The organism is Paenibacillus sp. FSL P4-0113, assembly GCF_038009305.1.
Taxonomy (GTDB): domain Bacteria; phylum Bacillota; class Bacilli; order Paenibacillales; family Paenibacillaceae; genus Paenibacillus; species Paenibacillus polymyxa_D.
In genome coordinates this window covers 4255313-4370655 of record NZ_JBBPAZ010000001.1, presented here as the reverse complement: position 1 = coordinate 4370655, position 115343 = coordinate 4255313, and the positions used below count along the sequence as shown (strand labels likewise).

Here is a 115343-nt window from a genome sequence, read left to right as displayed (position 1 = left end):
CTCCGAACTTGATCTGATCTTGCATATTCAGTGTACTATAGCTAACAAGAGAATTAAAAAGTGGATGAGCGTCAGCGATTTTTCCTGTGAACAAAAGGGCAATAAAAAAATGCCTGCGGTTTCGCAGGCATTTGTGATATATCAATAGTCACTATACTAGGGCGGAATCTGTATTGCTGAATCAAGTATCCTTCTCTTGCTTGCGTTTTATCCCAATCAGATCAAGGAAGAAAACAAACAACGGAATACCTACAATCAAGCCCCAAATTCCAATCAGATGCTCAGAGAAAATAAGTACGACAAAGGTAAAGAAAATCGGTAAATTCGTTTTGGATGACATCAGCTTCGGATTTAAGAAATAGGCCTCAATCGCATGAATCACCACGATCAATATAACCAGATAAATTACATATTGAATGCCACCGACACTGAAAGCGATCAGGCCGAGCGGTGCCAGTGAGATAAACACACCTGCCACCGGAACCAATCCCAGTACGAAAATGATGAGCGCAAGACCGAGCAGATTAGGGAAGCCCATAATCCAGAGCGCAATCGTGGTCAATATACAGTTAATAAGTGAAATCAGCAGTTGAGCCTCCAATACCTTCCCGAACGTACCCAGAAACATACGGCCAAAATGACCCACTTCCTTGAAAAACCAGCCCAGCTTGCTATCTACAAACGTAGCTGTAAAGCGTGTAATATAGGATTTTTCCATCAGGAAGAACAAGCTCAAAATAATTGACACCAGAAGCTGTGTTCCCAATTGACTGACCTTCATTACTGCACTCAGGCCAGGCTCAAATAGCCGCTGAACATTCAGTGTGTCCATAAATTCGATAATCGTTTCGTTCCATTGATTACGATCAGGATACATATACGCTTGCTGAATCATGAGATACACCTGCTTGACCTGTACAATGATTAGCGGCACCATTCGGTAAACGCCCCACACCATAATCAGGATCAGCAGACCATACACCAGTAGCAGTACGACCATTGACGGTACATTGACAAACCGCTTGACCAGCTTATTCACTCCGTTATATATACTGCCAATCAAGATCGTAAGCAGCAGTGTTAACAACATAATATTCATCATGCTTCTTAACATAAACAACAGCAAAACGATTATCGCAAGGACGGCTATCCGCCTGACGCCCGCATGATTCATCCAGTTTCTTACCATTCGTCTTTATTCCCTCTCTCCCACTTGACTGTCACCCTTTGCAATCTTTCCCGGCATTAACTTTCTCTTTTTAACAATTTACTGTTAGCGATCAATAGAGAACCTACCATGACTAGAATAGCAATGGACCACCAGAATGTATTTTTAGCATCATCATGGTCCACAATAATGAGCCTGATGACGGCCGTAATCCCAATATAGATGAAATAACGTAATGGAAAATGAAAATTGGTTTTAAAGTACTTAACTATTAATGCTATGAATTCAAAATACAAGAAAAATACAAGCAGCTCTTCCGTGAATTCATAGTAATTTTTGTCGGCCTCTGTGTACAAAAAAACATAAGAAAAAATGGACCATGTTTCTTTTAGAAGTAAGAAGCTTAAAATCAGCCCGACCAGAAATAGCGAGATATTTAAGATCATTTGCAGAAAACCAGGTAACTTCTCAATATACTTCATTAATGCATTCAATACAGATCCCCTCACTGGTTGTACAATATCATCTTTATTTATATTATCGGTGGTATACGTGAAAAATGCTACATTACTTTTGGGGTCACCTTAATGAAAGTTTATATTCGCCCCTGCAATATAACCAATGGAGATAAAAATAAGCGTCCATATCAGAGAACCTGCGCTTGCCACCAGCATATATTTTCGGACAGGCATCGCACTAAGCCCTGACAAATAGCTTGTTGCATGTCTGACTCCTGGGATAAAATAACCAAACAAAATGGTCCACAACCCAAAGCGCGCAAACCACCCCTTAACTCTTGCAAATCGCTTCGGTGTCAATCCAACCCACTTGCCGTGCTTATCCACCAAGGGCTGGCCCAGCTTTTTGCCTAGCGTGTAGCTGATCATCATCCCTGTCATTGCACCGATGAAGCTGACTAAGATAGACACCGAATAATTCAGTACCATAATAGAAGATAAATAGCCGACAAACACCATAATAATTTCATCTGGAACCGGTAGGCCAATAATCCCAAGAGCAAGAAGAGCAAAAATAGCGATATATCCGTATTGTGTAATCATGCTGATGGCCCATTCCATAGGAGCGCCACCTCCTGACCGATTATTTTTTGAAGGACGGGAAGGGAATACGGCTAACCATCAGGAACGACAGCACTACCATTAACGCAAGCAACAACCCCGGCTTCAAATGCTCACTCCATAAAAACATAAAGGACAAAATCACTCCCGCCGCCGTAATCGGCATACCCACAAAGCCTTTACTAAAAGCCATTAGGTTGAATCTTGCCAATCTTACCGCACCACATATGACAAACAAAACAGCCACAAGTGGTCCTACCCAATGGGTATCTCCCAGCTTGTATAACAAGATCAAGAAAGCAGGGGCAACCCCAAATGAGACCACATCCGCCAGCGAATCGAGCTGTTTGCCAAAATCACTGGAACAATGCAGCAGCCTTGCCAGTAAACCGTCTAATACATCCCATAAAGCAGCCACCACCACGAGAATAAAGGCGGTCATGTATTGCTCATGAATCGTGAAATACAGGGATAAGACCCCTGCCCCCAGGTTTGCAATCGTGCATAGTGAGGGCAACCAATTCCATTTCATACTCTTAACTCCTTTGCCATAGCTTAGCCTCCGAATATAACAACAAAACGGACGCCGTCCTTGGTATTCTCCACCTTAAAGTGGAATTCGTGCAAATCCAAAATTCGTTTGACGATCGACAGCCCGAGCCCTGTCCCACCTGTCTGGCGGCTTCGGGACAGCTCAGCCCGGTAAAAGCGATCCCATATCTGCTCCAGTTGATCATCAGGAATGGTCTCACCTTTATTTTCAATGGAAAAGGAACTGATTTCCCCATCACCTTCGATACGAATCGTGATTGAGCTTCCTTCCTCAGCATGTCGTATGGCATTGACAACAAAGTTGATAATCACCTGTTCCATCCATCCTACATCGGCATGGATCGGCATCTCATTGGCGGGGATAATGACTACTTCCAGCTTTTTCTCCTTCAACAAATGGAATAGCTTGTCCACGACCTCCTCCACCAGCTCACTCAAGATAAAGGTCATCTTGCGAAGCTTGAGAGTACCCGATTCCAATTTGGCGAGGTCCAGCATATCTTTGACCAATCGCTCCATTTTGTCCGCTTCCTCTACAATGACTTTCATATAATGATCCTGCTTCCCGGCGCTAACCCCATCTTGTAATCCTTCTGCGAAGCCTTTAATGATACTCAGCGGAGTTTTCAGTTCATGAGAAGCGTTGGCAAAAAAGTCTTGTTGCACAGCCTCCATCCTCTGCTTCTGTTCCATATCCTCCACTAATTGCTGATTGGCCTCCTGAAGCTCGCGCAAAGCGGTGTCCAGGTTCTGGGACAGGGTATACATGCTGTAGGACAAGCTGCCCAGTTCATCATTCTGCCGGATTGGTGTATGGGCTGTAAAATCGAGCTTAGCCATCCGCTTGGCGGTATTATTCAAAGCAATGAGCGGGCGGGTCACCATCCGAGAATAGAACAGAGACAAAATTAGAATGAGTGCAAATCCTCCGATCCCTAAGTACAGATAAAACCAGCGCAAAGCCTCATTCGTCTCACTGATTTCCTGCAACGATGTCACAGTGAACAGGAGGTCGATCTCGCCTGTGCTCTGACGAACAGGATGGACTATAACTGCATTGCGTACCCCTGTCCAAGGTTCCGTCCAATCTTCCTCCAACACTTCGAAATTCTTAAGCTTCTCCAGATGCGACTGTGATAAAGGGAACCATTCCTCCAGCGCACTAAACAGTAAACCTTGTCGCTGACTCCATGTTTTCAGATCCGGCAGTACAATCTCTGTCACCGTACCGGAAAACCTTACACTGCCACCTGTGCTTGCCTCTTCCAAAGTTGATCCTATACTTTTGAAGCCAAGCTTCTGTATGCCGGTTGGATAAATTAAATTGGCGGAGGATATGCCTTCCGTTCCCAATCCCTCACCTTCAACCGTTACCGTATCGCCAGGCTGAAGCCGGGCAGCTCTCAGCTCATCTCCATACTCACTCATAAACAGAGACAGCGATATTTTAACGATTTTACCATCTGCTTTTCTTACATTGATATGAAACGCATCATCCAGCTTTACTTTGCCGTCCAGCGTTACAATCGCCAACTGGTTTTTATTCTGAAGCATAAAACGAGCTGCCTCACGCGAAACCCTGCCCGATCCCCAAGCCTCCTGGACATAACTTTGACCGAAGCTATGCAAACGACTTTCCACACGCCCAATCTTCTGTTTCTGATAAAAATTTTCAAAAAACAACAATTGACTTAAAATCACCATACCGTAAAAACACAGGAAAAACACAACCGTCATAATGAACAACTTAAAGGTAACTCCCCGTTTGTTCATTCTTCCTCCTCAAACCTGTAGCCAGTACCAAAAATAGTGCGGATATGGCGTGATTCACGTCCCAGCTTACTTCTCAGCTTTTTGATATGCGTATCGACAACTCGTGTATCTCCTTCAAAGTCGATGCCCCACACTCGGTTCAGTATCGCATCCCGTGAAATAACGATGCCTTTATTATGTATAAGCAGCCGCAGCAGCTCATACTCCTTGGGCGTCAGCTCGACTTCTGCCTGATCCACCTCAAGCCGATGAGCCATCGTGTTGAGAATGGCACTACCGAACCGCAAGATATGCGACTCTGGCTGCACATGTCCTTCCACCCGTTTCATCAGCGCGTTGGCGCGGGCGATCAGCACCTTGGGGCTGAAAGGTTTGGTCACGTAATCATCGGCTCCCAGTTCAAAGCCTAATATTTTATCATCATCACCGGATTTGGCTGTCAACAAAATGATCGGCACACCTGAACGGCTGCGCACCTGGCGGCACACCTCCCAACCATCCAGTTCCGGCATCATAATATCGAGTATAATCAGGTCAGGCTGCACCGAATCAAACCAGATAAGTGCATCTTTTCCATTGCCTGCTTCATAGACTTCCCAATTATTTTGTTTAAAATAATCCGCAATCACTTCACGAATACGTATTTCATCCTCGACAAGAAGAACTCTTTTCTTCAATCGACTTCCCTCTTTCGGTCATTCTAGGACACCAGTATATCAAAGACATGTGTTCTTTATGTGTTCTTGACACTTCTTATCAGCAAAAGTTCTCATCCGCAAATTTCACCTTGGATTAGGGCAAATTTGTCATCGCTCAGACCATCTCTTCCTCTAAGATCCTACCCTATAATAAGTTGAGATACAAAAAGCCTGACAGGAGGGTAACACATGAGCAATCAAACCATTCAGTGGTTTTCCACTTCCAAAGCTAAAGCTTGGCAATCCCAAGCTCACCATTTGACCGATACCCAAGAGAGTGCCAACCTAATCCTTACAGGAGAAACATATCAGCTTGTAGAAGGCTTTGGTGGCTGTTTTAATGAATTAGGTTATGTGGCCCTGAATCATTTGAAAAAGGACGACCGAGATCGGGTGCTTCATTCTCTCTTTCACCCAGAGGGCGAGCACAAATTCACGATATGCCGACTTCCTATTGGAGCGAGTGACTACGCGCTGGAATGGTATAGCCACAATGAAACAGACGGCGACGTGGAGATGAAGCATTTTTCCATCGAGCGCGATCAGCAGTATCTCATTCCTTTTATTCGAGAAGCGTTACAACTCAATCCGGACTTAAAGTTGTTCGCTTCACCCTGGAGTCCGCCGACATGGATGAAATCACCGAAAGCCTACAATTACGGCACGCTGCGCTGGGAAAAGGATATTTTGAAAGCGTATGCATTGTACTTTGTCAAATTTGTTCAGGCTTACCGGGAGGCAGGGATTACGATCCATCAGATTCATGTTCAAAATGAAGTCATTGCCGATCAGAAGTTTCCTTCCTGTGTATGGACCGGAGAGCAACTGCGTGAATTTATTCGCGACTATTTGGGTCCTGCTTTTGAGGAACACGGACTGGATACGGAAATTTGGCTGGGCACCATTAACGCACCCGATCCGTGGGAGGAATTAATGAAAAAGACTTCGACCGGATTCGATGAGTATGCCCATACCGTGTTAAGTGACCCCCAGGCCTACAAATATATTAAAGGTGTAGGCTACCAGTGGGCAGGCAAAAATGCCATTCAGCGCACCGTTGCCAGTTATCCTGAGCTTCGTTACATGCAAACCGAAAATGAATGCGGTAACGGAGAGAACTCATGGGACTACGCCAAATATGTATATAATCTGTACCAGCACTACTTCACCAATGGTGTGAATGCTTATATTTACTGGAATATGGTTTTGGAACCGAAAGGCAAGAGCACATGGGGCTGGGAGCAAAATTCGATGATTACCGTTGATCCAACGGATCGAAAACCTGTCCTGAATCCAGAGTATTATGTTATGAAGCATTTTTCTCATTTTGTATTACCGGGTGCCCGACGCATCGGACTTCGCGGCTCATGGACTGGAAATGCAGTTGCTTTTCAAAATACAGACGGGCAAAGAGTGCTAGTCATCGCCAATCCGTTCAAGGAATCACGTGTACTGAATCTGTCTCTCGGAAAAACAACACACCGCTTGGAGCTGGAGCCAGAGTCCTTTAATACGATCGTGATTCCTTCTTAACGCCGCAGTTTTCTGGAATTATGCATATATTAGGAATATTACGTTCCTGTTTTCCGGTCCTGCGTAATCATCATGCTTCACTGTCCAGTCGATCTGTATCCATATACGTATGCATAGTTTCCAAAATGGATGTATATCCTTTTGCGTATAGTAACTATAAATAGTATACTTGGAATAACTATGGACAGGAGGTCGATGAATATCACTACTGTAAAAGACCGGATTGATTTGAAGCTGATTAATTGTGATAAGGAATTGACTCTCGCGGTCATCGGTGGAAAATGGAAGCTGATTATTTTGTGGCATCTCGGTATGGAAGGCACCAAGCGGTTTGGTGAATTGAAGAAGCTGATTCCCCATATTACGCAAAAAATGCTGACTAACCAATTGCGCGAGCTGGAAGAAGATAAACTCATTCTACGTAAAGTCTATCCTGTCGTCCCTCCGCATGTGGAATATTCACTGACAGAGCATGGCGAAAGCCTGATTCCGGTACTGAGAGCAATGTACGATTGGGGATCAAACTATCGCGAGAACGTGATTTGGAAAGAAGAAGAAGCGGTTCAAGACGTCACACCCGTGTGACCAGCAAACAAGCATTTTGCGAAATGCTAAACTATATTTCTCGTAGAGGCGACCCTGGGAAGATCTGGGGTTGTTTTTTTGTGATATAAAGACATTCTCCAAGATAATAAAAGATATGGATGCAAGTATCCGTTTCCATTGGCATTAAAGATCGTTTTCCGCTACATATCCTCATTTTACACTTGTATTCGTGATTTACATTACATCCGCTGTGACGTATGATTCTTCCATCCCTATTTACAGTGAACTCGAGAAGGAGGCCATTCTAGCATGAGCATGACGCTTGCCCAGCCCACAACGTCCCAAGCGACCCAATTACGCATTGGTTCCATGGAAATGATTCAATACGATTATCGTCAATTTCCTGACTCGAAACCCTATCAACACCATTGCTGTGGCTTGCTTACTATGTCGTGTAACGGCGCTCAAGGTCTGGCAGAATATGAGTTACCTGAAATTAAAGGCGCCTTTGACCTCGTCCGCTGGGCTTCCGTGTTTACCTCACTCAAGGGTCTGTCCTTAACCGAGGCTGAGCAATATATTCAGCACCACGCTGATCACTGGGGGCCTGATAAAACAGAGCTGGCTCTATCTGCCTTATCCGATCTGACTGCCCATGCGAACCTGCACATTCTCTCCCCATTAGCGACCATCCTCCCCCCTCGGATTAGTCGTTCGTATCTCATCGAGCATGGCCTGGTCTACTATTCATTCTAAATATCGTCCACCACTCCATTAGCAATCTACTTTCCAGTTCATGCAAAAAAGCCTGAGACTGTTTATCACAGGCCAGGCTTTTACACTTTCAGCACAGAGTTGATCACACTTGCAGTTTACCTGCACGAATATCGTCTGTCATTCCTTCATAAGGTGCTTGGGAAATTAATTGTTCGTTGTTCACACCCGCATTTTCGATGAATGTAATATCTGCAAATTCAGGCACCACATACTTTGGATACGTTTCATACTTTTCACGCGATTCTTCCATTAGCGGAATAAAATCGTTTTGGTAGCGCACAGTGATTTCCGGATGCTCATGAACCCATTTAGGGAAGAAAATAATGCCGTGCATACGTTTTTCCTCAGGCATAAAATTCAGAGAAACGTCAGTGCCTGTCGGTTCGGTCCACGATACTTTATACACATTTTCCACCAGTTTCGCCAGATTGACCTTCTGATCACGTACCCAGCGGCCACCTACCATACCACTATGAATGCGATAATCGATCGTATCTTCATTTTTAATATATATTTCGTACTCCCAACCATTCTCATAGGTGTAGATCATGTGGCTGCCGATAAACTTGTCCATCTTGCATCCTTCTTTCCTCAATTATAATTTTTCATGAATTGAATGGGATACCAAAGATAATAAATATTCAATTCAAACATGTAAATATAAACATGTTTTTAACTACATATAAATTGTAGCACTGTGGTATACTAGTGTCAAATACCGTTTTACGAGGAGAGCTACGTTGAAACGCACTTTAAAATATGCCATTTTGGGCCTAGTTCACAAAGAGGAAATGAGCGGCTACGATATTACGAGCCAATTCAAGCAGGAAATCGGACAATTTTGGAGCGCCAAACACAGTCAGATTTATCCCGAGTTAAAAAGGCTGACTGAAGAGGGACTCATTGAATATCGCACCTCCATTACAGGAGCCAAGCTGGAAAAAAAATTGTACTGCATTACCCCCAAAGGAACCCAAGAGCTGACGGAATGGCTGCTAAGCCCCAAGGAGTTACCGGAAACGGAAAAAGATGAGTTTATGCTTATGCTGTATTTCTCAGCGGCCATCCCCAAGGAAGAGAACAAGCGATTGTTCGAGGACCAGATTGCCAAACGTAAAGAAAAACTGGAGTATCTGTACGAAAGTAAAAAATCCCTCCAACAGCTGGACGAGAATCTTCAATCCCCCGGCTCTAACCAATTCGGGCATTATCTGGTGCTGAGCCGTGCCATTAATCGGGAAGAAAGCTATATTACGTGGCTGGAAGAAACACTGTCCCTGTTTGAATAGCCTAAAAAACCTTCAACGTCACGTAGATTCGTGGTATTGAAGGTTTTTCTAAAATAAGTACGTGCAAACTAGTCTGCCGTCGTAATCGAAGAGCCGTAATCTTCAATATGGATATCTGTGCTAAACCGTACAGGAATGGTACTAAAAGTGGTATCCCAATCCTCTTTGACCTTACGCCAAACTTTAGGATGCTGAATCCTCAAGGCCTCTCCGAAACCTCCGACGTCAACCTTCAGCTTTTGCATTTTAGCTAACGTTTGTTCAGCTAATGAATTCACTTTCTCCTGAAAGAGACTCTCTTCTTGTCCAAGCACATTGTTGCTACGCAAATTTTCATTCTTTATATGCACCTCCGAAATGCGTCCCTCTGAGGTCATTTTTACCTGAAAGGAAATGTCATCCCCCTGAACGATGGCCTTGGTCTTGCTTTTCACCGCTTTGATCTCATATGCTATATTTTTACCGGTTTTCGGATCGCTGCTTTTCAGCACGCCTCCATCCAATTGGCCTTTGATCCACATAAGACCCTCGACCTCCGACTCATTCAGATAACCACCGTAGGTTTGTGTCTTTCCCTTGATGATTCCCGCACCTGCGAGCTTGATTTCATTCTCCGCCGTAATGACATTAGGTAATATAAAGCTTCTTTCACCCTTCATGGGTCCGATCACTTTAGCCAAAGCCATGGGCTTTATCAACCGCGCGTTCCGTTTACGGTTTTGGAATATATCCTTTAATATATAAGCAGGAATCTGACCAGGAATTTTCTCCTGAAGCGCATTCCCCGCCTTGTCTGTACTAATCAGTAGCTGTACGCTGGGCCGAATGTCATTATCCCCCAAGAAAAAGTCCAGCAGCTCATACAACGGAATCTTGCGAAGCAGACTGGAGCTGATAATAATCGTTTTCAAATGTTGCCCGATGGGAGGTCGATTGGTCCGCAATGAAATTTCTCTGAGCATTTCAAAAACGGAATCCCCCGTTTCCGTAATATTAAAAAATTTTTTAGCTTGCGGGGAGGAGCTATTGGAGCCTCCGCTTTCCTCTGGGATGACAAATTGGAAGGTTCCAGTGATTAACTCTTTTTTTGGATAATCTCCTCCTTTTCGATTAATTTGCTCTTCTTGCGAAGATTCTGCCTCTACATCCATAGCAATACCTGTCATCAGATTTAGATCCTCCACCGGCGAGCTGCTCCAACAACCTGAAAGTGTACAACATACTAGGAGTGCGGTCATTCCGAGTAATCCCGACCGTGCCCTCATCATGACCGCACCTTCCTCCAGCGAGAAATAAGCAGAAGTGGCAGTGGAAGCAGAGCGAATAAAACAAAAGCTCCATTCCCCAGGATCGTTCCAAAAGAAAATAACTCATTCAGATTTTTGGGAATTTGGGATAGGAAGTAGATGATCGGAAGCAAAATGAACAGCGTCTTGGAATAAGAGCTATTCAAAATTTGAGAAACTCCGAGCGAAGCGCAATAAAAAGCAATACTAAAAGTGGAAAAAATTTGCATGATCCAAATGGTCAACAATAAGGATTCGAACCGTTCCAATAACAGGTACTCCACTTCAAAACTGCGAGCCAAATCTAAAAATGGCCAGGTTCTGCTCAAGACTCCTTCGAACGAAAAAGCGCCAATGCATAGGATCAGCGTTGCTGTATAAAAAGCGACCGCGATCCCGATCGCCAGTCCGATTGCCTTGGTTGCTTTCTCGGGTTTTTCCATCCGACAAAAAATAATCAGCAAGGACTCTGTCCCCGTTAATGTCAGGATTGTAGTCTTGAGCGTTCTAACCACTGGCATCACCCCCTCCGACAAGACAGGACGCAAATTATTCAATTCGAAAATATTTAAACTCAGCAAGCATATCAACAAAAAGATAGCCGTCGTAATCGGGAATATCAATTGGCATATTTTCCCTAATGAGCTTACTCCTCCCATGCATAGGTACAGAGAGAGCCACATAAAAGGTGCTGAAATTGCCCACGCCGGAGTGCCTTCAAGCAGAAAGAACGACGTTACTTCCTCCACAGATCGGATTTCAAATGCGGCTATACAAACAAAATAAATAACAATCAGCATACCAATCCCTTTGCCAATGACTTTGCCTGTTATCCGCTGAACATACTGGTAAAAGGTACTTTCTGGAAACCTTGAACTTAGTTTGATCATAATCCATCCGAGCAGGAAAGTGCCCCCCCCTGCTAAAATGACAGATATCCACGCATCCGGTGTTTTTGCAACTTCAGTTGCTACTCTGGGAAGGGTAAGCAACCCGGCAGCCAGCATAAAGGAAACCACAATTGCCGTTGTCTGCAACGTTGTAATTTTATCCGCTTTTTTCCCACGGGCCATCTTGCTCCCTCCTGTGTTGAGCTCATCCTTGTCGCTTAGGGTCTTTATGCTTCAAAAGAATGGGTCTATTTTTCATAAATTGCAGCGGTGCTCGTATGAAGTAATCTTTCCAGTCCTTCAACGAACGGGGGACCGTTAGACTCAGGAACGGCACACCGAAGCTGTGTAATTTAACCATATGAATACTCAGCATTAGGAAAAACATGATTACGCCATACAACCCGAAGGTGGCCGCCGTAAACATGGCTCCAAAGCGCATGACACGCATGGAAATCCCAGCGCTGTATACAGGGGCTGAAAAGGAAGAAATCGCTGTAACGGCCACCACAATTACGAGAATCGGGCTTACAATCCCGGCGTTAACAGCGGCCTGTCCAATAATCAAACCGCCGACGATGCCCATCGCTGGACCGATGGGTTTGGGGAGCCGAAGTCCCGCCTCACGTAAAATTTCGATAGAAATCTCCATAATCAGGGCCTCAACCAGCGTCGAAAACGGAACCCCTTGTCTCGCACTGATAATGGAAATGACCAGCTTGGTTGGAATCAATCCGGGATGAAACGAGATAAAGGAGATATAGAGCGCCGGGGCGAACAACGATATGAAAGTTGCCATAAAACGAAGGAATCGTATAAGCGAACCCGGTATCCATCGTTCATAATAATCTTCGGGGGACTGGAGCATCATCCCATACGTTACAGGCATAAGAAGCGCAAAAGGTGTACCGTCCAGCAGAATCGCCACACGTCCCTCCAGCAATGCAGCCATGACCCGATCCGGTCTCTCCGTATTTTGAATTTGCAGAAAGGGGCTAAGAAAATTATCCTCAATAAGCTGCTCCACATAGCCCGACTCCAATACCTCATCCATATCAATGGTTTTGACCCGCCGCTTCACCTCATCCACAAGCTCCGGGTCGGCAATGTCTCTGAAATACACCACCATTAGCTGTTTTTCCACTCTTTTTCCAACTTTGAAGGACGACATGGCCAGTTCCGTACTTTCTCCATGTCTGCGCAGCATTGCCGTATTATCGCTGAGGGTCTCGGTAAAACCGACTCGCGGTCCTCGCAGCACCGATTCCGATATCGGGTCCTCCACCCCTCGTGTATTCCCTTTGGGTGTACCCAGCACAAAAGCGCCGGGTATGCCCTGAATTATAAGTATGACAGAACCGAACAGCACCTTTTGCAAGGAGAACTGCACCTCTAACGTATACTCTGTCTCCGATACCAGCATGACCTGACGAATAAACATATCCCGAAGCTCTTTTCCTCTCGGAAGATCCTCCCCGCCTTGTCCTGAACTGCCCCAATCCATCAGTGGCTTTAAAATGTTCTGATCCATGCCAACCTTGTCTGTTAATCCATCCACAAAAAAAAGTGTACCTACAGCGTTCAGTTTTCCCAGGAAAATAGATCGTTCGTTCACATCTGCCATATCCGCGACGGCTTGTCTGACTTTTTCTATATTCGCCTCATAATCTTCGGTAAAGGTTCCCTTTTCCTTCTCTGCCTCACTTACAGACGGGTTGCGATCTGCCTGCTCCGAACGGTCTTCTTCTTCTAGAAGCTTTAATCGTTCCATACGTCTGCTCTCTCGACCATCCATCGCTTTAATTTGTCGTACCGTCAGAAAAATAATCAAAGGTATGATGAACAAAAAGACAGCTTCTATCCATACGTTCCATTTGGGTATATGAGTTCCGATGACCTGCCACACGTTCTTTCCTCCTTTACTTCCATAGGATTTGTATATAGATTTACCTGGATTAGAAAAAAGATGCATGGACGATAGGTGGGATGGAATAAATTTCTTTGCTCACAAAAGGAATAAAAAGGTGAATTTGATAGATGAACTGTAGTGTCAAATGTAGAAATCCATGATAATATCTATTCATTCTATGACTAATGTCACAAATTTGTTGAATTCGTGGTCCATTATTCGAATCTAAAAAGGAGTTGTAGGTATGAAGAATCATTTTTGGAAGAAAACCGCTGTGTTGAGTTTGTTAGCGGTCATTTTGTTAGGTGGAACGGCAATCAGTCCCAAACAGGCACATGCAGGTTATGAGCCTTATATTGGGGAAATTACGGTGTACCCGTACATGTTCGCTCCTAAAGGTTGGCTAAAATGCGAGGGCCAGATCTTGAGCATTGCTCAGAATTCAGCATTATTTAGCCTGCTGGGCACTAATTTTGGCGGCGATGGAATGAGCACATTTGCATTGCCTGACTTGCGCGGAGCTTCCCCGTTGCCAAATGTAAACTACTACATCGCAACCGAAGGGGCATACCCGTCCCGCCCATAAGATGAATACGCTCAATAGTGTGCTATTTAATAAAGAAGAGGTGATAGCGTGCTCGAAGGCAATAACTTCACACGCAACAAATTGAAACCCTATCGGTTGCTGGTTCCATTGCTGCCATTCATCGGCGGTGCGTTCCTGCTCATAGGGACGAATGAGGCACATGCTGCCGGTTGGGAAAATGTAGTGTTGCACAAGCCTGTAAGCTCAAGCGGTTACACGCAACCCTATGATCCCTCCAGAGCGGTAGATGGGTCAATCGAGCCAACAAGCCGCTGGTATCAAGCTAGCAACGGTGAGAAATGGATCCAGGTAGACTTGAGAGATTGGTATATCGTAGATCGATACGTTGTTACAGGTATGGGTGTCCATTATGGATGGAACGATCAACGTGATCCATACAGTTTCCGATTGCAGACAAGCAGCAACGGAATTAATTGGGTGACTGTTGATACCGTACAGAATAATGGAAGCTCTAATGTTGAAAAGAGCATTGCCCCTGTAACTACACGATACTTGCGATTAACTATTGATCAAGGAAATGCAAGAAACAATCAATGGACTTCCATCATGGAATTCGCAGCTTATGGGGAGCAATTGCCTATTCCACAGGCTCCGGGCCATTTTGCAGGAACCAAAAATGGAAATACAGTGGAGTTAAGCTGGGATGCTGTTCCTTATGCAACATCATACAAAGTCATACGAGATAGCGTAACGCTCTATACAGGCAGCTTAACCCAATTCATAGACACTTCAGCCTTGCCGCCAGGTGAAGCAATTTATACGGTTCAGGCTGTGAATGCTAAAGGGGAGAGCACTCCCTCAGAGGTTAAAGTGATTATACTTACCGATGCCGAGAGAGTTGCACAGGCAAAAGCCGCTCTTGCTTTAGGCTTTGCATCTGGAGATACAGCTGATTCGGTATCTCAAAATCTGACACTACCCCTCACTGGATTGAATGATACGACGGTGAGCTGGAGTTCGGATACTCCTGACGTCATTACGAATGAGGGGGCTGTCACACGCCCGCGGTACGATCTGGGTGACCGAAAAGTAAAACTGACAGCTACGATTGCAAAAGGAACCGCCTCGGATACTCAAACTTTCGAAGTTACCGTACCGAAGATAACTGCACATGATACATTGGATCAAGCAGCAGGTGCCCTCTCGCTTGGCGATTTGTCTGCGCTGACAGAAAATATATCTCTCCCATTATCCGGTTATGGTGGTACGCAGATCGAATGGTCCTCGTCCAAACCTCTTGTCATTGCATCAGATGGAACACTCACCAGACCCTCTTATAGTAGTGGAGATACTGACGTTATCCTAACGGCTACCCTGCAACTTGCAGGCTTAACGAAAACAAAGAATTTTACTGCGCATGTATTCCGTCTGCCCATGAGCGATACAGAAGCCGTTGACGCAGCATACAGGGCGCTTGAGTTGCCAATGACTACAGTAACCGGAGACGTATATTTGCCAAAAGACGCATTGAATGGTGTTCAGGTGTCATGGTCATCGACTCAGCCCCAGTTCCTGGATCATACGGGGCATGTAACATTCCCAAGCTATGTGCAAGGCGATCAGACCATCACGCTGGAAGCAGTTGTGTCACGAGGCTGGGTTGAGCTGCGAAAAACATTCAGCCTGCTCGTGCCCGCACTGCCCGTAAGTGCTGATGAAGCCGTAAATTTGGCAGCAAATACACTAAATTTGGATTATCCGCAAGGGATTAAGGATTCCATTGCTCTGCCTCGTACAGGAGCATTTGACACCCAGATTGACTGGTCTTCGGATCAACCGGATATCCTCAGCAATAGTGGTCAGGTGAATCGGCCTAAATATACAGACGGTGATGCGAATGTACAATTAATTGCCATTATTTCTAAAGGTGCAGCTTCTGTACAAAGAACATTCACGATCACAGTGCTGAAGGCATTGCCGAATACACCTTACGTACGATTGAACGGCAGTAATCCAATTGTTCTGGAAACCGGCGACAGCTTCACTGATCCAGGAGCCAGCGTACTGGACAGTGTTTACGGCAATATCCTGCTCCCTGAGCTTTCAGGTAGCGGGAATGTTGATACAAATGTACCTGGTGTATATGTATTGAACTATGCTTATAGCGACAACGGGGGTTGGACGGCAGAGCCTGCAGAACGCCATATAAACGTGCTGCCTCGTGCTGTTACAGCCGCAGCAGGCAATGAGGATATAGCCTCTGTGATCGTTACAGGCGCCTTACCGAACGCACGGCTTGAGCTGTACAATGCTCAGCAGGAGCTTATAGCGGAAGGAATTGCTTCCGGAGAGGGTAGATATACATTTATACCCGTTCCTGAAGGAGCCACCTACTATGTGCTACAGAACGTAAATGGCATGAAGAGCGCTCCGTCAGGGCTAGTGTATCCGCAAGGGTTAACCGCGCAGCGCGTTGCCGATTCCATCACAAGCATAACACCTCCTACAACAAGTGATACATTGCTCAGGTTGCCTGTTGTACCTGATGGTTTCCGTGTGACCATCAGCAGCAGTAGCCAGCCAGACATCGTGCGTACAGACGGAACTATTGTTCAAGCAGGTACTCCTTCCGTTGTAACTATCATGCTGGATGTTATGAGGGTAAGTGATGGTTCTCATGCTTTGACGCAAGCCATAGAAGTCACCGTTCCTGCCAAGGTAATTGCGAATACAGGCAAATCTAACAAAGATAAGACTGAGGATCTATCTACTTTCGTGCCACAGATCGGATTTTCCGAACAAGGGAAAGAGTTCTCCCTCTTTGTTCCTTCGCCGGCATTTCTGGATGAGCAGATACAGCAAGCACTTCGTGAGGGCAAAGCATACGCAGACATTCGTTTGGAGCAGGAAAAACAAATGAGTCGTGTTCTCCTTCCTCATTCTTTACTGAATAAGTGGGATAAGATGGGTGCATCGGTAATATCCCGATATGGAACACTGAGGATATCCAGTGACACCTTAACCAGCATGGCCTCAGGTCAGCAGGACGTTACATTGTCATTCCAGCAGGTAGATGTACAGCGTGCACAGCAGATCCGTGATTGGGCTGAGCAACAATCCAGCCTGACGCTGATGGGTCCGGTTACAGACATCAAAGCCAATATGACAGGGACAGGGACATCGACCATCATTCTACCGCTGGATAACGAATCCTTAGGTGAGTTACACAATGCAGAGCCCCAGTTCTCCATTCTTGTTATTCATGAGAATGGCGAGCGTGAGATTCTAAAAGGTACTGCTGTATTGGATTCAAACGGGATATTGTCGGGTGTGAGTCTGAATACGACCGGGTTAGGTACCTTTGCCATCGCCACAGATGCAAAGCCTCAAACCGATCATACCCGTGTGCAAAATGCCCCAATCAATTCGTCAGATTCGCAAGAGCTAGCTCAAGTATGGCCAGATGTACAAGGCCATTGGGCAGCGAAGTCCTTGCAATCTCTTGCAGACAAAGGCTGGATACAAGGCTATAAAGACGGCAACATACGTCCTGAGCGCGCTGTAAGCCGTGCAGAATTTGTAGCCATACTGACCAGAGCATTGGGAACTGCTGGAGATGAGAGCCCTTCTACCTCATTTACAGATATGAAGGGACACTGGGCTGGATCATCTGTGGATTCTGCTTACCGTCAGGGATGGATTCAAGGGCTAACCGCTCAAACTTTCGGACCTGATGAAAGCCTTACCCGTGAACAGGCGATGGTGATCCTGTCACACGCGATGCAGAATCAGACATCCATTTCCAGCACTACTGCACTGCAATCCTACAAGGATGAGCAGCAGATTTCAGCGTGGGCCTCCGCAGCATTCCAAAATGCAGTATCCTCCGGCTGGATCAGCGGTTATCCAGATGGAACGCTCAAGCCAAAAGCGGCTATCAGCAGAGGTGAGATGGCTGAACTGTTAGTACGTATGCTTAAATAAGAATTTTCAAGTTTCATAGATCAGATGAGTATAGCCAATACAACGCGGCCTCCAAGTTTTTCGGGGGGCCGTATTTTTTATGTGTATTTTATGTACGAGCCTTCAACAATCATTTTTGCTTGGTCATTCACCCTTTTCGCTTCAGAAAATATATTATGAGTATCTGCGAAACGGGGCGATGAACCACCTGTCACCTCTACTGTAGGAAGAACGATCAGGAGGAGATATTTGAGCATGAAACATAAAAAACCGTTCAGGTTCAGTGGTGCATCAAAAAAAGATGAAGACTGTAAACCAACAAGAGTAAATAGAAGTATCGAAGATCTTCTCAGGCTGATTAATGAAATGACCGCGATTATCCCCATCGTGTTCGCAAACCCTTCTGCGGCTAATGTATCTTCCTTGCAACAGGTTTTAAGACGTCTGTTGTCTCTGGCGAAAAGCTTAAGGCTTCGCGGCGGGGCCAAGGCAGACTTACTGGCAGCGCTGGAGCTTGCTATTGTTGCGTTAGAAGCTACACCTTTCTCGCCGATCGGCGTAGGTACTGCACTGCAACAATTACTGGATGCCTTATTATCCATCGTTTTACAAGAATCCCTCGATCCTGCTCTTAAGGACAGCTTAATCAACGCGATCAGAATCGCTGGAACGATGGTTAGCAACGTATTAGGTGAAACATACTTGTCAGGGGAGCCCGGTGCACAAGGACCCTCAGGGCCGCCGGGGCTTCCAGGACCGGTGGGACCCGGCGGTGCGCCTGGACCAGCAGGTGGACCAGGGCCACAAGGACCTCCAGGACCTATCGGAGCGGCCGGACCTGTGGGCCTTGACGGGCCTGCGGGACCTGTTGGAGCGACTGGACCTGTGGGCGCCGCTGGGCCCGCTGGGCCTATCGGGGCCGCTGGACCGGAAGGCCCTGCCGGACCAGTCGGCGCTACGGGTGCTACGGGAGCCGATGGTCTACCGGGCGCGGTTGGCGCTGTCGGACCCGCTGGGGCCACGGGTGTTACGGGCGTTACAGGGATTACCGGAGCCACCGGCTCGGGAGCCATCATCCCGTTTGCTTCCGGAGGGCCTGCTACACTGACAACTGTTCTTGGTGGGCTGGTAGGAACCACAAGTTTGATCGGCTTCGGAAGCTCAGCTACAGGTATTGGCCTCGTAGGCGATACCATTGACCTCACAGGTACGCTTGTAGGACCGCTTATTAACTTTGCTTTTTCCGTACCACGGGATGGCGTAATTACCTCTATTGCTGGTTACTTCAGTACAACAGCTGCTCTGACCCTCTTAGCATCATCCGTTAGCATTACTGCCCAGTTGTTTAGTTCCCCAACACCTAATAATTCCTTCACAGCGATTCCCGGAGCTACCGTTATATTGACTCCCCCACTGACTGACATTGTTGCTTTGGGAACGATCTCTAGTGGTATTACTACCGAATTGGCTATACCCGTAACCGCGCAGACCCGTCTACTTATGGTCTTCTCAGCAACGGCTACAGGAGCCTCCCTCCTCAACACCGTGGTGGGTTATGCGAGTGCAGGCATTACCATTACCTGATCCAAGCCGAAAAGGGCCCAACAGGATTGTCCTGTTGAGCCCTTTTTATTTGTATTCCATCAGATGAACTAAACCGTTTCGAGCGATATTTTTACTTCTTCTCCCTCTTCACAAACAGCGAACGTTTTAACTTGTCCGTGATCAGGCTCTTGAACGATGCCTGTCTGCAGGTCAATTTTCCAGTCATATAAAGGATCATAGATATAATGACCAGATACTATCGCCTCTGTAAGAGGACCTCTTTTGGGATGAGGATTGATATTTTCAACGGCATAAAGCTCATTCTCCGAAGTGCGAAAAACAGCAATTTCGACACCTTTGATGTGGATGGTACGTCCTATTCTGATCGGAAAATCCTTACTGTGACCGACGACAAGCCATTCGGCATTTTTGATCATTTGCTTGATTGCTCCCTTCCTCAGGCATTTTAGATACAATTACACAATAGACGGGGTGACAACCTCGAATAAATTCTTGCGTGAATCCTCATCATTGATGATCTTTTTCCAAGGGTCTTCTACCTGTTGCAGTGCAAATTCGATACGTTCTACTAAAGCTTGGCGATTAGCTGTATCATGAACGACTGCTTTCTGAATCTCTTCCAGACCGATCCGTTCCACCCACTCCGAAGTACGTTCCAGGTATTGCCCTGTTTCCCGGTAGAATTGCATTACGCTGCCTACAATATCAATCAGCTCGGCGTCGGTTTTCACTTTACAGAGTGAATCAGCCAACCGTGCTTTAATACCGCCATTACCACCGATAAAGATCTCCCAGCCTCCATCATTACCTACGATTCCGATATCTTTGGTACATGATTCCGCACAGTTGCGTGGACATCCATTAACCGCTAATTTGAATTTTGCCGGGAAGTCCAGTCGTTCGAATTTCCGTTCCAACACTTCTCCCATTCCCATCGAGTCCTGTGTGCCAAACCGGCAAAATTGCGATCCAACACAGGTTTTAACCGTACGAAGTGACTTCGCGTAGGCATACCCCGACGGCATATCGAGTTCTTCCCATACTTTAGGCAGATCCTCTTTACGGACACCGATCAAATCAAGCCGCTGTCCTCCTGTTACTTTAACGACCTTAACGTTGTATTTAAGAGAAACATCTGCTATCTTCTTCAAATCTTCTGGGGTCGTTACACCGCCGTACATTCTAGGAACAACTGTAAACGTTCCATCCTTTTGAATGTTTGCGTGCAATCGCTCATTTACAAAACGGGAATCTCCCTCATTTTCATAGGTATCCGGGTTAATCATTCCCAGATAGTAATTCAGCGCTGGCCGGCATTTGGAGCAACCTTCATCATTATGCCAACCCAGTACATTCATCACTTCACGCGTAGTTGTCAGCCCTTTGGTTTTGATCGCTTCCACAATCTCGTCCCGGCTCAATGTTGTGCAGCTACATATTCCTTGCTTGGCTGACGTCTTGAAGCTGTCTCCAAGAACATATTGTAGAATCTGCTCCACGACCGGCTTACATCCTCCACAAGAACGAGTTGCTCCGGTACATGCCTTAATTTCATCGACTGTAGTCAATCCATTGTCATTAATTGCATCAACAATGGCCTTTTTAGTTACACCGTTACAGCCACACACAATTTCATCATCGGCCATCGTTTCAGCGGATGATGTTTTCGACCCGTGATTGCTGCATCCAGTACCCATGAGCTGTCCATATATTTCATCTGTCATCAATGTTTGCTGACGTACATATTTTTGCAGGCTAGCAGATTCACTCACATCGCCAAACAGTACAGTTCCAACAATCTTATTTTCACGAAGCAGCACTTTTTTGTAGGTCCGCTTCCACTCATCTTTTGCTACAATCACCGTATGTTCAGGCTGGGTTATGAATTCGCCAGCTGAGAAAACATCCACCCCTGAAATTTTGAGCTTGGTGGAAACCACCGATCCCATATAACCTTCAGTTTCCGCGCCTGCCAAATGTTTGGCAATGACACTTCCCTGCTCAAACAGCGGAGCTACCAGACCATAACAGATTCCGCGGTGTTCAACACATTCCCCTACAGCATATACATCCGGCACAGAGGTTCTCATCAAATCATCGACTACAATACCACGGTTCGTTTCCATACCACTTTGCACAGCTACCTGAATATTAGGCTTGATCCCAACCGCCATAACGACCAAATCCGCTTCCAGCTCGCTTCCGTCAGAAAACCGCAGTCCTTGTACCCGATCTTGACCGTACACCTCCGAAGTTTGCATTTGCATAGCAAACTTGATTCCCTGGCGTTCTAGTTCTGCTTTTAGCATCGCAGAGGCTTCCCGGTCTAGCTGACGTTCCATCAAATCTTCCATTAAATGAACGACCGTAACATCCATCCCCAGATTGACCAGGCCTTTAGCTGCCTCCAGCCCCAACAGACCTCCACCAATGACAGCGGCCTTTTTATAGGTCTTTGCCGCTTCCAGCATTGCCGAGCAATCGGCGATATCTCGGAAACCAATAACTCCCGGTAATTCTTTACCCGGAATAGGCAGAATAAACGATTGTGAACCAGTAGCCACCAAAGCCACATCGTAATCAATTTCCAGTCCGTCTTCGGTGAGAATCTTCTTGTTCTCACCGTCGATACTTTTAACCATTTTTCCTGTATATAAAGTAATCCCTTGATCCGCATACCATTGCAAATCGTTCAGTATGATATCATCTATTGTTTTACTACCTTCCAACACATAAGAGAGCATGATCCTGTTATAGTTCGGATGCGGCTCACTTCCCAGGACTGTAATTTCATATTTATCTGTTAATTTTAAAATTTGTTCGACCGTATTGATACCAGCCATCCCGTTCCCTATAACCACAAGCTTCTTTTTACTGTTTATCATATACCGGTTCCTCCATTCATTCGACGCTACTTCCTATCCGACGACATCTCTACGTTTCTAATGAATATTGTTTATGCTTCTATTTTAATACAGCAGATAGAGCTATATGTGATTATAATCACAATGTGGTTCGCATTAAGAATGTTTAGGGATTTCCCTATTCCGTTTCAAGGGGTTTTGCACCATTCCCTACGCTGACTCTCAGTGCTAGATAGCCCTAAAACAAAAACAGAAGTGTTTGGTGTGAGATCTGCCGTAATGATTAGATTTAAAAATAGTGTAGTTGATGATCATTTGCTCTGGTCATCGAACGAATCTTTCCAGTTCATGTGTAAATACAACCTTTATAAGGAATACTTTAGGGACAACTTGTATCTTAGAATTGAATCGTTTGGAGGTGGTCATCTTGTGGTCTAAAATAATTTCTTATATTCCGAGCTGGAGTATACTCTTTCAAGCAGGCCTCGCGTTGATTATTCCTTTAGGGATTTATTATATAAACACCTCGATTTATTCGTTTGTCGGTAGTAAGGGAGCGAAATCCAAACATTCTTCCGGTCGGCCGCTCTCCGATGAAAATAACGAAGGGCACCTTGATCAACAGAATAAACCAAACTCTAAAATTACAGGGAATTACGATTCCGATTTAAATTCGATCCGAGAGTCTATAGGCGGAAATAGTGATGTGCATTTTCGTGAGTTTATGTTGAAAAAATTTCATGCTCGGTCCGTATTAGTCTTCATAGAAGGCATGCAGGATGAAAAGCTTATGAGCAATCAGGTATTGGAGGTCTTGATGTTTGAGGGCCAGCAGGACCAACAGGAACAGCCGGAAAGTATAAGTAGCTCTTTTATAAAAGATAGCTTGATGCCACTTACGCAAATTAGTGAAGTTACCAGTATGGAGGAACTGCACGAGTTCATCCTTTTAGGTCATACTGCCTTATTAATTGAAGGAATGAAGGAAGCACTACTGGTAGGCTCGCCTAATGGCGCCATTCGCTCCGTCAATGAACCAACCTCTGAAGCACTACTTCGGGGTCCCAGAATCGGTTTTACGGAAGTATTAAGTGAAAATACTTCGATGCTTCGACGCCAGGGCTTAAATAAAAGTCTGGAAATGAAGAAATTTCAAGTGGGAAGCCGAATCAAAAAGGATCTGGTTGTCGCGTACATCAAGGATATTGTGAATCCGGATCTTCTTGAAGAAGTAAACCGCAGAATATCAAAAATAGATATGGATTTTTTGGCTGAATCCGGTTATGTGGAGCAACTCATCGAAGACAATTATTTAAGTCCGTTCCAGCAGGTTCACAACACAGAGCGACCCGACCGTGTCATTAATGCATTACTGGAAGGAAGAATAGCCATTCTTCTGGACGGGACTCCCTTTGCACTTATTGTCCCGGTGACCTTCAGTATGCTGCTTCAATCTCCCGAGGATTATTATGAACGCTGGATTCCAGGTTCACTTTTACGTTTGCTGAGATTTTTTGGAGCTTTCATAGCGCTGATGGGCCCTGCTTTGTATATCTCTTTTATTTCATTTCATCCCGGTTTGATTCCGACCAAGCTGGTCATTAGCATCATTCAGACCCGTCAAGGCGTCCCTTTTCCTTCCGTCATTGAAGTCATGATTCTGGAAATTTCGATCGAAATCCTGCGGGAAGCCGGCATCCGATTGCCCAAACCCATTGGTCCTGCAATGGGCATTGTGGGAGGCTTGGTCATCGGCGACGCTGCTGTAAATGCGGGCATCGTCAGCCCCTTCCTGGTGATTGTGGTTGCGGTAACTGCCATTTCTTCATTTTCGATACCGACATACAGTGCGGGCATTACCTTGCGCCTACTGCGTTTCGTCGGCATGCTCTTTGCAGCAATCCTGGGGATGCTCGGAACCATATTGTTCTTTCTGTTGATTTGTATCCATCTGACGAAATTGAAAAGCTTCGGCGTCCCATATGTGACTCCCTTTTCCCCGATGCGTCTAAGCGACTTGAAAGATATGTACATCCGAGCTCCTATATCTCTAATGAAACGAAGACCTGTTATGATGAAAACGCAGCAAAAAAGGCGTAGACCATGATGCCAAGACGAAGGAGGAGCTACTGTGTTTAGACGCTCTGATGACAAGATCACAACGAAGCAGGCGGCTGTATTCCTGACCAATACCGTATTGGGCGCAGGGATTTTGACACTGCCGAGGGGTGTAACTGAACAAGTACAGACTCCTGATGCATGGCTTTCTGTCCTCATCGGTGGAGGTATTGTCATATTCGTCGTCTGGGTCATGGTGAAATTAAGTCAACAGTTTCCCGGAAACACCATATACCAATACTCCAGAAGAATTGTAGGCACTGTTCCGGGAGGAATCTTAAGCGTGCTATTGATTATATACTTTATAATCATTGCCGGCTTTGAAATACGTGTGTTAGCTGAAGTGACCATGTTTTTTCTACTCGAAGGCACACCCATCTGGGCGATTGTGATTCCATTTATCTGGGTAGGGAGTTATTTAGTTTTTGGAGGCATTAATCCCATCGTGCGACTGTACCAGATTGTACTTCCAATCAGTCTTTTCTTTCTGCTTTTTTGTTTTCTCTTTAGCTTAAGGATTTTTGAAATTGATCATCTTCGTCCCGTATTGAGTGAAGGGGTTTTGCCCGTCATCAAGGGGCTGAAATCAACTATCCTTGTTTTCAGTGGATGTGAAGTCGTCATGACACTGGTCGCTTTTATGCAGCACCCCGAGAAGGCATTTAAGGCCATGGTAGTGGGGATCAGTATCCCTTTAATTTTGTACTTTTTGACCGTAGTTATGGTGATCGGCGGGCTATCGGTAGATTCCACTGTGACAAGTACTTGGCCTACCATTAATTTGATGCGCAGTTTTGAAATCCCTGGATTTCTTTTTGAACGTCTAGAGTTTCCACTGCTAGTGATCTGGATGATGCAAATGTTTTGTAATTCCTGCAGTTTTTTCTTCAATGCATCCTTAGGTGTTTCACAGGTGTTTGGTTTTAAATATCGTTATGCGGTTTTCGGTTTAATCCCGCTAATCTTTATCTCCACAATGACTCCTGTTCGTATGATGGAAGTGTTTAGCCTGGGCGATGCGATCGGATATATGGGAATCCTATTATTTATTTTGATTCCGGTATTTCTCTCCATTGTGTTCATGATCAGGAAGAAGGGAATGAAGCAAAATGTGTAGACGACCTATCCTATCTGTACTGCTTGCCTTTATTCTTCTGGTGACTCAAGTCGGTTGTTGGAGCAGCAAAGAAGTAGAGGAACTTAGCATATATACAGGACTTTCTCTGGATAAGGGGGAGCTCACTCCATTGGAACAGGATCTGGAGAAGAAAGGTAGCCGTTACTTCAAGAAAAATAAAATTACAGCCAGCGTACAAATCGTCCCCAAAAAATCATCTGGAAGCCCAAACCAACAAGGCGGAGGAGGGGGACAAGAGCCAAACTATAACAACATAACTGGCACAGGAGATTCTTTGCTTGAAATCTTCCGGCAGCTCTCTCTCCGTTTGGATCGCCCCGTTATTGGCCACCATCTAAAGGTCATGGTGGTTGCTACCGATTTGGCGAAAGAACAGACGATGCAGCAATTGATGGATTTTGCGCTTCGTGATAATGATATTCGCCCGAGTTGCTTGGTCTTCTTAAGCAAGGGACGAGCAGCTAGTACTTTAGTTACCAAATATAAGGAAGAAGTCCCATCCATTCATATTCTGTATATGCTTCGTAACCATTTCAGAACCAGCAAGGTAATGAGGGGGGTCAATTTGTCTGAATTGGATGGGATGATGCATTCCAAAAAAAGCTATATATTGCAAAACATCACTGAATCCGATGGGGAATTGGAATTTTCAGGTGCTGGTATTATTAAAGGAGATACCGGTCACTGGATAGGCAGTTTGGACCAACAAGACGTGGAGAGTATTGGCTGGATTACAGGTGATGTTAAGGGCGGAGCTGTAAAAACATATGACAAGCGGAATGAAGCTATCACTTACGAAATCAAATCGGTAAAAAGCAAAATAACAACTAAAGTAACCGAAGGCAACGATATCTCGTTTCACGTAAAAATTGAATCCAAAGGACGTTTAATCGAAAACTGGGATGATAAAGCGGACCCGACTGAGACACAAAACATGAAGGAGGCTGAGAAAGAGTTTGAAAAACAAGTGACTCGCAGGATTAAGTCTCTTATGCACAAATTACAGTCAGAATATAAAGTCGATGTTGCCGGTTTTGGTGACCATTTGCATATTGAGAAACCGCAGGTGTGGAAAAAGGTAAAGGATAATTGGGATTACAAATTCAGCAAAACACCCGTAACCTTTGATATAAAATTATCCATTACGGATTTAGGTTCATCTGCTGAATGAAATAGTCGCTCCTGAATTTACAGAAGCGACTACACACTTAATTCAAATTGATTTTAAATACATCCCCTGCATTGCCACCCAAAACGATCAAGCCACCTTTGGGCAGTACAACCGAATTGTTATTGCTAGCAGTTGAAAATTGTACAACTGCTCCGTTTTCATCATAGACAGCGAACCCTCCGCTTGTTGGAAAATCAACGGTCATCGTTTTATTGGCTGAGTTTTTATCTATTTTATACCATGTGGCTTGGCCATTAGATGGTACAGTGTGCACTGATTTTCCTCCCAAGATAGGTTTAGCAGCATCCTCACTGATATAGGATTGTCCATCTATGGTTAAATACTCCGAACCATCCTTGGTATAAAAATTCAGATCAAATGCATCTCTTCCACTCATAACTGGAATCTCAACGGCATTTACTGCTTTATTCTCATTCACAATTTTAGTACCACTTGCGTATCCATCATGATCAACGGATATTTTTTTCGTTATAAATGAGGGGGCCAGATAAAATATGGAAGATATCTTTTCATCCAAAGCATAATAAATTCTCCCGTTTCTGTTTTCCCATGCCTTTTTAACTGTGGGATTTACAGGATTGGCATCTAGCTTTTGATATTCATAAGTCACCATAACCATTTGACCTAATCCCGGAAAGTCTAAATATAGGTTAGCCTTAATATACGTTTTCCCGTTTTTTTGTTTGTCAAAGCTTATGGCTACACTGCCATCACTGCTTTTGAATTGTCCATTGCCTGTATACACATATTTTTGCGCCGGGACGAATCCATCCAAGAAAGCAGGTAAATCAAACTCACCGTTTTTAATCTCTACATTGATGGTTGTACCCACAGAACCGTATAATCCCGAATAAGAAAGTAAATCAGATGGCATTTCCACTTTTACAGGAGGCTCAAATGTTTTCTCAGGTATGATGTCTTTAATGATGCCCTTATCTTTTAAAAGTTCCAATAAAATGTTAGAAGCAAAAATACTATCTAAGATGGAAGACCCTCCAGATGAAAGCACAGCCATAGAAATATGATGCTCTGGTATGGTGATCAAAGTAGAGTGATACAAAACAGTATCCCCACCCTTGGATAACGCAGTTATTCCGTAATCACTAAACGGTGCCAACTGAACCGCATCCCAACCAAGTCCATAATTAAAGCTGTTTGTCTCTTCAGGTACCCATATTCCTTTTCGATATTCATGACTTTGCATGGACTTCGCCGATTGGGCAGATAGAATATCGGGTCTGTTCCCCGTTAACACTTCTGAAAACATAGCCACCTCTTCTGCGGTGGAGTATAAGCCCCCTGTCCCGATGACATTGGCATTTTCAACCGGTAAGGCCCCCTCAATCGCAGGAAAATAAGTTTTGGACAGCTTTTGTCTATCAAATTGATCGAGAGGTGTTTTGGTAGATTTCAAACCCAAAGGGGTACTCATATGCTTTGCCAGGAAATCGGTGTAACTTAGACCGCTCACCCGCTCAACTAATATTTCAAGCAATTGAAATCCATCATTGGTATATACGGAATATTCGCCAGGGTTTGATTTTAAAGTTTCTGATTGCAACCTTAGCAAGAGCTCATTATGATTTTCTGTATCATTGTTATTAAATAACATACTATTTTTATAGTGAGCACCATAAAGACCTGACGAATGATTTAACAGCATACGCGGTGTAATTTGTTTGTATCTTTCATCAGACATTTTAAAGTCCTTAATGTATGTTGTTAATGGCTGATCAATATCTACCTTATGGGCATCCACCAGCATCATCGTTGCAGCAGATACATACATTTTGCTTGTAGAGCCTATACCGAACATCGTATCTTTGGTGATCGGCTCGTTGGTTGCTTTATTCTTTACACCCACGCTATCCGATAATACGATGTTTCCATGATCCATAATGGCATACTGCACACCGCTAACACCGTATTTGGATACCAGCTCCGAGGCCAGACTGCGAGCCTTTTCCTTGATAGGTTCATCAGTGCCTTGAGCAAAAGTATTCGTCATCGGCAGTACAAAAAGCATAGCAGAAACGAACACAGCTATTATTTTCTTCATTCCATATTTCCTCCTCTTATAGCTTCACCAGATTTTATGACTGACCTGATCATACAATGAACGAGGATTCTATATAAAAAAACACCCTTAAACGAAAAAAACAATCCCTAAACAACATGATGTCTAAGGAATGTCCTTATAAAATGGCAATAAAACCATATTATTGAATACTTTATTTCTCGTTTCAATGGTCATATTCCCACCATATTTGTCACATATTCTAGATATATTGGTTAAGCCAATGCCATGAACATCTGGGTTTGATTTTTGACTATGCAAATGAGCCACTTCATTCTCCACATGATTAAGGATGTGAATGAAAAGCGCGGACTCATTGGAATGTATTTTAATAAGAATGTACCTGTCATCAGCAATCTTGACCTTTTTAGATGCTTCTATGGCATTATCCAGCATATTCCCTAGAACTACACATAAATCATAACGTTCAATATTTACTTTCTGTGAATATAAGTTAAGTTGGGTATCTACCTTGATGCCATTGGCTTGTCCAATGTTAAGACTATTCGTGACAAGGGCATCTATAACCAGATTACCGGTATTAACCCTTTGATATGCTCCTTCGATTTTATTTAAGGTAACCTTAATATGTTCACTCGCCTCAGCCAATTCATTTCTCTTGATACATTCTTCAATATACAAAAACTGTTGGTGCGTATCATGAATGATTCTTTTTATATTTTTGAAGCTGTGAACCGTTTTTTCATAATTGGCATCTTGGTAGTCCATCTGATGTTGTAATTGAGCATTTTCATGCATTAATTGAAATTTTTCAATGACATTATCAAAAATATATATGATAAAAACATTTAAGGAAATAAAGCCAATAATAGAACCAAAATAATACATATTCTTTTCACTATAAACAGATAAAACATTGACCTGGTATAAACTTATGATGGGAACGATTAAAAATAAAATATAGTAACGATGCTGCAAAGGGAAGGTTCTTCGTTTGGCAAATAACCGTATAATCTGAATGACAGCAAACATGATAATGCAGCTGAGTAACATAACCTTAGAGAATATCAAGTGATCTTGTTCACTCAAATGGCTAAAGTTGCTAATTTTAACAGAGCCTACAGCATATAAAATATAAAGAGATATAAAATTAACGATGGTTATCAATACAGCATAAAGGATAGAAAAGATGATCTTTGTCTTTATTTCCACTGTATACGATTGCGCTAAACTAAATATGACAAGTAATGCTAAAATCGAAGATATCGTAGGAGCCAAATAAACACTTAAATATAGGGAATCCAGCAACCCAAAAATAATGAAGTACACGAATCTGTTCGGCTTTCGATTGGACTTATCAAAAACCGAGTTAAAGTAAAAATTCACTTGGAAGCACATAACAAGGACAACGCAAAGATTAAGAAGCAGGGAGTTATATTCCATCATATTAATGCATCTTCATGATCATAAATTTGGTATATAGATCTTTAACTTCTTTTATTTTAGAACGCCCAATAGGTAACTTCACATCATTTGACATCAAAACATCACCGCCAGCAAATTTTTTCACATGAATTAAGTTTATAATAATCGAACGATGAATTTGTAGAAAATTATGTTCTTTTAATGCTGAAGCATAGTCCGAAAGAATCCCTTTGCTATCATAGGTTTGAGTAGAGGTTACAAAATGCAGTTTGTTTTTTATGGTTAAGCTTTTGACCACTTCAATACTAATGATATCATCATATTTTAAAAGCACTTCCTCATAAGCTGACTTGATGATAACGAATTTTTTATCGAGAGATTGAAAATATTGACACAGCTTTATCATTTTTTCCTCAAAGATATGGGGAGCAATCGGTTTTATTAAATACTGAAATGTGACTACGTCAAAACTTTCCACCATATATTCAGGGTAGCTCGTTAAAAAAACAATCTGTTCATCCAGGTGATTTAAACTCCTTATTTTTTGGGCGGTTTGGATTCCGTTCATGCCACTCATTTCAACATCCAATATTAAGATATGGAATGGAGACTCATGGTTTTGATAATGAGATACCAGCTGTTCTCCGGAGTCGAATAATTCAACTTTAAATTCTATACTGGTCTTTATCGACAAAGTAATCAGCATATTTTTAACAAGCTCTCTCTGCTTGTGCTCATCATCGCAGATAGCCACTCTATACATAAATAACATACACCTCGTTCCCATTGCATTGATCATGGAATTGTATTCTAAACAGTATATAACCTTTTAATATTCTATAAACAGCTTTTGGATAAAACGCAAATTCAAATCCCTCAAATGCCAGTATACAAGCTGCTCAGCAGTTGCATCCAAGGTAAAAAAGAAACCCTCGTCTTAAAAGACGGGGTTTCTTAACTATATTATTGATCGTTATTTTAAAAAATCTGCTCTCTTGTCTCCACCGTGGGAACGTCTGGCAAAGTCGACAAATTGGAATTTGTCCAGCCGATGCCTTGACTCGGTATACTGGAACAACGTGGTGTCCTCCAGATAAACATAGTTACGTACTACGACCACATGAGTGTAGTTCTGAAGGTCCATCAGCCTATGATCTTCTTCGTCTGCATTTTCTACGGAAACGACTTTTTTTGCATAACTGATTTGAAGATGGAGCTCTCCCTCCAAATATTCGTAGATGGATCCACGACTAATTTCCTCAGTAAGCACAGATACAATGTCTGATCGAAAGTAATCTTTGTCCAATATGACGCATTCACCTTCAATTTCACGTGCACGAACGACTTTCCAGACCAAATATTTGTCTTTGTCAATCTCAAGATGATTGGCTATGTCATCTGGAACTGGAAGTAGTTGATTTTCATGTACAATGGTTCGTGATGTACGCCCAATCCGTTCGGACATTTCCTTAAAACTGACCAGACCTCCTATAGGAAAATCCATCCGTCCCATATCCAGAACAAAAGATCCTTTAGCTTTTATTTTATGGATATACCCATTTTGTGCAAGCAAATGGAGTGCCTTACGTACGGTTTCGCGAGAAGTGTTATACTCCCGGGCCAGTTCATTTTCAGATGGCATTTTCGTACCTGGAGCCAATTCGCCTGTCTGAATCTGTCCCGAATAATCCTGATAAATTTGCAAAAATATATTCTTTGTCAATTTTCATCACCACGTTCATTGTAGCATTCTTTCACTTCCCTGTTCACTATAATAGACTGTGCGAATTGAAACTGAATTAATTCCTATGACCTGATGAAGAATTCAAATGAATTTTCATTAAGGTATACTGCAAATCGTCTGCCTCACCTGGCAGTTCCTCAACCGATTTAATCATACTTTGGCCATCCGGGACAATGACAGGTGTAATGATGGGATATCCAGATTTCTGAATCAGATCACGGTCAAATTCCATCAATAGTTGTCCTTGTTTCACAGTTTGATCTGTCTCCACATGTATGGTGAATCCCTCACCCTTCAGTGACACCGTATTGATCCCCACATGTACCAGAATCTGTACCCCTGTCGGATGCTCCAAAATCAAGGCATGCTTGCTTTTCATCATGATATGAATAACTTTTCCGCTGAAAGGGGCAAGAATCTTGCCATCCTTCGGTTCCACTGCGATACCGTGTCCCATCTGCCGTTCGGCAAAAGCCGGATCAGGAACCTGCTCCAACGGCACAACACGTCCCAGTACCGGAGTCTTTACTTCAAGCACATCCAGTGCAGAATCTTGACGGCCCGAATCTTTCCGTACGGAGTCGTTAGCTGGTGTAGCTGGAGTCTGACGGCGCTTATTTAGCAGTTTTCCATACATAAAGGTTAAAGTGAACGGTACAATCAATACGATCGCCATCCCAATGAAGAATACACCCCAGTTGTTTGGGAAAATAGACAAGAAGCCTGGAATCCCTCCCACACCAATGGAAGAAGCCATCACATGATTTACGGTAAGCAGTATACCTGCGATACCGGAACCGATCATTCCAAATACGAACGGATATTTATATCGGATATTCACCCCGAATATGGCAGGCTCGGTTACACCCAGAAAAGCAGACACAGAAGAGGTAAGAGCCAACCCTTTTCCCTTTTGCTCCTTCAATACTAGCATCATGGCCAATGCTCCGGCCCCCTGAGCGATATTGGACAGCGCCAGCATCGGCCAGAGGAACGTTCCACCCTGCGTACCAATTAATTGCACATCCACCGCCAGGAAAGTATGGTGCATTCCCGTAATCACGAGCAAGGAGTACAAGCCTCCATAGATCAAGCCTCCCACCGCAGGAGCCCAATCGAAAACGTATACAAGACCAGACGTAATAGCATTACCAATCATAAAAGTAACCGGACCGATCACTGTAAAAGCCAGAAATCCCGTTATTAATAATGTAATCGGTGCCACGAGTAACAGCTTAAATGAATCCGCTATCTTTTTATTTAGGAATTTTTCAATTTGTGCAAGTACGTAAGCGGATACTAAAACAGGTAAAACCTGTCCTTGATAACCAATCTTGTTCACTTCCCACCCAAACAAATTCCAAACCGGAACGGTTCCTTTGGTAACGGCATCCGCATAACCGTATGCACTTAATAGATCTGGGTGAACCAGAATCAGACCCAGTACAATCCCGAGTAAAGGACTGCCGCCAAACCGGACAACGGCTGACCATCCAATTAAGGCAGGTAGGAATGTAAAAGCGGTGCTGGCAATGGTGTTAATGATAGCAGCAAAGTCAGTCCATTGAGGATAGACCTGAACCAGAGCCATACCTTCGAAGAAAATCCCCTTGCCTGTCAAAATATTATTTATTCCAAGTAATAAACCTGCAGTCACGATTGCGGGCAAGATGGGGATAAAAATATCTGCCAGCGTCTTGATGGCACGCTGAATTGGATTTTGTTTTTTGCTTGCTGCATTTTTGACATCGTCTTTAGAAGCCCGACTACCTCCTGTAATGGAGATCATTTCGTTATATACCTTATCCACCAGGCCTGGACCAATCACAACCTGATACTGTCCTTGTGAAGAAAATTGGCCTTTGACCAAATCATTTTGTTCAAGTGCTTCTTTATCGACCAGCTTATCATCATAAAGGGCAAATCGCAGACGAGTTACGCAATGCGTAGAGGCCTCTATGTTGTCTTTGCCACCAACGGCTTTTATAATGTCTTCTACCTGTGATCTTTCAATCGCCATTTAGCCCACTCCCTTAACGTTTGCTCTTTTTTAGCAGCAACCCCGGTTATAAAAAATAACGTTCCCGGGTACTACTAGTTATCTCCATACTATTCACTAAGACTACGGACAATCCACATATATGAAGCATATGGGGCCAAAGTGATCTCTTGTTTTAGCTCCGGGACGTGCTGGGTATTACCTATTAAAAGCTCAGCCGCACCCAACGCTTGATTTTTTAATGATGAATAAAATGAATCCGGTATACGGAATTGCGCATCCTGTCCGCTAAAATTAGAGATGACGATCAAAGTCTCCTCTTCATTGCTGCGTTGATAGGCGTAGACCTGAGGATGAGCTTCGTCCAAACGTTGATAACTCCCGTCAGTAAGGACCTGCACCGTCTTACGCAGGTGAATCAGCTGACGGTAATGATTGTAGATCGAGTTCGGGTCCTCTAACTGAGACTGAACGTTGATCTGTGGATATCGTTCATCTACCTTAATCCAAGGCGTGCCTGTAGTGAAGCCCGCATTGCGAGTGTTATCCCACTGCATCGGTGTCCTCGAATTATCACGAGACCGCTCTCGAATGATATTCAATGCTTCTTCTGCACTTTTGCCTTGTTCCTGTAAGATACGATACATATTCAGAGATTCAACATCCCGAAACTCTTCAATATCTGCCCACTGCGGGTTGGCCATCCCAATCTCTTCACCTTGAAATATATAGGGTGTTCCTTGAAGACCATGTAACGTGGTTGCCAGCAGCTTGGCGCTTTCCGCATGGTATTCGCCATCATCCAAAAAGCGAGAGATCGCCCTTGGCTGATCATGATTGTTAAAAAACAATGCACTCCAGCCGCCACCTTGTTGCATGCCCGTTTGCCAATCCGAGAATAGCTTCTTCAACAATTCAAAATCATATGGCATCAATTCCCACTTATGTCCATTTGGATAATCTACCTTCAAATGATGAAAATTAAAGGTCATGGACAATTCTTTTCTTTCTGGATTGGAATAACGGATACAGTGATCCAGTGAGGTGGAGGACATCTCCCCTACAGTGACACTGTTATACGCTGAGAATACTTTCTCATGTAATTCATGAAGGTATTCATGCACACTTGGGCCGTCCGTATAATACTTACGCCCGTCCCCAGGAGCCGTGCTTCCATCGTCGTCCGAGAATTGCTGATCTTTGGAAATCAAATTAATGACATCAAGTCGGAAGCCACTAACTCCCTTCTCTGCCCAAAATTCCAGCACATTAACAACTTCCTGACGAACTTTGGGATTTTCCCAGTTTAAATCCGCCTGCGTCTTATCAAACAGTGTCAAGAAATATTGGTTTGTAGCCTCGTCATACTGCCAAGCTGGTCCACCAAACTTGGAAATCCAGTTGTTCGGAGGTCCTCCATCGGGTGCTGGGTCACGCCAGATATAATAGTCCCTGTACTCACTATCCTTAGAAAGCCGCGCCTGCTGAAACCAGACATGCTCTGTGGAAGAATGGTTAACCACGATGTCGATCATCAAGTGCATCCCACGCGCCCGAATTTCCCGGCTCAATTCTTCAAAATCCTGCATTGTTCCATAGTCAGGATTAATCCGGCAATAATCGGCTACATCATACCCGTTATCACGTTGTGGTGAGACATATACAGGCTGCAACCAGACAATATTGACACCCAGTTTTTGCAAATAATCCAGCTTTTGCGTCAGTCCTCTTATATCACCGGTTCCTTTACCCGTCGTATCGTTAAAACTTTTGGGATAAACCTGATAGACTACTGATTTTCGCCACCAGTCCTTATCTTGAGGAATCAAAGTCCTATTCGTTGCTTCCATTCATGCTCATTCCTTTCTTGCGAAATGAAATAGCGTAAAAAATAATATAACGCTTTCAACAACTTGTATATACAAGATTAAGTCATGTATATACAAGTTGTCAACAGCTTTATTTATTAAGGTAATACCCGTTTTGCAGCTAAATGATCAGGAGACTCATCCATTCTGTCCGATTGTATGTTATAACTCGTAAAATAAGCTCAATTCACACGAAAAAAAAGCTCCTGCCTATAGTCAGGAACCTTTCTTTTCTATGATGGAAACGGTATTCATTTACATCCATATCGATAGTGCACTATAAAGGAGCAATAAGGACATTATGATATTGAAGGAGCGCTCATACTTGTTCAAGAAACGCTGAAACATAGCCCCAAAAATCGCCCAGCACACTACAGCTATAAAACCAATACAGGTCAAAAGTAATGAAATCATAATAAGCTCTATATACGATACATCATAAGGCATAACAAACGTTGAAATGACCGTAATACCATACAAAATGACTTTTAAATTGATAAATTGCAGCAGCAATCCTGATTTGAAGGAATATCCTTCATTGTGATCATTATTTTTAGAAGAAGGTTTGCTCTTCGCTATTTTTATCGCCAGATAAAGCATGTACAGACTACCGAGTACATTCATCCAGATTTTAACCCGTGGCAAAAAATGATACAAAGCAAGATTAAAATAGCAGGCTAACAGCATAATAGCGAAACAGCCCGCTGTTACTCCCAGCAAAAATGGAAATGCTTTTCTCAAACCTAACCGCCTGGCACTGTCTAATGACATAATATTGTTGGGTCCGGGCGTAAAGCTGGTAACAATCACATAAGAAAGAAACGGAATAACCGGCATGCAACAATCAACTCCAGTATGTTATAATTGTATAAAGTGTGCGTTAAAACGCACGTTTGTACTTTATGATTGTACAATACGTTCTTTATAAAGCACAATAGGGGCGAATAATTATGGAGAATATTAATCTGATTTTAAGTAAAAATTTGAAATATCTAAGAAATGAACGAAAATTAAGTTTAGATAAATTAGCCGATCTGACGGGGATCAGTAAAACGATGCTTGGTCAGATTGAGCGGGGAGAATCAAATCCTTCGATTACAACCGTATGGAAAATTGCGAACGGTTTGAAAATCTCTTTCACTGCCCTGATTAATGAACCCCCTGCAGATGCAGTAGTCGTTCCGAAAACCAAGGTGCAAGTGCTTGAAGAAAATAATCACTATCGGTTGTATCCGTTTTTTCCCTATGAAGGAAGTAGAAATTTTGAGGTTTACACCGTAGAGATTGAAGCAGGCGGGGAACTGAGTTCAGCGCCACACCGTGAAGGTACAGAAGAATTTATTACGGTATTTGAGGGTGAAATGGTGATAAAAGTCAGCGAAGAAATGTACACAGTTAAAGCTGGAGATTCAATCCGGTTTAAAGCAGACCGTCCACACATTTACTATAATCTAGGAGAAACACTAGTTCGGATGAATATGATTATTTATTACTCTGTATAGTTCAATCTTGAAGACCATAAGCATACTAGTCTTTAAATTAAATGATCCTATTAAAATAAAGAGCTATTTTAATAGGATCATCGGAACAAATATTAAATGCTTTGCCTGTATGCTGTTTAGGAGATTTCAATCTGCTTAATTATTCGTGCTGGATTTCCAGCTACAACCACATGATCTGGAACATCCTTGGTTACTACTGCTCCTGATGCCACTACGACATTATTACCTATCGTAACACCAGGATTGATCACTGCTCTCCCGCCGATCCATACATTGTTGCCAATCTTAACAGGCTTTCCATACTCTGGGCCAGCGATTCGTTCAAACGGATCTATGGGGTGAGTTGCTGTGTAAATATGAACTCCTGGAGCCAGGAAACAATTATCTCCAATGCGCACTTCGCAAACATCCAAAATGGTACAGTCAAAGTTGGCGTAGAAATTATTTCCAACATGGATGTTGTATCCGTAGTCACAACGTATGTTGGGTTCCATGCCTATATTTTCACCAGTTGATCCGAAAAGCTCCTTAAGTAACTTTTCACGGTACTCACGATCCGTCTCTGTCGTCTGATTAAAGAGACGGACACATCTTCTCGCATACTCTCTTTCACTCGTTAATTGAGGATCAGCAGCTACATACAGTTCTCCATCTATCATCTTTTGTTTTTCCGTTTTCATAGTCATGCGACAATCCCCTTTATTTTTTAATCTGATTTTTTCTTTCACTCCAATGGGTTGGGCTGCACCCGATATCAAACCAGCGACCATAACGCCAACAAGCACTACAATCAAGGCATGCAGAAGTTCCAACATGTTCACCTAAAAACCCTAAGCCTGGGGGATCTATAAGTAGTCCCGCTAAAGAAATGCAGCTAATCCAAAAATAATGATTCCCATTTCGGCAGTCGAGACATGTAAATTACCCCGTATAGTAGGCGTTCGAGATACCCAGGAAGCAAAAGCTACACCCGGTAAAGCGAACAACAAAAACAAGATATTACGAATTACCCGAGGATTCATGGATGATTCTACTGGCATTTACATATCTACTTATCACCACTTTTTATTAATGTTTTAATAAGTTATATCATAATTAGTCATTCTATTCGTATCCAAACTATTTGTCAAAAAGAGAACTATGGCTGCTTCCCCCCGACAGTTAGGTAAACACAAAAAAACGACCATAAGGTCGTTTTTTGCTAGTCTATGCTCTCTTTGAACGCATCCATAACATGATAGGAAGTAACGCCAGCGCCAGAATTCCTCCCGCATAAGAAAGTATGGAATAGCTTGAATTTGCTACGATCATCCCGGACAGTGCTCCTCCCGAAGCTCCTGCCAAAGCAATAAGTACGTCCACCGATCCCTGTACCTTAGCTTGATTAGATATTGTCGTCGAATCTACAATCAAAGCGGTTCCACTAATCAGTCCAAAATTCCACCCTATCCCTAAAAGAGAAAGCGCCACAATAAGCAAAACCATCGAATCAGTGGGAGCCAACGCAGCTACTACGCCAGCGAGAAGTAGCGTTACAGCTGAAGCCATCGCCATCGCTATACGACCAATCTTATCGACAAGAATACCCGTAACTAGAGACGGAAGATACATAGCACCAATATGAAAACCGATGACTAATCCTACTTCGCCGAGTCCATGTCCATGGTGCTTCATATGTACGGGAGTCATCGTCATAATCGCAACCATGACAATTTGAGTTATTATCATGATTAAAGCGCCAAGAATAATTCCTTTTCTACCATCACGAGTAGCCTCAAGATCAGAAGACGACTGGCTTCCTTGTGCCGCCTGATTCGCAACTGCTTTGGCCACCAATAAAGGGTCAGGATGAAGAAGTAGCAATAATATTATGCCTGCTAATGTATAGGCTACCGCCGCTAAAAGAAAAGGTCCCGCTAAACTGGGAACTCCAATGGATAACGCAAACTCTCCGGTAACGTTAACTAAGTTGGGACCGGCTACCGCTCCGATCGTTGTAAAGACCATAGCCATACTCGCAGCTGTTGCCCTCTGCTTTGAACTTGCGAGATCTGTACCGGCATAACGAGCCTGCAGATTTGTAGCCGTTCCCGATCCATAAACAAGAAGGGAGACTAGAAGCAGGGTAATACTATTCATAAGGGCTGCAACAACGACACCGATCGCCCCAACTCCCCCTGCAATAAAACCGAGTCCCAGCCCCATTCGTCGGCCGAATCTTTGGGAAAACCGACCAACGAGGAGCGCTGCAGCCGCTGAACCAAGTGTAAATAGTGCCGCAGGAATCCCCGTAAATTTATCCGTACCCAGCATATCTTGCGCCAACAACGCACCAACGGTTACTCCGGCAGCAAGTCCGGCGCCTCCAAAAATTTGAGAGAAAATAACGGTGATAAGCGTACGACGATACAGTTTTCTTTGCTTATCTGAAGATTCCGCATAGGAATTGATAAGCGCTTGCCTCTTCTGCGAAGCATTCGTCAAATTCATTAAGGCTAACTTCCTCCCCTGATAAAGTCGTTCCAATCATGAACACTCTTATCCAAGTGTCTAGCTTCGAAACCACGAGCCTGCAACAATGCAATAGCTCTAACCGCCATTAAGCAATACGGGCCTCTGCAATAAGCCACAATCTTCGAGTCGGCTGGCAACAAAGATAACTGCTCCGCTAATTCTTCAATTGGAACGGAAACAGCCCCCGGTATATGAGCAGTTTCATATTCATCTCGCGGCCGTACATCAAGAAGTGTGACCTCTCCTTTTTCCATCCGCATTGCCAATTCTTCCATTGTGACTCCTTCAACATCCGAGAATTGACCCAAAAATTGCTCCTTAATGTGCTGAACTTCAATTAACTGCTTTTCAGACAGGTCATACAGTGAATTTAAAAAGTGCAAAACAGATGAATCAGAAAGTTCATAATACACAAAGTTTCCCTGCTTTTTGGATTGAACCAACTTAGCTTGATATAGAGTTTGTAGATGCTGAGAAACATTGGCAACGGACATCGAAGTCATTTTAGATAGAACTTCAACTGATTTGGGTCCTTGTATGAGAATATCAAGAATTTCCAACCTTTTCGGGCTGGACAAGCATTTTCCGATCCGTGCGTATTCGGTGAAAAGCCCATCTTTGAAATCTCGTTCGTTCACTATTAAACACCCCATCCATTAAACTATTCAATTAATTTCTTTAATACCGAAATTATAAAACTTTCTTATTTTTATGTCAATTCTGAAACCTACCTATATATAAAAATAAAAAAGACCAGCCCAGAAGCTGGTCAAGAGTAACAATAATACGTAAGCTAAAATACAATGTCTTTACTGAATCAACCTTGAATTGTCATTTATATTCTTGTTCCACTTTCAGCCTGGTTCCTCCCAGTAACCCTCCATCTGCTGATGCTTGAAGCAACAGCTCACCAGCCACATTCCCAGATTGTACAACCACAAGACACCTTCCTCTGTGTGTTCGTCTCTCATTCCCCTTGTAGGGTTCATCACTGGTGAGGTCCCCATTGTCTATTCCAAGGATGCGGCCATCACCATGCAGTTTAAAGGTTAATTCAACATCCTGGTTAGGTACAGTGATCCCGTTTGGGTCTATGACGGTTACTTCCACATGAGATATCTCATGCCCATCAGCAGGTAGAACCGTCCGATCGGCCTCCAACTTTAGAGCATAAGGAGTCCCGGCAGTAGTCAGTTCATGCTCACAAACCTTCTCGTTTCCATTACGACCCACAGCTCGGATTTTGCCCGGTGTATAGGGAAGCTCCCATAGGATTAAATGATTAGGGTAATCCACTAGCTTCCTCTCACCGTATAATTCATCATTCACGATCAATTCCACACTCTCACAATTGGTGAAGGTAACCAACCGTATCAATTTTCCACCGTAGTCAGGAAATGTCCAGTGATCTTCCATGGCCGGAGATTTCCAGTGCATTGTCCATGTCGGATTAAATTCCGATTTCATATGTTCGTTAAATGCGGCTATGTGCACAACAGGCTGATTAGACCATAAGCTTTGTTGGAGATAAGATACTGGTTTGCGGAATCCGCAAGTATCAATCAGGCCCGAAGACCACCCTTTGGAGGGATAGCTCGTTTCTCCCAAATAGTCAATTCCACTCCAAACAAATTGACCGATCACATAATCATGATTAGCGACATCAAACCAGGGATTCATAAGCAAATAACCTTTAACCCGGTTATCCTTGCCCCGATAGTATGGAAACGTCTCGGTTCCAAGGATAAGCATATCCGGCATGGCCGCCCTATAGTGCTCATACCACTGCTCCTGATAGTTTAACCCCAGAACATCCACTCGTTGTGCCAGCTGCTTAGTATGCTCCACTTTGGCCTCAATCGAACCCTCACGCAAGCTGATCGGTGTATTATGCGGCTCAAGCGCATATGTAACCGATCGGGTTGGGTCTTTTTCATGGCAGAAACCCACGAGCTGCTCCAACATTTTTAGCATGGATGGCTGCCCTTGGTTTTCCACTTCATTCCCAACGCTCCACATGAAAACACTGGGATGGTTCCTGTCTCTGAGCAACATTGCCTCCAGATCTTTTTCCCACCACTCATCATATAAATGCTCATAGAAAAGAGATCTCCACTTATCAAAAGCCTCATCAACCACCAAGAACCCCATCTGGTCACATAAATCTAATAATTCGGGCGCCATCGGGTTATGAGCAAAACGGATCGAGTTACAGCCCATTTCCTTCAGCTTTTGCAGCCTTCTTTTCATGGCTGTATCATGGTAAGCAGCCCCCAGACAGCCTAAATCATGGTGAATGCACACTCCCTTTAGCTTTAAGCTGTGCCCATTCAAAAATAAACCTTTTTGTGTATCCAGCTTCACTTCTCTTATGCCAAAAGAGGTACAATAACGATCCACCTCTGTATTGTCGCAATAGATCGTCGTCTGGGCTTCGTAGAGCACTGGGTTGTCCGGTGACCATAGTTCTGGCTCTAAAACTCGCGTTTTTTGCTCTATTTCCCCCGTTTCACAGCTCGAAAGAGTAACTCGGTTTTCCACTTTTCCTTGGATCTGTCCCTGTGGGTCCAGCATTTCAGTCATAATCGTACACTCTACGGCATGCGCGTGTTGATTAGTGACCTGGATTCTGACAGTCACCTTGGCTTCATCTGGCGAAATTTCAGGTGTGGTAATGTAAGTCCCCCATTCGGTTATATGAATATAATCCGTACAAATCAGCCAAACATTACGATAAATACCGGCCCCCGAATACCATCTGTCAGGTGAAAGAATCGTATTGTCCACTTTGACGGCAATCACATTTTCCTCATCCCACCGAATATATGGAGTCAAATCATATTGAAAGCTAACATATCCATAGGGTCGCTTGCCCACAAAATGCCCATTGATCCAAACCTCACTGTTACTGTGAATGCCATCAAATTGTATGTATACGCGCTGTTTTGGAGAGGAGGGCTTCACATTAAAATGCTTTCTGTACCATCCGACAGACCATCTTGGCAAATAAGCCTGATTGCCACCATACAGCATATGTGGATCAAAGGACTTTTCAATGCTCCAATCATGAGGGACATGAAGGAGCCGCCAATGCTCATCGTTGTAGTCCATTTTCTCAGCACCCGCGTAATTTCCTTCTATAAATCTCCAGTCTGTTTTGAACGGCATAATCACTCTGCTTCCCATGATCTCGCCTCCATTTCATAAAGTGGATGAACGGATATAACAGCAGTGCTGGATGACCATCACAAAAAACGTGTTCTCATTACAATATTTGAAACACCGGGTGATCTTCAATAAAGTGTACGGGAAGCATCGGAAATTGGGCGGAAAGCACATCTGCGAGATACTTCATCCCAGGTGCTTCACTTTCAGCATGTCCCAGCATGATAAGTGCTCTACTGTGCCCTTGATAGACAGCATCTTTAACATATTCTGGTGTTTCCCATTCTGGGCCTTCACCGGCGATGACTACATCTACATTTTCATTTAGAAATAATGGAATGGCTAGATCGCCACCTCCCCTGTATCCTACTGAAATTCCCACTCGTTCACATGGCATGGAAACCTCGCCAGCCACCCGTACATAACGAATATGTAGTTTGGCTTTGATATATTCAGCGATCTCCTTAACTTTCATAGCGGGAATAGTCAAAATGGCGGCCGTCGGCTGCTGTTTTACCATGTAGTTGTGCCAGCCAAGCGCCTGAAGAAGCCCAACCATCACTCCATCCGGTTGATAACGATGTATGGTGTCATGAAACCGATAAATGCCTATACCTGCATCGGCAATGAGGCGAGATTTTTGCGAAAAAACCGGATCATGTAGTAGACACTCATGCATCCTCTGATGACTATAAAAAATGCCTTCATGTGTAATGATAAAATTTGCACCTAGAGAAATAGCTTGTTCTATCACGTACTGTGAAGCGGAGAAAGCGGTTACAATTCCTTGCACCTCAGTATCTACAGATCCTGGGTCCAGCAGATCTACGGTGGTGTGGGGTAGGCTTATTCCCTTGGTCAGATGATTCACAATCAGACCCATAGTCATGGTCATACACGTTCCCTCCTCATGGATAATGCATAGCAATTGTACCATTTTATTTCAGCCATAGGCGCTATTCTTTCTAGCAAAACAGCCAGTTCCAGAGGAGCCAGCTGTTTTACGAATAATTCTATTATTTATACAGAACTCCTAAAATGGAGTCGATTCGTTCTTTTGCTCCTTGCCAGGATGTCATGACGGGGAACTCATATTGCTCTCTTGCTCTCAGATTCCATGGATGAGGAATACAAAGCACCTTTTTCCCCTCCTTTAGCGCAGGTACTAAATTATGAGGGCCATCATCAATCAGGAGATCATAGTTAATCAGGTTCTTTCGTTTACATGGGAAAAAGTTCTCGATCGGAATGAATGGCATATGTCTTTGAAGCCAATTCCATTTCTCTACGACGGTCTTGGGCTCTGCCGCTGTCACAATAATGACATCAAAAGCATTGCAAAGCTTCTCCATTTCTTCTACAACATAATCGTCAAACAGTTCAAGTTCCTCAAACAAACCCGGTCGCCCATAAAATACATCATGCGTGCTTTTGGGATGACGTAGATGATCGGTGTTCCAATCTAACATTTCTTCATAACGAAGCGGATGAGTGGGAAATTCACTATTGTTATGGTATATGGCTCGTTTGACGAGATGACAGATGGTATCGTCCATATCGACTGCAATGATTGGTTTTCTCATCAGCTTGCCCCTATTCACTCTGGTAAAATTTTTCACAAGAATATCATACTATAATTTAATATCGCGGTGAAGCTTAGGTATTGCTGTCCGATAGATCTCACCTTTGTTCAAAATAATTAACCAAGAAAAACGTTAGGTCAACCTACACAAATTCGGAATATCACAGAAATATAGTTAGGTTATTTTTATCAATATAAACTAAATTTTAAACAAACATAAACAATAAATACAATGAAACCACAGAAAATAGCACTTAAATAATACATCCATGTGTTTATACTTCAAAAACACAAAAAAATAACCAAAATAACCGATTGAATAACAAAAACACAAATGATAAAATAACAAAAATAACTTTTTTCATATTTGAAAGCGCTTAATTTTGTGTTTAGCTTACTGCTATTTACACACTTACATACCTAACTTCATCTCTGTATAGCAGGAAGTTGAATAATATATTTAGGGAGGAATAAAAATGAAGGTATTGTTAAGAAAATCACTATTGTCTGGAATGATCGGCTTGCTCATCATGATTGGTTTAGGAGGAGTTTTCTCCAAGGTAGAAGCTGCTTCAGGATTTTATGTAAGCGGTACCAAATTGTATGATTCTACAGGCAAGCCATTTGTTATGAGAGGCGTCAATCATGCTCACACATGGTACAAAAACGATCTTTATACAGCGATCCCGGCAATTGCCCAGACAGGTGCTAATACCGTCCGAATTGTCCTTTCTAACGGAAACCAGTACACCAAGGATGATATTAATTCCGTGAAAGATATTATTTCTCTCGTCTCCAACCATAAAATGATTGCTGTGCTTGAAGTTCATGATGCTACAGGCAAAGACGACTACGCGTCTTTGGATGCAGCTGTGAACTACTGGATTAGCATAAAGGATGCTCTGATCGGCAAGGAAGACCGGGTTATCGTAAACATTGCAAACGAATGGTATGGTTCTTGGAATGGAAGTGGTTGGGCTGATGGATACAAGCAAGCGATTCCCAAGCTGAGAAACGCAGGTATCAAAAATACACTCATCGTCGATTGTGCCGGATGGGGACAATATCCTCAATCTATCAATGACTTTGGTAAATCTGTATTCGCAGCTGATTCTTTGAAGAATACGGTATTTTCCATCCATATGTATGAGTTCGCTGGTAAAGATGTTCAAACTGTTCGAACCAATATTGATAACGTTCTGAATCAAGGACTCGCTCTGATTATTGGCGAATTTGGCGGTTACCACCAGGGAGCAGACGTCGACGAGACAGAAATCATGAGATACGGTCAATCCAAAGGAGTAGGCTGGTTAGCCTGGTCCTGGTATGGTAATAGTTCCAATCTTTCCTACCTTGATCTTGTAACAGGACCTAATGGCAATCTGACGGATTGGGGGAAAACTGTAGTTAACGGAAGCAACGGGATCAAAGAAACATCGAAAAAGGCTGGTATCTACTAAACGTACTATCAGAAAGTAAAAAAGGCTCATGGTTGAACGACCATGAGCTTTTACATTTTTATACTTTATACTAAAAGTACCCACTGTGCGTCTCTGAACTTACACTTCCTGGGTTATACGGTGAGTCGAATTTCATACACAGGCACGATGCTGACTGCGCCGATATCTACGATACGTTCCTTTGCCGTCTCTTTCCAGCCAGCCATAGTCGTATTGCTGTTGAGAACCTTACCTTTTCGTATTGGGGAAACATATACGTACAACCCTTGCTCGATGAGCCGATGCTCAAATGCTTTCAAGCCTATTTCCCAGGTCGTATGGTTGCAGAAATTATCGTTGATCAGTTCGCCATCCATAAAAGCATAACCGATATCTCCAGTATAATCGATACGCAGCAGAGCTTCCTTAATTCCGTGAAAGGCATCTATCTCAAAATCAATAGTAAGTTTATCGTCATTTATTTTTTTCAAATTGAAATGAATTTCTCGCTTAGGAGCCTTTAAACGATACGTTTTAAATACATTGTTTTCTGTTATGTCTAGCAGCTCTCCACCAGTAATAGATGTGATCGAGGCGTCGAAATCAGGGAATACACTCAGGGATACCATTTCTTGATCCGTCGATTCCAGCCTTAGATCGCCCTCATATACAAGTACATTGGCATTGGTCAAAATGACTCTGTCCCGGCCTTGCATGTTTACCTTCCAAAATGTAAGACTTTGCTCATCAGTCATCGTGTAGATGGCAACTTTTTTGCCACTTTCAGATACCAGATGGATGAGACTATCGTCCTCTTCAGCAACCTTAATGATCGTGTTCCCATCCAACTGCTCTATCGAGCCTTTGTCGATTGTGGCACTGATGATATCTTTTGACTCAATTTCATATCTTCCCTTCATCCCCTCTGGTACAAAGAAAAAGTAGTATACTTCTCCATCTTCTTCTATCCTTGTTATCAGCTGTACCGTAGCATATTTGAGCTTCATTCCATCTAAATTAAAGTTAAATGGCAATATAGCGAAACTTTCACGTCCTAACATCAGCTCACCTTGACTAGGGATTACAATCGTTTCCTCGGGCAGTTCAATGCTCACATTAAAATCGCACAGGTCGTCATTTTCGACATGGTCTTGGAAATTATTTAGAAACAGATAACCCGATCCAGCACTGGATCGCACTGCATATCGTAACGTATCCACATCATAAGGGTCCATCTGGGACGTATCCCCTGGCAGAATAGTCTTTGTTAGTGAGAATTGCTTTTGGAACGTTGAAAAAAAGTAATGCTGCAGCTTTGTTCTATGGTACGATTCCCTTACTTGACCGAATTCGCCGATCATGGCGTTGAAATCATAGGAGATTTTGGGGGTGGCTAGATCATTGGTGAACGGGTTAACCTTACCCCGAGGATTGGAACCCCCATGATACATGTAATATCCGATCAGATTACAGCCTTCTGCAACCTTCATGACAGTCATTGCTGGAACACTGCGGTAGGGAAATGCGAACCGATATTTATAAAACTGAACCATGCCGCCACCCATTTCACAGCAAGCGTACGGATAGTCTTCAGGTGCGTATTGAGGCTCGAAATTGTAACTCTCTGGAATCTTGTTATTATGCTTGTCGCGGAAAATGTATTCCGGTGTCGCAGGATGCTCGTCCATCCCCTCCAAACGTCCCTCTTCGTAGTAGATCCATGGCCAATAGGCATACCCGCCCCATAACGGCAGCATATCAGGTACAGGAGTTGTTGCTCCTCCCCATCCTGTGCACGTATAGATCGGAGTATCAATCCCCGCTTCCAGAGCTATTTCTTTAAGTTTTAACATATGCGAGTTACCGTCACTTCCACTGTTTAGCCACATATCATTAATTCCTACAGTCAATGCCCACTGGGCAGATGAATGATGATGCTCGTTTTCGATTTGGGTGCCGATAATCGGCCCCCCCTCCTTATATAACAGCCCTTTAACCTGGGTACCGATTTCGTTATACAATCTTCTTGTATAGAACAGATACCCCTCATCATTAGAACGAACCTCAAATGGTCGACCGAATAACCAATCTGGCATACCGCCGTTTCGAATTTCCCCATGATCAAAGGGACCGATCCGAATGATGGAGTATACCTGATGTTTGCCGCACAACTCGATGAAATGACGAAGATTCTTGTTCCCACTCCAATTAAAAACACCTTCAACTTCTTCATGTAGGTTCCAAAAAATATAAGTGGCAATGATGTTTACGCCGCCCATTTTTATTTTAATAATTTCGTCTTCCCAATAGCGTTCATCATAACGGGCATAATGGAATTCACCACAAATACCGAAAAAGGGCTCTCCGTCCTTCTCCATAAAATAGTTGGTGAATCCGATCTCCTCTCCTTTTGGGTTGGTGCCGCCAAGTTTGATATGTCCTTTAACAATATGCTTCTGATCGTCTTTAACCGCAACTCGATAGTTTCTCATGGAGTTCACTCCCCTCACTCGTTAATCTGAATTCAGGATAAATTGGTTCCACTTGCGCTGCCAAGCGATATCATTCCAGAATGGATGATGGGGAGCGCAGTTAGAACAGAGGGTCATTCCCCAGAACCCAAGTGCCATTCCTTTTCGCAACACATATTCAGCGATAAATTTGCCGACTGGGCCTTCTTCAAATTGGGCATGCAGCGGCGTGTAGCCTACATAACCTTCTCCTATGACAATTGGAATGCCGGAATGACGAGTCCATTCATGAATCTCTTCCAATCGGGTGTCGGCCTTCTGCAACATGGCCATTTTATGGTCTCCATACCGATCGTACAAAAATAAATCCCATTGATCGGGATCTACCCAGTCGTGCAAATAAATAAGTCTCATGCCGACTGGATTGCCTTCCATCCGCCAATTCTGCCCCGGAGGCAGGGTCCATTTTGCAAATGGAGGAGCGTCTTCTCTTAATAGGGATTGTACGAATGGATTGGGGAACGGCGCCAACTCATCATAAAGCGCTGCCGCTTCCATAAGCTCATTGAGCACCCCTTTAATATATAGGTGAAAATGGGCCACCTGCATATTGCGCGCGACGTAAGCCTTGGGGTAGGCTTCATTTAACGTATAACTGGCTGTCATCATCATATCAGGATGACATTGGCGAAGATATTCTATCGCTTCTTCTACGTAGGGCTGCATGGCTTCAATAAGCGCCGGTACATTCGTTTCGGCTATGCCTTCAGACGTTCCGACGGCGTTTAACTGCCCAAATTCCACTTCGTTATGCAGCTCTGTATAGATGATCTGACTCCTGTAGCCTTCTGCTGTGACGAAACGGATCAACTGATCCATTGATTTTGCAATGGCCATGAATCTCTCCTTAGGAGGAATTGCAGCTAGTTCATCTCTAAGCTCAGCATGAGCCAGAAAGCTGGGACTCTGCTGATATTCCCAAGAGGATAACATAATGTAACAGTTATGAGCCTTTGCTTGTTTGAACAGTTCGAGCAAATGAGCATGCCCGTCCAGTACTGCGCCTCCACGACAGTTATACCAACGCGTACGCTGGCCTACTTCCCCAAGGTTAGCAAACTCCAAGGGTCCGGGGCGTTTGCCATCCGCTGTAAACAACATGAATGGCATTGCACATATTCGGATCGTATTGTAGCCTCTTTCGACCGCTTCTTTAAAACGGGCTTCCAGATCGCTGTAGGGCTCACCTTCCTGTGTCATGGTATACCAAGAAAAGTCCCACATGGTGATCGTCAATTTGCGCGGTACAGTTCTCATGAGATTACTCAATTGATTTCCCCTCCCAGCTCCAGTCCATATGGTTCAACGCTCCTTGATGGTTAGCTTCTAGCTTAAGCACCGATTCAAAATGCAAGATGGCTTCGTCCTGTCGCCCTAATCCAAGCAAACCAAGTGCTCTCATATAAGTACAATGAACCTGATTACGAATATTCAGGTCATCTTCAAAGATGAGAAAGTCGGGTAACGAGACCGCGAAATAATCCATTTTCACGGGTTCGAATAAGTATCTATCGGCGTAATCAATGAGCTTGTTGAATCGACGATTGCCTTCCTTCGCATAACCAAGTTTCCGCCAGGCCAATCCTTGGTAAAATATCATATCTGGCTGTTGATCGTTATAATACATGGCATTAATGGGTTCCCCCAGTCCTTGAGAGGCCGTGGAAAAGGCCTGTCTTGCCTCATCTGTTAATTTCAATAGCTCATACGCGCAGCCCAAATAATAATAGATATCGTTATCTTGGGAACCCTCTAGCTTACCTTCGCCAAGATTCTCTGGATACACTAAAGCCTCCCGCAGCCCCTTTACAGCCTGTTCAATCCGCCCAGACCTCAGGTCGGACTTGGCAAGCTCTACCTTGGCCAGCCTATACTGTCCCGTTACCTTCCCCTCTCCGCCTTCCCATGGATGAAATATTCTCCCTGTCAGCAAGGACAACGCTATCTTATGCTGCTTCATCGTATTGTGAACGGTTACATATTCTAAAAACAGATCATCGCGAAGCTTTATGATTCCCGGATAACTCTCCATTAGATTCAATCTGTCGTTGGGCTTGATGTTCAGCTTCCTATACAGCTGGTCAAGCTCATAAAGAATACGTGCGTCTGAAGTATTGCACGCAAAGGCCTGCTCTAACGAATGGCGAGCCTTCTCTACTTGGCCTTGTTTGTTAAAATATCCAAGAGCAAGATTACGGTGAACAACGGGGTAAGTATCGTCAATGGAACGAGACATTTCCCAGCTGGAAATAGCATCCTGATGCCGTTTCTTATCATAGAGTAAATTACCTAAGTAATAATGCGCCTTGTCATCCTCCGGTCTTGTTCGAATTGCAAATTGTAACACATCCAACTCAAACAGACGGTTAGGAAAGCAGTAATCGGGTACTGCATCTGCGGCCTGAGCGAGAGCATTGTTCACCTGCTCAGGCTTGCCGATTTTAGCATAGCAGAAGGCCTGAACGTAATACAGCATAGGGTATGTTTTTGCCTGCTCTGGAGCTTCTTCCAGCACACATGCTGCATCCTCATAGAGTCCTGCCGCCGCATAGTCCGATGCTACCGCTATATAGTTGTGCACATCTCCACGCATCCATTTTTCCAGCTCTTCAAAGACCGTTTTAGCATCATCTCGTAACCCGAGAGCCTCTAAAGATAATGCTTGCTCACGGTAAGCTCCAAAATCGGCGATATCGAGCTTCATCGTTTCCTTGGAAAAGGCTATTGCTGCTTCGTTCCTGCCGAGCTTACGAAGAATAGCCGACTTCAGGTTGCGTGCCTTGTAATTGCGAGCATTTCGGATTGTCGAGCGCTCGACGAGTTCCAATGCTTCTTCATAGTTCCCTTGTTCTGTCGCAATCTGTGCCAGTGAGAAATACCCGCTGTCTTGCCATGCCGCACTCCATACTGATTTATAAAATGCAGCGAACGCCTCATCCATCCGCTCTTGGTGTTTTAGCGACAAACCAAGCTGGTAGTAGGCCTCACCATCATAGGGATTAGAGTTACGCCAGGTTATCCGCGAGATGGCTTTACGAAAGCACTCTTCACTTTCTGCATATAACCCTCTGCGAAGAAGCAACGTACCATATGCCATATTTATACGGCTGTCATTCTTATCTCTTTTCAGGCCCTCAAGGTAATACGCCTCAGGCTCAAAGGTAGCATGACGGTATTGCTCCAAGTGTTGTCCTGCTAAATACAATTCTTCGTTCGTTCTTAATTCCTCCGGTTGTGGCAGGGGGTCGGCAGCAGCCGGCATCTGCTCAACTTCCTTTTGCTTAGGCTGGTAGCTAATCAGCTCCCTTCCGGTCGCGTCTTTGACGCTTAAGCATAGATCATAATCCTCATCCTCAGCCAAAATAACTGTCTTCTGTATCAAGGCCTTATTAGGTGTCAGATCTAAGGTTTCTTGGATATAAACTTCCCGCTGGCTGCTTAATTCCACAACAGCCTCGCAAAATGACGAAGTTACATAGACGCCAATCTGTACTGTCCCTTCGCTGCGATTTAATTCCAAACTAACGGCTGCGTCAATTGAAGCGTTTTTGACCATACCAATATGTTTGTAAGGCATAAAATACTGTGAGAACGTCTTTTCTTCATACGGCTGAAGCCAAGTGAAATCTGGTTGATTATCGGTATACACTCCCGTCATCAACTCGATGTAGGGGCCGTCTTCATCTGTTAGATTGCGGTCCCAAGCTTGGCCGAATTCGCCATTTCCCCATGTCCACTGCTTTTTCCCGGGAGAGATGTGATGGTTGGCCACATGCAAAAGCCCAGCTTGTTTCATATGGTCGTAACCACCTATGAAATTGTAATCCGATTTATAGGCCATATATGAAGTGGGAACAGGAATATTTTTGTATCGGGAGATATCTACACCTTCTGAATAATCCATTTTATAATAAGTGCCTGTAGCAATCGGGAAACGGGATACATCTCGCTTTCCATGGTCGAACACGGCTGATACGTCTGGAGGAAAAACAGATTGCGTGTGATCATGTACCGCTACGGCTGGATTGGCCCACCATAGAAATGTTTGAGGCTCGGCAGTTCGGTTGTATAGCTGGGCCCCCACTTTAAGGTATGCTTTATCCGGTTGAAGTGTAAAACCAGCTGTTACTTTCGTGCCGAACATACGATCAATTTCACTCACCCATACCGTTGCGCTTCCGTCGTCATGTTCATCCAACTTGTATTCAACGGGTCCGTAAGTGTTGGGACGGTGATGCTGCGGCCAGTTGAACTCAATCCCTCCAGATATCCACGGCCCCAATAAGCCCACAAGCGCTGGTTTGATGACCCTGTTATAATAAACAAAATCATAACCGTTGGTCTTGTCGACCGCACGATAAATGCGTCCTCCCAGCTCTGGCATGATCTCAATGCGCAAATATTTATTTTCCAGAAAAACCATTTGGTAATTTTCAAGTTTCTTCTCATCCTCAATTTTATCAATGACCGGATGCGGATACACTCGACCGGAACTTCCCTGATAGACACGTTTCTCCAGAAACATTGGATTTTTGTCGGGTTTGCCAATTCCATACGTGGGGATCTGCACGGTTTGCTCCCACACGCGTGCCCTAGCGTCGAAAATGCTCAATTCCATCACTCCCTCATAGTCGCTCTTATATTCAAAGCTTACAAGTAAGCGACATTACAGACAATTGACAATCCACTGTTTATGATGGACTATATACGTATTTCATCATTAGAGCCGCCTAAGGCTAGGAGATGGATAGATTATGAATAAGAAAGCTGATGGATTTGAGGGTGAAAAGTTATATGTCGTTCCACCCTATATGCTGGATAAATTAAATATGAATCCGCTTATAAAAAATCTATATATTACGGATATAGGCTGCTTCAGCCATGCCCGCCATCATTTTCGTGAAAGAATGCACGGATGTGACTCTCATATATTCATCTACTGTACCAGCGGAAAAGGTTGGATACGAACAAAGGATGGCCTAACGATTGACATGACAGAGCGAGGCTTTGCGTACATTCCCAGGGACATGCCGCATGCTTATGGGGCTGACGATAGAGATCCTTGGACAATTTACTGGTTTCATCTTAAAGGGGACCAAATGGATGATTTTATAGCATTGTTTGAGCCTTTTAAAACGTATATTTCGATATCTGCCAGTGATGGAGTCAAACTACTGGAGCTATTTCATCAGTGTTACGACCTTTTATTGAATAAATCATACTCCATTATACATTTAGTTCAAGTATCGCAAACTGTCCGTTATCTGCTGAGTTTTGTTGTATCGGTTGCATTTCGCAAGGAAGACAGTACGTACCAGAGTCATGTGGATAAGGCAACACGCTATATGAGTGAACAATTGGAATCCACCGTTTCGCTTGAGCAGCTTAGTCGGCATGTTCAGGTATCCAAGCAGCATCTGAACCTGATATTCAAGCAATCCACCGGCTACTCTCCTGTCGATTACTATTTAAGAATGAAGATACAGAGGGCCAGTCAGCTTTTGGATTTGACGAATGCCTCTATTAAAGAAGTTAGCATACAACTCGGTTTTAGGGACCCTTACTACTTCTCCAGACTATTCAAAAAAATAATGGGCTGCTCTCCTTTGGAATATCGAAATAATTTGAAGGGTTAATCTATGTTCATCAGGAGCGTTCAAATTTGCTTCTATCGGGCTACCGCAAGGTCACAGATCATTTACGAATCACGGGTGCAAGGTCTATACTTAAGGTTAAAAAAGGAAGTTTTGTATGCTCCTCACGTTGAATCGTAGACTAAATGCAGCTATGCCGCTAATTACACCAATCAGCATTCTAATTGGCGTCCTAATCGGTACGCCGTTGTCAGAATATACCGAACTCTCTCCCTGGCTGTTTGCATTCATGACCTTCGCGGGCAGCATCAGTATGGGGTTTAAGGATTTTGTCCATGTGATCAAGCATCCTGGTCCGCTGATCGCCTGTCTGTTTATTCTTCACCTGGCCATGCCGCTTCTCGCCATGATGCTGGGACATCTGGCCTTCAGTGATGATCCTTACACGATTACTGGACTTATTCTTGGTGCAGCTATCCCTACGGGCATTTCCAGCTTCGTGTGGGTCAACATCTATAAAGGCAATACAGCGCTGACATTGGCGATCATTTTAATTGATACGATTTTGGCCCCATTTGCCGTGCCGGGCATCATGTCCCTACTGATCGGAGCGGATGTGCAGCTCGATACCTGGGCGATGATGCAGAGCCTATTCTGGATGATTGTCGTTCCTTCGCTAATCGGCATGGTGTTGAACGAATGGACCAAAGGGAAGATCAAGCAGGTATGGGGACCACGGCTAGGACCGTTCTCCAAGCTGGCTATGGCTCTTGTCGTCATGATTAACGGATCTGTCATTGCGCCTTATCTGGTCGATTTTAATCTTAAGCTTGTCGGAGTATGCCTATCCATAATCGTCCTTGCCTCCACTGGATATGCGATCGGTTATCTGATATCAGGACTGATGCGGTGGAATAATGCAGACCGTACGGCGCTTGTCTTTAACGGCGGCATGCGCAATATTAGCGCGGGAGCCGTGCTTGCCATCACCTATTTCCCGGCCCCGGTAGCATTGCCCGTTGTACTGGGGATGATTTTCCAACAATCCACAGCATCTCTGGTCGGGTTTCTGCTGAGTCGTCGCGACCGCGGCAACGCCAAGGAAAAGCGCAATACGGCCTCTGTTTCTTAAGCAAAGGGGGTTAGCGGTGGTTCCAGATGATAAAACTCCTCCTTATGAGGAGGAGTTAGTTTCGGAAGGGCGTTTCTATACGTACATGGTTGAAAGTCTAATTTAAATATGCATGCACAATCATGTAAATGGTCACTTTCCACTTCTTAACATTACGATTGATCGTGTAGGGTAATATACTAAGCTCCCGTAAAGAGCCTTTCGTGGCACAACGTTCAAGCCATATATTACCCTAAGGAAACTAAGAACGATATACACAGGTCGCAAAGTCTAAAACAGCTTTTGCGTAAGATTTTGAAATTGTGACTTCACTCCATCTTTCTGAAGTTCTGATTGTAACACCTGATTAAAGGTTTGAAGTGCACGCTGGAATTTATTTTCACCTAATTCCGTAATCCGAGTATACACACCTCGTCGATCATCCTCGCATGTATGTCTTTCTAAAGCCCCGCAGTTTTTGGCTTCCATTCTAACTATGAGTCTCGATGTCGCACTCTGACTTAAACCCACCAATTCTTGAAGTTGCTGCAGTCGTAATTTTTTCTCCTCAGAATTGGATATGAAACCCAAAACATAAAACTCCTTCAAAGATAAATCATAATTTTGTAGTAGGGCTTGTTCTAACTTATCATTTAAAGTGGAATGGATGTGAGACAAAGACAACCATACATCCAAAAGTTCGTTTTCATGTTGCAAGTTAGACCACACCATTCTATATTAAAGTATTTCCAGTAAGTTTATCCTATTGTAACAAGCTTAAATGGAATGGTCAAAACCCATACCCTATTTTGAATATTACAATCCGTCGTCACCGAACCAGCATGCAAATGCAGCATAATGGTTCTCGTTTCAGAGTGGCGATTTTATTGACAGTAGCTATATTCCAATGTACATACATTGCTGCAATTAATCTTAAAAATGTGAGAAAGCGAATATATCAAAAAAAGAACACGTCAATCATGGTGGTATCTAACCATAATCGACCTGTTGAATGTAAAGGAATAGCATTTTCAAGTGAGCGGTAACAACATCATGACGAAATGGAAGAACAACGTAGATCGTAGCAAAAGGAAGTCAGACAACAAATTTTCACATGTAGCCTTTCAAAAAGACGACACTGCATATCCAGTGTCGACTTGTTAGTGTTATTTTTAATTGTTTTTGTTTCGAAGCAACTTAATAAGGTGAACCTTGCAAATAAAACTCTTGGCCTGAACCCTGAAGACTTCTCGAACCAGTCCCTTGGGAATTCCCCCCTTCAGCCACTCTATCAAGATATATATAGATTCCATATCCTTTTACTGTATACATAATATGAACTGCAATCTTTTCATTGAATTATTCGGCTTGCCATATATCTTTCAATTTCCAATATGTCAGCCCATTTACTAGCGCCTCTCCACCCTCTGTTATGATTTCTATGCCTAGCAATTTCTCACTCGGATAGATGCGACTTGTCATCGTAGCTTGCCCTTCATTCGCAAACATTTCAATGGATGAACGATCCAGATATACATGCAATGTCAGCTGTCCCTCAGCATTGAAGGCTGTTTGACGTACTCCATCTGTCTTTTTACCTGATTTAGAACAATTAAGCATTAGTTTCTGCTCCGGAATAGAATATGTGATAACCGTTTCTTCTCGACCTCTTCCACGAAACTTCAAGCCTACCAGGTCTGCACTTGACTTCGTGAGATCGAACACTACCTTAACTTCAAGCAAGTCTTCTTCAACTTCCTTGAAGTAACTTCCAGAAATAGCACCATATTGATACAAAACATGTTTACTTTGGCGAAGTAACTTCATTTCTTCAACTGGAGTCATCAGTACTCTATTATTGTCACCCAACGTAATTAAACGTGGGATCGTCATTGCTCCACACCAGCCGTCTGCTTTCGTCGGCATATCCGATTCCCACATATCCATCCAACCAAGCGCTATGCGGCGACCTTGATCATCTAGAAAAGTTTGAACCGCATAGAAGTCATGACCAGTATCCAACTCGATGAACTCTCCATGCTTATATTCATTACTATCATAATTATATTCGCCAACATAATATCCCGTCTGGAACAAGTTATTGTACTTATCTCCTTGCGCATCAATACCTTGTGGGGAGAACATAAATATATGCTTACCGTTCAGTTCAAAGAAATCAGGGCACTCCCACATGAAGCCCATATTCTTATCTCCCTGCAGAAGCACACCATGATAGGTCCAAGTCCTAAGATCAGGAGATGTATATAGAATAACACGCGGCAGATCTTCTTTCGTGCTGTTACCTAGGATCATGTACCATGTATCCTCATGCTTCCATACCTTCGGATCACGGAAATGCTGTGAGCTATCAGTCGGAGGTTCAGCGATTACGGGATTCTGCCTTAGTTTTGTAAAATGAATGCCATCTGTGCTTACTGCCACATTTTGATTTTGGAAAAAGATATTGTTTGGTTGATCAATATAGTGATGACCAGTATAGATCAATGTCAGTTCGCCGTTATTATCTACTGCGCTTCCTGAGAAGCAACCATCAAGGTCACACGCATCTCCAGGCGCTAATGCAATCGGACAATGCTCCCAATGTACAAGGTCTTTACTCTTCACGTGGCCCCAATGCATTGGGCCCCAGTTCTCATCATAAGGATGATGCTGATAGAAGGCGTGATATTCACCTTTGAATTGAATTAATCCATTTGGGTCGTTAATCCAGTTTGCTGGTGCCATAATATGATAACCTAATCGGTACCGCTTGTTCATTTTCGCTTCTGCCTGTTTCAATGCTTCCTCAGCTTGCTTCGTATTGTTATTATATGTGTTCATCTTTCTTCCTCCTATGCTGTTTCAATATGCTTGTTAGGCTTGGGATCCAGCTTTTTCGGTTCTTTCTTTAAGGTAAAGATTGAGATTGTTGTAAAGACAAATACGAAAACACCCATAATCACGTACGTATTTGCAAAACCTCTAATGTCATAAGACATACCGGCGATTGGCGAGAAGATCGAAGCTCCTACCTGACTCATAAACTGGAATCCCACCAGATACAAGATCGAAGACAGACGCGTATCGAAATTTGCAGCCAAGTACTTAAATACGGAGATCAGCATGATTGGCAGTTCCAATGCGTGAATCAATTTCATAGCTGAGATTCCATAAGGTCCAATAACTAAGCCTGAACCCATGATCCGGAACGCCATCAAGAACCCTGCCAATATTAGACCCTTTTTTGCTCCAATTTTGTTGACAATGAAAGGCGCTAAGAACATCATGCCTGCTTCCAAGAACACTTGTAGGGAATTTAAGTAACCGTAAACTTGATTGCCTAATGCAACCGTTGAGAACGTCGATGAAAAGTAATTCGGGAACTGCTGGTCATACACATTGTAAATACAGGTAACACCAAGAACATATAAAATGAAGAACCACAAATGCTTATTTGCAAACAAATGGCCGATTTGCTTAAAGTTAACGGATTCTGCTCGCTCCATCTCGGAATCTGTCATTTCAACTTTAATTGTCATCATAATGATAAACAGAACGACAGCAGATACTGATGCAATCCAGAAGTTAATGTTAGGGTTGATATTAAAGAGCTGACCAGCGAAAAACGTTGCTGCTGCCCAACCTAGCGAGCCCCACATACGAGATTTTCCGTATTCAAAGTCATATTTTCGGCTGACTTTCTCGACATAAGATTCGATGGCTCCAATCCCTGCCAAAAAAGAAATACCCAAGTATAATCCACCTGCAATGGCACCGAGAAATACATTGTATTGAAGTAACGGCCCATAGATAAAGATATAGAAAGGACCAACAAATAAGAGCAAAGAACTGATTAGAAATAAAATATGCTTCTTTAATCCGATTTTATCAGATATATAGCCATAAAGCGGTTGCATACATAGCGCAAAGATAGCGTTTACAGTAAAGATAACACCTGTTTCAGCACCATTCAGACTGATTTCTTGCCCTAGCCAGATGGAGAACAATGAATAACTTGCTGACCAAGTAAAGAAGAAAAAGAAAAAATAGGCACTTAGTTTCCAGTACATGCTCTTTGACTTTCTCATATCGAACGCTCCTCAAGTTGAACATTTAATGTAAATGAAAGCACTTTCGTATTTACAGATCGATTATATGTCAACCGCTTTCATATGTCAACCGCTTGACATATTTTCGAAAGAAAAAGAGCTCTCCTCTTGATTTCAATTACTCTAATAAGGATAGCTCCACCTTCTATCACAATGCTGAAAACTATGGAAACTGTATTAAGCCGTACTAGCTTCAATCAGTTTCACTGGTAGATAGGTTTCTCGCGGGACATCACTGAATCCACCTTCAATTTCTTTAATAAGTAACTCTATGGAAGATCTGGCAATCTCCTGTATTGGTTGCTGAATTGTCGTTAATTCAGGGAGAAGATTGCGGGTTGTTTCTGTTCCGTCATATCCAATTACGCGAATATCTTCAGGAACACGTTTTCCTCTTCTTCTTGCTTTAGCAATAAAAGACGCAGCCACCAAGTCATTACTCGCAAACAATCCATCTACTTCAGGATGTTCATCGAGCAAGCGTTTAATCGGTTCGTCGTGATTCTGTTGGTGGAAGGGATCATGTACTTCATAGGTAATTGCCTTTCGACCATACTGCTCCATCACATCTTCATATGCTTTTCTTCTTAAGCTTGCTGGTGTTTCCAATTCAACAGGGCCATTTATGTGTAAGATATGCTTGCACCCTTTTTCAATAAGTAGTTCTGACGCCAGTTTTCCACCCATATAATTATCCGATCCTACAACTGGGATTGAATCGGATAGGAAGCGATCGATCGCAATGACGGCAATGTTCTTCTGTTCATAATTTACGATACCCCGATTGTGTGTACCAACGATAATACCGTCAACTTGATTTCGCATAAGCATATCCACATATGATTCCTCTTTATCCAGCTGATTCAAACTGTTACAAAGCAACAGCTTATAGCCTAATGACGCACAAATATTCTCTATATGAAAAGTCAGCTCTCCGAAAAATGGGTTGCTTGTAGTTGGAATGATTAATCCAATCAGATTTGTTCGTTTACTAAATAATGACCGAGCCACATCATTTGGAAAGTAATTTAGCTCTTGCATCGCTTTATGAACTTGATCCTTCGTTTCTTGACTGATATAGCCACGATTATTAAGTACGCGAGAAACCGTAGTCGGTGAAACTCCTGCTAATTGTGCAACATCGTTAAGTTTTGGTTTCATTGATTCTCCCTGCCTTCTCTCCATGCCATATCTCTAATTTTTTTCATTTTAACATGGTTAAATGTTAAAAAACATGCTTGAGCATTCTTATGGATTATTCTTCAGATTTGTCTCCCTCTAAGAATCTCCTTGGCGACAGAAGAACTGGTCAAAGAAGACGCTAAAAAACAAGGATATGATAGCGAATTTGTTGATCATTACATCATAGAAATGAGCAAAAATCCTCCTGAAGAAGCTTACACCGTATTGCCTGCGGCTGTAACCATTTCGTCGAATCGTGCCACTGCTTAATAGGCTCTGTCATAAGATCATTTCAATTTTAATGATAATGGAAAACTAAAGCCTAAGCAGTCTCATTTCCCCAGATGCATGTCAGATGATAATTCAACGATCATTTTCATAATTAATGGAAACTCATTGACTCGAAGTTGTACTACTTCTTCATTGTCAATTGTTAGCGAATAATAATTTTTTAGACTAAACATTAAAGAACTAGACTGAGATAAGTTATAGACTGGCGACGCGTGGCCCGCATGCGCGGCTGCAGTTGCGCTCTCCAGCTCTTCCGGAATGAAGTCCAGCTTTGCGATCGGCGCGCTAGCGACTGCGCCCGTGTAATTAGAAAATATAGTCTTAGACTGGAAAATAAAGTATTAAAGATATAAACTACGAATATGCTTTTTTCTTGAACCCTCTCATATGATGAGAGTAATTCAGTATTCGAGGAGATGATCTTGATGAACAAGAACATAGGGATTAAGGATACTTTGGTAAGGTTCGACGAGATTTCGAAGCATTATGTTCGGGAGCTGGACAAGTATAGTCTGGCGGAACTGTGTCGCAAGCCAAGCGAAAACGAATGGTCGCTTGGGCAAATGTACCTGCATTTGCCCCATTCCACGCTGAACTTGCAGCTCCGTCTTGCGGAGCAGTGCATGGCGCTCGGTGGCGGCAACGAGGAGGGCGACGGGAAGACGGAGGCCGGCCATGCCGTGTTTGAGCAAGGGAGCTTCCCACCGGTTCGCATTCAGGTACCGGCCGACTTGCAATATACGCCCCCACAGCCAGAAAGCAAGGAGCAGCTTGTCGCCAAGCTGGAGGAAGCAAGGCGCCGCATGCATGAGATTGGGGCGTCGCTACAGAACATAGACCCAGAGCGGCTGCAGCGAAAGGCGACTCATCCGGCTGTAGCCTTCGGCGCGTTAAACGCGGTCGAATGGTTCACGATGGTGGAGATGCATTACCGTCATCATCTTCTTCAAAAGGAGCGGCTGGACGCTTTCTTACAAACTGCAGAGTTATTAGGCTAACAGGACACGATAGTTGAATGTTGACCACAACAGCGGCCAGTCTAGGAATTTATTTTCGCGTCCTTATCTGCCGCTGTTGCATTTATCGGATCAGTCTAAAACTTTATTTTCTTCGGACAATAAAGTTGTATACCGAAATCCAACATTTGTAATTTTGATTCTTTTATCAATATATAAAAATATGTACGTTAAAATGGGGTAATACCAGCGAAAATGGTACAAACCGCAATTTGTTTCCTCTAAGCTTTTAGAGGCTGATCGTTTGGACTGCTTACATCAACATAAACACGAACATATTCACTGTTTCTGTTCTGATAAGCCTTTGAACGCTTCAGCACTCTGTAGTAGTCCTCGAAGTGCTCCAAAAACTGATCAATCTCTTCAGGTATTCCTTCAACCCGTATTTTTAGCATCCTCTTTTACAACTCTTCTTTTAGCGATGAGCTTGGAGCATTTTCAACCATTTCGTTTGTGATTCCGTGGATGGCGGTCGCTTCTTCTGGAATGAGGGATACCGGCTTGATTAACGTTTCAAAAAGAGGATTTTCGTCAAGATCAATAATTGCAATCTCTACGATCTCAGAGTCGCCATCTAAACCGGTGGTTTTCACATCTAAAATGATATATTCTGATTTTCTTTGGCTAACTGAACGGTTCGAGCTTTTTGTATTGCTGCTAGTTGTTTCTCTTATTTTCACAAAAAACCAAGCTGACGATTATAAGATGGACTTTTTCTTGTACAAAAAAGAGTCTGCCCTTGGGCAGACCCGATACAAATGAACAGACTCGTGCAAGTTGTGCTCAGTCAGATTGAACCTGCAGGATAGAGGCTGTTTCAATTCGGATTTATTTTGTTAACTTGATAATAATGTGCTTCTACCCAACATCGTCTCTAATTCGAAAACATTTATTCCATCTAATGATCTTTTAATGGAATAACCTAGCTGACATTTTTTAAACACCTCTATTGACACTTAACACTATCATCAATACAACACTTCGTTAAGCCACATTATTACAAATTTATTGATGTAGTTGAGATGGACTCACTTTTTGAATTTGAACAAGTATATCAAACGTTTTACCTAATGATATATCAACAGTTTTTGGTATAGCAGGGCCTTCTTTAGTTATTCCAGCGAAAATTTGATGTTGTTCGTTTAACCAAGTTTTTGTCACTCCGTTCGCCTTACGTAAATCAATAAAAAATTGATCTTTTTTGACCTGTCCAAAAATGTAATTATAACTGTTTGGATCATCTGATTTTAATATTCCATATGGGCCAAATTCACCATCATTATTATAAACATTATATTGTCCTTTATAAACTGATGTTCCAATAGATACATACCGTTTTCCATAATATTCTGCTAAATGCTGCCCAGCTACTTTAGGGTATATAAATGGAATCATATTTGTTTTCGAAACGTGTCCATTATGTCCCCAAACTATGGTTTTCCCTAAATGTTCTTCAGTCCACTTCGCATTTTCATACATTGCAATATCATGTTTCAAATAAAAATCCGATGGTTTATCAGGGGATGTTCCTCCTAACATTGTAGTAAACTGTTCAATAATACGAGCATTTTGTTTTATCCATGCGAACTCTTTGGATTTTCCGTTCAGATAACTTTTATTTTGTTCTAATAAAGCACTGATTTGTTTAGCATCTGAAATATACTTTTCTTTTTCTTCTTTTGTAAGGCCCTCAAAAGTAGTCATATCCTTTGTTACAGGAATGAGACCTTTTATCTTCTCTTCTACTCTAGGCACAAGATCTGAATTGTTTCTTTTTATATATTCTATTATATTATTATAAACATTCTCGTTTACTGATTGAATGTCCATCCCAATGATACGCACTTTAGATTTATGTTCTGGATTAGCATTATATTGTCGAATCCAACTAAGTAGATCTAACATTTCTTTTGTGTTAAATACAGGTGATAGATGTTGGCTTGGGTTTCCCTTACCAGTAAGAACATATCGATCAAGCTCCAGAGCTCTGTCCCATCCCTCTTCTAAAACTAAGTTGATGAATCCCTTTTCAGATACTAAATAATTAACAATGCGTTGTTTCATTGTAAAAACTTCATGAGCCCCATGCGTAGCTTCACCTAAACCTACAATTGAAGCTGAACCTACCATATTCTTAAGTGGTTTTAAATCATTAAAAGATGCAGTTGGATTAGTTGTTTTTAAAGGCTTTGCATGCATTTCTAACCATTCCGTTATTTGATTTGTATTGTAGGGAGCTGTAACAGAAACTCCTGTTTTCGAGTCTGCATAAGTACTTCCTACAAAATTAGTCAGTATTATAGCAAAAACACCAAGTGCAATAATCATTTTCTTTTTCATAATACCCTCCTAAAATACTTACTTGTTAGTTTTTTGACATGCTCTAAGGAGCCCATTTTAAACCATTTTTTTCCTTTTTTCCTACTTGCTAAATTCAGCAAGTAAAATATTTTTAAATGGATCAGGACTATCAGCTTTAAAGCTGTTCAAATTGACGACCAATGTATGCTTGCCTCCAAGTGTGCCACCAGCAAAAGTGGTAAACCCTAGAACTCTACCTTTGTGTCCCCATATCGAGACACCGTTTGGAAGCTTAGTTTCAAAGATCCCAAGACCATATCCGGTTCCTTCTCTATCTGTAGGAACTGTAGTAAGCATTTGTTTTAGTTGCTGTTCCTTCAGTAATTTACCACTGAGTAAGTAAGAGAAGAATTTGTTTAAATCGTCAGCAGTAGAAATCATATCTCCATCCGAGCTACCTGGGTTAATATAAGTAACGTCTTTTAGCTCACTTGCTCCGTCTAGTTGGAAATAGCCACGGGCATGCTTGGTGCCTGGAATCACGCTTGAATTGCCAGGTAGGAATGTATTTGACAAATCAAGCGGTTCAATAATCCGATTTTCAACCTCTTCCGCATAGCTGTTTCCAGTTACTTTTTCAATAAGGATCCCCAGTATTACGTATCCTGTGTTTGAATAAGACCAACCCTTTCCTGGGGCAAAGTCTGGGGGAAGAGAAATCCCCATCTTTACGAATTCTTCAGCCGTATACGATTTTTTTGTATCCGTATAATCAAAGTCTTTTGAATTTACATAGTCAGCGATACCACTTGTATGATTCAATATCTGCCGGATAGTAATTTGGTTACCATCATATCCGTTTCCTTGAATGACACCAGGCAACCATTTTTCAATGGAGTCGTCTAGATTCAAGCGGTTCTCTTCAGATAATTGAAGTAGAACTGTTGCAATGAATGTCTTCGTTACACTACCAATGCGAAAGCGAAAATCTGTTTTCATTGGTTTCTTGGTGCTCAGGTCCGCTAACCCAGCGGCATAACTCCATGTTTTTCCACCCTCGGAAGTTTTAGCAAGTATCCCAGGATATCCAAGTTGCAATGTATCCCGCATTGCCTCTTTGACGGAATTACGTTCACTTTGAGTGCTTGTTTGTAACGGACTAGATACATTTTGAATGGACTCCGCTCTTACAATTGAGGTTGGTGTTGTGTATAACAGAGAACTTCCAGCCATTAAAAGGACTAAACCTGTAGATGCAATTTGACAATGCTTTTTCATAAAGATATTCTTCTCCTCTATTCATATTGTATCGGCAGTTATTTGCTGTTTTAGGGCAAGAGTGGATTTGCAATTATCTTTACTCATTATTATTTTCACAAACGCTATTGTGTCCTAACAAACGGTAAATTCCTTTTTTTCCACATGTATGTTAACCCTAGAAATTACTTATTTTCCTTAAAACACTCTTGTTACTGGATTGTTTTTATAAATAGGTCATACCTGTTTCCCCTTTCACGCCTCTTTATTTTTTATCATACACAATGAAAATCTCTCCTCCTCGTTTATTGTTAATGTGTTAAACTGCCTCTATGATTCTAAGTATTTTTCTGTCACATACGGTAGTGTCAAAATGTCACACTATTAAAAATCCTAATATTATTCGGAGTGAATATCTCAATCCAGATGTCGCTGTCAGTGAAGCTGGTGATTTGGCTGTGTCTTATTCGTATTCCCAGTTGCTCCATAACCTCTCTTACCGGAACTCTTGCCAATCTCAATTCAATCGCTTGCATTTTTCTAGGGGGTAACTCACTCTCGTTGCCAACGTAAAAACACCTCCAAGGTTATCTCCATATCTCTTACGACATGGCTTGATTCTCTTGAAGGTGTTTTGATTTGTCTCACGTTATGGGGTCAGTCCCCTTGATCTACAGTCGAAAAAGGTTCCTTATCTAACTTTACCAATCGATCAAAAACCTTAATTTCAAATCCCGATTCATTTCTCAACACTTCAAACCGGATGTTCTCCTCTACCGCCGGATTGATGGCTGAACCGAAACATTGTTATCTCCTGACTACAATCAATCATTTTAAGCCCATTATCTTCAAACAGGCATTCAGCATATCCTTGTTTTTATAGATTACAACAGTAATCTCCTGTCGTGCTCTCGTTAGCATTTGGTACAAACGCAGCCCCGTTGTTTCTTTGCACTCCACCTAGGCGACATTCTTTAGCTTGGCGTATTGTTGCAGGTGTAAGGCTTTTGCCGATGCCCAACCGCCGATGACAAATTGACATCGGACAATTTGTCCGATATAATCAAAACAAAACGGACAAACTGTCCGAATTTATAATACGAAGGGTGAAACTGGGATGCATATCAAAAAATTGTATTTTTTATCTGTAGGTGAATGTTTCCTAGATCAATCGGCAGTTAATCGAACCCTTGCCCCCGGGAAATTAGTCGGAATGCCTGTGTGGTCTTTTCTATTGGAAACGACCAGCGGGCCGATACTCATCGATACGGGAATGCCCGACGCTTTTATCAACAATCCCGATTACTACAAGGGGACTAGACGTGAAGGGCGCGTCGTCCCCAACATGTCTGACGGCGACTCGATCGTAAATGTGTTAAAGCGTGTCGGTTATCGACCTGACGATATTCAAATGGTCATTAGCTCCCATTTACACTTGGATCATTCTGGGGGAAACGGGCATTTCCGCAATACGCCGATCCTTATTCAAAGGGCAGAGTATGATGCGGCCATAAACAATGAGGATTACTCTCCATTAGAGTGCAGGCTGCCCGATTTACAATATCAAATCATTGAGGGTGACCATGAATTGATTCCGGGGGTTCAAATTTTATTCACTCCGGGTCATTCCCCTGGCCATCAATCAGTCCTTGTCACAACGGAAAAGTCGGGTCCAGTGCTACTGACAATTGATGTTGCTTATACTCGGGAGAACTTCGAGAATAGCGTACCGTTCTTGACATTCGATCAAGAGATGGCTGCCAAATCGATTAGTCGCATGCAGGAGTTAATTCAGGATGTTCGGCCGTCCTATGTTTTCTTGGGACACGATAGAGATCAGGCGCAAAAATGCCGCACCTTTCCTGACTTCCTGTAATGGAGAGACAGGCTATGGATACTCAATCAATGGCTTTATCCGGCAATGAGCGGAAATTAATGGGGACACTTTGCTTGCTCATTATTTTCGGAAACATCAATATAACCATGTTTAATTTGTCTATACCTTCGATTTCCGCTGACTTTGCCCTGACCTCCTCGCAGGTGAGCTGGGTTATGGTCGGTTACAGCATTTTGATGGCTATCGGCGCCGGTACTTACGGCAAGTTAACGGAGTCCTTTTCCTTTCGCCAGCTGTATGTCATTGGTTTAATCCTTTTAGCTTTCGGCTCTATGATCGGCTTTTTTGCAGCTTCATACTTGCAAGTCATCATTGGAAGACTACTGCAGGCAGCAGGGGCCTCATCCATCTCTCCCCTGTCTTATGCGGCAGTAACCCTGTATTTTAAGCCTACAGTCAAGGGACGGGTGCTGGGAACCTTATCCGCCACAATTGCCTTTGCTTCCGGCTTCGGGCCTGTGTTCGGCGGTTTCGTAGAGCAATACTTTGGCTGGCGTGCTTTGTTCATCGTGTCCAGTCTGAGCCTATTTGTTATCCCTTTGATATTCAAGTATGTTCCTGACAAGAAACACGACCGCGGTTCATTCGATTTTCTCGGAGCTGTTTTGTTCTCCGCGGGACTGGCGTTGGTATTGCTAGGGGTTACGAACTATTGGTTTATGCTCATTGCAGGAGCAGCAGTTCTTCTATGGTTCGGTACTCATATTCAGAAAAAAGAACATCCATTTATCGATGCATCTTTCATGAAAAATGCTCCTTACCGACGAATTCTAGGGATTGGATTCCTTACCTTCGTATGCAACACGGGGTTAACCTTTACTCTTCCTGTCATGATGAAGAATTCCTTTCATTTACCAACTAGTAAAATCGGTCTGCTGATGCTTCCCGGTGCCGCCTGTGCAGCCTTGCTCGGATCCCGGATCGGAAGTTGGACAGATCGTTTCGGAAGCTCCCGTGTGCTTGTCATATCGCAAAGTCTCGTCATCAGCGGATTTATACTACTGGGGGTATCCGTACATTTGCCGCCATGGATCGACGCTTTATTGATCATTATCCTTATGATTGGATTCAACGGTGTCCTCACCTCTAGCAGCAATTTAGTTTCGACGACACTCCGTTCGGCTGAGCTGGGTGTGGGGATGGGTATTTTCACACTGGCCTATCTCCTAGGCGGAGCATTCGGCCCTGCGCTGGTCGGCCGACTGATTGATCTAAAGATGCCTTTTTCTGTTGTTTATTTTACCATTTCCCTGTTGGCAATCCTGACATACTTATTCGCAAGAAAAGCAAATCCTAGCGGAAGCTATGGTAATTAGTTTGGTAGACTTACGACATGTCCGAAAGATACGGAGGATGAATAGATGAGTAAATTAAATTTCCAACTGTCCTTTGCTGCTATTCATGAGCTGGCCGAGAGGATCCGTACAAGGAAAATATCCCCGGTAGAGATTACAGAACATGCGCTTCACCGCATCGAACGTTTGAATCCGAAACTGAACGTTTTCGTTACCCAAACGTCCGAACTGGCGATTGAACAAGCGAAGCAATCGGAACGCGATATTATGCATGGTCGGTACAAAGGGCCCCTTCACGGGATTCCCATCGTTCATAAGGATCTATATTACACTAAAGGGATCCGAACAACTGCCGGTTCAAAAATATTGAACAGCTTCGTCCCCGATTACGATTCGACGGTTGCAGCTAAGCTACATGAGGCTGGAACAGTTCTGCTAGGCAAAGTACAGACTCACGAGTTCGCTGCGGGATTGACAACAACTAGCCCACACTTCGGTCCTTGCCTCAATCCGTGGAACACTGAACTTGTAACGGGAGGTTCAAGCGGCGGCTCGGCTTCTGCCTTAGCGGCTGGACTTACTTATCTGGGCACAGGCTCGGATACCGGAGGTTCGATCCGCATACCCGCTGCTTTGTGCGGTGTCGTAGGGATGAAGCCGACGTACGGTCGGGTCAGTCGGTATGGTATCATTCCAATGGCCTGGTCATTGGACCACTCTGGTCCGTTGACCCGCTGTGTCATGGATGCGTCCCTGTGCTTGGATGTGATGTCTGGCTTCGATCCAAAGGATGAATCGACTGTCGATCTGCCTGCGCCAGGTATCAAGATGTATCCGAATGGTCTCAGGGGTGTGCGTATCGGATTGCCGACAAGCTACTATTACGAGGATTTGATGCCAGAAGTGGAAGCTGCGATGAAGGCCGCTATCAATAAATTCCGAGAACTGGGAGCAGAAATCATCGAAGTTAGCCTGCCCCTGATCAAACATGTTAGAAGTGCGACGATGGCCATTATGATGACGGAAATGTACTCGTACCACGAGAAGTGGCTTGAGACAGAATTGGAACAGTATGGACCGGACGTCCGAATGTTTCTTGAAAGCAGTAGAGATATTCCGGCTTCCATTTACCTTCAGTCTCAGCGGGCCCAGCAACTAATTGTCAATGATTTTTTGAATGCATTGTCCGGAATCGACATCTTGTTGACGCCGGCAACACCGATCACTGCGCCGCGTGCAGATGATGAAGCTAGTGTATTCAGATTGAACTCATTTACGGTTCCGACCAATTTGACTGGCTTGCCTAGCTTGAGCATGCCTTGCGGCTTCTCACCTTCCGGTCTGCCGATTAATATGCAATTGATTGGCCGCCCCTTCGAAGAAGCGACAGTACTAGGTATCGGCAATACTTATGAAATGAATACAGACTGGCACAAGAGACATCCGGATTTGTAAGCCTGACTATATTTGATGGAGGGTAATCTATGGATCAAAAGCAACTTAACTCTGAAGTTAGCAGGAGAGCATCAACCGAAACCGGAACAGATACGACGAGCGACAAGAAAAAAGCATACGAGCAGTTTATTCATACGATCGCAAGTTTAAAGGAACTGGACCTATCGGGCATTGAACCGCATTTGCCTCCAATTTACAAAAAGCACTATACCAAGAGATAAAAAAAGCTCATCGGTCACCCAAATGAATGTATTTTTAATTTTTCACGAAATGTATTATAATTATGAAGACGGACAACATGTCCTATACACAAAAAACGGACAAATTGTCCGTTTTTCGTGTTAAATAACAGTTAAATTAATGATGAAGGGAGATGTTTATGGTGAATTCAGAATCGCAATCTGTCTCTCTGAAAATTCCCAGAGAGGAGTTAAACCGAAGACGAATTTTGGCGGCGGCTAGAGAACTTTTCATCAAAAAAGGCGTTGACAATGTCAATATGCATCAGATTGCGAAGACTGCTGGAGTAGGACAAGCAAGCCTATACCGCCGCTACTCGGATAAGGGCGACATATGTCAGGAGATCGCGTATGAAGAATACCAACCTTTGTTTGATGAAGTTCAAGCATTTCTTGATCAATCCCCAGAAACCGCTGCCTTGGACCGGCTTTACCATGTAATCGTAAGATATGTCTCTTTTTTAGAGGCGAAAGTTCCTTGGCTCTGTGAGGTCAGCCGGGCCTCAACCGGGCATCGTCCGTTACAATCTCCGTTATGTCAATGGATGCGCAATATAAGCAGAGATCTGCTAAATGAGGCCGTTGAACAGGGAGACGTATCCGGGGTGGACATTTCATATACTATTGAAGCCCTGCTGGCCGTGCTTCACAATATCGATTACCATCTCCAAGATGAAGGCTTTACAAGCCAACGAGTTCTTGATGGATTACACCGCATATTTATTGAAGGTTTAAGAGCTAATAGACATTAATTGAGGGGCTGGCCACAAAGCCACATAACATGGATGAGGGATAGTCCTGCGTAACTCCTCTTTTTATCTCATAATGGTATATTGAATGTACAAAGAAACCATATCCTTTCAAATGGTCGGGTGGTACCTCCATTTTACCCAGGAACGGTTTCTTATTGTTTTACAATTGGAGAACAGGACGTCCCTAGTCATTTTTATGACTTATGGGACAACCCTTTTTTTCTGCCAATGGCTGCTACGCGAATTGTCCGGATCGGACTTCCATGGCACGCTCTCCTTATTCGGTCTTCTTATCATCAGCAGCGCTCTTTCGACTACTTCCTGTAGGCTTCGTAGCAGCAGGCTTAGTAGCCTGAGAATCCATGGAGAACAAGCAGGTTTTCATCTTATGTATTCTAAAATTGCAGTTGAAGAGATTTGTACAACACTTGGGGATTTTATTAACTCATCTTCCAAACTCCACGTCCAACTTCTCCAATCCATAACCAAACCACCTTTACGAAAAGTATCAATTATGATCGTAATTTGGATTCGATATCGATAATACCATATGTTAACATTTATAGGATATATAGAGTAAATAGAAACACAAAAAACCAATAGAAACAAGGGGCTTTGTTTCTACTGGTTTAAAAATGTCTCAAACATATACCCAAAAATGTCTCGGTTATCAACCAAATCAGTCTCAATTATTACCGTTACTCACTGTGTGGTGTCATAATTAATGAGAATATCCACATTGCTTAAATGCATAAAAATACATCCGCTTGTATACATTATTTTACCATCGAGTAACCCTAAAGATACAAAAAAGGGCACAAAAAATGCCGGTTGGCAACTTTCTTTGTTCAACATATATTTATGAATCTCGGTTAATCCTTCACCGATCGCTACAATATACTTCTCATTTTCTTTTTTATTCTCCGTTTCAAAATGGATATAAAAAACATATGCAGTTCCATCATTAAATACAAAGATGCAGTAGCTGGTAAATCTTCAATTAATTTAATTTTTGAGTCTGTTATGAGGTATACAATATTGTTTGGATCATAGAGGTACCAGTCATCTCTCATCACTTACGATATATCCGTTAACTTTTTTATAGCCAGCAGCCATTTTCTCCTTATAAGCTTCATCACGTAGTCTTTTTATTCTTTCCTGTTTTAATACCTCTCTAGCTGCTAATTTTAGTTTATTGTACCTTCTATTGAGTTTATCTAACTGATAGAATGCAAACACATTGCTAAGCTTAGGCCTTTCATCGAGAAGGGTTAATAACTTAGGAATTGTGACTGAACTGTAAAACTGCCCCAACTCTTTGGATCTAGCTCTTAGTTTTCTTCTGTATTCTGTTCTTTGCGTTCTAAGAGTATCTATCTCTTTCAACAGTTCAACTTCACGTCTAGCCAGATGGTTTCTTTCAGTTTCAACTTTAGTAATATTTCTTTTCAGAGGCTCTCTGAGTTATGCCCGATGATTTCTTTCATCACCAGCAAATTTTGATTTAGATCTGCTGTAAAAGGAACGACTAGTTGAGGTATTTCTTGTTTCATGAAACTTTTTTTGATCAAAGCTGAACCAGTGTAAATTTCTCCCGTTCCCTGTATGCAACCATTGAAATACTCTTGATACTCCAAACGGAAGAGCAAATGGGAAAAAAGTTCCTAACCATATATCCGGTTTAATAAGATAAGTTAGTACCTTTTGCAGAATGATGACGGTCTCACCCTTTCATGAAAATCAAGAAATTCCATATTTGCTAATTTAGCATACCCAGCCCCATTATTTTAATTCAAACGCTTAATTGCCCTTGTCTTAACACGAGACAATATCATTTATCTGTAAAACAAAAAGCCGCCAAATTGGCGACTTCATAACCACTGCAAGTTCTTGTCCCGAACTGAGAACAAGAACTAGGTACCCCCTCGGGAAAAGAATATGATCTTATTGTCAATCATCATATTATTATAGGTAAGATGCAAGGAAAGATTCTTACGCCCTCTTACCACTGTAAAACTATATTATGAAATTCTCCGTGTTAGTCTTTCGATTTCTGCTAACTTCTAAGGATACGAACCCCCGGTACGGTTGTGAGCCGACGGGAGGTTACGTGTCCAGGCATAAGATAATACTTTAATTAGTTTTGGAGACCAGTTTAGATACGGATATAAGCAATCGGGCTGTAACCATTTCGTCGAATCAAGCCGCTGCTTAACGGGTTCTGTTGTAAGAACGTTTCAATTGGAATGATAATCATAACTACTGTCTAAACATTCTCATTTCCCCAAATGCTTACCAGATCATTGATCTGAAGCGACACGACCCTCAGTTCTCCACCAATGGCGTAGAGTTCTAGTCCCTTACTTTCGAAGTCCGGGAAAATCATGTCTGAAATGATTGTTTTTCCATGATTGCCGAAGACTTCGACACTTGACCAATCCAGATAAATGCTCAACTGTATCCTCTCATGCTCTGGCTTCATAGTGGCCTTGTGTATTGCTGTGAAATCTGAATGAAAATCAGTGGCGCTCGACTTCGTCCGATCGACGAACAATTCCTCATTCGAGATATTATATCCGATGATCGTCTCCTGATTGGCGGACTTCCGTACTTTAAACCCGAATTCCATAGCAGTACCGATTTCAAATTCTGCAATAATTTCTGCCTTGGCTGCGGAAATATCAGACAACACGTTCATATCTGGCTTAATCGTCAAGTCTTGTAGAGACAAAATCGGTTTTCTTAGCTGACTTAATTCATTTATGGGTGTTTGGATTAGGCGAAGTCCCTCGGGATAAGTCCTTAGCTGTAGCTCCCGGGGAATTGATGTCTTGCCACGCCATTCCTTTGAAGGAAGCGTGGTAGCATAACGCCAATTATTCATCCAGCCGATCCAAATCTTTCGTCCGTCTTCGTTCGAAATGCCATTCCAGGACACGGCCGCGTAAAAGTCTGATCCATAGTCTACCCATTTGATAGTATCGATGGATTCCAACGCTTCATCTGGCGTGAACGACTTACCGTCAAAGTTGCCTACAAAATACATCATGCCAGAACCGCCTGCCGGTGGTTCCGGATCGTCTGGATTCACACCATTTCTATCCCCGACGCTTAGCATCAGAATCCACTTCGTGGTATTAGGATCCTCATCCACTTGGATTCGAAATATATCAGGACATTCAAATATCCCTCGGTGTATATGTGGAATGTCGGAACCAAATTCGCTTGCAAAAGACCATTCTTTCAGGTTTGGAGATGTGTAAAATTCTACACGGTCCCTTACGGCAAGAACCATGATCCACATTGATGATTCATCATGCCAAATCACCTTCGGATCACGAAAGTCTAGCGTGTCCGTTGGAAATAAAACCGGGTTACCTTCATATTTTGTCCAGGTTCGACCTTTATCCTTGCTGTAAGCAATGCTTTGCACCTGCGGTTTTCCAGGCTGAGCCTTGTTGCCCTCATTTGTATAAATGGCCACCAATCCTGATCCTTCCTCTTTGAAAAATCCGCTGGTATTGTTCTTATCCACCACCGCACTCCCCGAGAAGATCGCTCCGTCCTCCCCAGGTGGAATCGCTGGTGGAAGCTCAGTCCAATGCACTAGATCCTTGCTTACCGCATGCCCCCAATGCATGTTGCCAAAATCAGGCTGCGTATCATGGGGCGTATGCTGGTAGAACAGGTGGTATTCTCCTTCAAAGTAAACCATGCCGTTGGGATCGTTCATCCAATTTTTCTCCGGTGAATAATGAAATTGAGGCCTGTACGTCTCACTATAGTTACTTTTTCTCTTTCTGCCGCTATAGTCGTCCGTTAGGTTTAATTCTTTCATAGTATCCGCTCTCCTCTTGATTGTTGATAAGGTATTTAACATAATAATTTGAGTTGCTCGTTTGCAAATGAATTTGAAATACTACCATTTAAATGTTTCAGCTTTGATCTTTGAGATATCTGTCATAGCCTTTCTGTTTGATTTCCAGCCATTTATCTAGCCCCAGTCTGGACAGCTCGGCTTTATATTCGGCCCATTCTTCTTCCACTTTACCCGTCTTGATCCATTCCGCCCGCTTGCGGTTAACGTAAGCAAACAAATCGGTTTCCAATGTGGAGATCTGCTTCTGATCCTCCAGAGAGAAGAAGACTTTCGGGAAATTATGGTCAGCCTTCATATAAGGAACGAGTCTTTCCTTCATGAGCTTAAGCCGTCCCACTGCATCATCGGGCTTAGTCGTAACCGTTCCGTAATACTCGTCAAGAATTGCTAATGGACCACCGATGTTCGTTTTTTGCCGTAGCTCGACAGGGGCCGTTCCCTTAAGCGGAAGATGCTTCAGCATATGACTCGCTTCATCGTATTCAAAAATGTTCTGCTGAGTTTTGTCGCCGTAGGTACCCCAGTTGTCTTGCACGGACTGGATAGGATCATACAGCTGGTCAATCCATTTTGCCGTAAGCTCGAGATTTTGGTTGTCACTGGTAATCACCATTCTCCCCCGGTCAAAGCCGAGATTGTTCGTGCGGGTCACATTGACTTCACCGCTTGGTCCGGCGAGCGGATTCATCAGTTCATATTTATCGTTGTCTCCTGAAATATTCGCCTTATCCCATTGGAAGTAGAGGCCATATCTTTCACTCTGACCTTTGGCTAGATACGTGTTATAATCCTGCTCGAATGATTCCTCGTCGATCAGGTTCAGTTTATACAGCTCATTAAGATATTTAATCCCCTCTTTGTAACCGTCCTGATCGGCAGTGAAGACCACTTTCCCCTCATTGGTCACTACCGTATGATCGCCGTTGTCCCCAAGACCGAATGATCCGAACAGAAAATTCAGGTCCTCATTGCCGTTATTGAGCATAAAGGACAGCGGGATTTCATCCGCTTGGCCATTTCCGTTAGGGTCGCCATTTTTAAATGCGAGCAGAACTTTTTTTAAATCCTCGGTGGTTTTTGGCATTTTAAGTCCCAGCTTTTTCAGCCACTCCACATTGATCCATGGCATGTCGTTTACAGAATGAATGCTCTCCTTCTCAGAACCCAGTTCTTCAATCCAAGGAAAGGCATAAATGTGCCCGTCCTGTGCGGTTATCATGGATCTGTACTCAGGCGCTTCCTTTAATACCTTCTGCAGATTGGGCATATATTTTTGAATCAAATCCTCTAAAGGGATAATAGTTCCATCCTTTCCGAGGTTCAACAAATCGTAATCGGAATATCCGGCATCCAGTATGGCATCTGGAAGATCTCCACTGGCAACAGCAAGGTTTCTTTTTTCAATGAAGGAATCGGAGGTGAAGTTGGTAAAATCGATATGCACCCCTGTTTTTTCTTCCAGTCTTTTATAAATCAACTTTTCATTTGGATCGGAAGGTGCCAGCGGCGAGCTTTGAGTCATAAAATGCAAAGTAACTTTCTCTTTAAGCGGCAGAGTAACATTTTCCAGCTTGTAATCTTCGGATGCCGCAGAATTATTGCCCGAACCGCCGCATCCGGCAAGCAGTGAAGTAGAAAGTGCCAACACAGACAAGGTTAGTAATGTTTTTTTCATCTCTATTCCCCCGATTTGTTATTTGATCGAACCTACCATGACACCCTTTTCGAAATACTTCTGGAAGAATGGATACATGACAATCAAAGGCAAACTTGATATGACAATGGCAGAGTACTTAATCATTTCAGACAATTTCTTAAGCTCCGCTTGTGCCATCGCATCGGCAATCATGCCGGGCTGAACCTGATTCTGTATCAAAATGGAGCGCAGTACTAGTTGAAGCGGAAACAGCTTCGGATCATCCAGATAAATCATGGCGTCGAAATAAGAATTCCACTGTCCGACAAAAGCGTATAAAGCTAGAACAAAAATAATAGGCTTGGAAAGCGGCAGGACGATTTTAAAGAAAATACTGAGCTCGGAAGCTCCGTCTATACTCGCCGCCTGGAACAGTTCTTTCGGAAGTCCCTGGAAATAAGTCTTTGCCAGAATAATATTGAATACGCTGATCGAGCCGGGCAGAATAATGGCCCAGACCGTATTCAACATGCCTAAATCCTTAATCACCAGATAGGTAGGAATCAGACCGCCACCGAAAAACATCGTTATCAGGAAAAAGATCATAATGGATCGTTTCCCTACCAACTCTTCAACCGCAAGCGGATAAGCCGCGAAGACGGAAAATAATACGGTTGCGAACGCAAAGGCTGCTGAATAAAAAATAGCATTAAAAAAACCGCGGATCATGGCACTGTTGCTTAGGATTTTGGCATATCCCGTGAGTGTCCAGTCTGATGATGTAATGGCAAACCCTTTGGTAATCAGGGTATTTGGAGTTAAAAAGGACGAAAGCACCACATAAACCAGCGGTAACAGAATAGCGAGAACAAACAAACCAAGTAGAATATAATTGATGATGAGCAGAATCCGGTCCTTCCCGGTGTAATGAATATCCATAAATACCTCCTTCTTTAATACAGCCCTTCTCCTTCGTTCAGCTTCTTGACGACGGTATTTACGAAAATCAACAGGAATACATTAATTACGGAATTGAACAACCCGATTGCCGTAGAATAAGCATAATCGCCGGATTGCAACCCCACCTTGTATACGTAAGTCGCGATGATTTCCGAGGTAGGTGTGTTCAGAGCCGTCTGCATTAGGTAAGCCTTTTCATAGCCGATCGACATAATACCTCCTGCAGCGAGAATGAACAGGACGGCCATGACGGGTTTAAGAGCTGGCAGATCAATGTGGAAGATTCTCTTCATCAATGAAGCACCATCAATTGTTGCAGCGTCATGCAACTGCGGGTCCACATTGGCTAAGGTGGCCACATAAATGATAGAGGACCAGCCCGCTGTTTGCCATATACCAGACAAAATATATACCGTTCGGAAATAGGCAGGATCAGTCATAAAAGCAATCGGCTTGCCGGTGAAGGTTGTTACCAAAGCGTTCACTATTCCAGCTGGCGATAGAAAAACAAACAGCATACCGGCAACAACAACAACCGAGATGAAGTTAGGTGCGTATACAATAAGCTGAATATTCTTCTTGAACTTCGCTCCTCTGACCAGATTTAGCATTAAGGCCAGAATGATGGGTACTGGGAAGCCGAGAATAAGACCGTAAGCGCTTAATTTAAGCGTATTCATTAATATGTCATAAAAATTTGGTGATGAAAGAAACCGCTGAAAATGTTCAAATCCAACCCATTCGCTGCCGAGGATGCCTTTTCTTGGGCTGAAATTTTTAAACGCAATGATCGAGCCGTACATGGGAACATACTTGAAAATGACGGTAAGAATTATGGACGGAAGCAGAAACAAATACAATATATAATTTCGAAGCATATAGCTTAACCAATGGTTTCTTTTTTTTGTTTCTGAAGCCTTTAATCCCCTTTTTTGAACGATCAAATTTGCCAATATTTTCCCTCCTACTGTTCACGGCTTGTTATACGACACAAAATATAAGCCATGTTATGTCATCTCTCTGACATAATTAACCAAGATGTTTTTCAAATACTTGCTTGTAATATCCACACCTCCAACAGAACGAGAATTTTACACATTCCCAAAATGAATGGGCTTACAATTTACATTTGAACATATTTTACTCTTACAATTTATCAGATGTACATTTAATTAGTCAATATAATTCGGGTGAAAAATTCATTCAAAAAGCGTATTTCAAGATAATTATAATGTTTTTAGCAAAAATACATCAAAAATACACAATATAAATAAACAAACGTAAACCATTATTGTTCATTTGAATAAATACATTGTTAAAAACATGAAAATACTATATATTTAGAAATATGAAGAATCTTAATTCGGAGAATAAGGTGAACAATATGACGAGAAAGTCAAAGGTTACGATACAAGATATCGCTGATGCCTTGGGAATTTCCAGAAACACTGCATCCAAGGCGCTTAATGGAGTGGAGAGTATTCCCACCGTTACTAGGGACAAGGTGGTCAAAAAAGCAATGGAGCTTAAATACAAACAATTTTCTTATATGGAAACAACTTCTGAAAAACAAGGCAATATCGCACTTTTGACCTGTAATCTTCCTAATAGCTCACACTTTGGATCTTTGTTGATCAGCGGACTGGAGAAGGAAATCAGCAAACAGGGCTATACTTTATCCATTTATTTTGTCCGTGAGAATGATATCAATTCGATGACCCTACCCGGCAATTTTGAACCTTCGAATGTGGCTGGCATTTTCTGCATCGAAATGTTCAGCAAGGAATACAGCAAGCTGATCACAGATCTTTGCATCCCAACCATTTTTATTGATTGCGCTGCGGATATGATGTATCCAGAATTGAAGGCGGATCTGGTATTAATGGAAAATGAACACAGCACATACTGTGTTACCCGGAAATTAATCGATCATGGCTATGAAAGCTTCGGTTTTGTAGGCGATTACAATCACTGCAAAAGCTTCAATGAACGCTGGACCGGATTTAATAGGGCCTTAGCAGAAGCAGGAATCGCCGTAGATCCTGCCCATAGCATTGTAGCGCCTGACCGCAACTTCTTTATAGAGGAGAACTGGATGGAACAGCAGTTGGATGCTCTGAGGGAGTGTCCCTCCGTCTTTATTTGCGCCAATGATTTCATTGCCATCAACGTGATCAAATCTTTAAAAAACAAAGGGATTAAAGTCCCAGAAGATGTTGCTGTCTGCGGGTTCGATGATGCTTCGGAATCCCGGGTTGTCGAGCCTCATCTTACAACCGTGCATATTTACAGTAGTCAGATGGGTATTATTTCAGCCGAAATGTTATTGTCCAGAATCAAAGACAATACCATGCCATACCGAGTGACTCATGTTGCAACGGATATCGTATACCGGGACTCGACCCCTGTTCTAAACTAAATCTACCAAGAGGTGAATCAAAGTGAAAAATGACAGAACGGTTCTTTGTGTGGGCGAGTTGCTCATTGATTTTTTCTGCACGGATATTGATGTTAATCTTGCCAAGGGTCAGCATTTCTCCAAGCAGGCTGGCGGTGCTCCGGCAAATGTAAGCGCAGCCGTAGCCAAACTCGGAGGAAAAGCGTCATTCTTGGGGAAAATCGGTGCTGATCCCTTCGGTATCTACCTGAAGCAAACGCTGGAGGAGCAGCATGTGGATACTTCCATGCTTCTTTTTGATCCGGAAACACCGACTACACTGGCCTTTGTTTCCCTTGCCGCTAACGGCGAACGAGATTTCGTATTCAACCGCGGAGCTGACCGTCAGCTGTCTCTGCAGGACATTGATAGAGAATGGACTCGACAGGCTGCCATTCTGCATTTTGGCTCGGCAACGGCCTTGCTCGCCGATCCTTTCCGGGAAGCGTATTTGTCTTTATTGGACGAAGCGAAAGCCAATGGGCAATTTACCTCCTTTGATCCCAATTACCGGGGGGACCTCTGGAAAGATAGGCTGGAGGAGTTTATAACATTGTCCAGAAGAGGAATACACAATGCGGATTTCGTAAAGGTAAGCGAAGAGGAATTAAATATCATTACGGGGCTGACTGACCGCAATGCTTCATTGGATCTTTTGCATGGGTTGGGAGCCAAAACGGTGGCAGTTACCTTGGGGAAAGAAGGTACTCTCATCTCAAGCGGTACCTCCCGTTCGCTAATCAGCAGTATTACTGTTAAATCGATCGATTCTACCGGTGCCGGTGATGCCTTCGTCGGAGCTATGCTGTATCAAATCAGCCAGCTGAGTCAGCCCAAGGCATTTACCTCCGATTGGGAGCAACAGCAGGAATTTATAACACTTGCCAATCAAGTCGGCGCTATCGTGTGCACTAAAGTTGGAGCGATTGCAGCCTTGCCATCGTTGGAAGAAGTTAAGCATTTCATAGAGCAACAGGGTGAAACAAAAATCGAACTGTAAGAACAGCAAAGGTGTCCCGACGATCCTAGGGTCGCTGGCACCTTTTTAGTTATTCCTTGGAAAGTGAAGTGAGGAAACTAAATCATATCAAGGGAGTTTAATCAAAAGGAAACTACTACTATCCTATGTAGTAGCTCCTTGTATTTAAGACAGACCAAAATATTTTCGATTGCCGATAATATTCCATTTTTATTTGACTCAGATGTTTTCATAAAACATTTTAATTCACATTGCTGTGCTTATTGTAGGTAGTGATTTGAAGCTTTAACAACTGTATTTAGTGTTTCACTTCTTGTACATTGTGGATCAAATAAAACAGGAAATAAATCCTCCATGCCTCTCAGGTGATCTCGATCTAAATACTCTGATCGAATTAGTCCATCTTCGGCAAACACAAAGAAAACCTGGTTGTAGGCGAAATTCCTCTTAAAAATGCTGGTTCCATAAAGGTATCGACGATAATGGGCTTCTTTTTACCCATTTGTTATAACTCTAAAATAATGAACTCAACACTTTCATCAAAGACCGAAGAACCATTGACTCTATCGTTCCCACAACCTAAGAAAAACCACTCCCAATCGATAAAGTGACTTAAAATTGCCGGATGGTCCTGAGGGTTAGCTTTGCCCTGATAATCAAAGGTATGGTCATCAGAAGAATAATACTCCCCACTTGGAGGCTTTCGTCTTAGTCATAGTGCTTTTTACCGCCGTAAGGCCCCCGCCACAAATCCAAGCAAATGTGATTTAGATAAAGCCTTAATACTCGATCTGAAATTTTCAAAGTACATCATTCCCCTGTCTAAAAATTGTTTCTTACAAGGGGAAAAGTCTCATTCTGAAAGCACTACAGTAATTTCTCATCATCCATATTCATTAATAATGCCCCCATCGTTAAGTTATGTTTGGTTTATTCGATTCCGTCCCACATTCCACACAAAGTCTATCCATACCTAAAGCTCTTTTCCCTTGGCTCCTACAAATCCATTTCATTTTATCCTATTCGTTCCCTTGGCCTCGTGGTTTATCATCATTTATTATTCACCATTTCTTTTGATTTTTTATATTCTCGTTGCACATAATAATAAATCCGTCCAAATCGGCATGCCAAATCACCACAAGCAACATCTGGTGCTTGCAGCATGGACATCTCAACGGGTCTTGTTCATATGTCTCTATCACTCAGTCTCTATCACTCGCTGGCGATACGAAAAGCGAAAGAAGCTCGACGCTTTCCTGACCAGCAAGAAATTGATTTTCCTAACCTGACAGAAGTAAGCTGAAGCTGCATGAACACAATAACAAATCCGCCTTTTGCCAAAAGCCCCTCTACGCCAAGCGAAGGGGCTTTTCTACAAGATAGAACTAAAAATCAGAGCTTACTTTCCACCTATTTCGTCGCATTTCATCCGTTGGAGGAGTCTCTAACGTAAGCTTTGAACCATCCTCGGATATGGTCAAAGCCCTATTATGATAAACTGAGATAATGACAACCGAACCATCCCTATTTTTGTGGACAATCCACCGCTGATTATTGTAGCCCAAATAAGAATAGAGCTGAATTTTATTGTGCTCCGCGTCCAGATCCAGCGCCTGTCCGGAGGTCGTTCGGATGGAATAGGAACCTGCATCATCTCCGGTCGGCACAAACACCCATTTTTGATCCGAGGCTTCATTTGCATCCTGTACACTAACTGCTTCGCCATTTGCCAGGCGGGCTGTATATATGGATTTTTGGAATGCTACGTTCACGAGGCTTGATACCCTCAACTTGGCCGGTTTCCCTCCTGTCACATTTACATTCTGATAAGAGACAGAGCCGCCAAAGACATGAAGTCCGAAATGACCTTCGGCAAAGGTCCCATCCTTCAGATCCATTATTTTCAGTCCTCCCATATGTACCACGATATGCGGGCCTTCCGCTTGAATCTTTATTTTATAGGTTTGGCCTCGCTGGATGAAGACCGGGACTTTCGCCAGAACCTGTCGTTCCTCGAATCGTCCATCTATTTTGTAGAACAGGCGAATAGACTTCATGTTAGGATCTAGATTCAGGTAGTAGCCGCTGTGCCCATCCTCGCTTGCACGGAACAGAAGTGAACCAGCCCCGCCGGACGTGCCAAGCTTCAGTTCAGCTTCATAAGTAAAATCCCCAGCCTGCTCCTGGGCCATATAATTCGCGTCGCTTGAGTATCTTCCACGAATTCCATCCTTGCTGAGTACCCATGAAGCCATTGACGGATCTGGGGTCCAGCCGCTGAGACTGGTATGAAACTCGCCGCCAGAGACTTTTACAAGAAGGCTGGCGGATGCCTTTCCATTCGGGGTGGATACAGTAATGACGGACTCGCCCTCTTTTTTGGCCATAAGAGTTGCCTGAGAAGCGCCGGCTCCCTTTATGCCTACCACCTTGGCATTACTGGATTTCCACTCCAGCGGGTGAACACCATTGCCAGGCCCATTCTCCACTGCCGCCCGCAGCGTTTCGCTTTGCCCTATCCCTAGTTCACGGTCACCCGTGTCCATTGCAATCCGTAGTGGCGAATCGTTATCCGAATTCCACACTGATCCAAGCTTGTTTACCGACAGAGAAACAATCTTCACATTGCCACCCTGATTATAGAAGCTCATCTCCCTACTGGCCGGATCAGGAAATATGACCTCGGAGAAAACCACCTTGCCTCCATTAGCGAAGACCTCAACAGAGGATTCATCCACCAAAATCCGCATCTGGATCCGCTTGTTCTCGGCTTTCATCCCCGTTTCATGTCTTGTGGTAAACAGATTGGAGAAATCCGTAGCTCCGGAAGCAGAGCGATCCACGAACAATTTACTTTCGCCTGGCTTATAACCCACCACAGTCTTCTGATTCACACCTTCACGTAGATTAAAACCAAACTCTGTTACGTTACTTCCAGCCGGAATCTCCAGTTCGGCTTCAATCTCATATGCTCCAGAAACAAGTCCCTTCAGCAGGTTTGGAGAAGATGGATTGATCATCTTGTCAGTTACAGAGAACAGCCTGCTGCGCAGATGTTCCATCTCCTTGATCGGACCCTGGGCGAGACGGAGTCCGTCTGGGGTCATGACCAGAGCAACCTCTCTCGGAACAGTCAGTCCCCCCTTCCAGCCCGAAGTCGGAAAAGCGAACGGATAATCCCAGTTGGACATCCACGCCAACATCACTCTGCGCCCATCCGTCATGTCCGAGAAAGACATGGATGCATAATACTCCTTGCCAAAATCCGTTCTCAGCACCTTTCCTGCCGGATTGTCATTTACGAATTTCCCCTCTGCAGTCAGACTTCCCACAAAATATTCAGAATCCGATCCTCCTGTTGCCGAATTCGCCCCTGTACTGATCATGAGAACCCACTTCTTCTCTGACGTTTCCTGCACGACCAGTGGGAACAGGTCAGGGCATTCCCACACACCGCCACGAACATAATCTCCATAACCCCAATTGTCGGTCAACGTCCAGTCCAGCAAATTAGCCGATGTAAAGAACCGGATATGATCACCACCGGACACTACCATGACCCAGCGATTATGCTCGTCATCGCGAATCACCTTAGGGTCGCGGAAATCCCATCCCCCCGGTTCTTCCCCGTTCTTGCCGGGGTTCTCAACCACGATCGGACGATTCTTGGCATAATGCCACGTACGCCCCTGATCCTTGCTGTAAGCAAGGCCAATGCGCTGGTTGCCATTAGGACCATCCGGGTTATAGGAAGTATAATAGGCGATCAGACCTTTGCCGCCCGAATCCGTAAATAAGCCTGAAGTATTCGTTACATCCGCCACAGCAGATCCGGACCAGATATGCCCGTAATCATTCCACGGAAGTGCAATCGGCAGACGTTTCCAGCTCAGCATATCCTTGCTGACGGCATGGGCCCATGTGCCTCCATCCTGATGGAAAAGATGGTATTCACCTTCGAAATAGACCAACCCGTTCGGGTCACTGGCGTACCCACGGATCGGTGTATAATGATACTGGGGACGATAGGTTTCAGTATAATAATTATTAGCTTCCGTGACATAAGTATCCCGAAAGTAAGCGCTTCCTTTTTTCACAACAAGACCGGCGTTTCCTGTTGAATACGAATGATCCGTTACATCGATTGCTGGTGGAGTATAACCGTCCACGAAAACTTGAATCCGGTTACCCATTGCCTTTACTTCCATATAATGCTTCGCCCCCGCTAAGCTCGGATAAGGTCGCTCTGAGCCTGCAATTGCAGTTCCATCCGCTTTCGTCAGCGATACGCGGACCTGCTCTCCTTCCTTCACCAGAGTAGCTTCATATCCACGTGTTCCATCGGTAGAGGACCGGAAAGCTAGAGCGGCAGCAGCATCGGAGCGGAAAACGATTGTTCCTTCATATACAAAGTCAGCAGCTTGCCTGCTATAGATTTGCTGAGCCTTGCTCTGGTTCACAGACGTTCCTTTTTGGCCGCTGAGGTCAGGCTGCCACTGTCCTTTTTTCACAAGTACCAAACCCAGATTCCCTTTCAGATCGCTAACGGTTATGTTTTGGAACAAGGCTGACCCATCCCAGACGTGAAGTCCAAGGCGGCCAGATCGGTATGAACTGTCTTGAACATCAATCACAGGCTTATATTGAGTTCCCCAATATACTTTCAGCGAGGCCCCTTCAGCTTTTACCTTGAGATGATAGATCTCCCCTTTTTTGAGCGAAACCGGATGCTCTTCATTTAATTTACCTGCTCCACTGCCCGCATCTTTTAAACGGATAATACCGGACTGCGGTGCAATTTGAAGCATATACGAATTCAATCCGTCTTCATTGGAACGGAAGAGCAAAGAAGCATCCGCTTGCATATCCTTGATCATAACATCGGCTTCATACAGGAAATCATCTGCTATTGTTTCTGAGATGGCCATCACGTCCTCCTGCGGATCAGATGTCAGCAGGAGCCCTTCTGCGGCATCTCCCCACTTGCCATTTCCTTTTACCTGCCATCCTGTCAAATTTGTATTTAGATTTATAACGTTTTCAAAAATAGAAAGACCCTCCTTTTCCGATTTTCCTGTGTTACCTACCGCCCGTGCAGCCCAGCCGGTATCAGGACTAGCGGCGTAAACTCCAGATGAAGTCATAATAATAGCCATCACCATGAGGATGTGCAGCACAGCTTTGAATTTCTTTTTCATCGATTACCCTCCATTTCTACTCTACGGAATAATCATCTTCTACCAAAAAAGTAGAAGGCGGCCAGTTACAGCACAGTAACTGGCCGGGATAGCATATTAAATTTGTTATAAAATATATAGAGCTTGAACTTGTGATTTCTATTTTAGGATCTGAACGAGACTATTGGGAATGTTCAAACTCCGACTCCCCTCTCTCTTTCCCTTTTTGTTAATTTTCAATAATATCCGAGCCCGGTGGAACACTATACTCATCCTTATGCTCCAAAATGGCACTTAAATTGACATAACCGTTCAGGTTCCGGAGCACAACCTACCGGTTCAGCGGGAAAATCAGCAGCAGCTGCATAACGCCGCCCAAAAAATTTTGTGAGTTGACAAAAGTAAAATGACACGGGTTTATGGACCAGCAATATAGAAGGCTTCCATATCTAATGCGATATGGTTCAACGGCAGCTCGTGGTCCTTTTTCTCATCTGGCTTCAATGGCCTTCAAGGCGTCCCTATGTTAACGAATTCATCTTCAGAATGCCGTCTGGTCAGCATTTGTCCACTCTTCGGATATACAAGTATATGTATAATTTCACCTTCCGAATAAACACTAACACCGCCCCCCCGTACCTACGATATATTACAAGCAGTAGGAATCCTTACGCAGCACCCCATTTAAATCTCGCTATAAACTGCTGCATTGACATCGGTTTCCCAGCCAACGGGAACGGCAAGACCCGCCGCAGAATACTCAGTGTTTGTAATTTTCGACCCCGTCTTAGGAGTTGTGTAGCGAATCTGTAATTTGGCTATCCGGCGGAAAAGCTCAATAAAATCACAGCCGGTTATACAGAGCTCATTTTAGTTTACCTCCATCCTTACCCTCAAAATACTTATACTTGTGCATTTAATTGTTCATCAAGTTTACATTTATAATCAATATTTATAAACATTAATTTATATAACCAAAAGTATAGCGCTTTCAAAAATAAAAAGCAATGAAAATCCCACTCACTCTGTTACTTGTTTAAGTTTATATATTTCCTTGATAGCAAACCCTCACGAGAAGGGGCCTAGCTCTCTTTCTTTTCTTAGAAGAACACCGATTTATCCTAATAGTATAGAATCTTTTTTATCTAACTCTTACTACAAAAAAGGCAAAGAGTAGTGTAGTATAAGAGGGGAATGTTTATTAGCAGTATGCAAGATCAAAGAATTGTTTTCAAGCTAAAAACCACATTCACATTTACATTTGAATAAATTTTTGTTTATCATTTAAGATTTTATGAAGCAGGATAAAAAGGAGCTTATTATGGCTGAGAAAGTAACGGTTCAAGACATCGCGGATGCAATGGGGCTGTCTCGAAATACCATATCCAAAGCCCTCAACAACCATCCGCAAATTCCAGAGGGCACAAAAAAGAGAGTAATCCAAAAAGCAGCGGAGATGAAATACAAAAACTACAGTTTTATGAATGGAGGCAATATTGCTCTTCTTACACGAGGGGACATTAACGCCATCAGCTTCTACTCTGAAACGATTAAAGGAATGGAAACCTCCCTGCGCGCTGAAGGCTTTAATCTGATCTTATCTCTTGTCAATCCTGAGGATATCCATTCATGCACACTGCCCTCCAATATTAACCAATCAAATGTGAACGGAATTGTTTGTATTGAGATCTTCCAAGAAGCCTATATTGAAACTATTCTAAACACGGGCATTCCAACGGTATTTATCGATTTTTTGCCAGAGTCGTTGAACTCTCCACACAAATTCGACATCCTCTTGATGGAGAATCACCGCACGACATACAATCTTACTCGTTCTCTCATTGGACGCGGCCATTCGGAGATTGGATTTATCGGAGACCACAATCACTGTCGAAGCTTCTATGAGCGTTGGCTTGGTTACGATCAAGCCCTCCGGATGCATCGCGCTTCATCTGGAGAGACGTTCAGCATCAAGCTTGAGGACAACAATCCTTATCTATCTGTTGAGTGGATGCTTGAACAGTTGAAGCAGCTTCCAAAGCTTCCGACAGCATTTGTTTGTGCCAACGATGATATTGGAATTTCGGTTATTCGTGCGCTAAAGGAGCTGCACATCGATGTTCCTGGACAAATCGAGGTAACAGGTTTTGACGATATTGCTAATGCCAAGATTATCGATCCTCCGCTCACGACCGTACATACTTATCCGTACGGACTCGGTACACGCGTCGTTGAGTCCTTGTTGGCTCGATTGGAGCAGCCGGATCGACGGAATGAGACCATTCATCTTGAGACATGCATCGTTCATAGAGGCTCCACGAAGTCTTCCTAATCAAGTTGTATGTAACAAAGATACAGGGAACCATTTTTATTCAGAGCATATACACTGTTATTTTTAAGCAAGGTAAGATGAATAAGATTTTCAGATACCAAGGTAGTATGAATGAGAGAGATAGCAAAACTAAAAAATTAATCTTTCTCACATTCTTATGTTTTATTTTTTTGCTCCTTATAGTTAATAACCATAGTGTACTTCTATCATTACAATATAGACATAAATAAATAAGAAATTGAATCAGCACTTTGATTTTCAATGATATTCCTCCAAATAAGTTATGTTTTTCGCGTTAATTAAGTTTTGATGTGTAATGAATTTTTCAGATGAGTAAGCGCCCGAACTGTAGAAGGTATTTTGGTAACTAAATTAAAATGAGTTAAGAGAAGCATTTAGCGTAGATCTCATTTTTAAAAAGACGAAAAACCTCTTCACAATTCAGCCCTATCTCCTTTCTAATTATTGCATTTGCGTAAAGTTAGGCTTATAAGTAGCAGTTTATACTTAAATGAATCTGATATAAATAATACGTTTATATTAGATTTTCTTAAAAGATATATTTAAAAATAAATTGTCCTTATGTCGCATAATACAAATAATTTTTTTATTTATAGAAATAGCTATAACTGTATTCAATGAAAAAAGGTAGGTTCGCAATTGAACCTACCTATTCGGAGAAATTACATATTATTTACTTTCTTATCCTACTTAAGACTCCGAGCCCATCATTCTCCTGGCTTCTTTTAGTATTGAACCTGTTGTACTCATTAGCCATCCCAAAGAATCAGTAGTACCACAATACTCAATAACATCAGCGCATTTTAATTGTCAGGAGAAAATAACGTTCTAGACTAAAAAATAAAGTGTTAGACTCAGCAAATAAAGTTGTAGACTGAGGAAATAGAGAGACTGACGATGCTTCATTAAGCTAACGGACAGATAGGTTAACCATGAGATTTCAATAACTAGTATGGTTGTAGCATTGTAAAAAATATTGATCCCTCATAAGGGGGGAGTGATTTATTATTGAGTCTTTATGTTAAAATTACTATATGGATTGTGAATAAATGTACTTGAATTAATGCAGCAGATTAGTAATGGTAGATTATACCATGTGGATTATATGGAGGTTGCTGTAATGTTTGAAAGTATATGTGTTTCTAGTGATTGCGATTTAGGGACAATAGCAGAGAAAGCAATTTTTTATGATAAGGTAAAAATAATCGTCAATGAGAATCTGTTAAATCGTTTGTTTTCACAAGTCCATCCTGCTGAATTTATTCCATTTTTAGAAGAACACAAAGAAAATATTGAATTAGTTTATTTCTGGGTTGTACCAGTTACTAGAACTTTCCACCACGATGATAAAACAGAAATAATGTTTACCTCAATGGATGAAGATGATGTAGACCCATACTTAGATTACTTGTGGGAAAAAGGTGGGTTGAATAGTCCTAATGGGCATTTTACAGACTTACCTTTGGCAAGAAAACTTTACAGATTAATGAGTAGAGATGATATTTATTTTGAAACAACAAAAAAGTATGCAGAAGAAATGGAATCTGAAGAACAAATCATAAATTACTTAGAAAATTCCCTTATAAAGACCAATCCTTTACTTTTAAAGAAACTTCCAAAAGATATTAAGTTAAAATTACACATCATAGAAGATGATGCTCTTTTAAAAAGATATGAATTAGAACATAATATTAGTAAAGAGATAATTGACCCTCTCTCATTTCTAGGAAGTTATTTTTCGACTTTTTCTAGCTTTGAAGTATGGTCAAAGCACTCATCGGATTTCCAATTAAGCCCATCATCTTCTATCTTAATTGCGAACAGATTTGATTCCCTTTATAACAAAATCGTTAGTGGAAGTAATAGTATAGAAACATTTAATAATTTTGTACTGAAAACTGGAAATGTTAGAGGAGTTTTGAATTCCGGGGAAAAGACTTTTTCAGAGTATATATCTATATATGAAAATAGTAGAAAATTCAAGGAGTTTATTGGTGATTTACCCCCAGAAGCTAATTTAATACAGGAATACTTTAATGCTAATAATGCAAATACTTGGGCTGAGAAATTACCATCTAAAACAATCAGGTTGGGCTGTTTACAAGTGCAGGTTTACTTAATACAGTAGGTGGCTCAGGAGCTGGCACTTTATTAGGAATTTCATTGAGTGCGGTAGATACATTTTTAGTAGATAAGCTAATAAAAGGATGGAAACCAAATCACTTTATAGAAAATGATTTAAAAAACTTTATAAATAGTTAAATATGTAATGTTAGACTAACGGGAAACGTTAGTTTAACAACAACAGCGGCAGTCTAAGACCTTATTTATCAGGTCTTGTTCTGCCGCTGTTTCATTTAATGGATTAGTCTAAAACTTATTTCTCAAAAGTTGACGGTTCTTCAATTCGAAAACGTTGTTAAGTCAACGACTCCAGTCTATTACTTTATTTTTACAGTACTAATCCTTTTCTTTTGTCATTTTAAATCATTCCCCTCAAATAGTTTATTTCTTCGCCATCTTCTTATATTCGGACACCATACAATAACTCCACCGATGTATACTAGTGTATAAATATTCATTTATCATCAATTATGAAATTTTTTTCTCATTAATTATGAATACATTCTCATTAATTATGACACCACACACTCACATGTATTGCTAAAAATTTAAATCTTGTAAGCCTTCATAGCTTTTCTTAACTCTTTGAACGAAGGACGTTTACCATACATTAAGACACCCGTACGGTAGATCTTGGCGGCCAGCCAACCGAACATCAAAATGGAGGCGACCAGAATACCAAGTGACAGCCAGATTTCCAGCAGGCTCGCCCGTTCCAGACCAATCCGCAACAGCATGACGGTTGGCGAGAAAAATGGGATGTACCCGGCAACCTTTACGAAAATCGTATCAGATGCGGCGATATTGAAGATACCGATATAAAAGGCTGCTAGTGACAGCACGGTAATCGGCATGATCGCCTGTCCCAACTCCTCGGTACGGCTAACAATGGAGCCCACCGCGGCGAACAGTACTGCGTAGAGAAAGTAGCCGAGGATGTAGAATACCAGACCATAACCCAACACCGCGATATTCAGTTGCGACAGATCCAGCCCGGCTGAGCTAAGAATGACATTATTATGCGGCAGCATAAGGTTGGCACATACAGCGGCTGCAAAGACAGCAATTTGCAGCAGGCCGACCAGGAAAATGCCGATAATTTTTCCGAACATCTGGGTCAACGGTGAGACACTTGTGATGAGAATCTCCATGATACGTGAGCTTTTTTCCGATGTCACCTCTGCAGCAATCATATTCCCCGTCATCATGGAGGAGGTGAAGAATAAAATCATCAGTACATAGACCAAACCATAGTTAATCATAGAGGTCTCTTTTTCCTCTGTCCCCACAGCTCCCCCTGCCTCAGACGAACCGTCTACTTCCCTGCTGTCCACTATTACAGGTGTGCTAATCTCACGAATTTGATCACTGGTCAATGCATTGCCGCCCATAATGGCTTTGACCTTAGCTTCCTGAAGTCCCGTCTGCAACAATGTAATTACAGCAGGAGATGGCTCTTTTTCTACAGAGACATATTCCACTTTAGGAAACGTGTCTCCCTTGTCGGTAGGCTCCGTGAACTGTACGTAACCTTGCAGCTCCCCATTTTTCAAGGCTTGCTGCATGGCTGGTGTTTGTACGTTGTCATAACGCTTCCAGATGGCTGCCGGGTTGGATTGCTCCTTGGTGAATTTCTCCAGTTGATTCGCCACTTCTATCCGGCTCCCGGCAATCAGTCCCAAGCGATGATGCTCGGCTGCCGTCGTGCCCGAACCTCCTGTCCCATCTGCTTTAAACAAAGAAATCAAATATGGCAGATTCATACCAAGCGTAATAAGCAAGGCCAGTACCAGCGTTGTAATGATAAAAGATTTGGTTCTCGCCTTCTGACGAAACGTAAAACCGATTACCGTACCCAGTCTATTCATGGGAATCACCCACCTCTCTTATAAAAATCTCGTTCAGCGTAGGTTCCTTGATCTCAAAATGCTCTACATCCGTTTGCTCCAACGCCGTTTGTAATACCAACTTCGCCGCATTCGGCTGCTCAATATGCAGCATCCAGCCGCGATCCATAGGCTCTACACGGCGCACGCCGGGCAGCTGTTCCAGTCCGTTCACTTCACCTGTAGTGATGAGACGAACTTTTTCACGCGGGTAACGGCCCTTAATCTCCTGCACACTTCCCTGCACAACTGTATTTGAGCGATGCAAAATCGTAATATGGCGGCACAGTTCCTCCACATGCTCCATGCGGTGGGTCGAGAATAAAATCGCAGCCCCATCGTCCCGCAGCTCTTTCACCGTATCCTTAAGCAATTCAACGTTTACCGGATCAAGCCCACTAAAGGCCTCATCCAAAATGAGCAGCGTCGGGCGATGCACAACGGCGGCAATAAAGCCCATTTTCTGCTGATTTCCCTTGGATAGCTCCTCAATCCGCTTGTCGTAATATTCGGGCACCCCAAAGCGCTCCAGCCAGTAGCGTAGACTTTTGTCCGCCTCCTTAGCCGACATTCCGCGCAACCTGCCCAAATAGTTAATTTGCTCGCTCACCTTCACCTTGGGGTACAACCCTCGCTCCTCGGGCAAATAGCCCATCGTCCGCTGTAGCTCCTTGCTGTAGGGCTTGCCCTCATATTGAATGTTACCTCCATCAGGGTAAATCAGACCGAGCACCATGCGCATCGTTGTCGTTTTGCCTGCTCCATTGCCTCCCAGTAGTCCGTAAATCTCCCCACCGTTCACATTCAGCGAAATTCCGTTCACCGCCGTGTGGTTCCCATATTGCTTCACGACCTCTTTCAATTCCAGCATGTTCATGATTACTCCGCTCCTTTTTTCTGCGTGTATGTCTCCGCATCTTCTGATAGTTGTCCCGCAGACCAATATACTAAAATATCATCCAGTTCCAAACGCCGCACACGGATGGGGCGGATGCCCGCTTGTTCCAAGATGGCGCTGGTCTCTCCGGCTGCCAACGTTACAATTCGCTGCAATCCGCCTTCGCTCTCCATCTCTACAACACCCGGAAGTTCCGATGCCTCCTCCGGTGTGCCTTCAAACCACATTTCTTTGCTATTTTCGAGCAAATGGTCTTTTTCCAGCTTGCCGAGCAGCCTGCCATCATGCATCAGGACAATATAATCCGCCAAACGCTTAATCTCGTCTATGATATGAGTGGCAATAATGACCGTCGTTTTGCCGTTCTCCATACAATCCCGCAGTTCCTCCAGCATGATTTTCCAGGCAAAAGGGTCTAAACCCGACGAAGGCTCATCCAGCAGCAACAAACGAGGGTGAGGCGCCAAGGCTGCAGCCAGTTCAAACTTACGGCGCTCTCCCTTGGACATGCGCGATAATTTCGTATGCTGAGGAACCTGAAATCGTTCCATCAGACGCTGAAAACGTGTTTCATCCCAGCCGGGATACCACAAGGCTCGAAACGCCGCTGCTGCTTCTGCTGTGAGTCGATCTTCCTCACGGGTCGGCTGCTCTGACATATACCCAACCCATTGTCGTGTATCTGCCGGCATGCCGTCCGGATACGCTTGACCGAACCAACGTATTTCACCGGAATCCGGGTGGATAAGCTGAGTCAGCAGATGAATCAATGTACTTTTGCCCGATCCGTTATGTCCAGCCAAAGCGACTACATATCCCGGTTCAATGGTTAGATTAATCGGTCCAATTTCCCGGTTACCTCGAGTTTTATAGACTTGGCTCATCTCAATAATGGGTGTTTTTATCTGTATCCCCATAGGAACTTCCACATGATGGTTTACATCGTTTTTCACGGGCGTCACTCCTTCACTTGGACTTCATACCTTCTCTTCACCATTTCTGCGAAAAGCTCCAACAATTCCTGTTCTGTCATCTGTACAGCGATGCCTGTGTCAATCGCCGTTTCCAACGCCTCGGTCACTGCTTTAAGGCGGTAACCTGAGCGCTTATCGTCTTCGACCAGAGCTACGAAGGTGCCCATTCCCTGCCGGGTACGAAGCAAGCCTTCGTTCTCCAAATCCTGATAGACCCGCCGGACGGTGATGACGCTGCAGCGGAGCGTCCCTGCGAACTCCCGAATGGAGGGAAGCAGCGTTCCCGCTGCAATCTGTCCGGTTACGATGAGTGAGCGAAGTTGCTTTTCAATCTGCGCATACAGCGGTTCCGCGCTATTCTCATCAATTTGCACTGGTATATTCACCTGCTTCTCCCCCCTTTTTATCTATCTTTGTACACATACCGCTAAGTTAAATCCCGTTTCATAAGCTTACGCTGTGTCACCCTGTAGGACATCCACATACCCAGAGCTCCTGCCAGCAGCGCTCCCCACATCACCGGAGACAACAGCTGCCATTCCTTGCTGTAAAATGCCGTTATCGATACCAGATTGGCCCCACATACTCGAACTATAATCGTAACTATCCCACAAATTAGCATGATGACAATGGATAGCCAAAAGTAGGATTTACCTTTTTTAAGAAATTCCAAATGAATATAAATGGCTTGAATCAGCATTCCGTAGCCTATCCAGGTAAGTGCAAACGATACAAAGAAACCTGTACTGGCATATACCCGAAACGTAGCTGACAACGTAAACAAGAGAGTGAAAAATATCACACTATTCACAACAAACGCCAAAAGCGCCTGTTGAATTCGACTCATAATCACCGCATTCATCGGTATAGGCAAGGTGCGGAAAAAGGCTAGCATATGCGTATAGGAATCTTCCTGAAGATATTTAAATGCACGGCGGTTATAAATGTATCCGAGAAACGGAATCAACACCAGCATGATAAAATCGGCTACCGGACTCAAGTTTCCACGTTCATCCCAATGCACACTTACAGCAAAACTCATGGTAAATCCCAAATACGCAATAAACAGCAATGTCCACAGCATAACATATGGATTGTTGCGAAAATCCTGCCGGGTAATCTTCCATGCCTGCTTGATGATTGTCATTTTCTTATCCTGATCCCTTCTGCACTGCCTGTAATGACGACCTCGTTCTCTCTTCATACGAAGTTATTATTAAAGTAATCAATGTTATTACTGTATATATCTTTATACACAGTATATAAACCATGAATTACAACTGTCAACACCTGAATGTAAATTGTGCGTACAATCACAATAGCTCGTCAGGACCTATGCTACTCTGTAAATGATAAACGTTCTCAATCAAGGGGATGAACAAATGGATAAGATACTGCACTGGGATGAGCCGCTTTTTAACCTTGTTAACCGTTATCCCGAAGTGAAGGACATTATGGTAGAGCTGGGTTTTCATGATATCGCCAAGCCTGGCATGTTACAAACCGCAGGTCGTTTTATGACATTGTCCAAAGGTATTGCATTGAAAAAAGTAGCTATGGAAACCGTGGAACGCACGTTTTTGCAACATGGTTTTACCATTCAAAAATAAAGGAGCTAACGATCATGAGCGAGCTAATTAACAACCGTGAACATACAGCACAGGAATTAACAGAACGTCAACGAACACTGAAGGAAATTATAAAAGAATTACATGCCGGGAAAAGCGTCGAAGAGGTGAAAGCGCGTTTTGCAGAGGCTGTTGGCGGAGTAAGTGTGGCGGAAATTTCAGCTATGGAGCACGCACTGATGACCGAGGAGGGAATTCCCGTATCGGAAGTTCAGCGGCTCTGTTCCGTGCATACTTCGATCTTCAAGGGCTCCATTGAGGATATTCACCGTCCTTCAGGACCGGAGGAACAACCGGGACATCCTGTCCACACATTCAAGCTGGAAAATCGGGAGATCGAACGACTGGTCAACTTTAAGTTGGCATTGCATGCAGAGCAATTTCAAAAGGAGGACAGTCCCAAGGTTATTTACAAGCTGCTTGAGGATTTAAGTCTGCTAATGGATCTCGACAAGCACTACAGTCGTAAAGAAAACTTGGTCTTTCCTTATCTAGAACGCTATGGAATTTTTGGCCCGACCAAAGTCATGTGGGGTGTGGACGACGGCATTCGTGCCGCGATTAAGGAAGCGAAGAGTCTGCTCGCCGAATATAACGGGGATCGTGAACAGATTGGGAAGGCGCTTGCCCATATCATGAGTGAAGTAAATGAAATGATATTCAAGGAAGAGAATATTTTGCTGCCGATGGCACTCAGTAAGCTGACAGAGGATGAATGGCTGAAAATAGCCCGGGAAAGCGAGGAAATTGGATTCTGCCTGACCGCCCCCGAACGCGAATGGATACCCGAACGGGCAGAGGAGCCTGCAGAAGCCCTTGAGCAAACGGAAGGCACATCAGGAACACCGCAAGGCTTCGTGCGATTCGAGACAGGGATTGTATCCGTACAACAATTGGAACTGCTGTTGAACCATCTACCTGTTGACCTGACCTTTATCGATGAAAATGATGTTGTTCGCTATTTTTCCCATGGTAAGGAACGAATCTTCGCGCGCACGAAAGCCGTCATTGGTCGTACCGTACAGAATTGCCACCCACCCCAAAGCGTGCATGTCGTTGAGAAGCTGCTGGAAGATTTTAAGGCAGGCCGCAAGGATGTTGAAGATTTTTGGATTCCAATCAAGGATAAGTTTGTCTACATTCGTTATTTTGCCATCCGTGATGCAGAGGGCCGCTATCTGGGAACGTTGGAATTTACGCAAAATATCGCACCCATTCGTGCCTTGGAAGGACAAAAGCGTATTCTATCCGAATAGTATCCAACCGTAAGCCACCATGTTCAGATTTTTGCCACCCAAACTTATAATATGTTGTTCTACTATAAGTTTGGCTCCCAACCTTTCATAAAAGGTACATGCTGGATTATCTGCTAGCACCCATACGATCACAGAGTGAATATCCATACTATTGAAATGTTGAAGCAGACGTAAAAATAGTCTCTTCCCCAAGCCTAAACTATGGTATTCACTCAAAACGTAAATTGCCGTTATTTCTCCCCCATACGGGGGATATTCACCTGACTTTTCCGGACCCCCACTCACAAATCCGATGATTTCCCCCTTCTCATTTTCAGCAACATATACCCGATGACCGTCTTCACTGGATAGATTCGCATTCCACAGTTCTGTTCTTTGCTCATAGGAAATCTGTTCCAGAACCTGGGCGGGCATTATTTCTTTGTACGTCGTCCTCCAGCAATCTACGTGCACCTTGGCGATGCCCTCGGCATCTGATATCGTTGCTTCCCTGATGATCATGTGAGTTCCACTCCTAGTTTCCAATATTATACTTTCCATATACCGACGATCCGAATCTTGATCTATAATAAAAATGTTCACTGCTATTCATTCATTCCTGAAGGATTCGACTTGAATAAAATTGTTTCATTTTATGTACGTTCGTGGCTGTAGCTGTATTGATCATAGGCTGGAGTATCGGGTTGACGCCCGTAGGCAATCTGGTCTTTCAATATGTATTTGGTATGTCCCCGGAATTGATCGAACCTACCAAGAACGTATTTCAGGTTCTTACTTTACTATACATATGGGTAGCTGTCCGTAACATATATCAGGGACTTATTATTAACAAGCACCGAACGGCATGGATGACATTCAGCTCGTCCATACGTATTATCGTGATGCTACCAAACCTATCTTTATCGGTAGGCTGTTTTCTGTAGCTTTGCAATTCTCGCGCTTATTCTCTGTATCTGCTTTTTTCCAGGACTGGACGGCAAAGTGGCGGGAATTGTGATGGCTGTTTCCGATGAATGCATCATCCTGAAAAAAACTTACCTAGAGAGCCTTATGCAAAGGACCCGCACATTGACTCCCTATGGCACAACTCGCTTTTACGAGGTCAAAATATAAGGGCCGTTCTTTGTAATCGCAATCGTGTGCTCGTATTGGGCTCCCCAACTGCCGTCTGCTGTGCTGATGGTCCAGCCATCGTCCCCCCAGAGCACGGCCCCCTCGGTTCCTAGCGTAAATACCGGCTCGATGGTAATCACCATCCCTTCGCGCAGGGGTAATCCCGTTTTGGGACGACCGTAGTGCAGAACCTCTGGCGGCTCATGCATTTGGCGGCCAATGCCATGCCCGATCAGAGGCTTGACGTTGCCGAACCGCCGCCAGCCTGCCGCTTTTTCCACAGCATGCCCGATATCCCCCAATGTCCTCCCCGGGCGGGCAACCTCTATACCGCGCATCAGTGCCTTATGGGTCTGCCGCAACAGTCTCGCTACCGGGCGGCTAATGTTACCTACCGCATAGGTCCATCCTCGGTCAGCCAGCCAACCGTCCTTGTTAACCACAATGTCGATGGTCACAATATCCCCATCATGAAGCACCCGCTCCGAGGGAAAACCATGGCACACCACCTCATTGACCGAAGCGCAGGTGGCATAAGGGAAACCTTTATAGCCCTTTTGTTCAGGCGTGGCTCCGCGCTTGTTTAAAAACTGCTCCACCCAAGCGTCGATTTCAAGCGTTGTGATTCCCGGAAGAATACGACTTTCCAGCGTACGATGACAATCTGCTAAAATACGCCCGGCCTCCCTCATGTAGCCGATTTCCTCCGGTGTTCGTATCGCTATCTCTATTGGAATCCGCCTCCTTTGAGCATACAAATACACTAAACCTATCCCATTGTATGCAGGGCAGACACAAAAAAACCGTCTCCTCTGTGGATAGACGGTTTATAAAAGTCGTATTTCTAGTTTTTCGGGTAATCGAACCCTTTAAGATACTGAAGAATTTATGCGACCGAGTTCGTTTTCCACCACCATGGTCAACTCTTCCTCATACCCTCCTGTAATCCGGTATTTTCGCACATATTCCTTTACAAATTTTTTGGGATCCTTAGGCCGGAAAATTCGAGTCATTTCCCGCAGACTTTCCTTTACTTCATTGTGACCTTTCGTTGCCATGTAACTCCCTCCCAAAACGTTGAAAATAAGTGCTCCGTTGAAGAGAATGCCGAAAAGTATTGATGTCCTTATGCAGTGAAGTAGTATGTCTAATTGCAGCTTAGGTCGGGAACGCCTTAGGCAGGCATGTACCTGACACTTGTATTAACCGATTTTCTTTTGGCTGAATCACTACCCCATTATAACATATTCAGATACAGCTTTCAGCTTTCCAGTAAATTTACATTGATTTTACCTATCTTTTACGCATCATGTCATTTGGGGTACTACATCAGCTGTTGCACAGAGGGTATACCTTATTTATCGGTTTTTGGAGTGTATGTGTTTGGGGTAAAATAAATAAACATAACAAGGAGGGAAAAGGATGAGCCGCTATGCTCCGCTGTTCACTGCACCTGTTGCCCGTATGTCTGCCCTGAACATAGGAACTTGTGAAGAGGAGGGCATCAATGCCTCCTTACTTGATCAGGCAGACCGTGAAGTTCAAGCCAAGTTTCCTAAAATGCACAGCTTCCTGCTGCTGCGCCACGGTAAACTGATCTGGGAACGCTATTACAACGGTCATGAAGCAAGCTCTCTGAACGATTTGCGATCCGCGACCAAAAGCTTCACTTCCACGCTCATCGGCATAGCTATGGCTCGCGGTGATATGCCCGGGCCAGAGACGGCTGTACATAAGCTGTTGCCTGAGTATTTACCTAGGCGGAAGGAAACACTGCTAGAGCAGATTACGATTCGCCATCTGTTGACCATGACATCCGGCTTGTATTGGCAGACAGGCAAAAAGCTCGGAGAAGCTTTTATCCACCGTTTTCATCGCAGCAAAAGCTGGCCGTCCTTTGCCCTGCGCTTACCTGTACAGGAGGATCAACTCGGTGTATTCCAATATCGCAGTGTTGACTCGCACTTGCTGTCCGTGCTACTGACCCATTGTTGTGGGATTGACGCCTATACGTACGCTCTCCAGCATCTGTTCGAACCCTTAGGTTTTGGGAGAAGTGGTTGGGCACAAGATCCAGAGGGCTACACCATGGGACATATCGGGCTATATCTGACATCGCGTGACATGGCTAAATTCGGCGACTGCTGCCTTCATCAAGGCAGCTGGAACGGAAAAGAATTGATACCGGCCGATTGGCTGCATCAGGCGACACAGCGACAGGTCGAAGGCTATCCAGAATTCGGGGATTACGGATTCCAATGGTGGACAGGACGACTCCACGGCATCAACTACGCGTGTGCACACGGACATGGAGGACAGCAAATTTATCTTGTGCCAGAAGCGAACGCAGTCGCGGTATTTACAGCAGACAGCAAGGTGAGCCGTTGGAAAAGTCCGCGAACACTGCTGGAGCGTTACGTTTTGCCAGCCGTATCCTCCCTCAACTTGGAACGTTCCTGAAATGAGCTTCAATGTGCTTATTGAATATAGGGGGCTAAACAATCATGGAAGTCTTACCACCAAAAATTCTAATATTGTACGCCAGTTACGGGGAAGGCCATGTACAGGCCGCCCGGGCAATTAAGGACAGTTTGCGAAGACTCGGACACTGCGAGGTACGACTACTTGACCTAATGGCTGAATCTCATCCCTGGTTGAACAGTCTGACCAAATTTGTATATATGCAAAGCTTCAAAACCATTCCACAGCTTTACGGATGGGTCTATAACATCACGCGCGGTATGCAGGCTACATCGGCCTTCGGCCATGTGTTGCATTCATTCGGAATGCGTCAACTTACGCTCACACTGAAAAAGGAGTTGCCCGACCTCGTAGTACATACATTCCCGCAGCTCGCGCTTCCGGCGTTACGTCGCAAAATGGGAATGCATTTGCCGATTGTCAACGTGGTTACGGATTTCGATCTGCATGGGCGCTGGCTGCATCCCGATATTGACCGCTACTATGTAGCCACTGAGGATATGCAGCAGGAAGCTGCCCAGCGGGGAATACCGATCGAACGCATTGCCGCGACGGGCATTCCGATCCACGCTTCTTTTTATAACATGTCTGCCGACGAAGCGCCTGTTCAAGAACAGCTAATCCCACCCCTACAGGCTGAGACTACTACGCTACTCATTATGGCTGGCGCCTATGGTGTGCTATCCGGCATAATGGATATCTGTCAGCAATTAAGCCAGCTTCCTCAGTTGCGGCTACTCATCGTCTGCGGTCGTAACCAGCAACTGAAGGCAGAATTGGATGCGCTGTATGCAGACTACCCGGACATTTACACCTATGGATTCGTGGACTTTGTTCCAGCACTTATGCGTGCGAGCAATCTGGTGATTACGAAGCCGGGCGGCATTACACTCTCAGAAAGCATTGCATCCGGTTTGCCTATTCTTGTGTTCAAGCCCGTACCCGGTCAGGAGCTAAATAATGCTCTATATTTGCAGCAAAAAGGAGCTGCTCGGATTGCTCGCACTACGGAGGAGCTGATTCAGCATTGTCTCGACCTGATTTCCATCCCCTCTCTTGCTGGAGAGATGACGCAGGCGATTAAGCTACTTCGCAAACCTCATCCCGCAGACCAAATTGCCGAGGATATTTTGCATCAGCTTGTGGATAAAAGAACCTCCGTCCGGACAAATTAACGGAGAATAAGCCAGACGGAGGGGATACCAATGGAACGCAAAGGAAAGGATTTACTCCCACTAACGGGTGATAAGGTAGAAGTGGACGGTGTTTATATTGATGAGGATGGACATGAGCAGCATTTGCACAGAGGCCAGCATTTTCCCGCTGATGTAGTTTTGGGTACTTCCGAGTGGAAAATGACCGAATATGCCTTTGATAACCATCACGAGGGACGTACCGATGAACGACTTATCCCCAAAGAGGATGACAAGAATAAAATGGGTAAAATCACACATCCACGCCGCCATTTAAAAACTGGTGACCGATAATTACGAAAGTATATCCACAATTACACCCAATATGTTGATAGTTTGTGGACAAACTGTGTGCAAAGTATAAATTATCGTAATATTATCTACAGACTGTGCACAACTTGTGTATAAATAATGTTATTTCTGTGGATAAACATTAATATGTGGTGGATAAAGTGTATACAACATGTGCAAAACATGTGCATAACCGTTTAAAAGGCTGAACGAATTCTTTTCGTTCAGCCTTTTTCGTATTTTTATACACATTCTCTAATTCATTTTTTTACCGAGATCGGGTATGTTCGAACGAAAAATCGCTCCCGGAACGATGAGTTGCCCAAAAAGGACTCTATCCCATTAACGGAGACTCATCGAAAATTCGCAAATAGCGCATAGAGGAGTGTAAAATGGAAACGAGGACGAACAGAGTCAAAAGAGGAATTACCGAAATGTAATAAGGCGTAGTCATCATAGAAATTCTCGCTTCAGGCGGGCGAACATATGCAGGAACGCGGTATATAGAAGCATCTAGCAAAACTCGTTGACCAAAATTTGGAGTAGGGGTGATCCGAATGGCATCTATTAAAATCCTTTCACTTAATGTCGGCATGCCCAAGCAGATCCAGTTTAATCAGAAGAACGTTTCTACGGGGATATTCAAGTCGGCCACAGATGAATATTTGTATTTATCTTATCTAAACTTCGAAGGGGATGGGCAGGGCGATCTAGTTCATCACGGGGGTAAAGAGAAAGCTGTATGCGTCTATCCCTACGAGCACTATCCGTTCTGGGAAAATGAATTACGGAGACCGCTCGATTACGGCGCGTTCGGGGAAAATTTAACGATAAAGGGTTTGCTAGAATCCGACGTTTGCATTGGAGACGTCTTTAAGCTTGGCAAAGCTATCGTTCAAGTTAGCCAACCGAGACAGCCTTGCTACAAGTTGTCCATCAAGTACGGCGTACCGGACATGCCCTTGAAGGTACAGCAAACAGGCCACACGGGATTCTACTTCCGCGTTCTAGAAGAGGGAGTTGCCTCTAAAGCCGACGGACTATCCCTCCTTCATCGCCATCCGAAAGCAATTACGGTTTCATTTGCCAATCGAATTATGCATCAAGAGAAGAATCATATCGAGGGTATTAAGCAAATTCTTGAAGTTGAAGAATTGTCCTTAAACTGGAGAAATACGTTTCTAAAACGTTTGGCGGGAACCGAAACGGATTCTCGGGAAAGACTATCAGGCAATTCGTAAGGTGGAAGTGGTTCAATGAGTCTGCAAGCTCGTCTGGCTACAGTCGAACATCGAATCTGCGAAGCTTGTGGGCGATGCGACAGAAGCGCAGTCCAAAGGTTATCGCCAAATTCGAGTATATCCACTCGCTTGACCGCTTATCCTTTGTGTAGAGCCATTTTTTTTACCGAGATCGGGCATATCCTTCAATCCTGTCCTCATAGCTTGTATAGTACGGAGACTTAGCTTGAATCTTTTTATAAAGGAGGATATGCCTGACATGTCAGTCTATAAGTCTTCCACAGGATTGGATGAAAATATAGCAGCTGTCCTGTGCTATTTGTTCGCCTTTATTGGCGCGCTGGCCTTTGTCATGCTGGAAAAGAAAAGCCGATTCGTATTATTTCACGCACTGCAATCCATACTTCTTTTTGTAGCCCTCATGATCGGACATGTGCTGGTAGGATTCATCCCCCTACTCGGTCCTTTCTTCGCTTCCCTGCTAACGCTGGCAGGCCTTGCCTTGTGGATTATCTTGTTAATTCGTGCGGGACAAGGAAAGTGGCTCAAGCTTCCCTGGATAGGCGATCTGGCTCTTCATCAAGCCCGGCAGTTATGAAAACAGCAAAAAACCTTGATCCTAAGCAAGGAATCAAGGTTTTTTATGTTTGGGCAGTTCATTTTTTTACACTAGCTTCTTCTGTCCTATCAGGATTTTGAAAAATTCGATTCCAGTCGCTCCGGAGTGCAAGATATAGACGAACTAAACCATTTCGATCTATATCTTATTCATTGGAAGTCGCTTATGGGATTTTTGCAAAATCCTCGTCTATATGGATGTGTCCCAGCTTATCTGGATTAACCATTAAATAAAAATTCTGAATATGCTCCCCGTCCGGTGTCAGTCTGAGACATAAGGTTTCTCTCACTTTTCCGTCTTCCAGAAATGCCAGCTGAACCTCGCCATTGATGACGGTGTGGAACACATCTCTTTCTCGTAAAACGGTTAATACCCGACGAGAAGTCAACAGGGCAAGAACACCTTTGCGTACAACCATTGGCCTCATCACCGTATGCACATTACCTCCGCCATCTGATACAAATACAGGTTGTTCAGCCAGTAGTTCCAGCATAGCAGTCACATCGTAGGCGAGAAAAGCTGTTGTAAAACGTTCTAGTAGTTTTATACGGGAAGAGTTATTCTCATCACGACTGGACTGAGCCTCAAGAGCAGATTCTCCGGAAGATAGAATACGACGGGAGCGACTGAACACCTGACGACAGTTGCTCTCCGTCTTCCCCAGCAATTCTGCAATATCTTTGTAATCATATTGAAAAGCTTCCCTCAGCACAAAAACAGCCCGCTCTATCGGCTTTAGCTGCTCCAGCAAAACCAGAAAAGCGTAAGATATCATATCTTTACGCTCTAACCAATCCGCAGGGAGATCTGCGCTTTCACCCAACGGCTCCGGCAGCCACTGTCCCACATACGTCTCTCTTTGCTTGCGTGCAGAGTTCAACAGATTCAGACACCGATTCATCGTCATTTTGGCTACATAGGCTTTGGGATTGTGTATATCATCCAGGGGCTTGTTCTTCAGCTCGACAAAGCAGTCTTGAACGACATCCTCGGCATCCGTAACCGTTCCAAGCATGCGATAAGCAATGGCAAAAGAATATTTGCGATATCTTTGATACAGCTCCTCCAGATTTAAATCCACCGATTCTTGTTCAATTCTGTGTTCTTTGCCAGTCAAAGCATAGCCCCCTGTTCATTAAAGAATGCCCGGATACATCCCCGTTGCAATCGCAATCCGGTTCCAACTGTTAATCACGTTAACTGCAGTTATCAAATCTACGTATTCTTCCTCGGTAAAATGCTCTCTGACCCGATTATACAAATCTGTAGGTACCCCTTGTTCTGAGATACGAGTAACCGCTTCGGCTAATTCAAGCATAACACGTTCTTTTTCCGTGAACAAAGGAACCTCCCGCCATAAGGCTAGCTGCAAAATGTGGTCAGCATAATCACCCAGCTTGAGCAGATCCTTCGCATGCATATCCAGACAATAGGAACATCCATTGATTTGGGATACTCTAATTTTCAGTAGTTCGTACAATACTTTGTCTGTAAAACGACCGGAAATATATTTCTCCATCTCCATCATCGCCTTGAACGTACTAGGACTCACTGTTCTGTGATTGAATCTTAAACTCACGATACATCGCCTCCATTATTGGTTTACATATAGAAGACAAATGAACATGTGATTTTGTGACATAGTGCAATACATCAATTTGGAATTGCCCTCAATTGACATAGCATGTATTATAGATAAATGATTTTATGCAAAGAAGGTGAGCACTCACATGAGCGGAAAAGGTATTATAAAAGAATTTAAAGAATTCGCTGTACGGGGTAACGTGATTGACCTTGCGGTCGGTGTTATCATCGGTGGAGCGTTTGGCAAAATTGTCACTTCTGTGGTAAACGATATTATTATGCCTCCGATCGGTATGCTTCTGGGAGGTATGAATTTTCCAGATTTGTATGTGGCTTTACAAGCTGCTGATCCTTTAAATGGTAACGGTACACGCATGACTTTGGTACAGGCCAAAGAAGCAGGGATTGCGGTCCTCGCCTATGGTCAGTTCATTAACGTCCTGCTGGACTTTCTGATCGTGGCCTTCTGTGTGTTCATGCTGGTCAAAGGGATTAACATGCTGAAACGGAAAGAGGAAGAAAAACCTCCTCAGGAAAAAACGATCAAGGAATGTCCACATTGCCTATCCGAAATTCCTGTAGCCGCTACCCGTTGCGCACATTGCACTTCCAAGCTGGAAGGGTACGTGGAAGCACGCTGACTCAACCCACTTATATGACTACAATAAACGGCTTAAGACGGTGTATCGTCTTAAGCCGTTTTGGCATGGTATAAAAAATCCAATTAGTTGAAATTGGTGATAATGCCACGGGGTCTGACGGGCAAGCCCTCAGCGTACAGATGGGAAACATCACCGAAGCCGATGCAACGGGGAACTGCCCATTCTTGGGAGCGCTCATCAAACAAGATCGTGGTTACGGAGCTAGGCGGCATCCAAAAACCGGACCAGACCAAGGCCAATGGCAGCTCCAACAGATGAGCAAGCCAGGTCAGCCCGAAGCCGCCATGACAAAATACGGCCACCTGATCTTCAGTGTGCTTCAGAATCCGGTACCTGCCCTCCACCCGCTCAAAGCCTTGCCGTTTCAGGAACTCATCGGAATGAAGCTTCAGTCGCTCGAAGGTTTCAGGGCTTTGCGTTCCCTGATAATAGGAAATCTCCTGCCAAGAGTCATGAGTCGGCAGAGGCAACTCGGAACGGATCACTTCACCAGGCAAATCCCAATGGGAAAGACGGCCGTATGGGGTTTCCTCCAGCTTTAGAGCCAGCTCCTGCGTCCAGTGTTCTACTTCATGAGTCATACCCAGAGAGTCGGCGGTGTAGCGCATCGTATCCAAAGCCCTCCCCAAAGGAGAGGCATAAATTCGATCCAGTCCGTGACTGGAAAGCCGCTTGGCCAGTGCCTGGGCTTCCAAATGCCCCTCCGGCGTGATGGTGTTGTTGGGGTAATCGGGGTCTGCGTGTCGGATTATATACAATCTCATCATTGTTCTCCGTTCCTATGAATGGCGACAGGATCGCTTTATCTCATTACATCGATTAGTTCTCCTGGTCTTTAACGTTTAACGTTTATTCAGCAAAGTTTCCAAAATCGCGCGCAAATCCCTATCTTCCTGGTAGACTTCCTCACCCGTGTCCAGCTCAATAACCCGGATATATGTATAATTGGCTCTGACATCGACTGGTTTAAAAATCAATTCCTCCGGATTGTCTGGGCGGACATCATAGCCCATATTTTTGAACATATCCGTAATTTGATCAATCCCCGGCTTGCCCCCGCTTTCCAGCATAATCAACCCGCGAAGTTCCTTGGGTTCCTCCGGATGCATGACTCGAAAATGTACTATACATTCCATGTAAAATCGCTCCTTTCAATCATAAACCTGTGTGATGTTGCAAATCCTTATGTTCCCAGCATACCCCAAATGCCACTCCACATTCCACACATGCCTTCATATCGTCAGGACAGAAAACACGTTATACTGTAAAGTAGACCTTTGATTTCTGCTTACTATAGGAGGAACCACGATGAATAGCGAGCTTCTGGATATCTACGACGATGAAGACAACCCCCTTGGCACAGCCTCCCGACGAGATGCACATGCCAAGGGATACTGGCACCATACCTTTCACTGCTGGCTAGCACGAGACACTTCGACAGGCCGTCGCTTGCTATTCCAACAGCGTCAGGATACGAAGGATACCTTCCCCGGATGCTACGATATTACAGCAGCCGGTCATTTGACGGCAGGCGAAGATATGTCTCAGGCGGCTCGCGAGCTGGAGGAAGAACTGGGCATTCATGTTCCCTTTACCTCATTAACACCGCTGATGACCGTTCGGTATGAAAGCAAAGGTACCGCCCAGGGCACCTCTTTTTGGGATCGGGAGATTAGCTCGGTGTTTGGACTGCTATCGAACCAGCCATTGGAAGCTTATCATCTCCAGCAAGAAGAAGTAGCCGGACTGTACGAAGCAGATCTTGACCAAGCACTGGCCCTTTTTGAAGGCCATATTCCCTTTATCGAAGCCCAAGGCATTACGTCAGGGCCGAACCCAGAAAAAACTCGCCGCCTGATCACATCGGATCAATTCGTGCCTCATAAGGCGGGCTATATTACATCTATATGCCGGGCACTGATGGAACTTCCTACCCGGTAATCTTTAGCTATTCTCCAGCTGACATATATTTGCCGATAATGCCTTCATACCGCCAGCCATACCGGGTCGACAGCTCTCTGCCCATATCATGCTCCAGCTCATACAGAATAAGATCCTGAGCAAAATGATTAAGCAGCAGGCCTGTCATTACCGGATGCTCGGTAATAAGTGCCTGTGTCGGGCAATTCTCTCCCCGCATACCCAGCATGCACCAACGCCGATCAATAACAAAAGAAAACTTGCGCCCTGCTGGTTCCTGTCCGTCTGTACCAGACCTAAGCGGTAACCACGGTCCCATCATGCTTTCCCCGTTATCGCAGGACCAGAGCAGACGCACACCTCGACTCTCGGCTTTCTCCAACTCTGTCCGCAGCAGTTCGGCTTCTTCGCGCCACAAATCCAACACAATCTCATGCTCTGCCCGTTCCAATTCACGTGTCAGACTTTCCAGTACCTTCCGATCGCCTTCCGCATTATAAAAGGTCGGCTTGGTTGGTTCTGTTCGTGGCATTTCCTTCTCCACTGCGCGTAGAGACTCCTGCATTTGTCCTTCGATCATCCGGGTCAATTCAGCCGGTGGCAGCATGCTGTAACGTACAGGCTCTCCCGCACTGGTTCTGAGGTATCCCTGCCCGGCCAAACGCTGTAAAGCCGCGTACACGTTGGAGCGTGATGCACCCAGACGCTTAGCCACTTCATAGCCGGAAGCCGCATTTTGCCTCGAAAGCTCGACCATAACCTTGGCTTCCATTTCCGTAAAACCCAGATTCCGCAGATGATGCAGCAAACGCTCCATATATTCTGTTCCCCCTATGCTGCCCGGCGTTATGTCTGTGTCCTGCAGCAGCCTGTTCGGCTGCGTCAAATCTGTTCAGCTCCGCAACGCGGGCACCACTTGGACCCTTTGGGTAGTTCTGCAGTGCAGATTTGGCATTTTACATTTTCACGTACTTGTGCAGATGGCGTTGCCGGTTTCTCAGCCCCGGAGTTGTTGGCCTTCCAATATCGAATCCGCTCGTCCAGCTCCTCCTGACGCTCACGCTCACGTGCCAGTTCTTCAAGACGACGGTGTTCTTTCTCCAGATCTTCCTGACGACGGCGCTCCCACTCAGCGTCGAATGCCGCTTTTTCCTCCGGTGTAAAATCAGACACTGTGTAATCTCGGTCTAGTCCCGCTGGTTCGTGTGTTTCATACCGCTCATCCTGTTCCTGTTCATGCCGATCCACTACTTCATGTTCTGCGTACTCCGTGTAAACAGGCGCGGGTTCCTTCGCTTCCTCTGGCTTGCGCAGATCACAAGAATAGACGTCCGTTGGCACCTCTTCACGCACAGCAGCTACTTGTTTGGAAGCAGCCTGTCCTTCATTCAGCTTACGTCCACATTTGGGGCAAAAGTTCGCATCCAGAGGCACAACCGCTCCACAGGTGCATAAATGAGCGTTCTTCAATTCTGCAATTCTACCTCGCAGCTCGTCGATTTCATCCTGAAGCTCATCACAAGCAGTGGATAGCTGTGTCATCTCGGTTTCTGCCACCGACATGTCGGATGCGCGATAACCTTCGTAAAAGATTTGACCCATTCGCAAGAAATGAACATCCATTTCCTGCTGGATCGTTGTAATTTGTGAATTGATCTTACTAATCTCGACAGCATGCTGCGCCTTTTCTGTTGCGCGATTTGCGCCTTCCTTTATACGTTGAATCAGCTTCATCATTATTTCCTCCCCATATCCAGCCGGATTTCACTGTACCGTCCGTATATCCCAAAGTTTTTTTCTGTTGGCAAACCTCGAACTCCTGTATAATGGAATGCGGTCATATCGCCTGTTTGAAGGCCATAGGCATTGGCGTCAACGTATTGACGTTCTGACGCTCCGGCAAGATCCGCATGAATTTCAGCATTATTTTAGTCCATCGCCTTGTTCTTATCATCAGCTAAAGCTGACTAGAACTCTATCATACCAAAAACTACCCCCATTTGTGAAAATGGAAGATTTTAAGAACGAAAGGGGTTTCAGGATTATGGACCCAAATCCTTCTTTTTACCCCCGGCCCATCGGGGTTCCTTATTCAACGTCGAGCCCTCAGGCACGTCGCGCTTCCATGGATACCAGTATGACGCTGGTGCCCGACACCGACCAAGACTCGGCCTATTTTCGTGCTTTAGAGAACGTCGGCATTCACCTGAACCGCCCGCAGATCCAGGCCGTCCGCCACGGCAAAGGCCCCCTTCTGACCCTTGCAGGGGCTGGCTGCGGCAAAACCACAGTGCTGGCTGCCCGCGCAGGCTACCTGATGGCGATGCGGGATGTCCCAGCATCGTCCATTCTGCTGGTGACCTTCACCAGCAAGGCAGCTGCCGAGATGAAACTGCGCATCGCGGGATTGCCCGGTGTGCGCCCTGCCGCTGCACGTGCAGTTCAGGCACGCACGTTTCACTCATTCGCTTTGGCGATGCTGCGTCATCGCGGCGTGCAAGATGAAGTGTTCGGTGAAACGCAGGCCCAGCATACCGTCATGAAAATGATGCTGCGGCAGCTTGGGCTCAGCGAAGCTTTCCAGCCAGAAAGTCTGCTGTCTGCCCTCTCCGCCTGGAAAGCGGAAGGGCGCAGCGCAGACGAGCTGCCGGAAACTGTGCGCGAGGAATCGGATGCCAAGCGTGCCATGCTCGCTTATGAAGCGTGGAAACAGGAGCGCAATAAAATGGATTTTGACGATATTCTGCTGCGTGCATCCGCACTACTGCGTGACCCGGATGTGCTTCAGCCGCTTCAGCGACGTTTTTCACATATCATGGTCGATGAATTTCAGGATACGAATACCCTGCAATATGAAATGGTGCAGCGGTTGGCTGCCCGACATCGCAATCTGATGGTTGTGGGGGATGATGATCAGACGATCTATACCTTTAATGGGGCACGCCAGGAATCCATTCTGGAGTTTGACAAGGTCTATAAGGATGCAAAGGTCATTACTCTGGATATTAATTATCGCAGCGATGCGCGGATTTTAGGGCTGGGCTCTAACATTGTCGCCAAAAATGTTCATCGACGCTCCAAACGTCTTTCGGCTGCCGGGCGTGAAGGCTTGCCACCGCAGTTTGCCACCCCATCCGGACCCGAGGAGGAAGCGGGGCATATTGTTACCCATCTACTCGGGCAGGTAGAGGAAGGTCGGCTGCGCTACCGGGATATCGCTATTTTGCACCGGACAGCTAGTGGAAGCCGATCTATTTTTGAGCAATTAATTATGCGGGATGTCCCATTTATTCAGTACGGAGCAGGGGCTGTATTTTACGATCAGTCCCTGATTCGTCCTTTAATGGATCACCTGCGCTTGTCACTGAATCCCCGACGTATGGAATCCATTCCGAGCACCCTTGGGCCGCTGTACGTCTCGCGTGAGGCTGGGATGGAATGGATTATGCGCGAGGAGAAACAGCAGGCTAAAAAATACCCGCTGATTCATCTCAGCCGCTGGGATCGACTACGTGATTTTCAGCGTGAACAAGTGAAAGGGCGTATTCGTCTGATTCGCAGTCTCACTACCATGAAACCTGCCTATGCCATTCAAGAAATGCGGCGCGTCTTTTATGACAAATATTTGGAAAGTGGAGATACGGGCGCGTGGACTCATTATAAGGAAACGATGCAAGAAAGTCTGGAGGAGCTCGAAACGGCAGCCAAGCGGTTTGACACTGTGGAGGCGTTCGTCAGCTTTGCGGACGAGCTTTCCGAGCGTCACCGCCAAATGGAATCGCTGCGCAGAGAGGAAGACAGCGATGCTGTTCGGCTCATGACGATCCACCGCGCCAAGGGATTGGAATTCCCTTGCGTATATTGGATCGGAGCCAGCGAAGGCATTCTGCCGCACAGCTCGGCGCTGCACAGCGAGCTGCCGGAGGATCGGCGGGCAGGCGCCGCCCCAACTACAGCTGTGGATAACGATGCAGCGCTTGAAGAAGAGCGCCGCCTCGCTTACGTGGCCGTCACCCGGGCGAAGGAGTTGCTATACATCACCTCCCCCGCCTCTAATCATGGCAAGCCTGCCGCCGTGTCACGCTTCCTGCTGGAAGCCTATGGGGTCACCCCTGAGGCTTCCAAGCCAGAAACACGCCGCAGTAGCTTCGGCCAAGCGAAGGGTGCTTCCGGGTATGGCAGCCGTGCTGGCGCTGGATCGCCAGCGTCTGGCACAGCGACCCGCGTGAGCAACAGGCCGGGACCAGGCAGCGCTACGGCACGGACAACCTCGTCGGTGGCAGGGTCTCCAGCGGAGCCACGCATCAACGTGCCTGTGTGGAAATGTACCGACGGCGCTTGCAAAGCGTGGATGCGTCGCGACACAACAAGCGGACGCCGTACAAGCGCGGCTAGCACAAGCACGCCGCCAGTGTGCCCGCTCTGCGCCTCCCCGATGACAGAGGGGACACGCAGCATCCCAGCCAGATAGGGATACGGCGTATAGCTGGTATGGAGAATTGTGCAGACCAATAATAAATCAAATAAAATTTGGACAGACCAAATAAAAAAGTGGCAGACTAGGACTTAAAAATAAAGCCCTAGCCTGCCACTATCTGTTTTAACTTGCTATTGAACGATCATGTCCTGTTAGATTATCCAAGCGTTCTATCACCCAATAGGTGTTCCATCAGGTAGTTTGATATCTGGTTTCAATAGAATCACATCCCCCTTTTCGGGTATTCCTCCAAGAACCAATACCTCTGAGTTAAAGCCTGCTATCCGTCGAGGTGGAAAGTTGACTACACCTATAATTTGTTCCCCTATAATATCTTCAGCCACATATCTTTCTGTAATTTGCGCACTCGAAGTTTTTACACCGATATCTTGCCAAAATCAATTTCAAATTTAATATTTTGCAACTGTAGTATACTTTAAAGATTTTGCCCAAAAATACATTCCCATACCGAATAAAGTCATGATTCCACCTATGAATTGAAATGCAGAAATGATTTCTCCCAAGAATAAGTAGGCGAGAATTATGGCAAGAACAGGCTCTCCAATAATACCAACTGAGACCGTAGTTGCACCCATTGATTTCAACAACAGATTAAAAATATATTGTCCAAAAATAGTTGGGATTACTGCAAGTAACAAGAAATACATCCATTCCAACGAGTCATATTCAATCAAGGAATAATGATTCAACAAATTGTAGACCAGCAAGACGCTGCCACCAATAAAAAAAACAATAACACTATATAAATTTGCATTTATTTTGTGACTTACTTTCTGTCCTGCCAACATATATGCTGAAACCAAAATTGTTCCCAATAAAGATAATCCATCTCCGATCAATGCCTCTCTCGAAATCCCTATGTCTCCCCAAGCAATAATGATTGAACCGACAAGAGCGGCGATCAAACAAAGTATGGTTAATATGTTGGTTCGGTCTCTGAACATAAAGTATGAACCCATCATTACAAATAAAGGCTGTAAGGATAAGATGACCATGGAGCTCGCAACTGAGGTATATACTAAAGATTCCATCCAGAATAAGAAATGCAACCCGAGAAAAAGACCAGCTATGAAAACGGTAATCCAATCTTTTTTGTTCATTGCTAAGGTACGGAACATTTTCCAAGGTACAAAAGGAAGCATTATGAGTACTGACATATACAATCTGTACATCCCAGCCACAGAGGTTGGAGTATCTGAGGATTTGATCATGATGGATGAGATAGAGACAGACAGTATGCTGATTAAAAGCAAAATATACGGATGAAACGGTAACGACGATTGATTTATTTTCACATGTACGCCTCCAAGAGGTCTTATCCAATCGCCTGTGCACAGGATTGTAATGATAAGCCGAAGATCTGGTATAATAATATCACCACTTTTATTTATTTTGTGTAACTATATCTTTAATTTATATAGAAATATCGTCATCAGAAAGGACCTCGCTAAAATGGAAAAACAATTGCATGAGACCATTCTATATCCCGATGTTTCATTTCCATACATCATGTACACCCATACTATTCATGCAAGTAGTCCTGAAGGTAGAGGATTCAACGATCTACATTGGCATGAGGAACTACAAATCACTTTGGTTACCAAAGGGAAGCTAGTAATCCAAGTTAACGGGATTGATCATGAATTAGAAACAGGTCAGGCCATTTTAATTAATAAAGGTGTTCTTCACGTTACTACACACCTTACACATAACGGCCAATATGTCAGTTTTAATTTTCCGGAGAAGCTGCTGGCCTTTTATGCAGATAGTGCGATGGAAAAAAACTATGTACTGCCTTATACAAACTCTCTCTTATTGTCATTAGTAATCAAAGGAGATGTTGAATGGCAAATTCAAATACTGCAAATGCTTTGGGATATGAAAGAGAAATTTGATATGAAAAAAAACTGGGGATGGGAATATGAGGTTTCTATTAAAACAGTACAATTATGGTTCATCATAATTTCTAACATTTCGCTTTCTTCGGAGGAAGCACCTAAACACATGAAACTGCAACAGGAAAGACTTCAATTGATGCTCAGCTTTATCCATCAAAACTATTCAGACAATATAACACTGCAAGAAATTGCTGAAGTAGCACATTTAAGTATTTCGGAATGCACTCGTAGTTTTAAGAGAACCATTCATATGACACCTTACGACTATTTAATTAAGTACCGTATCAAGAAAAGCAGCGAGTTATTAATTTCAACAGATTCTACAATAACTGAAATAGCCCACAGAGTGGGGTTCAATCATGTAAATCACTTCATTCAATCTTTTAAAAAACATCATGAAAGAACACCTAAAGATTTCCGGAAATTTAGAAATGAAATCAAGGATTAAGGGCTATTTCTTT

At 43.9% G+C, this 115343-nt stretch carries 93 protein-coding genes and 2 pseudogenes; 36 read left to right on the top strand and 59 right to left on the bottom strand.

Translation table 11 applies throughout. From position 1 onward, the window contains the following. Nucleotides 1–181: 181 nt before the first annotated feature. The 6 genes from MKX46_RS18910 to MKX46_RS18885 all read right to left on the bottom strand — a co-directional run bounded on the left by MKX46_RS18910 (nt 182) and on the right by MKX46_RS18885 (nt 5249). Nucleotides 182–1189 carry an AI-2E family transporter gene (locus MKX46_RS18910; RefSeq protein WP_029515863.1) on the bottom strand — a complete coding sequence of 336 codons (1008 nt, stop codon included), beginning with the start codon at nt 1187–1189 and terminating at the stop codon, nt 182–184. Between the two features lie 56 nt (nt 1190–1245). Next, on the bottom strand, nt 1246–1662 hold the full coding sequence (gene psiE / locus MKX46_RS18905) for a phosphate-starvation-inducible protein PsiE (RefSeq protein WP_029515864.1): 417 nt from the start codon (nt 1660–1662) through the stop codon (nt 1246–1248). Nucleotides 1663–1752: 90 nt separating this feature from the next. Further along, nucleotides 1753–2247, bottom strand: a complete 495-nt coding sequence (locus MKX46_RS18900; protein WP_029515865.1) for a DedA family protein — start codon at nt 2245–2247, stop codon at nt 1753–1755. 22 nt (nt 2248–2269) lie between these two features. Continuing rightward, complete coding sequence (gene pssA, locus MKX46_RS18895; RefSeq protein WP_029515866.1) at nt 2270–2779, bottom strand: CDP-diacylglycerol--serine O-phosphatidyltransferase; 510 nt, start codon at nt 2777–2779, stop codon at nt 2270–2272. Nucleotides 2780–2802: 23 nt separating this feature from the next. Then, nucleotides 2803–4572, bottom strand: a complete 1770-nt coding sequence (locus tag MKX46_RS18890; RefSeq protein ID WP_165148282.1) for a sensor histidine kinase — start codon at nt 4570–4572, stop codon at nt 2803–2805. Next, nucleotides 4569–5249, bottom strand: a complete 681-nt coding sequence (locus tag MKX46_RS18885; RefSeq protein ID WP_029515868.1) for a response regulator transcription factor — start codon at nt 5247–5249, stop codon at nt 4569–4571. The genes MKX46_RS18890 and MKX46_RS18885 overlap by 4 nt, the downstream gene beginning before the upstream one ends. A gap of 210 nt (nt 5250–5459) precedes the next feature. Here MKX46_RS18885 and MKX46_RS18880 point away from each other — a divergent pair, with 210 nt between their 5' ends. The 3 genes from MKX46_RS18880 to MKX46_RS18870 all read left to right on the top strand — a co-directional run bounded on the left by MKX46_RS18880 (nt 5460) and on the right by MKX46_RS18870 (nt 8105). Further along, nucleotides 5460–6803, top strand: coding sequence for a glycoside hydrolase family 30 protein (locus tag MKX46_RS18880; protein WP_165148279.1), 1344 nt, complete (start codon nt 5460–5462; stop codon nt 6801–6803). A 195-nt stretch (nt 6804–6998) separates the two neighbouring features. Continuing rightward, nucleotides 6999–7388 (top strand): winged helix-turn-helix transcriptional regulator, encoded by a 390-nt coding sequence (locus MKX46_RS18875; RefSeq protein ID WP_029515870.1) that lies wholly within the window; start codon nt 6999–7001, stop codon nt 7386–7388. A 270-nt stretch (nt 7389–7658) separates the two neighbouring features. Beyond that, nucleotides 7659–8105, top strand: coding sequence for a hypothetical protein (locus MKX46_RS18870; protein ID WP_029515871.1), 447 nt, complete (start codon nt 7659–7661; stop codon nt 8103–8105). 103 nt (nt 8106–8208) lie between these two features. Here the strand turns inward: MKX46_RS18870 and MKX46_RS18865 are convergent, their stop codons facing one another. Next, nucleotides 8209–8700 (bottom strand): phenolic acid decarboxylase, encoded by a 492-nt coding sequence (locus tag MKX46_RS18865; protein WP_029515872.1) that lies wholly within the window; start codon nt 8698–8700, stop codon nt 8209–8211. Nucleotides 8701–8866: 166 nt separating this feature from the next. On the opposite strand from MKX46_RS18865, the gene MKX46_RS18860 reads away from it, so the two are divergent. Beyond that, nucleotides 8867–9415 (top strand): PadR family transcriptional regulator, encoded by a 549-nt coding sequence (locus MKX46_RS18860; RefSeq protein ID WP_069010937.1) that lies wholly within the window; start codon nt 8867–8869, stop codon nt 9413–9415. A 68-nt stretch (nt 9416–9483) separates the two neighbouring features. On the opposite strand, the gene MKX46_RS18855 is transcribed toward MKX46_RS18860, so the two are convergent. Genes MKX46_RS18855 through MKX46_RS18845 form a run of 3 tightly spaced genes read right to left on the bottom strand, consistent with a single transcriptional unit; the run spans nt 9484 to nt 13497 of the window. Then, complete coding sequence (locus tag MKX46_RS18855; RefSeq protein WP_341071626.1) at nt 9484–10683, bottom strand: Ger(x)C family spore germination protein; 1200 nt, start codon at nt 10681–10683, stop codon at nt 9484–9486. Next, nucleotides 10680–11774: a GerAB/ArcD/ProY family transporter gene (locus MKX46_RS18850; protein WP_029515875.1), complete on the bottom strand. Its 1095-nt coding sequence runs from the start codon at nt 11772–11774 to the stop codon at nt 10680–10682. The genes MKX46_RS18855 and MKX46_RS18850 overlap by 4 nt, the downstream gene beginning before the upstream one ends. A gap of 22 nt (nt 11775–11796) precedes the next feature. Further along, nucleotides 11797–13497: a spore germination protein gene (locus MKX46_RS18845; RefSeq protein ID WP_341071625.1), complete on the bottom strand. Its 1701-nt coding sequence runs from the start codon at nt 13495–13497 to the stop codon at nt 11797–11799. Nucleotides 13498–13744: 247 nt separating this feature from the next. Between MKX46_RS18845 and MKX46_RS18840 the strand changes: the two genes are divergently transcribed. The 3 genes from MKX46_RS18840 (at nt 13745) to MKX46_RS18830 (ending at nt 19594) form a co-directional block, all read left to right on the top strand. Then, entirely contained in the window at nt 13745–14086 is a 342-nt protein-coding gene (locus tag MKX46_RS18840; protein WP_029515877.1) for a phage tail protein, read from the top strand. Between the two features lie 48 nt (nt 14087–14134). Next, nucleotides 14135–18031 (top strand): immunoglobulin-like domain-containing protein, encoded by a 3897-nt coding sequence (locus MKX46_RS18835; protein WP_341071624.1) that lies wholly within the window; start codon nt 14135–14137, stop codon nt 18029–18031. 234 nt (nt 18032–18265) lie between these two features. Beyond that, complete coding sequence (locus MKX46_RS18830) at nt 18266–19594, top strand: exosporium glycoprotein BclB-related protein (RefSeq protein WP_341071623.1); 1329 nt, start codon at nt 18266–18268, stop codon at nt 19592–19594. Nucleotides 19595–19662: 68 nt separating this feature from the next. Here the strand turns inward: MKX46_RS18830 and nirD are convergent, their stop codons facing one another. Together nirD and nirB are read right to left on the bottom strand one after the other, a co-directional pair. Further along, complete coding sequence (nirD, locus tag MKX46_RS18825) at nt 19663–19992, bottom strand: nitrite reductase small subunit NirD (protein WP_029515880.1); 330 nt, start codon at nt 19990–19992, stop codon at nt 19663–19665. A 39-nt stretch (nt 19993–20031) separates the two neighbouring features. Continuing rightward, nucleotides 20032–22461, bottom strand: coding sequence for a nitrite reductase large subunit NirB (gene nirB, locus MKX46_RS18820; protein ID WP_209949397.1), 2430 nt, complete (start codon nt 22459–22461; stop codon nt 20032–20034). Nucleotides 22462–22867: 406 nt separating this feature from the next. Between nirB and MKX46_RS18815 the strand changes: the two genes are divergently transcribed. Genes MKX46_RS18815 through MKX46_RS18805 form a run of 3 tightly spaced genes read left to right on the top strand, consistent with a single transcriptional unit; the run spans nt 22868 to nt 26867 of the window. Further along, nucleotides 22868–24547 (top strand): spore germination protein, encoded by a 1680-nt coding sequence (locus MKX46_RS18815; protein ID WP_029515882.1) that lies wholly within the window; start codon nt 22868–22870, stop codon nt 24545–24547. Between the two features lie 24 nt (nt 24548–24571). Next, entirely contained in the window at nt 24572–25675 is a 1104-nt protein-coding gene (locus MKX46_RS18810; protein WP_029515883.1) for a GerAB/ArcD/ProY family transporter, read from the top strand. Further along, complete coding sequence (locus tag MKX46_RS18805; protein WP_241113470.1) at nt 25668–26867, top strand: Ger(x)C family spore germination protein; 1200 nt, start codon at nt 25668–25670, stop codon at nt 26865–26867. Before MKX46_RS18810 ends, MKX46_RS18805 begins: the two co-directional genes overlap by 8 nt. A gap of 37 nt (nt 26868–26904) precedes the next feature. Here the strand turns inward: MKX46_RS18805 and MKX46_RS18800 are convergent, their stop codons facing one another. From MKX46_RS18800 to MKX46_RS18770, 7 genes are all read right to left on the bottom strand, one after another. Continuing rightward, the gene (locus MKX46_RS18800) at nt 26905–28947 is read right to left on the bottom strand and encodes a serine hydrolase domain-containing protein (RefSeq protein WP_341071622.1); all 2043 of its coding nucleotides are present in this window, start codon (nt 28945–28947) and stop codon (nt 26905–26907) included. A 123-nt stretch (nt 28948–29070) separates the two neighbouring features. Next, nucleotides 29071–30372, bottom strand: a complete 1302-nt coding sequence (locus tag MKX46_RS18795; protein WP_341071621.1) for a GHKL domain-containing protein — start codon at nt 30370–30372, stop codon at nt 29071–29073. Nucleotide 30373: 1 nt separating this feature from the next. After that, the gene (locus MKX46_RS18790; protein ID WP_165148237.1) at nt 30374–31114 is read right to left on the bottom strand and encodes a LytR/AlgR family response regulator transcription factor; all 741 of its coding nucleotides are present in this window, start codon (nt 31112–31114) and stop codon (nt 30374–30376) included. 210 nt (nt 31115–31324) lie between these two features. Further along, nucleotides 31325–32074: a trehalose operon repressor gene (gene treR / locus MKX46_RS18785; protein ID WP_069010927.1), complete on the bottom strand. Its 750-nt coding sequence runs from the start codon at nt 32072–32074 to the stop codon at nt 31325–31327. Between the two features lie 76 nt (nt 32075–32150). Continuing rightward, a complete protein-coding gene (gene treP, locus MKX46_RS18780; RefSeq protein ID WP_165148234.1) occupies nt 32151–34115 on the bottom strand; it encodes a PTS system trehalose-specific EIIBC component in 1965 nt (654 codons plus the stop codon). A gap of 89 nt (nt 34116–34204) precedes the next feature. Continuing rightward, nucleotides 34205–35944 (bottom strand): alpha,alpha-phosphotrehalase, encoded by a 1740-nt coding sequence (gene treC / locus MKX46_RS18775; protein ID WP_341071620.1) that lies wholly within the window; start codon nt 35942–35944, stop codon nt 34205–34207. A gap of 273 nt (nt 35945–36217) precedes the next feature. After that, nucleotides 36218–36799 (bottom strand): LysE family transporter, encoded by a 582-nt coding sequence (locus MKX46_RS18770; RefSeq protein ID WP_069010924.1) that lies wholly within the window; start codon nt 36797–36799, stop codon nt 36218–36220. A gap of 110 nt (nt 36800–36909) precedes the next feature. Between MKX46_RS18770 and MKX46_RS18765 the strand changes: the two genes are divergently transcribed. Next, nucleotides 36910–37464: a helix-turn-helix domain-containing protein gene (locus MKX46_RS18765; protein WP_081317545.1), complete on the top strand. Its 555-nt coding sequence runs from the start codon at nt 36910–36912 to the stop codon at nt 37462–37464. A gap of 116 nt (nt 37465–37580) precedes the next feature. Here MKX46_RS18765 and MKX46_RS18760 read toward each other — a convergent pair whose 3' ends face one another. From MKX46_RS18760 to MKX46_RS18730, 7 genes and pseudogenes are all read right to left on the bottom strand, one after another. Beyond that, nucleotides 37581–38150 (bottom strand): sugar O-acetyltransferase, encoded by a 570-nt coding sequence (locus MKX46_RS18760; protein ID WP_029515893.1) that lies wholly within the window; start codon nt 38148–38150, stop codon nt 37581–37583. A 183-nt stretch (nt 38151–38333) separates the two neighbouring features. Then, nucleotides 38334–38486: pseudogene (locus tag MKX46_RS18755) on the bottom strand (MFS transporter); the annotation flags it as partial. A gap of 184 nt (nt 38487–38670) precedes the next feature. Further along, nucleotides 38671–39954: an MFS transporter gene (locus MKX46_RS18750; protein ID WP_069010922.1), complete on the bottom strand. Its 1284-nt coding sequence runs from the start codon at nt 39952–39954 to the stop codon at nt 38671–38673. 5 nt (nt 39955–39959) lie between these two features. Then, nucleotides 39960–40616 (bottom strand): ArsR/SmtB family transcription factor, encoded by a 657-nt coding sequence (locus tag MKX46_RS18745; RefSeq protein ID WP_209949381.1) that lies wholly within the window; start codon nt 40614–40616, stop codon nt 39960–39962. A 193-nt stretch (nt 40617–40809) separates the two neighbouring features. Next, nucleotides 40810–43164, bottom strand: a complete 2355-nt coding sequence (locus tag MKX46_RS18740) for a glycoside hydrolase family 2 TIM barrel-domain containing protein (RefSeq protein ID WP_341071619.1) — start codon at nt 43162–43164, stop codon at nt 40810–40812. 79 nt (nt 43165–43243) lie between these two features. After that, entirely contained in the window at nt 43244–44038 is a 795-nt protein-coding gene (locus tag MKX46_RS18735; protein ID WP_069010920.1) for a Nif3-like dinuclear metal center hexameric protein, read from the bottom strand. A gap of 121 nt (nt 44039–44159) precedes the next feature. Continuing rightward, entirely contained in the window at nt 44160–44726 is a 567-nt protein-coding gene (locus MKX46_RS18730; RefSeq protein ID WP_029515899.1) for a 5' nucleotidase, NT5C type, read from the bottom strand. 475 nt (nt 44727–45201) lie between these two features. Here MKX46_RS18730 and MKX46_RS18725 point away from each other — a divergent pair, with 475 nt between their 5' ends. Beyond that, nucleotides 45202–46185 carry a glycoside hydrolase family 5 protein gene (locus tag MKX46_RS18725; protein WP_029515900.1) on the top strand — a complete coding sequence of 328 codons (984 nt, stop codon included), beginning with the start codon at nt 45202–45204 and terminating at the stop codon, nt 46183–46185. Nucleotides 46186–46298: 113 nt separating this feature from the next. Here the strand turns inward: MKX46_RS18725 and MKX46_RS18720 are convergent, their stop codons facing one another. From MKX46_RS18720 to MKX46_RS18710, 3 genes are read right to left on the bottom strand one after another with little or no spacing between them, the layout of a single operon-like run. Next, nucleotides 46299–48656 (bottom strand): beta-galactosidase, encoded by a 2358-nt coding sequence (locus MKX46_RS18720; protein ID WP_208332381.1) that lies wholly within the window; start codon nt 48654–48656, stop codon nt 46299–46301. A 21-nt stretch (nt 48657–48677) separates the two neighbouring features. Further along, a complete protein-coding gene (locus MKX46_RS18715; RefSeq protein WP_029515902.1) occupies nt 48678–49964 on the bottom strand; it encodes a cellulase-like family protein in 1287 nt (428 codons plus the stop codon). After that, a complete protein-coding gene (locus MKX46_RS18710; protein ID WP_341071618.1) occupies nt 49957–53313 on the bottom strand; it encodes a DUF5107 domain-containing protein in 3357 nt (1118 codons plus the stop codon). Before MKX46_RS18710 ends, MKX46_RS18715 begins: the two co-directional genes overlap by 8 nt. A 136-nt stretch (nt 53314–53449) precedes the next feature. On the opposite strand from MKX46_RS18710, the gene MKX46_RS18705 reads away from it, so the two are divergent. Both MKX46_RS18705 and MKX46_RS18700 read left to right on the top strand, forming a co-directional pair. Beyond that, on the top strand, nt 53450–54331 hold the full coding sequence (locus MKX46_RS18705; protein WP_341071617.1) for an AraC family transcriptional regulator: 882 nt from the start codon (nt 53450–53452) through the stop codon (nt 54329–54331). A gap of 115 nt (nt 54332–54446) precedes the next feature. Beyond that, complete coding sequence (locus tag MKX46_RS18700) at nt 54447–55421, top strand: bile acid:sodium symporter family protein (RefSeq protein ID WP_029515905.1); 975 nt, start codon at nt 54447–54449, stop codon at nt 55419–55421. A 270-nt stretch (nt 55422–55691) separates the two neighbouring features. Here MKX46_RS18700 and MKX46_RS18695 read toward each other — a convergent pair whose 3' ends face one another. The 4 genes from MKX46_RS18695 to MKX46_RS18680 all read right to left on the bottom strand — a co-directional run bounded on the left by MKX46_RS18695 (nt 55692) and on the right by MKX46_RS18680 (nt 60670). After that, the gene (locus MKX46_RS18695) at nt 55692–56132 is read right to left on the bottom strand and encodes a MarR family winged helix-turn-helix transcriptional regulator (protein WP_049816908.1); all 441 of its coding nucleotides are present in this window, start codon (nt 56130–56132) and stop codon (nt 55692–55694) included. A gap of 627 nt (nt 56133–56759) precedes the next feature. After that, complete coding sequence (locus MKX46_RS18690; protein ID WP_029515907.1) at nt 56760–58241, bottom strand: glycoside hydrolase family 32 protein; 1482 nt, start codon at nt 58239–58241, stop codon at nt 56760–56762. 11 nt (nt 58242–58252) lie between these two features. Then, on the bottom strand, nt 58253–59488 hold the full coding sequence (locus tag MKX46_RS18685; protein WP_029515908.1) for an MFS transporter: 1236 nt from the start codon (nt 59486–59488) through the stop codon (nt 58253–58255). Nucleotides 59489–59686: 198 nt separating this feature from the next. Beyond that, complete coding sequence (locus MKX46_RS18680; protein ID WP_029515909.1) at nt 59687–60670, bottom strand: LacI family DNA-binding transcriptional regulator; 984 nt, start codon at nt 60668–60670, stop codon at nt 59687–59689. A 129-nt stretch (nt 60671–60799) separates the two neighbouring features. Between MKX46_RS18680 and MKX46_RS18675 the strand changes: the two genes are divergently transcribed. Both MKX46_RS18675 and MKX46_RS18670 read left to right on the top strand, forming a co-directional pair. Beyond that, entirely contained in the window at nt 60800–60961 is a 162-nt protein-coding gene (locus MKX46_RS18675; RefSeq protein ID WP_161626974.1) for a hypothetical protein, read from the top strand. A 446-nt stretch (nt 60962–61407) separates the two neighbouring features. Further along, nucleotides 61408–61980, top strand: coding sequence for a DinB family protein (locus tag MKX46_RS18670; RefSeq protein WP_165148181.1), 573 nt, complete (start codon nt 61408–61410; stop codon nt 61978–61980). A 239-nt stretch (nt 61981–62219) separates the two neighbouring features. On the opposite strand, the gene MKX46_RS25615 is transcribed toward MKX46_RS18670, so the two are convergent. The 4 genes from MKX46_RS25615 to MKX46_RS18655 form a co-directional block, all read right to left on the bottom strand. Beyond that, the gene (locus MKX46_RS25615; RefSeq protein ID WP_080658577.1) at nt 62220–62393 is read right to left on the bottom strand and encodes a DUF3970 family protein; all 174 of its coding nucleotides are present in this window, start codon (nt 62391–62393) and stop codon (nt 62220–62222) included. Nucleotides 62394–62399: 6 nt separating this feature from the next. Next, complete coding sequence (locus tag MKX46_RS18665; RefSeq protein WP_080658578.1) at nt 62400–62678, bottom strand: 3'-5' exonuclease; 279 nt, start codon at nt 62676–62678, stop codon at nt 62400–62402. A gap of 325 nt (nt 62679–63003) precedes the next feature. Continuing rightward, on the bottom strand, nt 63004–64338 hold the full coding sequence (locus tag MKX46_RS18660) for an erythromycin esterase family protein (protein ID WP_069010912.1): 1335 nt from the start codon (nt 64336–64338) through the stop codon (nt 63004–63006). Nucleotides 64339–64419: 81 nt separating this feature from the next. Then, complete coding sequence (locus MKX46_RS18655) at nt 64420–65577, bottom strand: serine hydrolase domain-containing protein (protein WP_341071616.1); 1158 nt, start codon at nt 65575–65577, stop codon at nt 64420–64422. 1096 nt (nt 65578–66673) lie between these two features. On the opposite strand from MKX46_RS18655, the gene aiiA reads away from it, so the two are divergent. From aiiA to MKX46_RS18630, 5 genes are all read left to right on the top strand, one after another. Then, nucleotides 66674–67432 (top strand): quorum-quenching N-acyl homoserine lactonase AiiA, encoded by a 759-nt coding sequence (gene aiiA / locus MKX46_RS18650; RefSeq protein WP_341071615.1) that lies wholly within the window; start codon nt 66674–66676, stop codon nt 67430–67432. Between the two features lie 14 nt (nt 67433–67446). Continuing rightward, complete coding sequence (locus tag MKX46_RS18645; protein ID WP_341071614.1) at nt 67447–68769, top strand: MFS transporter; 1323 nt, start codon at nt 67447–67449, stop codon at nt 68767–68769. Between the two features lie 45 nt (nt 68770–68814). Continuing rightward, nucleotides 68815–70203, top strand: coding sequence for an amidase (locus MKX46_RS18640; RefSeq protein ID WP_341071613.1), 1389 nt, complete (start codon nt 68815–68817; stop codon nt 70201–70203). A gap of 29 nt (nt 70204–70232) precedes the next feature. Then, complete coding sequence (locus tag MKX46_RS18635) at nt 70233–70424, top strand: hypothetical protein (protein WP_069010906.1); 192 nt, start codon at nt 70233–70235, stop codon at nt 70422–70424. Between the two features lie 158 nt (nt 70425–70582). Then, a complete protein-coding gene (locus MKX46_RS18630) occupies nt 70583–71194 on the top strand; it encodes a TetR/AcrR family transcriptional regulator (RefSeq protein WP_341071612.1) in 612 nt (203 codons plus the stop codon). A 1062-nt stretch (nt 71195–72256) separates the two neighbouring features. Here the strand turns inward: MKX46_RS18630 and MKX46_RS18625 are convergent. The 5 genes from MKX46_RS18625 to MKX46_RS18605 all read right to left on the bottom strand — a co-directional run bounded on the left by MKX46_RS18625 (nt 72257) and on the right by MKX46_RS18605 (nt 78548). Next, complete coding sequence (locus MKX46_RS18625; protein ID WP_341071611.1) at nt 72257–72580, bottom strand: hypothetical protein; 324 nt, start codon at nt 72578–72580, stop codon at nt 72257–72259. A gap of 880 nt (nt 72581–73460) precedes the next feature. Next, nucleotides 73461–75032, bottom strand: a complete 1572-nt coding sequence (locus MKX46_RS18620) for a glycoside hydrolase family 32 protein (RefSeq protein WP_081317544.1) — start codon at nt 75030–75032, stop codon at nt 73461–73463. Nucleotides 75033–75129: 97 nt separating this feature from the next. Further along, nucleotides 75130–76749 (bottom strand): ABC transporter substrate-binding protein, encoded by a 1620-nt coding sequence (locus MKX46_RS18615; RefSeq protein WP_029515922.1) that lies wholly within the window; start codon nt 76747–76749, stop codon nt 75130–75132. 18 nt (nt 76750–76767) lie between these two features. Further along, on the bottom strand, nt 76768–77649 hold the full coding sequence (locus tag MKX46_RS18610) for a carbohydrate ABC transporter permease (RefSeq protein ID WP_029515923.1): 882 nt from the start codon (nt 77647–77649) through the stop codon (nt 76768–76770). A 14-nt stretch (nt 77650–77663) separates the two neighbouring features. Further along, a complete protein-coding gene (locus MKX46_RS18605) occupies nt 77664–78548 on the bottom strand; it encodes an ABC transporter permease (RefSeq protein WP_230584986.1) in 885 nt (294 codons plus the stop codon). 506 nt (nt 78549–79054) lie between these two features. Between MKX46_RS18605 and MKX46_RS18600 the strand changes: the two genes are divergently transcribed. Together MKX46_RS18600 and MKX46_RS18595 are read left to right on the top strand one after the other, a co-directional pair. Continuing rightward, a complete protein-coding gene (locus MKX46_RS18600) occupies nt 79055–80089 on the top strand; it encodes a LacI family DNA-binding transcriptional regulator (RefSeq protein ID WP_341071610.1) in 1035 nt (344 codons plus the stop codon). 22 nt (nt 80090–80111) lie between these two features. Further along, nucleotides 80112–81107: a carbohydrate kinase family protein gene (locus MKX46_RS18595; RefSeq protein ID WP_029515926.1), complete on the top strand. Its 996-nt coding sequence runs from the start codon at nt 80112–80114 to the stop codon at nt 81105–81107. 1364 nt (nt 81108–82471) lie between these two features. Here MKX46_RS18595 and MKX46_RS18590 read toward each other — a convergent pair. Further along, a complete protein-coding gene (locus MKX46_RS18590) occupies nt 82472–86284 on the bottom strand; it encodes a GH32 C-terminal domain-containing protein (protein WP_341071609.1) in 3813 nt (1270 codons plus the stop codon). Between the two features lie 1300 nt (nt 86285–87584). On the opposite strand from MKX46_RS18590, the gene MKX46_RS18585 reads away from it, so the two are divergent. Then, on the top strand, nt 87585–88595 hold the full coding sequence (locus MKX46_RS18585; RefSeq protein ID WP_029515929.1) for a LacI family DNA-binding transcriptional regulator: 1011 nt from the start codon (nt 87585–87587) through the stop codon (nt 88593–88595). A gap of 1141 nt (nt 88596–89736) precedes the next feature. Then, nucleotides 89737–90744 carry a hypothetical protein gene (locus MKX46_RS18580; RefSeq protein ID WP_341071608.1) on the top strand — a complete coding sequence of 336 codons (1008 nt, stop codon included), beginning with the start codon at nt 89737–89739 and terminating at the stop codon, nt 90742–90744. A 544-nt stretch (nt 90745–91288) separates the two neighbouring features. Here the strand turns inward: MKX46_RS18580 and MKX46_RS18575 are convergent. The 5 genes from MKX46_RS18575 to MKX46_RS18555 are packed head-to-tail and all read right to left on the bottom strand — an operon-like array spanning nt 91289 to nt 95645. After that, nucleotides 91289–92608, bottom strand: a complete 1320-nt coding sequence (locus tag MKX46_RS18575) for an ABC transporter permease (RefSeq protein ID WP_029515931.1) — start codon at nt 92606–92608, stop codon at nt 91289–91291. Then, entirely contained in the window at nt 92601–93503 is a 903-nt protein-coding gene (locus MKX46_RS18570; RefSeq protein ID WP_029515932.1) for an ABC transporter ATP-binding protein, read from the bottom strand. Before MKX46_RS18570 ends, MKX46_RS18575 begins: the two co-directional genes overlap by 8 nt. Before the next feature lie 2 nt (nt 93504–93505). Then, complete coding sequence (locus MKX46_RS18565; RefSeq protein WP_069010966.1) at nt 93506–94441, bottom strand: ATP-binding cassette domain-containing protein; 936 nt, start codon at nt 94439–94441, stop codon at nt 93506–93508. A 41-nt stretch (nt 94442–94482) separates the two neighbouring features. Continuing rightward, entirely contained in the window at nt 94483–94884 is a 402-nt protein-coding gene (locus MKX46_RS18560) for a GntR family transcriptional regulator (protein WP_029515934.1), read from the bottom strand. A gap of 41 nt (nt 94885–94925) precedes the next feature. Then, on the bottom strand, nt 94926–95645 hold the full coding sequence (locus MKX46_RS18555; RefSeq protein ID WP_029515935.1) for a hypothetical protein: 720 nt from the start codon (nt 95643–95645) through the stop codon (nt 94926–94928). Nucleotides 95646–95880: 235 nt separating this feature from the next. Between MKX46_RS18555 and MKX46_RS18550 the strand changes: the two genes are divergently transcribed. Then, a complete protein-coding gene (locus MKX46_RS18550) occupies nt 95881–96108 on the top strand; it encodes a DUF1858 domain-containing protein (RefSeq protein ID WP_341071607.1) in 228 nt (75 codons plus the stop codon). A gap of 14 nt (nt 96109–96122) precedes the next feature. Next, the gene (locus MKX46_RS18545; RefSeq protein WP_029515937.1) at nt 96123–97382 is read left to right on the top strand and encodes a DUF438 domain-containing protein; all 1260 of its coding nucleotides are present in this window, start codon (nt 96123–96125) and stop codon (nt 97380–97382) included. Here the strand turns inward: MKX46_RS18545 and MKX46_RS18540 are convergent. The 3 genes from MKX46_RS18540 to MKX46_RS18530 form a co-directional block, all read right to left on the bottom strand. Beyond that, nucleotides 97371–97883, bottom strand: coding sequence for a GNAT family N-acetyltransferase (locus tag MKX46_RS18540; RefSeq protein ID WP_039270419.1), 513 nt, complete (start codon nt 97881–97883; stop codon nt 97371–97373). The genes MKX46_RS18545 and MKX46_RS18540 overlap by 12 nt on opposite strands. A gap of 593 nt (nt 97884–98476) precedes the next feature. Next, on the bottom strand, nt 98477–99259 hold the full coding sequence (gene map, locus MKX46_RS18535; protein WP_080658580.1) for a type I methionyl aminopeptidase: 783 nt from the start codon (nt 99257–99259) through the stop codon (nt 98477–98479). A gap of 105 nt (nt 99260–99364) precedes the next feature. Continuing rightward, nucleotides 99365–99553, bottom strand: coding sequence for a hypothetical protein (locus MKX46_RS18530; protein WP_007428354.1), 189 nt, complete (start codon nt 99551–99553; stop codon nt 99365–99367). Between the two features lie 364 nt (nt 99554–99917). On the opposite strand from MKX46_RS18530, the gene MKX46_RS18525 reads away from it, so the two are divergent. The 5 genes from MKX46_RS18525 to MKX46_RS18505 all read left to right on the top strand — a co-directional run bounded on the left by MKX46_RS18525 (nt 99918) and on the right by MKX46_RS18505 (nt 104299). Continuing rightward, nucleotides 99918–100955 carry a serine hydrolase domain-containing protein gene (locus MKX46_RS18525; protein WP_341071606.1) on the top strand — a complete coding sequence of 346 codons (1038 nt, stop codon included), beginning with the start codon at nt 99918–99920 and terminating at the stop codon, nt 100953–100955. A 44-nt stretch (nt 100956–100999) separates the two neighbouring features. Continuing rightward, complete coding sequence (locus MKX46_RS18520) at nt 101000–102151, top strand: MGDG synthase family glycosyltransferase (protein WP_029515941.1); 1152 nt, start codon at nt 101000–101002, stop codon at nt 102149–102151. 30 nt (nt 102152–102181) lie between these two features. Beyond that, entirely contained in the window at nt 102182–102463 is a 282-nt protein-coding gene (locus MKX46_RS18515; RefSeq protein WP_029515942.1) for a hypothetical protein, read from the top strand. 554 nt (nt 102464–103017) lie between these two features. Beyond that, nucleotides 103018–103701, top strand: a complete 684-nt coding sequence (locus MKX46_RS18510; protein WP_029515943.1) for an MOSC domain-containing protein — start codon at nt 103018–103020, stop codon at nt 103699–103701. A 259-nt stretch (nt 103702–103960) separates the two neighbouring features. Then, nucleotides 103961–104299: a DUF4870 domain-containing protein gene (locus tag MKX46_RS18505; protein ID WP_029515944.1), complete on the top strand. Its 339-nt coding sequence runs from the start codon at nt 103961–103963 to the stop codon at nt 104297–104299. 184 nt (nt 104300–104483) lie between these two features. On the opposite strand, the gene MKX46_RS18500 is transcribed toward MKX46_RS18505, so the two are convergent. Further along, complete coding sequence (locus MKX46_RS18500; protein ID WP_341071605.1) at nt 104484–105437, bottom strand: sigma-70 family RNA polymerase sigma factor; 954 nt, start codon at nt 105435–105437, stop codon at nt 104484–104486. An 18-nt stretch (nt 105438–105455) separates the two neighbouring features. Further along, the gene (locus MKX46_RS18495; RefSeq protein ID WP_039270408.1) at nt 105456–105899 is read right to left on the bottom strand and encodes a carboxymuconolactone decarboxylase family protein; all 444 of its coding nucleotides are present in this window, start codon (nt 105897–105899) and stop codon (nt 105456–105458) included. A gap of 151 nt (nt 105900–106050) precedes the next feature. On the opposite strand from MKX46_RS18495, the gene mscL reads away from it, so the two are divergent. Beyond that, on the top strand, nt 106051–106545 hold the full coding sequence (gene mscL / locus MKX46_RS18490; RefSeq protein WP_341071604.1) for a large conductance mechanosensitive channel protein MscL: 495 nt from the start codon (nt 106051–106053) through the stop codon (nt 106543–106545). Nucleotides 106546–106628: 83 nt separating this feature from the next. Here mscL and MKX46_RS18485 read toward each other — a convergent pair whose 3' ends face one another. Together MKX46_RS18485 and MKX46_RS18480 are read right to left on the bottom strand one after the other, a co-directional pair. Next, entirely contained in the window at nt 106629–107330 is a 702-nt protein-coding gene (locus MKX46_RS18485; protein WP_029515948.1) for a histidine phosphatase family protein, read from the bottom strand. Nucleotides 107331–107408: 78 nt separating this feature from the next. Further along, nucleotides 107409–107702: a hypothetical protein gene (locus MKX46_RS18480; RefSeq protein ID WP_029515949.1), complete on the bottom strand. Its 294-nt coding sequence runs from the start codon at nt 107700–107702 to the stop codon at nt 107409–107411. A gap of 172 nt (nt 107703–107874) precedes the next feature. On the opposite strand from MKX46_RS18480, the gene MKX46_RS18475 reads away from it, so the two are divergent. After that, nucleotides 107875–108507, top strand: coding sequence for an NUDIX hydrolase (locus tag MKX46_RS18475; RefSeq protein ID WP_307352099.1), 633 nt, complete (start codon nt 107875–107877; stop codon nt 108505–108507). A gap of 7 nt (nt 108508–108514) precedes the next feature. On the opposite strand, the gene MKX46_RS18470 is transcribed toward MKX46_RS18475, so the two are convergent. Further along, nucleotides 108515–109303 carry a TrmB family transcriptional regulator gene (locus tag MKX46_RS18470; protein ID WP_029515951.1) on the bottom strand — a complete coding sequence of 263 codons (789 nt, stop codon included), beginning with the start codon at nt 109301–109303 and terminating at the stop codon, nt 108515–108517. 65 nt (nt 109304–109368) lie between these two features. Next, nucleotides 109369–110220, bottom strand: a complete 852-nt coding sequence (locus MKX46_RS18465) for a zinc ribbon domain-containing protein (protein WP_341071603.1) — start codon at nt 110218–110220, stop codon at nt 109369–109371. Nucleotides 110221–110530: 310 nt separating this feature from the next. On the opposite strand from MKX46_RS18465, the gene MKX46_RS18460 reads away from it, so the two are divergent. Next, nucleotides 110531–112957: a UvrD-helicase domain-containing protein gene (locus tag MKX46_RS18460; protein ID WP_341071602.1), complete on the top strand. Its 2427-nt coding sequence runs from the start codon at nt 110531–110533 to the stop codon at nt 112955–112957. 179 nt (nt 112958–113136) lie between these two features. Here MKX46_RS18460 and MKX46_RS18455 read toward each other — a convergent pair. Further along, nucleotides 113137–113378 (bottom strand): annotated as a pseudogene (locus MKX46_RS18455) (tRNA-binding protein); the annotation flags it as partial. Then, on the bottom strand, nt 113374–114279 hold the full coding sequence (locus MKX46_RS18450; protein WP_341071601.1) for a DMT family transporter: 906 nt from the start codon (nt 114277–114279) through the stop codon (nt 113374–113376). The pseudogene MKX46_RS18455 and the gene MKX46_RS18450, both read right to left, overlap by 5 nt. Nucleotides 114280–114436: 157 nt before the next feature. Between MKX46_RS18450 and MKX46_RS18445 the strand changes: the two genes are divergently transcribed. Then, nucleotides 114437–115330 (top strand): AraC family transcriptional regulator, encoded by an 894-nt coding sequence (locus tag MKX46_RS18445; RefSeq protein ID WP_318627621.1) that lies wholly within the window; start codon nt 114437–114439, stop codon nt 115328–115330. Nucleotides 115331–115343: the final 13 nt, after the last annotated feature.

What these genes read in the sequence shown, in the direction of transcription:
- MKX46_RS18730 (WP_029515899.1), bottom strand. Translation starts at nt 44,726, where the DNA reads ATGAGAAAACCAATCATTGCAGTCGATATGGACGATACCATCTGTCAT.
- nirB (WP_209949397.1), bottom strand. Translation starts at nt 22,461, where the DNA reads ATGATAAACAGTAAAAAGAAGCTTGTGGTTATAGGGAACGGGATGGCT.
- MKX46_RS18600 (WP_341071610.1), top strand. Translation starts at nt 79,055, where the DNA reads ATGACGAGAAAGTCAAAGGTTACGATACAAGATATCGCTGATGCCTTG.
- MKX46_RS18720 (WP_208332381.1), bottom strand. Translation starts at nt 48,656, where the DNA reads ATGAGAAACTATCGAGTTGCGGTTAAAGACGATCAGAAGCATATTGTT.
- MKX46_RS18855 (WP_341071626.1), bottom strand. Translation starts at nt 10,683, where the DNA reads ATGATGAGGGCACGGTCGGGATTACTCGGAATGACCGCACTCCTAGTA.
- MKX46_RS18655 (WP_341071616.1), bottom strand. Translation starts at nt 65,577, where the DNA reads ATGAAAAAGCATTGTCAAATTGCATCTACAGGTTTAGTCCTTTTAATG.
- MKX46_RS18580 (WP_341071608.1), top strand. Translation starts at nt 89,737, where the DNA reads ATGTTTGAAAGTATATGTGTTTCTAGTGATTGCGATTTAGGGACAATA.
- MKX46_RS18875 (WP_029515870.1), top strand. Translation starts at nt 6,999, where the DNA reads ATGAATATCACTACTGTAAAAGACCGGATTGATTTGAAGCTGATTAAT.
- MKX46_RS18750 (WP_069010922.1), bottom strand. Translation starts at nt 39,954, where the DNA reads ATGAATTTGACGAATGCTTCGCAGAAGAGGCAAGCGCTTATCAATTCC.
- MKX46_RS18805 (WP_241113470.1), top strand. Translation starts at nt 25,668, where the DNA reads ATGTGTAGACGACCTATCCTATCTGTACTGCTTGCCTTTATTCTTCTG.
- MKX46_RS18460 (WP_341071602.1), top strand. Translation starts at nt 110,531, where the DNA reads ATGGACCCAAATCCTTCTTTTTACCCCCGGCCCATCGGGGTTCCTTAT.
- mscL (WP_341071604.1), top strand. Translation starts at nt 106,051, where the DNA reads ATGAGCGGAAAAGGTATTATAAAAGAATTTAAAGAATTCGCTGTACGG.
- MKX46_RS18725 (WP_029515900.1), top strand. Translation starts at nt 45,202, where the DNA reads ATGAAGGTATTGTTAAGAAAATCACTATTGTCTGGAATGATCGGCTTG.
- MKX46_RS18505 (WP_029515944.1), top strand. Translation starts at nt 103,961, where the DNA reads ATGTCAGTCTATAAGTCTTCCACAGGATTGGATGAAAATATAGCAGCT.
- MKX46_RS18735 (WP_069010920.1), bottom strand. Translation starts at nt 44,038, where the DNA reads ATGACCATGACTATGGGTCTGATTGTGAATCATCTGACCAAGGGAATA.
- MKX46_RS18740 (WP_341071619.1), bottom strand. Translation starts at nt 43,164, where the DNA reads ATGGGAAGCAGAGTGATTATGCCGTTCAAAACAGACTGGAGATTTATA.
- MKX46_RS18910 (WP_029515863.1), bottom strand. Translation starts at nt 1,189, where the DNA reads ATGGTAAGAAACTGGATGAATCATGCGGGCGTCAGGCGGATAGCCGTC.
- aiiA (WP_341071615.1), top strand. Translation starts at nt 66,674, where the DNA reads ATGCATATCAAAAAATTGTATTTTTTATCTGTAGGTGAATGTTTCCTA.
- MKX46_RS18485 (WP_029515948.1), bottom strand. Translation starts at nt 107,330, where the DNA reads ATGAGATTGTATATAATCCGACACGCAGACCCCGATTACCCCAACAAC.
- MKX46_RS18510 (WP_029515943.1), top strand. Translation starts at nt 103,018, where the DNA reads ATGGCATCTATTAAAATCCTTTCACTTAATGTCGGCATGCCCAAGCAG.
- MKX46_RS18640 (WP_341071613.1), top strand. Translation starts at nt 68,815, where the DNA reads ATGAGTAAATTAAATTTCCAACTGTCCTTTGCTGCTATTCATGAGCTG.
- MKX46_RS18880 (WP_165148279.1), top strand. Translation starts at nt 5,460, where the DNA reads ATGAGCAATCAAACCATTCAGTGGTTTTCCACTTCCAAAGCTAAAGCT.
- MKX46_RS18795 (WP_341071621.1), bottom strand. Translation starts at nt 30,372, where the DNA reads ATGATGGAATATAACTCCCTGCTTCTTAATCTTTGCGTTGTCCTTGTT.
- pssA (WP_029515866.1), bottom strand. Translation starts at nt 2,779, where the DNA reads ATGAAATGGAATTGGTTGCCCTCACTATGCACGATTGCAAACCTGGGG.
- MKX46_RS18565 (WP_069010966.1), bottom strand. Translation starts at nt 94,441, where the DNA reads ATGGGGATACAGATAAAAACACCCATTATTGAGATGAGCCAAGTCTAT.
- MKX46_RS18890 (WP_165148282.1), bottom strand. Translation starts at nt 4,572, where the DNA reads ATGAACAAACGGGGAGTTACCTTTAAGTTGTTCATTATGACGGTTGTG.
- MKX46_RS18615 (WP_029515922.1), bottom strand. Translation starts at nt 76,749, where the DNA reads ATGAAAAAAACATTACTAACCTTGTCTGTGTTGGCACTTTCTACTTCA.
- MKX46_RS18525 (WP_341071606.1), top strand. Translation starts at nt 99,918, where the DNA reads ATGAGCCGCTATGCTCCGCTGTTCACTGCACCTGTTGCCCGTATGTCT.
- MKX46_RS18515 (WP_029515942.1), top strand. Translation starts at nt 102,182, where the DNA reads ATGGAACGCAAAGGAAAGGATTTACTCCCACTAACGGGTGATAAGGTA.
- treC (WP_341071620.1), bottom strand. Translation starts at nt 35,944, where the DNA reads ATGGAAGCAACGAATAGGACTTTGATTCCTCAAGATAAGGACTGGTGG.
- MKX46_RS18570 (WP_029515932.1), bottom strand. Translation starts at nt 93,503, where the DNA reads ATGAACATGCTGGAATTGAAAGAGGTCGTGAAGCAATATGGGAACCAC.
- MKX46_RS18470 (WP_029515951.1), bottom strand. Translation starts at nt 109,303, where the DNA reads ATGGAGCGTTTGCTGCATCATCTGCGGAATCTGGGTTTTACGGAAATG.
- MKX46_RS18480 (WP_029515949.1), bottom strand. Translation starts at nt 107,702, where the DNA reads ATGGAATGTATAGTACATTTTCGAGTCATGCATCCGGAGGAACCCAAG.
- MKX46_RS18710 (WP_341071618.1), bottom strand. Translation starts at nt 53,313, where the DNA reads ATGGAATTGAGCATTTTCGACGCTAGGGCACGCGTGTGGGAGCAAACC.
- MKX46_RS18760 (WP_029515893.1), bottom strand. Translation starts at nt 38,150, where the DNA reads ATGACTATGAAAACGGAAAAACAAAAGATGATAGATGGAGAACTGTAT.
- MKX46_RS18635 (WP_069010906.1), top strand. Translation starts at nt 70,233, where the DNA reads ATGGATCAAAAGCAACTTAACTCTGAAGTTAGCAGGAGAGCATCAACC.
- MKX46_RS18545 (WP_029515937.1), top strand. Translation starts at nt 96,123, where the DNA reads ATGAGCGAGCTAATTAACAACCGTGAACATACAGCACAGGAATTAACA.
- MKX46_RS18690 (WP_029515907.1), bottom strand. Translation starts at nt 58,241, where the DNA reads ATGAACACATATAATAACAATACGAAGCAAGCTGAGGAAGCATTGAAA.
- MKX46_RS18520 (WP_029515941.1), top strand. Translation starts at nt 101,000, where the DNA reads ATGGAAGTCTTACCACCAAAAATTCTAATATTGTACGCCAGTTACGGG.
- treP (WP_165148234.1), bottom strand. Translation starts at nt 34,115, where the DNA reads ATGGCGATTGAAAGATCACAGGTAGAAGACATTATAAAAGCCGTTGGT.
- MKX46_RS18685 (WP_029515908.1), bottom strand. Translation starts at nt 59,488, where the DNA reads ATGAGAAAGTCAAAGAGCATGTACTGGAAACTAAGTGCCTATTTTTTC.
- MKX46_RS18680 (WP_029515909.1), bottom strand. Translation starts at nt 60,670, where the DNA reads ATGAAACCAAAACTTAACGATGTTGCACAATTAGCAGGAGTTTCACCG.
- MKX46_RS18590 (WP_341071609.1), bottom strand. Translation starts at nt 86,284, where the DNA reads ATGAAAAAGAAATTCAAAGCTGTGCTGCACATCCTCATGGTGATGGCT.
- MKX46_RS18705 (WP_341071617.1), top strand. Translation starts at nt 53,450, where the DNA reads ATGAATAAGAAAGCTGATGGATTTGAGGGTGAAAAGTTATATGTCGTT.
- MKX46_RS18870 (WP_029515871.1), top strand. Translation starts at nt 7,659, where the DNA reads ATGAGCATGACGCTTGCCCAGCCCACAACGTCCCAAGCGACCCAATTA.
- MKX46_RS18900 (WP_029515865.1), bottom strand. Translation starts at nt 2,247, where the DNA reads ATGGAATGGGCCATCAGCATGATTACACAATACGGATATATCGCTATT.
- MKX46_RS18660 (WP_069010912.1), bottom strand. Translation starts at nt 64,338, where the DNA reads ATGAAAAAGAAAATGATTATTGCACTTGGTGTTTTTGCTATAATACTG.
- MKX46_RS18555 (WP_029515935.1), bottom strand. Translation starts at nt 95,645, where the DNA reads ATGACAATCATCAAGCAGGCATGGAAGATTACCCGGCAGGATTTTCGC.
- MKX46_RS18800 (WP_341071622.1), bottom strand. Translation starts at nt 28,947, where the DNA reads ATGAAGAAAATAATAGCTGTGTTCGTTTCTGCTATGCTTTTTGTACTG.
- MKX46_RS18630 (WP_341071612.1), top strand. Translation starts at nt 70,583, where the DNA reads ATGGTGAATTCAGAATCGCAATCTGTCTCTCTGAAAATTCCCAGAGAG.
- MKX46_RS18610 (WP_029515923.1), bottom strand. Translation starts at nt 77,649, where the DNA reads ATGGATATTCATTACACCGGGAAGGACCGGATTCTGCTCATCATCAAT.
- MKX46_RS18445 (WP_318627621.1), top strand. Translation starts at nt 114,437, where the DNA reads ATGGAAAAACAATTGCATGAGACCATTCTATATCCCGATGTTTCATTT.
- MKX46_RS18770 (WP_069010924.1), bottom strand. Translation starts at nt 36,799, where the DNA reads ATGCCGGTTATTCCGTTTCTTTCTTATGTGATTGTTACCAGCTTTACG.
- MKX46_RS18840 (WP_029515877.1), top strand. Translation starts at nt 13,745, where the DNA reads ATGAAGAATCATTTTTGGAAGAAAACCGCTGTGTTGAGTTTGTTAGCG.
- MKX46_RS18575 (WP_029515931.1), bottom strand. Translation starts at nt 92,608, where the DNA reads ATGAATAGACTGGGTACGGTAATCGGTTTTACGTTTCGTCAGAAGGCG.
- MKX46_RS18550 (WP_341071607.1), top strand. Translation starts at nt 95,881, where the DNA reads ATGGATAAGATACTGCACTGGGATGAGCCGCTTTTTAACCTTGTTAAC.
- MKX46_RS18605 (WP_230584986.1), bottom strand. Translation starts at nt 78,548, where the DNA reads ATGCTTCGAAATTATATATTGTATTTGTTTCTGCTTCCGTCCATAATT.
- MKX46_RS18695 (WP_049816908.1), bottom strand. Translation starts at nt 56,132, where the DNA reads ATGGTGTGGTCTAACTTGCAACATGAAAACGAACTTTTGGATGTATGG.
- MKX46_RS18540 (WP_039270419.1), bottom strand. Translation starts at nt 97,883, where the DNA reads ATGATCATCAGGGAAGCAACGATATCAGATGCCGAGGGCATCGCCAAG.
- MKX46_RS18790 (WP_165148237.1), bottom strand. Translation starts at nt 31,114, where the DNA reads ATGTATAGAGTGGCTATCTGCGATGATGAGCACAAGCAGAGAGAGCTT.
- MKX46_RS18865 (WP_029515872.1), bottom strand. Translation starts at nt 8,700, where the DNA reads ATGGACAAGTTTATCGGCAGCCACATGATCTACACCTATGAGAATGGT.
- MKX46_RS18670 (WP_165148181.1), top strand. Translation starts at nt 61,408, where the DNA reads ATGAACAAGAACATAGGGATTAAGGATACTTTGGTAAGGTTCGACGAG.
- MKX46_RS18620 (WP_081317544.1), bottom strand. Translation starts at nt 75,032, where the DNA reads ATGAAAGAATTAAACCTAACGGACGACTATAGCGGCAGAAAGAGAAAA.
- MKX46_RS18585 (WP_029515929.1), top strand. Translation starts at nt 87,585, where the DNA reads ATGGCTGAGAAAGTAACGGTTCAAGACATCGCGGATGCAATGGGGCTG.
- MKX46_RS18830 (WP_341071623.1), top strand. Translation starts at nt 18,266, where the DNA reads ATGAAACATAAAAAACCGTTCAGGTTCAGTGGTGCATCAAAAAAAGAT.
- MKX46_RS18475 (WP_307352099.1), top strand. Translation starts at nt 107,875, where the DNA reads ATGAATAGCGAGCTTCTGGATATCTACGACGATGAAGACAACCCCCTT.
- nirD (WP_029515880.1), bottom strand. Translation starts at nt 19,992, where the DNA reads ATGATCAAAAATGCCGAATGGCTTGTCGTCGGTCACAGTAAGGATTTT.
- MKX46_RS18530 (WP_007428354.1), bottom strand. Translation starts at nt 99,553, where the DNA reads ATGGCAACGAAAGGTCACAATGAAGTAAAGGAAAGTCTGCGGGAAATG.
- MKX46_RS25615 (WP_080658577.1), bottom strand. Translation starts at nt 62,393, where the DNA reads ATGCTAAAAATACGGGTTGAAGGAATACCTGAAGAGATTGATCAGTTT.
- MKX46_RS18700 (WP_029515905.1), top strand. Translation starts at nt 54,447, where the DNA reads ATGCTCCTCACGTTGAATCGTAGACTAAATGCAGCTATGCCGCTAATT.
- MKX46_RS18465 (WP_341071603.1), bottom strand. Translation starts at nt 110,220, where the DNA reads ATGAAGCTGATTCAACGTATAAAGGAAGGCGCAAATCGCGCAACAGAA.
- MKX46_RS18645 (WP_341071614.1), top strand. Translation starts at nt 67,447, where the DNA reads ATGGATACTCAATCAATGGCTTTATCCGGCAATGAGCGGAAATTAATG.
- MKX46_RS18850 (WP_029515875.1), bottom strand. Translation starts at nt 11,774, where the DNA reads ATGGCCCGTGGGAAAAAAGCGGATAAAATTACAACGTTGCAGACAACG.